Annotated in this window: 109 protein-coding genes, 4 tRNA genes, 2 rRNA genes, 1 other RNA gene and 1 other annotated feature (2 of these 117 running past the window's edge); of the genes, 61 read left to right on the plus strand and 55 right to left on the minus strand. The window is 49.1% G+C overall.

The window, feature by feature from the left end:
• Both ACXAGL_RS06975 and ACXAGL_RS06980 read right to left on the minus strand, forming a co-directional pair.
• Window positions 1-124 carry the 5' portion of a CoA transferase subunit A gene (locus tag ACXAGL_RS06975; RefSeq protein WP_474990603.1) on the minus strand. The gene continues 572 nt to the left of window position 1, outside the view, so 124 of the gene's 696 nt are visible here — the first part of the coding sequence; the start codon lies at window positions 122-124; its stop codon lies beyond the left edge, outside the window.
• A 194-nt stretch (window positions 125-318) separates the two neighbouring features.
• Window positions 319-1,680, minus strand: coding sequence for a sigma-54 interaction domain-containing protein (locus ACXAGL_RS06980; RefSeq protein WP_474990605.1), 1,362 nt, complete (start codon window positions 1,678-1,680; stop codon window positions 319-321).
• 132 nt (window positions 1,681-1,812) lie between these two features.
• Here ACXAGL_RS06980 and ACXAGL_RS06985 point away from each other — a divergent pair, with 132 nt between their 5' ends.
• Together ACXAGL_RS06985 and ACXAGL_RS06990 are read left to right on the plus strand one after the other, a co-directional pair.
• A complete protein-coding gene (locus tag ACXAGL_RS06985) occupies window positions 1,813-1,956 on the plus strand; it encodes a hypothetical protein (RefSeq protein WP_474990607.1) in 144 nt (47 codons plus the stop codon).
• A 232-nt stretch (window positions 1,957-2,188) separates the two neighbouring features.
• Window positions 2,189-2,710, plus strand: coding sequence for a PilZ domain-containing protein (locus ACXAGL_RS06990; RefSeq protein ID WP_474990609.1), 522 nt, complete (start codon window positions 2,189-2,191; stop codon window positions 2,708-2,710).
• Window positions 2,711-2,745: 35 nt separating this feature from the next.
• Here the strand turns inward: ACXAGL_RS06990 and ACXAGL_RS06995 are convergent, their stop codons facing one another.
• The 3 genes from ACXAGL_RS06995 to ACXAGL_RS07005 form a co-directional block, all read right to left on the minus strand.
• Entirely contained in the window at window positions 2,746-4,014 is a 1,269-nt protein-coding gene (locus tag ACXAGL_RS06995) for a M48 family metallopeptidase (RefSeq protein WP_474990611.1), read from the minus strand.
• A gap of 55 nt (window positions 4,015-4,069) precedes the next feature.
• Complete coding sequence (locus ACXAGL_RS07000; protein WP_160890063.1) at window positions 4,070-4,537, minus strand: NUDIX hydrolase; 468 nt, start codon at window positions 4,535-4,537, stop codon at window positions 4,070-4,072.
• A gap of 791 nt (window positions 4,538-5,328) precedes the next feature.
• Window positions 5,329-6,453: an endonuclease gene (locus ACXAGL_RS07005; RefSeq protein WP_474990614.1), complete on the minus strand. Its 1,125-nt coding sequence runs from the start codon at window positions 6,451-6,453 to the stop codon at window positions 5,329-5,331.
• Window positions 6,454-6,690: 237 nt separating this feature from the next.
• Between ACXAGL_RS07005 and ACXAGL_RS07010 the strand changes: the two genes are divergently transcribed.
• The 10 genes from ACXAGL_RS07010 to ACXAGL_RS07055 all read left to right on the plus strand — a co-directional run bounded on the left by ACXAGL_RS07010 (window position 6,691) and on the right by ACXAGL_RS07055 (window position 16,614).
• Window positions 6,691-6,972, plus strand: a complete 282-nt coding sequence (locus ACXAGL_RS07010; protein ID WP_027955925.1) for a hypothetical protein — start codon at window positions 6,691-6,693, stop codon at window positions 6,970-6,972.
• Window positions 6,973-7,119: 147 nt separating this feature from the next.
• Entirely contained in the window at window positions 7,120-8,478 is a 1,359-nt protein-coding gene (locus ACXAGL_RS07015; RefSeq protein ID WP_474990616.1) for an FAD-dependent oxidoreductase, read from the plus strand.
• Between the two features lie 452 nt (window positions 8,479-8,930).
• Entirely contained in the window at window positions 8,931-9,680 is a 750-nt protein-coding gene (locus ACXAGL_RS07020) for a GntR family transcriptional regulator (RefSeq protein WP_027955922.1), read from the plus strand.
• 89 nt (window positions 9,681-9,769) lie between these two features.
• Window positions 9,770-11,509, plus strand: coding sequence for a class I mannose-6-phosphate isomerase (locus ACXAGL_RS07025; RefSeq protein WP_474990619.1), 1,740 nt, complete (start codon window positions 9,770-9,772; stop codon window positions 11,507-11,509).
• A gap of 20 nt (window positions 11,510-11,529) precedes the next feature.
• The gene (locus tag ACXAGL_RS07030; RefSeq protein WP_474990621.1) at window positions 11,530-11,910 is read left to right on the plus strand and encodes a PTS sugar transporter subunit IIA; all 381 of its coding nucleotides are present in this window, start codon (window positions 11,530-11,532) and stop codon (window positions 11,908-11,910) included.
• Between the two features lie 21 nt (window positions 11,911-11,931).
• Window positions 11,932-12,411: a PTS sugar transporter subunit IIB gene (locus ACXAGL_RS07035; protein ID WP_027955920.1), complete on the plus strand. Its 480-nt coding sequence runs from the start codon at window positions 11,932-11,934 to the stop codon at window positions 12,409-12,411.
• A 17-nt stretch (window positions 12,412-12,428) separates the two neighbouring features.
• On the plus strand, window positions 12,429-13,226 hold the full coding sequence (locus tag ACXAGL_RS07040) for a PTS mannose/fructose/sorbose/N-acetylgalactosamine transporter subunit IIC (protein WP_027955919.1): 798 nt from the start codon (window positions 12,429-12,431) through the stop codon (window positions 13,224-13,226).
• Window positions 13,227-14,033: a PTS system mannose/fructose/sorbose family transporter subunit IID gene (locus tag ACXAGL_RS07045; protein ID WP_027955918.1), complete on the plus strand. Its 807-nt coding sequence runs from the start codon at window positions 13,227-13,229 to the stop codon at window positions 14,031-14,033.
• A gap of 295 nt (window positions 14,034-14,328) precedes the next feature.
• Window positions 14,329-15,672, plus strand: a complete 1,344-nt coding sequence (locus tag ACXAGL_RS07050; protein WP_474990624.1) for an alanine/glycine:cation symporter family protein — start codon at window positions 14,329-14,331, stop codon at window positions 15,670-15,672.
• Window positions 15,673-15,909: 237 nt separating this feature from the next.
• On the plus strand, window positions 15,910-16,614 hold the full coding sequence (locus ACXAGL_RS07055) for a DUF2306 domain-containing protein (protein ID WP_474990626.1): 705 nt from the start codon (window positions 15,910-15,912) through the stop codon (window positions 16,612-16,614).
• Window positions 16,615-17,000: 386 nt separating this feature from the next.
• On the opposite strand, the gene ACXAGL_RS07060 is transcribed toward ACXAGL_RS07055, so the two are convergent.
• The 9 genes from ACXAGL_RS07060 to ACXAGL_RS07100 all read right to left on the minus strand — a co-directional run bounded on the left by ACXAGL_RS07060 (window position 17,001) and on the right by ACXAGL_RS07100 (window position 25,955).
• Window positions 17,001-18,227 carry a S1C family serine protease gene (locus tag ACXAGL_RS07060; protein ID WP_474990628.1) on the minus strand — a complete coding sequence of 409 codons (1,227 nt, stop codon included), beginning with the start codon at window positions 18,225-18,227 and terminating at the stop codon, window positions 17,001-17,003.
• Window positions 18,228-18,306: 79 nt separating this feature from the next.
• Window positions 18,307-19,101, minus strand: coding sequence for an MBL fold metallo-hydrolase (locus ACXAGL_RS07065; protein WP_474990630.1), 795 nt, complete (start codon window positions 19,099-19,101; stop codon window positions 18,307-18,309).
• A gap of 17 nt (window positions 19,102-19,118) precedes the next feature.
• Complete coding sequence (yycI, locus tag ACXAGL_RS07070; protein WP_474990632.1) at window positions 19,119-20,030, minus strand: two-component system regulatory protein YycI; 912 nt, start codon at window positions 20,028-20,030, stop codon at window positions 19,119-19,121.
• A 19-nt stretch (window positions 20,031-20,049) separates the two neighbouring features.
• Window positions 20,050-21,429: a YycH family regulatory protein gene (locus ACXAGL_RS07075; RefSeq protein ID WP_474970116.1), complete on the minus strand. Its 1,380-nt coding sequence runs from the start codon at window positions 21,427-21,429 to the stop codon at window positions 20,050-20,052.
• On the minus strand, window positions 21,426-23,273 hold the full coding sequence (gene walK / locus ACXAGL_RS07080) for a cell wall metabolism sensor histidine kinase WalK (RefSeq protein WP_474990634.1): 1,848 nt from the start codon (window positions 23,271-23,273) through the stop codon (window positions 21,426-21,428). The genes ACXAGL_RS07075 and walK overlap by 4 nt, the downstream gene beginning before the upstream one ends.
• Before the next feature lie 4 nt (window positions 23,274-23,277).
• Window positions 23,278-23,982 carry a response regulator YycF gene (yycF, locus tag ACXAGL_RS07085; protein ID WP_027955909.1) on the minus strand — a complete coding sequence of 235 codons (705 nt, stop codon included), beginning with the start codon at window positions 23,980-23,982 and terminating at the stop codon, window positions 23,278-23,280.
• Between the two features lie 178 nt (window positions 23,983-24,160).
• Window positions 24,161-25,399 carry a peptidoglycan DD-metalloendopeptidase family protein gene (locus ACXAGL_RS07090; protein WP_474990636.1) on the minus strand — a complete coding sequence of 413 codons (1,239 nt, stop codon included), beginning with the start codon at window positions 25,397-25,399 and terminating at the stop codon, window positions 24,161-24,163.
• Between the two features lie 283 nt (window positions 25,400-25,682).
• A tRNA-Phe gene (locus ACXAGL_RS07095) sits at window positions 25,683-25,755 on the minus strand.
• A 123-nt stretch (window positions 25,756-25,878) separates the two neighbouring features.
• Window positions 25,879-25,955 (minus strand) — tRNA-Asp (locus ACXAGL_RS07100).
• Window positions 25,956-26,093: 138 nt separating this feature from the next.
• Between ACXAGL_RS07100 and ACXAGL_RS07105 the strand changes: the two genes are divergently transcribed.
• Window positions 26,094-26,579, plus strand: coding sequence for a hypothetical protein (locus tag ACXAGL_RS07105; RefSeq protein WP_474990638.1), 486 nt, complete (start codon window positions 26,094-26,096; stop codon window positions 26,577-26,579).
• A gap of 14 nt (window positions 26,580-26,593) precedes the next feature.
• On the opposite strand, the gene ACXAGL_RS07110 is transcribed toward ACXAGL_RS07105, so the two are convergent.
• Both ACXAGL_RS07110 and ACXAGL_RS07115 read right to left on the minus strand, forming a co-directional pair.
• Complete coding sequence (locus ACXAGL_RS07110; protein WP_474990640.1) at window positions 26,594-27,151, minus strand: LOG family protein; 558 nt, start codon at window positions 27,149-27,151, stop codon at window positions 26,594-26,596.
• A 72-nt stretch (window positions 27,152-27,223) separates the two neighbouring features.
• Entirely contained in the window at window positions 27,224-28,513 is a 1,290-nt protein-coding gene (locus tag ACXAGL_RS07115) for an adenylosuccinate synthase (protein WP_027955905.1), read from the minus strand.
• A 239-nt stretch (window positions 28,514-28,752) separates the two neighbouring features.
• On the opposite strand from ACXAGL_RS07115, the gene ACXAGL_RS07120 reads away from it, so the two are divergent.
• Together ACXAGL_RS07120 and ACXAGL_RS07125 are read left to right on the plus strand one after the other, a co-directional pair.
• Window positions 28,753-29,535, plus strand: coding sequence for a DeoR/GlpR family DNA-binding transcription regulator (locus ACXAGL_RS07120; protein WP_474970121.1), 783 nt, complete (start codon window positions 28,753-28,755; stop codon window positions 29,533-29,535).
• On the plus strand, window positions 29,526-30,380 hold the full coding sequence (locus ACXAGL_RS07125) for a Cof-type HAD-IIB family hydrolase (protein WP_474970122.1): 855 nt from the start codon (window positions 29,526-29,528) through the stop codon (window positions 30,378-30,380). The genes ACXAGL_RS07120 and ACXAGL_RS07125 overlap by 10 nt, the downstream gene beginning before the upstream one ends.
• 140 nt (window positions 30,381-30,520) lie before the next feature.
• Here the strand turns inward: ACXAGL_RS07125 and dnaB are convergent, their stop codons facing one another.
• The 4 genes from dnaB to ACXAGL_RS07145 form a co-directional block, all read right to left on the minus strand.
• The gene (gene dnaB / locus ACXAGL_RS07130; protein ID WP_035532384.1) at window positions 30,521-31,882 is read right to left on the minus strand and encodes a replicative DNA helicase; all 1,362 of its coding nucleotides are present in this window, start codon (window positions 31,880-31,882) and stop codon (window positions 30,521-30,523) included.
• A 134-nt stretch (window positions 31,883-32,016) separates the two neighbouring features.
• Complete coding sequence (gene rplI, locus ACXAGL_RS07135; RefSeq protein WP_474970123.1) at window positions 32,017-32,463, minus strand: 50S ribosomal protein L9; 447 nt, start codon at window positions 32,461-32,463, stop codon at window positions 32,017-32,019.
• Window positions 32,460-34,433, minus strand: coding sequence for a DHH family phosphoesterase (locus ACXAGL_RS07140; RefSeq protein ID WP_474970124.1), 1,974 nt, complete (start codon window positions 34,431-34,433; stop codon window positions 32,460-32,462). Before ACXAGL_RS07140 ends, rplI begins: the two co-directional genes overlap by 4 nt.
• A 29-nt stretch (window positions 34,434-34,462) precedes the next feature.
• Window positions 34,463-35,416: a YybS family protein gene (locus tag ACXAGL_RS07145; RefSeq protein WP_474990642.1), complete on the minus strand. Its 954-nt coding sequence runs from the start codon at window positions 35,414-35,416 to the stop codon at window positions 34,463-34,465.
• A gap of 158 nt (window positions 35,417-35,574) precedes the next feature.
• Between ACXAGL_RS07145 and ACXAGL_RS07150 the strand changes: the two genes are divergently transcribed.
• Window positions 35,575-36,390, plus strand: a complete 816-nt coding sequence (locus ACXAGL_RS07150) for a histidinol-phosphatase HisJ family protein (RefSeq protein WP_474990644.1) — start codon at window positions 35,575-35,577, stop codon at window positions 36,388-36,390.
• Window positions 36,391-36,849: 459 nt separating this feature from the next.
• Here the strand turns inward: ACXAGL_RS07150 and ACXAGL_RS07155 are convergent, their stop codons facing one another.
• From ACXAGL_RS07155 to ACXAGL_RS07165, 3 genes are all read right to left on the minus strand, one after another.
• A complete protein-coding gene (locus ACXAGL_RS07155) occupies window positions 36,850-38,367 on the minus strand; it encodes an AbgT family transporter (protein ID WP_474970127.1) in 1,518 nt (505 codons plus the stop codon).
• A 503-nt stretch (window positions 38,368-38,870) separates the two neighbouring features.
• Entirely contained in the window at window positions 38,871-40,457 is a 1,587-nt protein-coding gene (gene serA, locus ACXAGL_RS07160) for a phosphoglycerate dehydrogenase (RefSeq protein WP_474990646.1), read from the minus strand.
• 3 nt (window positions 40,458-40,460) lie between these two features.
• Window positions 40,461-41,621 (minus strand): pyridoxal-phosphate-dependent aminotransferase family protein, encoded by a 1,161-nt coding sequence (locus tag ACXAGL_RS07165; RefSeq protein ID WP_474970129.1) that lies wholly within the window; start codon window positions 41,619-41,621, stop codon window positions 40,461-40,463.
• Between the two features lie 302 nt (window positions 41,622-41,923).
• Between ACXAGL_RS07165 and ACXAGL_RS07170 the strand changes: the two genes are divergently transcribed.
• Together ACXAGL_RS07170 and ACXAGL_RS07175 are read left to right on the plus strand one after the other, a co-directional pair.
• Window positions 41,924-43,573: a peptide ABC transporter substrate-binding protein gene (locus tag ACXAGL_RS07170; protein ID WP_474970460.1), complete on the plus strand. Its 1,650-nt coding sequence runs from the start codon at window positions 41,924-41,926 to the stop codon at window positions 43,571-43,573.
• A 529-nt stretch (window positions 43,574-44,102) separates the two neighbouring features.
• Window positions 44,103-44,735 (plus strand): YczE/YyaS/YitT family protein, encoded by a 633-nt coding sequence (locus tag ACXAGL_RS07175; RefSeq protein ID WP_474990648.1) that lies wholly within the window; start codon window positions 44,103-44,105, stop codon window positions 44,733-44,735.
• Between the two features lie 2 nt (window positions 44,736-44,737).
• Here ACXAGL_RS07175 and hmpA read toward each other — a convergent pair whose 3' ends face one another.
• The gene (gene hmpA, locus ACXAGL_RS07180; RefSeq protein WP_474990650.1) at window positions 44,738-45,961 is read right to left on the minus strand and encodes an NO-inducible flavohemoprotein; all 1,224 of its coding nucleotides are present in this window, start codon (window positions 45,959-45,961) and stop codon (window positions 44,738-44,740) included.
• Window positions 45,962-46,140: 179 nt separating this feature from the next.
• On the opposite strand from hmpA, the gene ACXAGL_RS07185 reads away from it, so the two are divergent.
• Window positions 46,141-46,578, plus strand: coding sequence for an Rrf2 family transcriptional regulator (locus ACXAGL_RS07185; RefSeq protein ID WP_474970640.1), 438 nt, complete (start codon window positions 46,141-46,143; stop codon window positions 46,576-46,578).
• A gap of 56 nt (window positions 46,579-46,634) precedes the next feature.
• Here ACXAGL_RS07185 and rpsR read toward each other — a convergent pair whose 3' ends face one another.
• From rpsR to ACXAGL_RS07220, 7 genes are all read right to left on the minus strand, one after another.
• Window positions 46,635-46,862 (minus strand): 30S ribosomal protein S18, encoded by a 228-nt coding sequence (gene rpsR, locus ACXAGL_RS07190; RefSeq protein ID WP_027955890.1) that lies wholly within the window; start codon window positions 46,860-46,862, stop codon window positions 46,635-46,637.
• A gap of 21 nt (window positions 46,863-46,883) precedes the next feature.
• Entirely contained in the window at window positions 46,884-47,372 is a 489-nt protein-coding gene (gene ssb / locus ACXAGL_RS07195) for a single-stranded DNA-binding protein (RefSeq protein ID WP_027955889.1), read from the minus strand.
• 12 nt (window positions 47,373-47,384) lie between these two features.
• Window positions 47,385-47,678, minus strand: coding sequence for a 30S ribosomal protein S6 (rpsF, locus tag ACXAGL_RS07200; RefSeq protein WP_027955888.1), 294 nt, complete (start codon window positions 47,676-47,678; stop codon window positions 47,385-47,387).
• Between the two features lie 136 nt (window positions 47,679-47,814).
• On the minus strand, window positions 47,815-48,912 hold the full coding sequence (gene ychF, locus ACXAGL_RS07205) for a redox-regulated ATPase YchF (protein ID WP_474990652.1): 1,098 nt from the start codon (window positions 48,910-48,912) through the stop codon (window positions 47,815-47,817).
• A 240-nt stretch (window positions 48,913-49,152) separates the two neighbouring features.
• Window positions 49,153-49,347 (minus strand): DUF951 domain-containing protein, encoded by a 195-nt coding sequence (locus ACXAGL_RS07210; protein WP_474990654.1) that lies wholly within the window; start codon window positions 49,345-49,347, stop codon window positions 49,153-49,155.
• 14 nt (window positions 49,348-49,361) lie between these two features.
• Window positions 49,362-50,270: a mechanosensitive ion channel family protein gene (locus ACXAGL_RS07215; RefSeq protein WP_474970135.1), complete on the minus strand. Its 909-nt coding sequence runs from the start codon at window positions 50,268-50,270 to the stop codon at window positions 49,362-49,364.
• Window positions 50,271-50,320: 50 nt separating this feature from the next.
• On the minus strand, window positions 50,321-51,340 hold the full coding sequence (locus tag ACXAGL_RS07220) for a YkvI family membrane protein (RefSeq protein ID WP_474970136.1): 1,020 nt from the start codon (window positions 51,338-51,340) through the stop codon (window positions 50,321-50,323).
• 89 nt (window positions 51,341-51,429) lie between these two features.
• Here ACXAGL_RS07220 and yyaC point away from each other — a divergent pair, with 89 nt between their 5' ends.
• Window positions 51,430-52,056 carry a spore protease YyaC gene (gene yyaC / locus ACXAGL_RS07225; protein ID WP_474970137.1) on the plus strand — a complete coding sequence of 209 codons (627 nt, stop codon included), beginning with the start codon at window positions 51,430-51,432 and terminating at the stop codon, window positions 52,054-52,056.
• A 2-nt stretch (window positions 52,057-52,058) separates the two neighbouring features.
• Here yyaC and ACXAGL_RS07230 read toward each other — a convergent pair whose 3' ends face one another.
• From ACXAGL_RS07230 to ACXAGL_RS07250, 5 genes are all read right to left on the minus strand, one after another.
• A complete protein-coding gene (locus ACXAGL_RS07230) occupies window positions 52,059-52,763 on the minus strand; it encodes a DUF554 domain-containing protein (RefSeq protein ID WP_474990656.1) in 705 nt (234 codons plus the stop codon).
• 62 nt (window positions 52,764-52,825) lie between these two features.
• Window positions 52,826-53,659 (minus strand): ParB/RepB/Spo0J family partition protein, encoded by an 834-nt coding sequence (locus tag ACXAGL_RS07235; protein ID WP_474990658.1) that lies wholly within the window; start codon window positions 53,657-53,659, stop codon window positions 52,826-52,828.
• Window positions 53,640-54,413, minus strand: coding sequence for a ParA family protein (locus tag ACXAGL_RS07240; protein ID WP_027955880.1), 774 nt, complete (start codon window positions 54,411-54,413; stop codon window positions 53,640-53,642). The genes ACXAGL_RS07235 and ACXAGL_RS07240 overlap by 20 nt, the downstream gene beginning before the upstream one ends.
• 112 nt (window positions 54,414-54,525) lie before the next feature.
• A complete protein-coding gene (gene noc, locus ACXAGL_RS07245; protein WP_474970140.1) occupies window positions 54,526-55,389 on the minus strand; it encodes a nucleoid occlusion protein in 864 nt (287 codons plus the stop codon).
• A 336-nt stretch (window positions 55,390-55,725) separates the two neighbouring features.
• Window positions 55,726-56,268 (minus strand): GNAT family N-acetyltransferase, encoded by a 543-nt coding sequence (locus ACXAGL_RS07250; protein ID WP_474990660.1) that lies wholly within the window; start codon window positions 56,266-56,268, stop codon window positions 55,726-55,728.
• 156 nt (window positions 56,269-56,424) lie between these two features.
• Between ACXAGL_RS07250 and ACXAGL_RS07255 the strand changes: the two genes are divergently transcribed.
• A complete protein-coding gene (locus ACXAGL_RS07255) occupies window positions 56,425-56,685 on the plus strand; it encodes a transcriptional regulator SplA domain-containing protein (protein WP_027955877.1) in 261 nt (86 codons plus the stop codon).
• The gene (gene splB / locus ACXAGL_RS07260; RefSeq protein ID WP_474990663.1) at window positions 56,679-57,707 is read left to right on the plus strand and encodes a spore photoproduct lyase; all 1,029 of its coding nucleotides are present in this window, start codon (window positions 56,679-56,681) and stop codon (window positions 57,705-57,707) included. Before ACXAGL_RS07255 ends, splB begins: the two co-directional genes overlap by 7 nt.
• Window positions 57,708-58,102: 395 nt before the next feature.
• Here the strand turns inward: splB and ACXAGL_RS07265 are convergent, their stop codons facing one another.
• The 3 genes from ACXAGL_RS07265 to ACXAGL_RS07275 are packed head-to-tail and all read right to left on the minus strand — an operon-like array spanning window position 58,103 to window position 61,800.
• Window positions 58,103-59,191, minus strand: a complete 1,089-nt coding sequence (locus ACXAGL_RS07265) for a Ger(x)C family spore germination protein (RefSeq protein ID WP_474990665.1) — start codon at window positions 59,189-59,191, stop codon at window positions 58,103-58,105.
• Complete coding sequence (locus ACXAGL_RS07270) at window positions 59,181-60,296, minus strand: GerAB/ArcD/ProY family transporter (protein WP_474990667.1); 1,116 nt, start codon at window positions 60,294-60,296, stop codon at window positions 59,181-59,183. Before ACXAGL_RS07270 ends, ACXAGL_RS07265 begins: the two co-directional genes overlap by 11 nt.
• The gene (locus ACXAGL_RS07275) at window positions 60,289-61,800 is read right to left on the minus strand and encodes a spore germination protein (protein WP_474990669.1); all 1,512 of its coding nucleotides are present in this window, start codon (window positions 61,798-61,800) and stop codon (window positions 60,289-60,291) included. Before ACXAGL_RS07275 ends, ACXAGL_RS07270 begins: the two co-directional genes overlap by 8 nt.
• A 105-nt stretch (window positions 61,801-61,905) precedes the next feature.
• On the opposite strand from ACXAGL_RS07275, the gene ACXAGL_RS07280 reads away from it, so the two are divergent.
• From ACXAGL_RS07280 to nei, 5 genes are all read left to right on the plus strand, one after another.
• The gene (locus ACXAGL_RS07280; RefSeq protein WP_474970147.1) at window positions 61,906-62,112 is read left to right on the plus strand and encodes a hypothetical protein; all 207 of its coding nucleotides are present in this window, start codon (window positions 61,906-61,908) and stop codon (window positions 62,110-62,112) included.
• A complete protein-coding gene (locus ACXAGL_RS07285; RefSeq protein ID WP_474990671.1) occupies window positions 62,084-63,070 on the plus strand; it encodes a DUF3231 family protein in 987 nt (328 codons plus the stop codon). Before ACXAGL_RS07280 ends, ACXAGL_RS07285 begins: the two co-directional genes overlap by 29 nt.
• 22 nt (window positions 63,071-63,092) lie before the next feature.
• On the plus strand, window positions 63,093-63,560 hold the full coding sequence (locus tag ACXAGL_RS07290; RefSeq protein WP_474970149.1) for a hypothetical protein: 468 nt from the start codon (window positions 63,093-63,095) through the stop codon (window positions 63,558-63,560).
• A 75-nt stretch (window positions 63,561-63,635) separates the two neighbouring features.
• The gene (locus tag ACXAGL_RS07295) at window positions 63,636-64,505 is read left to right on the plus strand and encodes an SDR family oxidoreductase (protein ID WP_474970150.1); all 870 of its coding nucleotides are present in this window, start codon (window positions 63,636-63,638) and stop codon (window positions 64,503-64,505) included.
• A gap of 16 nt (window positions 64,506-64,521) precedes the next feature.
• Window positions 64,522-65,352, plus strand: a complete 831-nt coding sequence (nei, locus tag ACXAGL_RS07300; protein WP_474990673.1) for an endonuclease VIII — start codon at window positions 64,522-64,524, stop codon at window positions 65,350-65,352.
• On the opposite strand, the gene ACXAGL_RS07305 is transcribed toward nei, so the two are convergent.
• From ACXAGL_RS07305 to rpmH, 8 genes are all read right to left on the minus strand, one after another.
• Window positions 65,349-65,840 (minus strand): metallophosphoesterase family protein, encoded by a 492-nt coding sequence (locus tag ACXAGL_RS07305; protein ID WP_474990675.1) that lies wholly within the window; start codon window positions 65,838-65,840, stop codon window positions 65,349-65,351. The two genes, nei and ACXAGL_RS07305, sit on opposite strands and share 4 nt — an antisense overlap.
• A 54-nt stretch (window positions 65,841-65,894) precedes the next feature.
• Window positions 65,895-66,611 (minus strand): 16S rRNA (guanine(527)-N(7))-methyltransferase RsmG, encoded by a 717-nt coding sequence (rsmG, locus tag ACXAGL_RS07310; protein WP_474990677.1) that lies wholly within the window; start codon window positions 66,609-66,611, stop codon window positions 65,895-65,897.
• A gap of 17 nt (window positions 66,612-66,628) precedes the next feature.
• Complete coding sequence (mnmG, locus tag ACXAGL_RS07315) at window positions 66,629-68,518, minus strand: tRNA uridine-5-carboxymethylaminomethyl(34) synthesis enzyme MnmG (RefSeq protein WP_474970633.1); 1,890 nt, start codon at window positions 68,516-68,518, stop codon at window positions 66,629-66,631.
• 59 nt (window positions 68,519-68,577) lie between these two features.
• A complete protein-coding gene (mnmE, locus tag ACXAGL_RS07320; RefSeq protein WP_474970155.1) occupies window positions 68,578-69,954 on the minus strand; it encodes a tRNA uridine-5-carboxymethylaminomethyl(34) synthesis GTPase MnmE in 1,377 nt (458 codons plus the stop codon).
• Window positions 69,955-70,215: 261 nt separating this feature from the next.
• Entirely contained in the window at window positions 70,216-70,830 is a 615-nt protein-coding gene (jag, locus tag ACXAGL_RS07325; RefSeq protein ID WP_474990679.1) for an RNA-binding cell elongation regulator Jag/EloR, read from the minus strand.
• Entirely contained in the window at window positions 70,827-71,588 is a 762-nt protein-coding gene (gene spoIIIJ / locus ACXAGL_RS07330) for a YidC family membrane integrase SpoIIIJ (RefSeq protein WP_474970157.1), read from the minus strand. The genes jag and spoIIIJ overlap by 4 nt, the downstream gene beginning before the upstream one ends.
• A 104-nt stretch (window positions 71,589-71,692) precedes the next feature.
• Window positions 71,693-72,046, minus strand: a complete 354-nt coding sequence (gene rnpA, locus ACXAGL_RS07335) for a ribonuclease P protein component (protein WP_027955860.1) — start codon at window positions 72,044-72,046, stop codon at window positions 71,693-71,695.
• A 169-nt stretch (window positions 72,047-72,215) separates the two neighbouring features.
• Window positions 72,216-72,353 carry a 50S ribosomal protein L34 gene (gene rpmH, locus ACXAGL_RS07340; RefSeq protein ID WP_084163166.1) on the minus strand — a complete coding sequence of 46 codons (138 nt, stop codon included), beginning with the start codon at window positions 72,351-72,353 and terminating at the stop codon, window positions 72,216-72,218.
• A gap of 671 nt (window positions 72,354-73,024) precedes the next feature.
• On the opposite strand from rpmH, the gene dnaA reads away from it, so the two are divergent.
• The 8 genes from dnaA to ACXAGL_RS07380 all read left to right on the plus strand — a co-directional run bounded on the left by dnaA (window position 73,025) and on the right by ACXAGL_RS07380 (window position 83,376).
• Window positions 73,025-74,380: a chromosomal replication initiator protein DnaA gene (gene dnaA, locus ACXAGL_RS07345; protein ID WP_027955859.1), complete on the plus strand. Its 1,356-nt coding sequence runs from the start codon at window positions 73,025-73,027 to the stop codon at window positions 74,378-74,380.
• 174 nt (window positions 74,381-74,554) lie between these two features.
• A complete protein-coding gene (gene dnaN / locus ACXAGL_RS07350) occupies window positions 74,555-75,694 on the plus strand; it encodes a DNA polymerase III subunit beta (RefSeq protein ID WP_474990681.1) in 1,140 nt (379 codons plus the stop codon).
• 260 nt (window positions 75,695-75,954) lie between these two features.
• Window positions 75,955-76,176, plus strand: a complete 222-nt coding sequence (gene yaaA / locus ACXAGL_RS07355) for a S4 domain-containing protein YaaA (RefSeq protein WP_027955857.1) — start codon at window positions 75,955-75,957, stop codon at window positions 76,174-76,176.
• 12 nt (window positions 76,177-76,188) lie between these two features.
• Window positions 76,189-77,307, plus strand: coding sequence for a DNA replication/repair protein RecF (gene recF / locus ACXAGL_RS07360; protein WP_027955856.1), 1,119 nt, complete (start codon window positions 76,189-76,191; stop codon window positions 77,305-77,307).
• Window positions 77,308-77,317: 10 nt separating this feature from the next.
• Complete coding sequence (gene remB, locus ACXAGL_RS07365) at window positions 77,318-77,602, plus strand: extracellular matrix regulator RemB (RefSeq protein ID WP_027955855.1); 285 nt, start codon at window positions 77,318-77,320, stop codon at window positions 77,600-77,602.
• A gap of 63 nt (window positions 77,603-77,665) precedes the next feature.
• Window positions 77,666-79,588 (plus strand): DNA topoisomerase (ATP-hydrolyzing) subunit B, encoded by a 1,923-nt coding sequence (gyrB, locus tag ACXAGL_RS07370; RefSeq protein ID WP_474970159.1) that lies wholly within the window; start codon window positions 77,666-77,668, stop codon window positions 79,586-79,588.
• A 72-nt stretch (window positions 79,589-79,660) separates the two neighbouring features.
• Window positions 79,661-82,201: a DNA gyrase subunit A gene (gene gyrA / locus ACXAGL_RS07375; protein WP_474970160.1), complete on the plus strand. Its 2,541-nt coding sequence runs from the start codon at window positions 79,661-79,663 to the stop codon at window positions 82,199-82,201.
• Window positions 82,202-82,275: 74 nt separating this feature from the next.
• Entirely contained in the window at window positions 82,276-83,376 is a 1,101-nt protein-coding gene (locus ACXAGL_RS07380; RefSeq protein ID WP_474990683.1) for an HD-GYP domain-containing protein, read from the plus strand.
• A gap of 18 nt (window positions 83,377-83,394) precedes the next feature.
• Here ACXAGL_RS07380 and ACXAGL_RS07385 read toward each other — a convergent pair whose 3' ends face one another.
• The gene (locus ACXAGL_RS07385) at window positions 83,395-84,111 is read right to left on the minus strand and encodes a YaaC family protein (protein WP_474990685.1); all 717 of its coding nucleotides are present in this window, start codon (window positions 84,109-84,111) and stop codon (window positions 83,395-83,397) included.
• A 170-nt stretch (window positions 84,112-84,281) separates the two neighbouring features.
• Here ACXAGL_RS07385 and guaB point away from each other — a divergent pair, with 170 nt between their 5' ends.
• The 6 genes from guaB (at window position 84,282) to ACXAGL_RS07415 (ending at window position 90,645) form a co-directional block, all read left to right on the plus strand.
• Entirely contained in the window at window positions 84,282-85,751 is a 1,470-nt protein-coding gene (gene guaB / locus ACXAGL_RS07390) for an IMP dehydrogenase (RefSeq protein WP_474990687.1), read from the plus strand.
• Window positions 85,752-85,845: 94 nt separating this feature from the next.
• Complete coding sequence (locus ACXAGL_RS07395) at window positions 85,846-87,177, plus strand: serine hydrolase (RefSeq protein ID WP_474990689.1); 1,332 nt, start codon at window positions 85,846-85,848, stop codon at window positions 87,175-87,177.
• A gap of 119 nt (window positions 87,178-87,296) precedes the next feature.
• Window positions 87,297-88,181, plus strand: coding sequence for a pyridoxal 5'-phosphate synthase lyase subunit PdxS (gene pdxS / locus ACXAGL_RS07400; RefSeq protein ID WP_027955848.1), 885 nt, complete (start codon window positions 87,297-87,299; stop codon window positions 88,179-88,181).
• 17 nt (window positions 88,182-88,198) lie between these two features.
• On the plus strand, window positions 88,199-88,789 hold the full coding sequence (gene pdxT, locus ACXAGL_RS07405) for a pyridoxal 5'-phosphate synthase glutaminase subunit PdxT (protein ID WP_474990691.1): 591 nt from the start codon (window positions 88,199-88,201) through the stop codon (window positions 88,787-88,789).
• Window positions 88,790-88,824: 35 nt separating this feature from the next.
• Window positions 88,825-89,038, plus strand: a binding site (T-box leader).
• Window positions 89,039-89,081: 43 nt separating this feature from the next.
• Window positions 89,082-90,356 (plus strand): serine--tRNA ligase, encoded by a 1,275-nt coding sequence (gene serS, locus ACXAGL_RS07410; RefSeq protein ID WP_474990693.1) that lies wholly within the window; start codon window positions 89,082-89,084, stop codon window positions 90,354-90,356.
• Between the two features lie 196 nt (window positions 90,357-90,552).
• Window positions 90,553-90,645, plus strand: a tRNA-Ser gene (locus ACXAGL_RS07415).
• A 146-nt stretch (window positions 90,646-90,791) separates the two neighbouring features.
• Here ACXAGL_RS07415 and ACXAGL_RS07420 read toward each other — a convergent pair.
• Window positions 90,792-90,864: transfer RNA gene (locus tag ACXAGL_RS07420), tRNA-Arg, on the minus strand.
• A gap of 216 nt (window positions 90,865-91,080) precedes the next feature.
• Between ACXAGL_RS07420 and ACXAGL_RS07425 the strand changes: the two genes are divergently transcribed.
• Both ACXAGL_RS07425 and ACXAGL_RS07430 read left to right on the plus strand, forming a co-directional pair.
• Window positions 91,081-91,722 (plus strand): deoxynucleoside kinase, encoded by a 642-nt coding sequence (locus tag ACXAGL_RS07425; protein WP_027955845.1) that lies wholly within the window; start codon window positions 91,081-91,083, stop codon window positions 91,720-91,722.
• Window positions 91,719-92,402 carry a deoxynucleoside kinase gene (locus tag ACXAGL_RS07430; protein WP_027955844.1) on the plus strand — a complete coding sequence of 228 codons (684 nt, stop codon included), beginning with the start codon at window positions 91,719-91,721 and terminating at the stop codon, window positions 92,400-92,402. The genes ACXAGL_RS07425 and ACXAGL_RS07430 overlap by 4 nt, the downstream gene beginning before the upstream one ends.
• A 32-nt stretch (window positions 92,403-92,434) precedes the next feature.
• Here ACXAGL_RS07430 and ACXAGL_RS07435 read toward each other — a convergent pair whose 3' ends face one another.
• From ACXAGL_RS07435 to modA, 4 genes are read right to left on the minus strand one after another with little or no spacing between them, the layout of a single operon-like run.
• Entirely contained in the window at window positions 92,435-92,893 is a 459-nt protein-coding gene (locus ACXAGL_RS07435; RefSeq protein WP_474990695.1) for an NUDIX hydrolase, read from the minus strand.
• A 23-nt stretch (window positions 92,894-92,916) separates the two neighbouring features.
• The gene (locus ACXAGL_RS07440) at window positions 92,917-93,528 is read right to left on the minus strand and encodes an NAD(P)-dependent oxidoreductase (RefSeq protein ID WP_474970168.1); all 612 of its coding nucleotides are present in this window, start codon (window positions 93,526-93,528) and stop codon (window positions 92,917-92,919) included.
• A 36-nt stretch (window positions 93,529-93,564) separates the two neighbouring features.
• Entirely contained in the window at window positions 93,565-94,245 is a 681-nt protein-coding gene (modB, locus tag ACXAGL_RS07445; protein WP_474970461.1) for a molybdate ABC transporter permease subunit, read from the minus strand.
• Window positions 94,245-95,024 (minus strand): molybdate ABC transporter substrate-binding protein, encoded by a 780-nt coding sequence (gene modA / locus ACXAGL_RS07450; RefSeq protein WP_474970169.1) that lies wholly within the window; start codon window positions 95,022-95,024, stop codon window positions 94,245-94,247. The genes modB and modA overlap by 1 nt, the downstream gene beginning before the upstream one ends.
• Window positions 95,025-95,099: 75 nt before the next feature.
• On the opposite strand from modA, the gene ACXAGL_RS07455 reads away from it, so the two are divergent.
• From ACXAGL_RS07455 to aldA, 4 genes are all read left to right on the plus strand, one after another.
• Window positions 95,100-95,756: a M50 family metallopeptidase gene (locus ACXAGL_RS07455; protein ID WP_474970627.1), complete on the plus strand. Its 657-nt coding sequence runs from the start codon at window positions 95,100-95,102 to the stop codon at window positions 95,754-95,756.
• Window positions 95,757-95,860: 104 nt separating this feature from the next.
• The gene (locus tag ACXAGL_RS07460) at window positions 95,861-95,965 is read left to right on the plus strand and encodes a YjcZ family sporulation protein (protein WP_084163164.1); all 105 of its coding nucleotides are present in this window, start codon (window positions 95,861-95,863) and stop codon (window positions 95,963-95,965) included.
• A gap of 98 nt (window positions 95,966-96,063) precedes the next feature.
• Complete coding sequence (locus ACXAGL_RS07465; protein WP_160890095.1) at window positions 96,064-96,315, plus strand: hypothetical protein; 252 nt, start codon at window positions 96,064-96,066, stop codon at window positions 96,313-96,315.
• Window positions 96,316-96,433: 118 nt separating this feature from the next.
• Window positions 96,434-97,885: an aldehyde dehydrogenase gene (gene aldA, locus ACXAGL_RS07470; RefSeq protein ID WP_474990697.1), complete on the plus strand. Its 1,452-nt coding sequence runs from the start codon at window positions 96,434-96,436 to the stop codon at window positions 97,883-97,885.
• A 72-nt stretch (window positions 97,886-97,957) separates the two neighbouring features.
• Here aldA and queF read toward each other — a convergent pair whose 3' ends face one another.
• Window positions 97,958-98,452, minus strand: a complete 495-nt coding sequence (gene queF / locus ACXAGL_RS07475) for a preQ(1) synthase (protein WP_474970625.1) — start codon at window positions 98,450-98,452, stop codon at window positions 97,958-97,960.
• A gap of 344 nt (window positions 98,453-98,796) precedes the next feature.
• Here queF and acsA point away from each other — a divergent pair, with 344 nt between their 5' ends.
• The 5 genes from acsA (at window position 98,797) to ACXAGL_RS07500 (ending at window position 104,804) form a co-directional block, all read left to right on the plus strand.
• Window positions 98,797-100,506 (plus strand): acetate--CoA ligase, encoded by a 1,710-nt coding sequence (gene acsA / locus ACXAGL_RS07480; protein WP_474970174.1) that lies wholly within the window; start codon window positions 98,797-98,799, stop codon window positions 100,504-100,506.
• Window positions 100,507-100,608: 102 nt separating this feature from the next.
• On the plus strand, window positions 100,609-101,907 hold the full coding sequence (locus tag ACXAGL_RS07485; RefSeq protein WP_474970175.1) for a purine/pyrimidine permease: 1,299 nt from the start codon (window positions 100,609-100,611) through the stop codon (window positions 101,905-101,907).
• A gap of 39 nt (window positions 101,908-101,946) precedes the next feature.
• Window positions 101,947-103,266, plus strand: a complete 1,320-nt coding sequence (locus ACXAGL_RS07490) for a lysine N(6)-hydroxylase/L-ornithine N(5)-oxygenase family protein (protein WP_474990699.1) — start codon at window positions 101,947-101,949, stop codon at window positions 103,264-103,266.
• 93 nt (window positions 103,267-103,359) lie between these two features.
• Window positions 103,360-103,872 (plus strand): type 1 glutamine amidotransferase domain-containing protein, encoded by a 513-nt coding sequence (locus ACXAGL_RS07495; protein WP_474970623.1) that lies wholly within the window; start codon window positions 103,360-103,362, stop codon window positions 103,870-103,872.
• A 146-nt stretch (window positions 103,873-104,018) separates the two neighbouring features.
• Window positions 104,019-104,804, plus strand: a complete 786-nt coding sequence (locus tag ACXAGL_RS07500; RefSeq protein ID WP_474970622.1) for a DUF3891 family protein — start codon at window positions 104,019-104,021, stop codon at window positions 104,802-104,804.
• A 13-nt stretch (window positions 104,805-104,817) separates the two neighbouring features.
• Here the strand turns inward: ACXAGL_RS07500 and ACXAGL_RS07505 are convergent, their stop codons facing one another.
• Entirely contained in the window at window positions 104,818-106,107 is a 1,290-nt protein-coding gene (locus ACXAGL_RS07505) for a glycosyl hydrolase family 18 protein (protein WP_474990701.1), read from the minus strand.
• A gap of 133 nt (window positions 106,108-106,240) precedes the next feature.
• On the opposite strand from ACXAGL_RS07505, the gene tadA reads away from it, so the two are divergent.
• From tadA to ACXAGL_RS07550, 9 genes are all read left to right on the plus strand, one after another.
• A complete protein-coding gene (tadA, locus tag ACXAGL_RS07510; RefSeq protein WP_474990703.1) occupies window positions 106,241-106,720 on the plus strand; it encodes a tRNA adenosine(34) deaminase TadA in 480 nt (159 codons plus the stop codon).
• Window positions 106,721-106,770: 50 nt separating this feature from the next.
• Window positions 106,771-107,036, plus strand: an RNA gene (ffs, locus tag ACXAGL_RS07515) — signal recognition particle sRNA large type.
• 187 nt (window positions 107,037-107,223) lie between these two features.
• A complete protein-coding gene (gene dnaX, locus ACXAGL_RS07520; RefSeq protein ID WP_474990705.1) occupies window positions 107,224-108,948 on the plus strand; it encodes a DNA polymerase III subunit gamma/tau in 1,725 nt (574 codons plus the stop codon).
• A 24-nt stretch (window positions 108,949-108,972) separates the two neighbouring features.
• A complete protein-coding gene (locus tag ACXAGL_RS07525) occupies window positions 108,973-109,290 on the plus strand; it encodes a YbaB/EbfC family nucleoid-associated protein (protein ID WP_474970180.1) in 318 nt (105 codons plus the stop codon).
• 11 nt (window positions 109,291-109,301) lie between these two features.
• Window positions 109,302-109,898 (plus strand): recombination mediator RecR, encoded by a 597-nt coding sequence (gene recR / locus ACXAGL_RS07530; protein WP_027955826.1) that lies wholly within the window; start codon window positions 109,302-109,304, stop codon window positions 109,896-109,898.
• Window positions 109,899-109,913: 15 nt separating this feature from the next.
• The gene (locus ACXAGL_RS07535; RefSeq protein WP_474970181.1) at window positions 109,914-110,129 is read left to right on the plus strand and encodes a YaaL family protein; all 216 of its coding nucleotides are present in this window, start codon (window positions 109,914-109,916) and stop codon (window positions 110,127-110,129) included.
• A gap of 71 nt (window positions 110,130-110,200) precedes the next feature.
• Entirely contained in the window at window positions 110,201-110,464 is a 264-nt protein-coding gene (locus tag ACXAGL_RS07540; protein ID WP_474970182.1) for a pro-sigmaK processing inhibitor BofA family protein, read from the plus strand.
• Between the two features lie 421 nt (window positions 110,465-110,885).
• Window positions 110,886-112,450 (plus strand): 16S ribosomal RNA (locus ACXAGL_RS07545).
• Window positions 112,451-112,620: 170 nt separating this feature from the next.
• A 23S ribosomal RNA gene (locus ACXAGL_RS07550) occupies window positions 112,621-115,343 on the plus strand (it continues 194 nt past the right edge of the window).
• The 16S and 23S rRNA genes sit together here, the layout of an rRNA operon.

Below are 115,343 nucleotides of genomic sequence, written 5' to 3' on the forward strand. Positions count from 1 at the left end.
ATTCGACGAGTGCCAAAATGAGATTTTCCGGGATTCCGACGAGTCCGAATCCTCCGACCATAATCGTTGAGTGATCGTTTATGTCCTTAACCGCTTCCTGAAATGATGTGTACATGTGTTTCATATTGGTTTCCACCCCTTCCACCCTTCTACATGCAAGTTTCATGCCAACTTTTCAACCGCGGTACTAAAGGAATCTGGTTTTTTGATTTCCGGATTTATGGAAAAACTGATTCAACATTCATGAAAACCCTTACAAAAGGGCATAAAAAAACCCATTCCGGATTTCCGGAACGGATTCCTGAAATCTGGAATGGCTTACAGGTCGTACTTTTTCACTTTGTCATACAGGCTTGATTTGCCGATGCCGAGTCGGTCGGCGGCTGTACATTTGTCACCGTCCGCTTCTTCGATTGCCCGGAGGATCGCCGCTTTTTCCGCTTCCTCAACGACGTCCTTGAGCGTCTGTCCGGCGCGCTGGCTGTTTCCGGATGATGATAGATAATCCGGCAGGTCGCCGTAACGGATTTCGCCGTCGTCGGTCATATGAATGGCGGATTCGATGACGTTTTCCAGCTCACGGACATTCCCCGGCCAGTCGTGTTTGTTAAAGAGAGCCTCCACGTCCGGGGCGAGCGTCTCAACCCGTTTGCCGGTCCGGTCACTGAGCTTTTTCAACAGAAACTTCGTGAGCACCTTGATGTCGCCCCGTCGTCTGCGGAGCGGCGGAATATCGATCTGGACGACATTGATGCGGTAGAAGAGATCCTCCCGGAATTTGTCCTCCTTGATGAGGGCTTCGAGCGGCCGGTTGGTGGCGGCGATGATGCGGACGTCGATGGCCTGCGGCTTCTCTGCCCCGACCGCTTCGATTTCGCCTTCCTGCAGGGCACGGAGGATTTTCACCTGGGCGTGGAGCGGCATGTCGCCGATTTCATCAAGAAACAGCGTGCCGCCGTGGGCGAGCTGGAATTTTCCCGGCTTGCCGCCTTTTTTCGCATCGGTAAACGCTCCTTCCTGATAGCCGAACAGCTCCGCTTCGATCAAATGCTCCGGGATGGCCGCGCAGTTCACCTTGATGAATGGCTGCTGGCTCCGTTCACTCAAGTGGTGGATGCTGTGGGCGAACAATTCCTTTCCTGTCCCGCTTTCGCCGCGGATGAGCACCGACACGTCGCTGTAGGCGGTTTTGCGGATCTTTTCCTTGACCTGCAGTACTTCCGGTGAGGTGGTGATGATGTCATGAAGCGAATACTTGGCACCGTTCACGTGCTGCATCTGGCTGCGGTACGTCTCGAGCTCAAGCAGAAGATCCTTGATATGGGTGTTCATGATTTTCCATTCGTCGGTATCACGGAACAGCACCATGCCGAGGGCCCCGATCACCTCGCCGTCCTCCTGGAGCGGAATCCGGTGGGCGATCATATAATCGCCGCGGATCTTCTGGAGATCGGCCATCTCCTCCTCCCCTGTGTCGACGACGATATGCATCCGCGTATTCTCGATCACTTCGGTGACGTGGCGGCCGGCGATCTCTTTTGGATCGACTTCTAAAAACCGGCCGTAGCTTTCGTTCATATAGGAAACCCGTCCGTCCCGGTCGACGACGACGATACAGTGCTTCACATTGCCAAACAGCGTTTCCAGCACATGATTGCGCTCCTCAAGCATCGATGGCATCCTTGGTCACTCCTTTACTATGATAACGTTTTCAATAGTCGCTACTTTGAGTCTATCAAAAGAGAGCTGGCGTTGCTAGATACCCCACCTCCTTTTTTTACCATGATAGGATGGGAAAGGGAGGTGTTCGATATGGACTGGTTGTGGAGTTTGTTGGCCTTATCTTTGGCCGTCGGAGCTTTTTATACAGCGGAACAGGCGAAAAAAGAGAATAAGAGGTTGAAGGAGCGGCTGGACCGTCTGGAGCGGGAAAGAGACGAGGACCATTCCTTATAATAGGTTATACTCTTCCTATGTTTTAGTAATAATCACAGCTTTTCCTAAAACAAACATGGGATATGTAAAAGCAAATACCTATATCATGCAATAAAATGGATAAAAATACCTACAAAAGGAGCGTGAAGCCGCCAAAAATAAAAAAACGAGAGACCGCATCCATACAACCTTTCGGCCCGGACCAGTCAGAAAGAGAACCGGGATAAACTTGAAGGAATACGAGGTGGTTGTTTTGGTTTATATCGTATGGGCAGAAGCCCTGATCATTTTCGTGTTCACCGTGTTATTAATGAAAGATCTGCTTAAGAAAAAGGCAGCGGACGCTCCAACAGCTGCCGATCCCCCCGCAGGAAGCGTCCCCCCGTTGAAACAGCCGTACGTAAAAAGAAGCCTCCGGGTGGATGTCCCCCATATCGAAAGCAAAATCATCATCATTGATATCGATACCAAACGGTTCAAAGCCTTGAACCAGAAATACTTTACCGGCTATATCGAAAACATCAGCCTCACCGGCTTGAAATTTTCTTCAGCGTACAACATCCCGATCCAGGAGAACATCACGATTTCCCTGCACTTTTCCTTGGATGACGAAGACTTTATCCTGCAGGCCCGGATGGCCCGGAAGCACGAGGAGTTATCAAGCTCCGCCGTCGTCTACGGGGTGGAGTTCATCGAAATCAGCGAAAAGAACCGGGAGCGCCTGGCGCGCATCCTGTATCAGCTGCAGATTGTGAAAAATAAAAAGGCACTCTGAACAGAACAAGCCCCCGGACACCCGGAGGCTCTTGCCTACTTCTCTTCGCTCAGTTCATAGTTTTCGAGCATATGGATCCGCTCCATCATTGTCGGATGCCCGTAGCGCAGATACTTCACGAGCGCCGGTGGATCGACGTCACTCAAACCGTTGACCGTGAGCTCCTGGAAGGAACCGACAGCCGCTTCCGTATCCTGTGTCATCTCGATCGCATAACGGTCGGCATCCGCTTCCGCATTGCGTGATATCGCAAGCTCCACAGGACTTGCGATAAAGGAAAGCAGCGTCAGGATCAAATAAAACATCGGCAGACTCGCGATGTCGGACACTTTCGTGAAGCCGAGCTTTTCCCCGTAGCGCCGCACCGCCCACTGCAGCAGGTGATAGGTCGCCAGCAGGCCAAGGAAGGTGGCGAAGATGGCCCCGGCAAGATTCCAATACAGGTGGTTCATGACGTAGTGGCCGATTTCATGCGCCATGATGAAAAGCACTTCGTTTTCCTGAAGCCGGTTGAGCGTCGTATCCCATAAGACGATGCGGAGATTGGATCCGATTCCGTTCACATAGGCGTTCATGCTGTTCGTTTTCTCCGACATGTTCACTTCATAAACACGATCAGCAGGAATATCCGCTTCATCGGCGAGTGTGAGAATTTTTTCCTCGAGCTGTTTGTCCTGCAGTTCTCCAAAATCATTATAAAGCGGGTCGATGACGACCGGCTGCAGGTACATCATGAAAATGAGAAACGGAATCATCAGCAGCCAGGCGATCAGCCACCAGCGCTTTTCGAATTTTTTCATTAAGAAATATAACACAGTAATGAGAACGGCCATGATGAGCCAGCCGATCCAGAAGCTGAGCAGCTCATCGCGCATCCAGCTTGAAAAGCTCTGGGTGGAAATGCCGTACTCCACCGACAAGCGCCGCTTTACGTAATCGATCGGGAATAACAGGATCGATGTCAGCGTCGACAACAGCAGCACAAACAACGGAATCTGGATGATGCGGAAGCGTGACACCTTCTCCCCGAACTGCTTGAAGACGATCGACGCGCCGAAAACCATCACACCGAGATAGACGATCCATTCCAACGGCTCGCCGAGAAAGGAGAGGAAGTTCTGATAGGTCGAGTATTCCTGACTGAGTTCAAGCTCCCTCGCGGTCATAAATGTCGCCGGATCGGCGGCGGTCCCTTCGTATTCCGGAGGCACGCCGGGGTTTGACCACTGGAAAAAATACAGGCCCAGCACCAGACTATAGAGGCCGTAGAGAATGAACGTCCATGTGATAAATTTTTTCTTCACTGCCTGCCCTCCCTGACATACGCATTCGTCATAGTGTACGAGCCCGCCCGTCCGCTTAGAACGTTTCCTTCAGGATCAGATGCATCAGATGATCTGGAATTTCCAGCAGCGACTTCTTAAGAAACGCCGGCTTCACCTCATGCAGGGACAGATCATCCAGAGCAATCCACTGATAGATAAGACGATCGCCATCTTTTCCGTGAAAAGGTCCGGCTCTGAACTTGGGCTCCTTCGTTTCCAGCGCATAGTAAAAAGCCACTTCGTGCAGCGCTTCCCCGCGGTGAGGAAAAAAGCTTTCGGCAATCCAGACCGTACGCTCGACCTCAACCTCCCAGCCGAGTTCCTCCCTCATCTCACGGATGATCGTATTCATCGAATCCTCGCCAAGCTCAATACCGCCACCCGGCAGGGCCCAGTAGGCATCTTTCTTTCGTTTATGTAACAGCACATGCCCCTGCTCGATCAGTATGCCGGCGGCGCGGTGATTGAAAAACCGGCCGTCGCTGCGGAATCGTACATCCATCCGTCTGCCCCCTTTTTTCGTTAACAAATCCCATTCCTATTACTTACGCCGGACGGGGGCGGGAGTCCTTTATTTTTTTGGAGCAGCTGTGACTTAAATAAATATAAGGATTTCCACCTATTCAAGGATATGTGGGTAAACAGAAGATCGGCTGGTGCTCCCCTCCCTTTTTATCAGCATATAAGAAAAGCCCCCAAAAAGGACGTTAAGACGGAAGATACTGTTTTGGAATAAAATCGTTTATTATTAGTTGCTTTCCCAGGGTTGTCTGTCTCAGGTAATCCATGAATAATTAGATGACAGAAGTGTTGTTTAGAAGAGGAGTTGATAGAACGTGAACTTTATAAAATATGGGGTCTTTCTTTTATTCGGTTCTTTTGTTCATTACAGTATAGTGATGATGTACAGCCAATGGCTCATGTTGCAGAACTTAGAGACTTTGGGGAGTGGCGGACCAATGGAGGCGCATGTCTTCACTGGCTTTCCCATGATATTCAGGACCGAACTCATCGTCGCAGCTGTACTGCTTGTCCTTGGTACCTACCAGATGTTGAAGAAAAATCGTTCGTAAAAAACCGGAGCAGCTTTTTGTTAAGTCCCCCACTTTCCGGTACTGAATCAATGTATCTTCCGGTTGTACAACAAGGAAGAATATCATGAAGAACTCTAACAGGTTGGAGATACATTTACATAAGTTCAGATACAATAGCACTCATCATGACTGATGTTGCTGCTGTAAGAATGAAAGAATGCAGAACCCCCGGAAGCAGGTCGCTTCCGGGGGGTTCTCATTACCAGATCTGTTCCACATATTCCGGGTGGTCGATGAACGGGTTGCGGTTGCCTTGATAGTCACTGAAAATGATCTCGTTACGGTTACGCTCAAAGCTGTCGACCGGATCGCTCTCGTGCCACTGTTTCAATGTGGAAAGCTTCCCTAAGTATGGACCGCTCGTACCGGTGTAATCCGCAATTTCAAGGTCCAGTTCGCCCTGATCGCCTTCGTAGCGGACGGCCATATAGAAAATCATCCGGGCCACATCCCCTTTGACCTCATCGCGGGGCTCCCAGGAGTCACTGTCTGAATACGTATCCGGAGCGTCGGCATAAGCGGATCCGCCATTATCAAAATCTAGGTTGCTGCGGGCAGAGTTCACCGATACATCGGTCGGACGCAGGTGATGAATGTCGGTGCCGGCTCCCATGCTCGTGCCGAAATCGCCGTGCGACTTCGCCCAGACGTGCTCGCGGTTCCAATCATCGACATACCCGCCGTTGTCATACTTGGATATCGAGTTCCCTGTATACAGGAGCAGGACATTGCCTGTGTTGCTCGGATCTTCATCAGTATGGCGAAGCGCATCCCATACGTCGGAATATGTAAGCTCATTGTGATCGTCGATGACGTTGTGCAGCTCCTGCTTCAATGCATCTCCTGTTAATCCATCCGCACTGCTGTAGTAGTCATCGGACGTCGAGCCGTCTCCGTCCCCGCTCCCGGTGTCGCCGCCGCAGTCGCCGGACGTTTTGGCGATCGAGCTTACGTATTCGACGCCTTCATGGCCGAAGTAGGCATCACGGGTGCCGTCCACGACGATTTTTTCACCCATCAATCCGGGGTTGTTCTGAAGTCCCCATTCATAGCGGTATTCAGAATCCAACTTGACCAGAATCATGTCATTCATATCCGTTTCACCGGCGTCATCCGCAAGCGCAAGAGCATAATTGGAGGAAAAATCGTTCTGCTCCACGGTCGACTGGGATACCGGTACGCCGACGATGTACCCTTCAACAGTCACATCGGACCCGTTGGACGTCTGCATCGCTTCCTGGACAGACAGGTTTCCAGCGGCGCTTACAGCTGGCCCCCCGGTAAAAAAGACAAGACTAAAGACAATCAAAAATAATTTCTTCATCATGTACACTCCCTTGTTTGTCATGTGGCCTTACACCGCTTCTTTCCATATCGACCTTTGATTTCCTGCCTGAAACCGTGAAGTTAGCACGATTCTCACAGAGCGTTAACATCCGCTTCATAATGAGGACCTCCGGCGCATGACGTCCGAATCAGATTTCTTTTCTCCTGTCATAGGAACATCACGGGTACATATGTATAAAGGGTAAGCCATTGATTCCAAGGAGGAGATGTTCACATGAGTGAAAAGCGCAGCTCTAAGGAAAAAGACGGCTTCTTCAAGCAGGTGGCCAAAGAGGCCAACAACATCGTCCACCAGACGGTCGATTCGTCCGGGAAGGTCATCAAATCGATTACCGGTGAAGGCGGATTGATTGGCAAAACCGTCGATTCATCGGGGAACATCATTAAAAAAGCGTCCGAAAAAAGCACCGAAGCCATCGACAAAACGGTGGATACGTCCTCTGAAGCCTTCAAGAAAGTGAAAAATAAAACGTTCCCCCGCAAGGATAAGGAATAACTCCTGCCCCGCCGGCTTTCCGGCGGGTTATTTTTATTTTGTGAAATAGTGAGCAAAAGGGTTGTATTCTCTTGCGATCCGTCTTATAATACAATCATAGTTAACATGTGAAACATTTCACATGAACGTTTAAGGAGGATCTATTCCATGAAAATTGCAGTAATTGGAAGTACCCACGCAGGAACCGCTGCGGTGACGAATATGGCAAACATGTATCCTGAAGCTCAGATTACCGTTTATGAACGAAACGATAACGTCTCCTTTCTATCCTGCGGACTCGCTCTCTATGTCGGCGGAGTCGTCGAAGACCCACAGGGACTCTTTTATTCTTCTCCGGAGGAGCTGCAGAAGCTCGGCGTTACCATCCGGATGCAGCACGACGTGAAAGACATTGATGCTGAAACGAAAACGATCTATGCCGAGAATCTTGTGACCGGTGAACACCTCACCGATTCGTATGATAAATTAGTGATCACGACCGGTTCATGGCCGGTGACACCGCCGATTGAAGGCATCGATCTTGAGAACATCCTGCTTGCGAAAAACTACAACCAGGCGAATACCATCATTGAACGGGCGGAACACGCCGAAAAAGTGACTGTCGTTGGAGCTGGTTATATCGGTGTCGAGCTTGTTGAAGCCTTTGAAAAAGCAGGCAAAGAGGTGACATTGATTGATGGTGCCGACCGGATTTTGAACAAATATCTGGATGAGGCATTCACGTCCATCGTCGAAGAGGACTTCATAAACCGCGGCATGACGTTAGCGATGAATGAAACCGTCCAGCGGTTTGAAGGCAGCGACGGCCAGGTCGGGCGTGTGATCACGAACAGCGGAAGCTATGAGACCGATCTTGTCATCATGTGTGTCGGGTTCCGTCCGAACACCGATCTTGTCAAAGGAATCGTCGACATGCTCGATAACGGTGCAATCATCGTCAATGAATATATGCAGACGAGCCACCCTGATATCTTCGCAGCAGGAGACTGCTGTGCCGTGACGTACAACCCGACTGGAAAACATGCCTATATCCCGCTCGCAACGAACGCGGTCCGTATGGGAACACTCGCCGCCCGTAACATCATGGAGCCGGTCATGCCCCACGGAGGCACCCAGGGTACATCCGGGCTGCACATTTACGACTACAACATGGCATCCACAGGGCTGACAGAAACATCTGCTCAACTTTTAGATGTTCATGTGAAAAGTTTCACAATAGAAGATACTCACCGCCCGGCGTTCATGCCGACAGCGGAAAATGTGAAGCTGAAAGTGACGATCGATCCGGAAACAAGGAAGATTCTCGGCGCCCAGGTGCTGTCCAAAGCCGATGTGACGCAGTCCATCAATACGATGAGCGTCTGCATTCAGGCCGGGATGACGATCGACCAGCTTGCTTACGTCGATTTCTTTTTCCAGCCGCACTTCAACCAGCCGTGGAACTTCTTGAACAAGGCGGGACTTGAAGCGCAGCAGGATTACAACCGGACACCAGCCCTTGTCTAATAAACGAAAACCCCCGTGCCCATTCACGGGGGTTTTGTTCATTTTTTCTTACAGCCTTTCTGCCGGTTCGTCAACGTCCGGCGCAGATGATGACCGAGTTCATCCAGAGGGATATTGTCATTCATGTACGGATCGCGCTCATATAACTCCACAAATTCACGTTCTGCAGCTGACGTACGCTCACCTGACCGGAATGAAATGACATCTGCGATCAGAGCCCACCTCCAAGTGTGTTGTAGTCTCCGTATACCCGCAAACCTTCCATTTCCAACCAGTAAATCGGCTGGGTCAGCCTATCCATATAGGGCTTCTCTTACGAATGCACCCTCTCTCTTTTAATCTTTGAATATGTAAAAACATGGTTTTAGAACCTTTGTAGGTTTTATTTACTTTTAGATTCGGTTATCATATTGACATAACAATATGATCTTAAAATACAAAGGAGCCTTTCTATGAACATACAATTAAATTCAGGTAAGGATGCACCCCCTCTCTATATACAAGTGAAAAATGACCTTAAGAACAAAATCGATCAGGGATATTGGAAGCCCGGCGACAAAATCACATCAGAACTGGAACTATGTGACGTATATAATGTAAGCAGAACAACCGTACGTGATGCCATAAATGAGTTAGTCTGGGAAAATTATTTAATTCGGAAACGTGCCAGAGGGACTTTCGTTCTCGATTATAAAGAGCGCAGTATAGATAAAGATTATTATACTTACGTGAAGAGTTATACGTATGAGCTTAATGAATTAGGTAAGGAAGCCAAAACCTATCAAGTATCTGTACAAAAGAAAGAAGCAGACAAAAAAGTGGCAGAAAATCTCAACCTGCTCCCGGGTAATGACGTGATCGAACTCTTAAGAGTGCGTGGGAGCGAAAATATGCATCCGGTATTCTTTAAAACCTACTGGAAATTTGAGGACCACTTCTCTACGAATTCAGAAGACTACTACGGGTCTTTCTATGAGCTGTTAAATGAAAAGGGCATTGTTTTAGAAAATATTCAGGAATATTTAGAAGCTGTTCTTCCAAGTGAAGAAGTGGCAGCGAAACTGAATATCAGCTTAGAAACACCCGTGTTAAAAAGAGTCCGCCTCGCGAGAAATGCCGATAACACGTTCACAGAATACACGGAATGCTTTTACGTTGGTGAAGATTATCGTTATTACGTGGAACTAAACAAAACCAAATAAAAAAATTGCCATTGTCATAACATTATGATATATTCTACTTAATCAATTGTCATAACAATACAACAATTGATAGGTGAAGGAGGATTTACGTGAAAAATTATGACAAAAGCCCGGAAATTTTAATCCGCTCCACTAATGATGGAGCGTGGCAAGGATACGGGGAGATTACTCAAGCAATTTTGAAAGCGATTACTAATATGGGCAGAACTGTACTGACCATCGATTGCTATCCTGGCGTGGACTACGAAGAGTTGGTGGAGTCTTTCATTAATCCTTTAAACCCAGATCATATCGTGCACTCAGATGAATTGACTTCGACAAACGAAGAAATTCAGCAATTGATTGAACAGAACCTTACAGATGACCGGGTGTTCGGAGTTAAAAGCCATCATGAATTGAAAGATTTCTTTAATCAACAGCAATTGGAAAAAGCGCGCGTTGAGATCGATCGCAAGGATGGACTTATTGTCGTGTATGGTGTAGGAGCTCAGTTAGTCCATGAACCCGATCTATTGGTCTATGCGGATTTAACGAGATGGGAAATTCAAAGAAGGTTCAGTCAGGAACGGATGCCGAACTGGAAAGCAGAGAACAAAGATGAAGATATTTTGAAGAAATACAAGAGGGGTTACTTTGTTGAATGGAGAATAGCCGATAAGCATAAGAAGAAGTTATTTCATAACATCGATTTTTTACTCGACACGAATGTGAAAGCAACTCCGAAAATGGTTACAGGAGAAAATTTCCTGGAAGGGATGAAGAAAGTAACAAAGCAGCCATTCCGATTAGTTCCTTATTTCGCACCAGGCGTGTGGGGAGGTCAGTGGATGAAAGAGAAATTCGAACTTGACCCTTCGGAGGATAATTATGCCTGGAGCTTTGATGGTGTTCCTGAAGAGAACAGCGTGCAGCTGACATATGGAGACGTAAAACTTTCCATACCTTCTATGAATGTCGTGTTTATGCATCCGCGGGAGCTGCTGGGTGAAAGAGTCCATGCCAGGTTTGGTGATGAATTCCCTATCCGCTTTGATTTTCTAGATACTATGGGAGGACAGAATTTAAGCCTCCAAGTCCACCCTCTCACAGAATATATACAAGATAAATTCGGAATGCATTACACGCAGGATGAAAGTTACTATATGCTGGATGCCAAGGAAAACGCCAAGGTTTATCTTGGATTAAAAAACAATGTGGACAAGGAAGAAATGCTGCAGGACCTCTACACGGCTAATAATGGTGGAAAAGCTTTTCCTGACGAGAAATACATTAATCAGTATCCAGCTAAGAAGCATGATCATTTCCTCATCCCGGCAGGAACGATTCACTGCTCCGGTACGGACTCTATGGTTTTAGAAATAAGTGCCACTCCATATATCTTCACTTTTAAACTATGGGATTGGGGCCGGTTGGGATTGGATGGACTTCCAAGACCTGTGCACCTTGAACACGGGAAGGAAGTAATTCAGTGGGATCGTGACACGACATGGGTGGAAGAGAACTTAATCAACCAAATAGAAACCATCCATACAGGCGATGGATGGATAGAAGAAAGAACCGGATTACATGAAAGAGAATTCATCGAAACAAGAAGACATTGGTTCTCCAAAAAAGTGCATCATACTACAGGATCCAGTGTAAACGTCCTGAACTTAGTAGAAGGAGACGAGGCGATTATTGAAAGTCCCGATCATTTATTTGAACCTTTTGTCGTCCATTATGCGGAAACATTCATAATTCCACAATCTGTTCCAGAATACACCATCCGCCCTTATGGTGCAGCGGAAGGTAAAACATTGGCAACCATTAAAGCAAGTGTACGGACCTGATAAAAGAAAGGAGATATTATATGTTATCCATAGTAATCGCAACCCACGGCCAATTAAGTTATGGATTGAAAAACTCATTTGAAATGATTATAGGGGAGTCACAACATGTGTATCCCGTGTCTTTAGAGGAAGGAATCGATTCCTTTACAAGTTCTACAGAGAAACTTATAGAAGATTTATTGAAAGAGTATGAAGGGATCTTAGTGCTCACTGACCTTAAAGGAGGAACACCTTATAATGTTTCGCTGAAACAATCGTTCATCCTCGAAGATAAAGTAAAGGTTATAGCCGGTGTGAATTTACCTATGATCATCGAAACTTCCTTGATTTTAGAAAGCAGCGATTTACCATCCCTCACTCAAAAGGCGGTTGAATTTGGACAAGAAGCCATAACTGATTAATTTATATAGGAGGTTTTTCATATGCCAATCAGCTTCGTAAGAATAGATGATCGAGTCATTCATGGTCAAATTGTTACCCGGTGGACCCGTTGGAAAGACTGCCACGGCATCCTTGTCATTGACGATCAAATAGCACAGGATCCTATGCAGAAGAAAATATTCAGTAACGCCGTTCCCAAATCCATAAAGATTGGAATTTATACAATGGATGAAGGCGTTGAGAAGATCAACAAAGCCAAAGGGGCTAAAAACAGCTATTTTGTTATAGTAAAATCCCCCCTTACATTACAAAGACTTATAGAAAAAGGCGCAGATTTCGGTCATGCAATTAATGTAGGACCCATGAGTGCACGAGAAAACACCGAATATATCGGAAAAAATGTTTCTATCACTCCAGATGAACGCCAGGCTTTTGACTATTTAGACAGTAATGATATCGACATTTCCTTTCAATTAGTTCCGGAAGAAAATGTTTATAAATGGAAGGACATCCAAAGTTAATCTAAAGGGGTGACGGGATGGATATTATATTAATGATTCAAGCATTAGCCATAGGGATCTTCTGCTACCTTGGATCCGTATCATCTCCTTGGCTTCTTGGTGTCACTGGTGGTTATTACACTATTGGCCGGCCGCTTGTAGCAGGTTTAATCATCGGGATTATTCTAGGGGATGTTACAACTGGAATTATTTTAGGGGTGGCTGTCCAGGCAGCATTCATAGCAACAATCTCCACAGGGGGTACGCAGAACCAGGAAATCACCTATGCAGCCTATGGCGGTATTGCGTTAGGGATTCTTGCAGAGGCCTCCACAGGGGTCACAGTAACTTTGTCTGTTGGAATTGGAGTCCTGGGTCTTTTTTTACACAATCTAATGATGGTATTGAACTCCGGCTGGAATAGACGAGCAGAGAATGCCGCTAAAAAAGGAGATGCCCAGGGGATTGCCAGGAACAACGGGATATATCCTCAGATTGTTAACTTTCTGCTGAGAGTCATTCCTATCGGTCTTGCGGTTTATTTAGGAGAAGGGTTTGTAAAAGCGTTCCTTGATTTTGTTCCGGACAAAGTGACTCACATGATGGATGTATTAGGAGGCTTGCTGCCCGCTTTAGGGATCGCATTGCTGATGAATCTTTTAATCCGTGAAAAATCTCACTTTATATTCTTCGTTACAGGATTCGCGTTCATTGTTTTTATTTCCAACAACATGATAGCGCTCACAATATTCTCGCTCCTTATTGCCTATGTGATTTATTTAGTTGCCAGCAACTCAACACCTTCACCAATTTCTGACGATGATGAGGTGATATAAATGCCGAAGTTAACAAAGAAAGACCTGCGGAAGTCATGGTTGAACTGGGCCATGTACAATTTATCTTCTATGAGTTTTGAAAAGCTGGAAGCTCATGGGTTTGCTCATTCTATGATTCCGATTATAAAGAAATTGTATAAAGATGATCCGGAAGAATATCGAAAAGCTTTAGAACGTCACTCTGTTTTTCATAATGTAGAACCACAAGTGGGCAGCGTGATCAATGGGATCACTGCATCTATGGAGGAAGAACGGGCTAACGGAAAAGATATTGATGATGATATATTTGTAAGTGTAAAAACAAGCACTATGGGGCCTTTATCGGGCATTGGTGATTCAACCATTCAAGGAATTTTAATCCCCGTCCTGTTATCCATAGCAATGGCTATATCCTCAAGCGGCAACCCATTAGGTGTACTGCTTTATATGGTTGGATATGTTTCCATAGCTGGATGGCTCTCTTATTTTCTATATATGAGAGGGTATCAATTAGGGGTTAATTCGATAGATACCATCGTAGGTGAAGGGTCGGAAAGATTAAGGGATGCCTTTAACATCTTAGGTATTTTAGTCATTGGAGGCCTCGCCGCTTCTTTTGTAAAATTGAGTACAGCCATTGAAATCCCTAATGGTGAGGAAACACTTGTGTTACAGGAAACCTTAGACAGCTTTTTCCCGGGTTTGTTAGGTTTAATATCCGTCATATTCAGCTGGTATCTGATAGCTAAAAAAAGGATTTCTGCTACAAAAGTATTGTTAATCTTAATTGGAATATCTATTGTCGGGGTCCTATTGGGTATATTTTAATTAAATTAGATCAATCTCACCCAACATCCCTCGGTCAGCTGGAAATTTTTCCAGCTGACTTTTTTGGATTACACACAAGATGCACTTTCAATTGTTTATTAAGGCTGCATGTATCATGTGTCTAAACCCTCCTCTTCCTTTATCCTCTTTTTCAAAAGGTAAAAACAGTCGTTTGGATCAACTGTTTTCATATATAACCTACCTGCCTCAAAATGTCACTTGCTGTGAAACGCTTCCACGTGCGATACTCTTTTTTATGGTTATTCATTAGCGAAAGAAAGAAAGGAAACTCTACGTGGAACAGTTGACGCAGCTTTTTAAAGATATAAACAGTGTTCTCTGGGGGCCGGTTATGCTCATCTTCCTTCTAGGAACGGGAGTATGGCTCACCTTCCAGCTCCGCTTCATCCAGGTGCGCTTTCTTGGTAAAGGATTTAAAATTACCTTCGCACCGCTTTTCAAAAAGGAAAAACAGGAAGGCATCCATTCGTTCAAGGCGCTCGCCACATCGATATCCGCTCAGGTCGGAACCGGAAACCTGGCCGGTGTCGCCACGGCGATTGCTGCCGGTGGACCCGGTGCGATTTTCTGGATGTGGATCAGCTCGTTCTTCGGCATGGCGACGATTTTCGCCGAAGCGGTCCTCGCCCAGCTCTATAAGGTAAAGAAAAATGGATCCGTCCACGGTGGCCCGGCGTATTACATCCGTGACGGCCTTGGCAGCAAATGGCTGGCCGGCTTTTTCGCTGTAGCCATCATCATTGCCCTCGGCTTTGTCGGAAACATGGTGCAGTCCAACGCGATCGCTACAGCGATGAATCAGGCGCTTGACTCCACTTCATTCGGTCTCAATCTCGGTCTTGGTATTGTGATTGCTATTTTAATCGGTCTTATTTTATTCGGCGGGATTGACCGGATCTCCACCTTTGCCGGAAATGTCGTCCCCGTCATGGCGCTGTTGTACATCGGCGGAAGCCTCGTCATTATGGTGCAGTACTGGGATCAGGTGCTGCCGACGCTGCAGCTGATCGTGCAGGCTGCGATTAGTCCGGAGGCCGCCGGCGGTGGTGTGCTCGGTGCGACAGTGAAAGAAGCGATCCGTTACGGTATTGCCCGCGGATTGTTCTCGAACGAAGCGGGTATGGGTTCCACCCCGCACGCCCATGCCGTCGCTCAAGTGAAGCGCCCGTCCCACCAAGGGCTTGTCGCCATGGTCGGTGTTTTCATCGATACTGTGATCATCTGTACGATGACCGCCCTCGTCGTCCTTGTAACCGACGCCCATAAAACAGGGCTTGAAGGAAGTGCGATTACGCAGGAAGGGTTTGCCCGCGGACTCGGTGAATTCGGTATTCCGTTTATCGCGATCTGCCTCTTGTTCTTCGCCTTCACGACGATTCTCGGCTGGGCGTTCTTCGGAGAGGTGAACGTGAAGTTCCTGTTCGGGGAAAAAGCCGTACCGGCCTACCGCGCGTTCGTGCTGCTGTTTATTGTAACAGGAGCCGTCGTCCAGGTGGAATTCGTCTGGCAGATGGCCGATACTTTCAACGCATTGATGGTGGTCCCTAACTTGATCGCTGTCCTCGCCTTGACGAAAATCATCAAAAAGACGTGGAACAGCGACCGCCTTCACTCCTAGATAAAACCATCCCAGAAGACCATAGGGGAGGTCACGTGGAGTGTTCGCTGGTGACGCCTGCGGGAACAGCTCCGCTAGAGGAGAAGTACTTTTCCTACAATCTGAAACGGATGTCCTTAAAAAGGGCATCCGTTTTTTTCATCTCCATTTTGTCGTTCCTTTGTAAAAATCGTTAAGAATGCAGGAATTCCCTTCTTACGCTCCGTATAACTGGTAGAGTAGAGAGGAGTGAAAACCATGTCTTTATTTTCAATCATACTCATGCTTCATATTGCCGCAGGGTTTACCGCCCTCACCGTATTCTGGATTCTCCTCGTCACGAAAAAAGGCGGCCGTACCCACCGAAGAATCGGCTGGGTATACGTCTGGGCCATGTATACAGTCGCGGGCAGTGCGCTGTTCATGGGGTTGTACCGCCTGTTTATCGATCAGGAAAGATCATCAGCCGAACAGGCTTTTTCCTTTTTTCTTTTGTTTATCGCCGTCTTGAGTGCAGCGACAGCCTGGATGGGCATCCGTGTCCTCCGCTTCAAACGCCGGATAGACGCTCACCGCAACCCTTATGATTTGGGGATATCCGGTCTGCTCGTCATCATGTCCCTCGTTACTATGGTGGTCGGCTGGATCGATGATTTTGCCCTGCTGAAATTTTTCCCGATCCTGGGCCTCGTGCTCGGATGTGGTCAGCTTTCCTATTGGCTCACCCCTCCCAAAACAAAAATGCACTGGTATTTTGAGCATTACGGAAACTTGATCGGCTGCTCAATCGCCACCATTACGGCTTTTGTCGTTTTTGGTGCTCCAAGATTATTGAATATCTCAAGTGTGAGCATCTGGCTCTGGTTTCTGCCGGCGGCAGTCCTGACTCCTCTGATTTACAGCTTCAATTTCTATTACCGCAGGAAATTCAATCTCCCAAGAGTTAAAAAGTCAGCCTCTTAAACAGGTACTCACGAATGACGTTAGCATTAGACATTTTTTTCACAGAACCGATGGAGAGAACGTTTGAAATTCATACACATGTGGAAAACAGCCACTAACGAAAGCAGTTACCCACAATTGTCCACAGACTTATGCACAAACCTTGTTAATTTTCTGATATTCACAGGCTCCCCTTAGATATAAACAGGTTATACACAGATTTTACCCACATATTCACATGACTGATGGCTATATGGTATCGGAATATATGTTCCCTACCATATATGACAGTTATCCAGAACTCTATGCACAGGCTGTGGATAATCATATGTTGAACAAAAGAGAAGAATGTCGATTCCTGACCATAAAAAGAGTACCTTCACAACGAAGGTACTCTTTTTCATGATTTATTCCTGTGAGCCGAGGGTAATGGATGTTGTCTGCTGCTGTCCATTGCGGTAGTAGGTGATTTCCATCTCTTCGCCAGGATTTTTCTCATTGTACAAATACTTTCTGAGGTCAATGATATCCTCAACTGGTTCGCCATCAAGGGCGGTAATGACATCAAGTGGCTCCAGTCCGGCTTTTGCGGCTGGTGACATCTGCCGGATGCTGCGGATGTAAAGGCCGCCTTCCACGTCCTCAGGAAGGTTCAACGTATTGCCCCATTCAGATGTCGGCACTTCATTCAGGCCATAGGCTTCAATGCCGATATAAGGGCGGTCGACCTGCCCTTTCTGCTCCAGCTCATCAATGATCGGCTTGGCTGAATCGATCGGAATGGCAAAACCGATCCCTTCTACAGAGGACTGGGCAATTTTCATCGAGTTGATTCCGATCAACTGTCCTTCGATATTGATCAACGCCCCTCCACTATTTCCGGGGTTGATGGCAGCGTCGGTCTGGATGACTTCCGCCTGCCAGTCTTCCAGGCCGTCTCCGTTGAAATCCTGCGGAATGGCCCGTTCTTTTCCGCTGATGATGCCCTGCGTGACGGATCCGGCGAAACTCAAGCCGAGCGGGTTCCCGATAGCAATGGCCGGTTCACCGACTTTCAGATCTTCAGAACTGCCAAGCTCGGACACCTGTTCCACTTGATCGCCCGGCATTTTCAGAACAGCGAGATCTGTGAATACATCGCCGCCGATCAATTCGGCTGTAATCCTTGTTTCATCAGCGAGCACGACTTCGATTTCACTGGCGCCTTCAATAACATGGTTGTTCGTTACCACATAAGCGGTCCCGTCTTCCTTTTTATAAATGACACCGGAACCGACGCCTGCCTGCTGAGAGGAATCCTCAGCGCCTTCCTGCCAGAAATTCTCCCTCGTCTGCAGATTGACGACGCCGACAACCGTCGGGGTGACCTGTTCGACGACATCGGTAATCTGTGTCGTTACATCCACAGATACACTCTTCGTATCGCCGGTCAGTCCTTGATTGTCATCCACAAGGCCGCTTTCATCTTCCGGAATCGTCATATCGTATGGAAGCAGCTCGGTCTGGACGAGTGCCGGGAGAGCAAGCAGGACGAGCACAGCACCCAGAACCCCTCCGACGATGGTCGGCATGACCCAGCGCCTGCGGGTTCTTTTCTGCTGTGTCTGGGGTGAATGGTCATCGTAATAACCCACTCCGCTTCACCTTACCTTTCCTTCGTTCCTATGAACTTCAATAGGTATTGTTCCCTTATGTTTAACTAAATCAAACCTTTTAAACCTCAAAAATCGGTGTGGCTCCAGCGGGATCAGTATCATACAGCGCTACCTTCGTCCCCAGCTCGAAACCACGCTCCTCAAGAATGTTGGAAACGGACATCCGGGCTAAGTCCTTCATGTTGTTATCGAGACTCAGATGGGCCAGGTAGATCCGCTTCGTCTGATCGGTGATGATATCCGTCAAGGCAAGCGCGGCATCTTCATTGGAAACGTGCCCGGAATCGCCGAGGATCCGCCGTTTCACATTCCAAGGATACCGTCCCATCCGAAGCATGCTGACATCATGATTGGATTCAAACACATAGGCGTCGGCACCTTCCACTGTCTTTTTGATGCGCTCCGACACGTAGCCGAGGTCGGTGACCAGCGCCACTTTTTTCCCGTCCTGATGGAACGTATAAAACATCGGGTCCGCCGCATCATGGGATACCGCGAAGCTTTCCACATCGATGCCCCCGAATGTCTGCACTTCCTCCATTCCGAAAAGGAACTTCTGGTCCAGAGACAGCTTGCCGATCTGCCCTTCCATCGCCTGCCACGTCTTCTCGTTGGCATAAACAGGCAGGTTGTAGCGGCGCGCCATGATGCCGAGCCCCTTAATATGATCGCTGTGCTCGTGCGTGACGAGGATCCGCGACAGCGATGCGGGGTCGATGTCCACTTGCTCCATCAACCCTTCCATTTTTTTGCCGCTCAAGCCGGCGTCCACCAAAATCCGTTCGTCCCCTGATTCAATAAAAAACGCGTTCCCCGTACTGCCTGAAGCCAGTACACTAAAGCGTAAGGTCATGATGTAAGACACTCCATTTAATTGTTTTCACTTTCTTCGTTCTCCTCTGTCGTACTTTCTAATGGATTTTCCTGCAGATTGTACGTTTGTAACTCTTCTTCGATAAATTCTCCTTCTTCGACATCAATGACGCCGCCCGACAAAGCATAGACAAAGTGGCTGCGTTCTCCATTGACGGTCACTTTCCAGGCAGGGGCAAAGACCTGCTCCCCTTTTTCCTCACTTGGTTCAACAAAAATTTCTGTGTAATACCCGATACTCATCGAGGTCACTTCGTCTCCGCTCTTCAGCATCCCTTGGTTACGGAGATTTCTCATTGCACTGAGGGGCGCTATAACCGCCCCGTCCTGTTCGGAATCAATGATCATTTCCCCTTCATTGAACGCAAGCATCGTCGCTACATAACCGGTAATCTTCCCGTCCTCAATCGAGACGAGCAGGGATCCGCTGTTATTGAAGTAGATCGTCCGGTCGTTGGCTTTCTGGAAAAACAGCGCCGCTCCTTTTTCTTCATTCCATCCCCAGAACGAATACTGGGAATAGAACGGCACGAGCGCCCGGACTTTTTCGATCAAATTATCCTTTGTGACAGGAACCGGCTCGTCCAGTTCGACTTTCAGTACTCGGTTTTCATTCAGCACTTCGACGGTCTGGTTTTCTTCGTCCATATCTTCGATCTGTCCAAGAATTTCATCAGAGAACGTGCTGCCTGAGGACTTGATCGTCGACACTTCCCCCGGCTCCTGCGGGTTGGCGTCATCGGCGATCGTTATGCCATCTTCTTCAAGCTCGGTTTCAATATTTTCTTCAGCTGTTGAAATCTGTCCCAGAACATCCTGCGACTGTTTGGTGATAAACTGCTGCAAGAGGAAAAGGTCGAGAATCAAGAAGCTGAGGATGAACAACAATTTTATCTGGCCCCACTGCATTCGTTATCCCGCCTTCCTCTTAAGGTGCCGCGTCGCCATTCGGCATCGGCTCTTCCTTGAATAATGGTGCCCAGCTTTCGGATTCCGTTTCGATATACCATTCCGGTATCAAGTTGTACGCCAGATTGTTCGTCTGCTCTTCCAACGTGTAGCGAATCCCGATATTTTTGATGCTGTTGAAGTCATACGTGTTGGAATTCTGTACTTGATTAATGACTTCATCGACAGACTGCAGTTCAGCCATGGAATCTGTTTCATACGGCGTCCGTACGAACTTGATCAGCGGCCGGTCGTAGCTTTGGATGTCACTATCCTCATACGTCATGGATATCTGCGCGAACCCTTCTGTAGCCTCGTCTTCCATGACCGGGAATTCATTGAAATACATCCGGTATTTCAGTTCATCCAGCCCGGTGGATAAGGATTCGATCCTGAATTCATTTGTCCAGCCAAGATGACTGTTGATGTCCTGCACACTTTTCGTCAGCAGGTCATATTCGGTCATCCCGGATTCATTGATACTCTTCGTTGTTAAAAATAGAAACTCCATCAGCCGGTCATCCATTTTCTGATCCAGCCTCCGGTCATTCGTTTTCGTCCGTTTGATTCCTTCTCCCGCCTCATAGAAGATGGTGCTGGATGGCGACGGGAACAAATCATTCTGCAGCGGTGTGACCGGCACAGCCGTCGTCTGCAGGACGACCTGAGGCACAGAAATATCATCCTTCGGCAGATAGATATGATTGGCGCCGGTATTCGCGGCGTCGACGGCCGGCATTTCATCGGCAAGACGGACAATTTCCGTCAGGTCGTTCCGATCTTCGAACGCCTTCAGTGCTTTGTCCCCTGCACTCGCATTGACACTTGCCTTCAAGGTGACTTCATCCCCCTGGCTGCCGGCCTGGACGAACCAAAGCTCATAAGTAGAGGAAGAGCGTTCCTCATTTTGGATAAGGAATACCCGTTCAAAATTCTTATTGATATTATCAAGAATGACATTGTTGTTGACGGTAAACAGGTCTTTGATCACTTTTAACGGAAGAGAGGTCGGAAAAATGACTTCTACGCCTTTTTCGATCGTATTCAGATCGATTTCACCGGGTGTTGTATCAAAATTGGATAACGACCATTTTTTGAATTGGTCATTAAAGCTCGTCTTTCCATTCGGTTCAGGAAATGTGAAGTGTCCTTCATTTTCATGATAGACGACCAGTTCAGGAATCAATAACTCGGAAAGATCCTTTTCGGTGCCGAGGCCTTCCAGCTTGTTGTCGGCTGTGCTTCCACCCTCTTCCAACGTTTCCGAAGCCGGCTGGTAACTCCAGAGGGCGACGGTCAACACGAGACTGAAGGCAATCAGAATAACGAGAATGATCGACTTCAACGTTTCTCTATTCATGATTTATCCCTCCGCTTCTGACTCATGAGCGGGAGGGTAAAGTAAACGGTTGTTCCTTTCCCTTCACGGCTTTCCGCCCATATTTTCCCGTGGTGGGCATCAATTATTTCCCGGGCAATTGCAAGACCAAGACCAGTACCGCCCATTTCCCGGGCCCTTGATTTATCTACACGGTAAAAGCGGTCGAAGATTTTATCGACCGTATCCGGAGGCATCCCGATGCCTTCATCGGTAATGCTGACACGCAGCTGTTTCCGCGTTGAAGAGGCTTCAAAGGTAATCCGCCCGCCTTCCGGGGAATACTTGATGGCGTTGGAAATCACATTATCCAACACCTGGGTGATTTTATCCTTATCGATCCATACATGCATCTTTTTCTTCGTCAGGCTGCGGACGAAGTTTACTTTATCATCCTTGTTCATTTCAAAGCGCTCGATAATGCTTTCATAGAAGCTGACGAATTCCACCCGTTCTTTCATAAGGGTCGTTTCTTTATGATCCATTTTCGTCAGCTGGAGCAGATCGTTGACGAGCCGGATCATCCGGTCCGTTTCATTCTGGGTGACATCAAGGAAGCGCGGAGCGATCTCCGGATCCTGCCATGCTCCATCGTTCAGTGCTTCGATGTAGCTGCGCATCGTCGTCAATGGTGTGCGGAGTTCGTGGGAAACATTGGAAACGAATTCGCGGCGCTCCTGCTCGACGCGCTGTTGCTCGGTAACATCACTGATTACCGTGATGAAGCCGTCCATTTCATTGTTTTCATCCTCCACCACCGAGAAGTTCGCTTTCAATAACAGGTGATCATCGTCGTTGCTCAAATCGATAATCATCGAGTTGGTTTCTTCGACTTCGTCCATTTCTTCAATCTGGTCGCTCAAATCGAGCACATCGATGAGCGACTGCCCCTGGATATCCTCAAAGCGCTGGCCGATCAACTTGGAAGCCGGCGCGTTCATTAAAATAATCGCACCCAGCCGGTCCGTGGCAATGACGCCGTCCGACATGTTGGAAAGCACGGAACTCAGCTTCCGCCGCTCTCCTTCGGTAGTCGCCTGAGCCAGCTTCAATTTATCATTCATATCGTTGAACGCATGCCCCAGTTCGCCGATTTCATCATTTCCCCGGACATTGACCTTCTGGGAAAAGTCACCCGTCGCCATAATCTGGGCCTGACGCTTCATTTCCGTCAGCGGCTTCGTAATGGTCCGGGCCACCAAAATCCCGAGCAGAGCCGTTACGACGATGGCTAAGACCGTCCCTTTGGCAAAAATACTGCTGATCTCCTGCATCTGTGTCGAGATTTCATCCCCGTAGATTTCATAATGGAGAAGACCGAGGACTTCCTCGCCCGTTTCATCGGTGATCGGACGCGTGCCTACATACACGCGGTCATTGCTGCCCTCTTCCCGCTTGAACTTCGGTTCGGTCGCCTCACCGATAACCAGCACGTTGGTCAGCTGGTAATCCGTGACCTTTTTTCCGATATCGGATGAATCATCCCGGTTGCCGACCGAGGCGATGATATTGGAGTTGCTGTTCAAAATCTGCAGTTTGCGGGGATTGATGCTCTGCGTTTCTTCTATAAAGTCACTGATCAGCCCCTGCACTTCATCCTCCAGTGTCGGGCTGTCTTCGTCCCGTTCGGCGTTAAACGCATTCTGCAGGCTGAAAGTCAGGGAGTTCAGCTGGTTATCGATGGAACTGGTGAAATTGCTTGTCAGCTGATTATCAAGCTGACTAACAAAATAGGCCCCAATCACTTGGATGCCTAATAATAAAAGCAGTATATAAACAACAATCAGCTTCAGCCGAACCGACTGAAAGAAACCCACTTTCTTCATAAAGTCAGTCCTGCTCTGGATTTCTCAAATAGTAGCCGACCCCTCGTCGTGTCACGATCCACATCGGGTTACTCGGGTTCTCCTCAATTTTTTCACGGAGACGGCGGACAGTCACATCAACGGTACGGACATCACCGTAGTAATCGTAGCCCCATACGGTTTCAAGCAGGTGTTCACGCGTCATCACCTGTCCGATATGGCGGGCTAAGTAGTGAAGCAGCTCGAATTCACGATGGGTAAGCTCGATATATGTCCCATCACGCGTCACCGTATAAGCATCCGGATGGATCGCCAGGCGGCCGATTTCAATATCCTTCGTCTGCTGGGAGGAATCCTCAGGCTCCTGCTGCTGGCGGCGCAGGTTTGCTTTGACACGGGCAATCAGTTCACGGTTGCTGAACGGTTTCGTTACATAATCATCCGCACCCATTTCCAGTCCGAGCACTTTATCAATTTCAGCGTCTTTAGCCGTCAGCATGATGATCGGCATATTGTGGCGCTTACGCACTTCCCGGCACACTTCATTGCCATCTTTATTCGGAAGCATAATATCAAGCAGTATCAGTTCCGGCTCTTCCTCATCCGCTTTAGCAATCGCTTCGTCCCCATCATAGGCACACACGACTTCATAGCCTTCCTTTTCAAGGTTGAACTTCAATATATCAGCAATTGGTTTTTCATCGTCTACAACTAAGATCTTTTGAGCCATCTTGTCTCATCCCTTTCATCGACTTCTGTTCTTTCCCTCATTTTAACTTATTTCCTGCCAAATGTCTTATTTCATCTGAAGACACGACAGGAAATCATCCGTTCATCCTATCTATAGGCCTCCATGATTAGTCATTCCCATGAAAAAAGCCGCTATGACTCTGCATAGCGGCTTTTCATTATTGAGATACGTGGGAAAGCGGGTTTTCCAGGCCGCCATCCTTATGCACTTCAAAGTGGAGATGGACACCGGTGGAATGGCCGGTCGTTCCCATATCCCCGATTTTTTCACCCTGCTGAACCTTGTCCCCCACCTGGACATCGATGGAAGACAGGTGGGCATACAGTGTCTCATAGCCGTTGCCGTGATCAATGACGATTTTGTTTCCAAAGCTCTCCTGGTAACCGGCTTCGGTCACCTTCCCGTGATCGGCGGCTTTGATGGTCAGATCGGAAACGCCGGCGATATCGATCCCTTTGTGATAACGCCCCCAGCGTTCTCCCTGTTTACTCGTAATGACTCCTCCGACTGCCGGCCACACAAAGTTCCCGGATCCGGTGGATGGCGACGGCTTCGTGCCTTTCAACACGACTTGTGTGACGGGATCCTCGACGACTTCCTCTTCAAGGACTTCCTCCTCTGTGGTCTCGCCGTTTTCCGTCACCGTCTGAATCAAGGTTTCCTTCTTCCCATCCTGTCCTTCTTGATGGATTTCCGTTTCTCCTTCATACAGGGCATCCGTATTCCGGACTTCGACCTTGTGGGCAATCATTTCTGCTTCCCGTTCCTGTTCGGTTACGATCACATCGACCAGCGGTTCGCCGCTGCTCAGCGACACCTGCTCTGACATGTTACCGGTTTGAATGCGGTCCACCGTCTCCTCTACGGTATTGATGGACGAAGGAGCCGCTTGAACAGGGGCATAGTCGATCACACCATTGACGTAGACGTTTTCAAGTTCTGTTGCGCCGGCAGACACGTCCTCTTCCTCCGAGCCGCGCTCGTCATTGACGTATTCCGCTTTTAACGTCTCCATCACTTCCTCTACATCTCCGGCCTCCGGAAGGTAAGCGATGGACTGCCCATTCACTTGGACTTGTACCGCTTCCACCGCGTACGACACGTCCTGTTCCAGGTGGTCAAGCACCTCTCCCTCGTCTGCTTCAACAGAAAAGACGCGCTCCGGCTTGAATGTAATATCTTCAGCCACCGTCAAGTTCCAATCTTCATGCTTCTTTTCCTTCTGTTTCACCAATGCTTCCAGTTCATCCTGGACAACAGCCTTCTCCGTCACGGTACCAATCTCCCGGCCATCCATCTGGACGTGATAAACGGTCTGCATGGACTGCTCTGCATAAACCGTTCCGACTCCGAGTACAGCGATTCCAATTCCCGTGATGACAACCTTCTTCCACATGTTTCCTTCCCCCTGGATTTTTATGTGTATCGATCTATAAAAAAATGTAAAATTCACTTTCATTAATCTATCATAGCCAAACTTTTAATAAAATAGATTTTAAAACTTGTAAAAAAGATATAATTTTCCTGGCAATTTTACGAAATAGATAATAATCTTATATATATTGATATAAATTAGCATCAAAATGAGGATGTGGAAACACGGATAATATTTTCCTGTAATTGAACACAAAAAAGCCTGTAGAGGAACATAAAGTTCCTCTACAGGCTTTTTAAAGAAGTGGCTCGGGACGGAATCGAACCGCCGACACACGGATTTTCAGTCCGTTGCTCTACCGACTGAGCTACCGAGCCCTAGGAAGATGAAATTTTTCAAAACCGATGAAGCTCCTGCAATTACCGAGCTTTCGACTTCTTCTTTCCATTACTGAATCACATTACGTGTGAATTCGACTACACAGAATGATATAATGAAAATGGCGGTCCGGACGGGACTCGAACCCGCGACCTCCTGCGTGACAGGCAGGCATTCTAACCAACTGAACTACCGGACCAATACGGCTCGTTCACCGCAACGATATCTATCGTACCACACGGTCAAAGGGGAAGCAATAGTAAATTTCATAGAATGTAAGATATTCTTCAGTCCTTTGTCTGAACAGCTGCCATTATACATAGAAAGGAGGATCTCGTTGACGAGGATATGGTTCCGCTATCTGGTTTACGCCCTTATCTTTTTATTGGTATCGTTCATTGCCTATCTGAAGCTGAATCCGCCGCTTGAGCACGGATCGATTGGATCGACAGAGGACAAACAGTCGGTCATTGTTGCTTTAGGAAACAAAAGCATGCTGGGAAGTATCCACATTACGGATGTTTCCATTAATGATGATGAAGCTCCTTCCCACGTGAATGTTCAGATCAGCGACACAGAACAAGGTTTCACCCTTACGGATACACATGCGCTCCTCGGTGAGAACCAACGCACGCAGGATTTCACCTCATTCTCACTAGGACCCGATACCTCTCCTCTTGCTGCTAAAACCGTTGCCGCTGCCACTGATCCAGCCCCTGCCACCATCTATGGCCTGAGCATTGCCGAAGAAACAACCATCAGCAAAATTAAAGTGACATACCGGTACTTCGGGTTGATCTTTTCAAAAACGATTCACGTATAAGAAGGAACCGGACCTCAGCGAAGGCCCGGTTTTTCTTTTGCTTCCATTTCATCCAAAAGCTGGTGCGGATCCGAAGAGGCTGCCATCAAGTCCTGGTGCTCCTCTTTCACGAATCCGGCCTGGACACTGTGTTCCACGAGCTTCATCACAGGGGTATAATACCCTTCGATGTTGAAGAGGGCGACAGGCTTCTGATGAATGCCGATTTGTGCCCAGCTGACCGTTTCAAACAATTCCTCAAGCGTACCGAAGCCGCCGGGAAGAGCGATGAACCCATCAGCCAGTTCACTCATTTTCGCTTTTCGCTCATGGAGAGTGTCCACTTCAATCATTTTCGTAATATCCGGGTGGGGAACTTCTTTATCAAAAAGATGTGTCGGCATGACGCCTGTAACGGACCCGCCATGTGCAAGGACTTCATCAGCCACAGCGCCCATCAGACCGCTCCGGGCTCCTCCGTAGACGAGTTCAATCCCACGGGAAGCGAGGGCCTGTCCCAGAATTTTTGTCTGTTCAGCGAAGACCGGGCTGCTTCCTGCACTTGACCCGGCAAAAATACAAATGCGTTTCACATGAAACACTCCTTTCCTTTATCGTTATCCTATACAAAAACACCTGACTGATAACAGCCAGGTGCTCGTTGATTATTCGCTGTACACACTGCGGACGACGTTCGTTTGAGAACGGTCAGGACCGACAGAGAAGACAGAAAGCGGAATTCCTGTCAGCTGTGACACACGTTCGATGTAATGGCGTGCATTGGCCGGCAGTTCGCTCAGGTTTTTCACACCCGTGATGTCTTCCGTCCAGCCCGGCATTTCTTCATAGACCGGTTCACATTCAGCGAGAACTTTCAAGCTGGCCGGGAACTCCTCGATGATTTCACCTTTGTACTTATAGGCCGTACAAATCTTCAGCGTTTCGATGCCTGTCAGCACATCAATCGAATTCAGGGAAAGATCCGTGATTCCGCTCACACGGCGGGCGTGGCGGACAACAACACTGTCGAACCAGCCGACACGGCGCGGACGTCCTGTTGTCGTTCCGTATTCACGGCCGACTTCGCGGATTTGGTCGCCGGTTTCGTTTTCAAGCTCCGTCGGGAATGGACCGTCGCCGACACGCGTCGTATAGGCTTTGGATACACCGACAACGTGCTTGATTTTAGATGGACCGACACCGGAACCGATCGTAACTCCACCGGCAATCGGGTTGGAGGATGTGACGAACGGGTAAGTTCCCTGGTCGATATCGAGCATCACACCCTGGGCGCCTTCGAAAAGGACGCGGCGGCCGTCATCAAGGTTGTCATTCAGGACGACAGACGTATCGCATACATAAGAAGCGATCTTCTGACCATACTCGTAGTATTCATCAAGAATTTCATCCACGGTGAACGGTTCTGTTTCATACACTTTTTCGAACAGACGGTTCTTCTCGGCAAGGTTCTGCTCCAGCTTCTCACGGAAGCTCTCCTTGTCCATGAGATCGGCTATGCGGATTCCTGTACGGGCCGCTTTGTCCATATAAGCCGGTCCAATTCCTTTTTTCGTCGTTCCGATCTTATTGGCGCCCTTTTCCTCTTCCTGAAGCGCATCCAGCTTCAAGTGGTAAGGAAGAATGACGTGCGCACGGTTGCTGATCCGCAGGTTGTCTGTGGAAACACCTTTATCGTGAAGGTATTTCAATTCCTCAAGAAGCGCTTTCGGATCAATGACCATGCCATTTCCGAGTACGCAGATTTTATCATCAAAGAAAATCCCTGATGGAATCAGGTGAAGTTTATAAGTTATTCCGTCAAATTTAATCGTGTGTCCCGCATTGTTACCACCTTGGTAACGCGCAACCACTTCGGCATTTTGTGAAAGAAAATCGGTAATTTTGCCTTTACCTTCGTCCCCCCACTGGGTTCCGACTACAACTACTGAAGACATAAGGCACCTCCGCAATGAATTTGGTTATTGGTTTGAATTTCCTTCGTCAGTTTACCAATTCCCGACGTGAAAGTCAACGCTGAATCCGAACATTAATTTCAATAAAATATTTCAATGTTCGATAATAGCCTATATATCAGGCTTTTCTAACAACTTATTAAAACTTATTATCCATTGATTTTGATTATAAAATTACTTATAATCACTTACAAGAGGATAGATATGGAAGGGGTTCTCCCATGTATCAGGAAGAAAGACTGATCGGCGTCATTGAATACTTAAAAAACAACCGCCGCATCACGATTGATCAAATGTGTGAGATGTTCGACATTTCACGAGATACCGCCAGGCGTGACCTGGTGAAGCTGGAAGAGCGCAAAGCCATTGTACGGACGCGGGGCGGGGCCATCCTGCCGAAAACCCATGCGGCTATTCAGGATTATACCCATCGTTTGAAGGCTGTATCCTATGAAAAACAGGAAATCGGCAGAAAAGCAGCTTCGCTGATCCATTCGGGGGATCATATCATTTTAGACACATCCACGACCGTACAGGCCTGCGCCAGTCAGATCTCACCGATGGAGATCAAGGTGATCACCAATTCGATTCACCAGGCGGATATTCTCTCCAATGTCGGTCTCGTCTCCATCCAGCTCCTCGGAGGCTACCTGCAGAAGGAGCACCAGTTCCTTTACGGCGCTTCTGTCATTGAACGCCTGAAAAGCTATCATGTTGATAAAGCCTTCATCGGCGTAGTGGGCATCTCTGAACACGGACTGACCCTCGGACATGAAGAGGACGGGATGGTGAAGAAAAATATGATCAAGCAGGCCGGGGAAGTGATCGTCCTTGCTGATCATACGAAATTCGGGATGACGGAATTCTTTACGTTTGCAGGACTGGAGGATATCGACATGATCATTACCGATCAGGCACCGGAGGAACCTTTCCAGCGTCTATTGAAGGAATGCGGAGTAGAATTGATTGTCACAGAAGAGGAGGAGAAGGATTTATGGACTTGATTGCCATCGATCTCGACGGAACGCTTTTGAACAAGGAAAATTCGATCAGTGACGGAAATGCAGAAGCGCTGAAGAACGCACGGGAAAACGGCGTGGAAATCGTTATTGCGACAGGCCGGGCCTACTTCGATGTCCAGAAGATTTTTTCCAGTCTTCCCCTCCAGCCATGGGTCATCAGTGCAAACGGAGCCGTCATCCATACACCGGACGGCACCTTGTTTGAAGAAAAAGCACTGAATCGGCAGGATGCCGGGGAAGCCTTGGAGTGGCTGGAGCAGGAGGATTATTATTATGAGGTGTTCAGCGGCTCATCGATTTACACGCCGCAGAATGGACGGGAACTCCTTCACGTGGAGATGGACCGCCTCATCAGCGCCAATCCGGAAACTGATCAGCAGAGCTTGAGGCATGCACTGGATAAGCAGTTCAGCCAAAACGGCTTCGCTTTTGTCGAATCTTATGAGGAGATCGTCGAGTCCAAGGACCCGATGTACAACATCCTCGCTTTCACGTTCGACCTGGATAAACTCGAAAAAGGCAGAAACAAGTTCCGTGACCACCCATCGTTCACGATGGTGAGCTCTGCGGAGCATAATTTTGAACTGGAAGACCGAACAGCCTCCAAGGGCAATGCCTTAAGATCCGTAGCGGAGCACCTTGATATTCCGATGCACCGGACAGCGGCCGTCGGAGACAGTCATAACGACCTTTCCATGCTGAAGGCCGCTGGAAGAAGCGCAGCCATGGAAAACGCAGTCCGTGATGTGAAAGAAGCAAGCGATTACATCACGAAATCCAATGATGAGGATGGCGCAGCCTACGCCATCACCCACTACTTTTCTTAAGATCACCCACGACCCAGCGTGACTCTCCGGGAGGCGTGATGGGTGGTGATCATCATACATGGCTTCACAGAAGCTGATAAAAAAGACGCTCCTCCAGATCTCCCCTCTGGATGTGAGCGTCTTTTCGTTTCTTTCTCTTGTCAGGCCGGTGGTATATCGGCATCGGTATAACGGTGGTCAAGGTCGACGAACTTGTTGTACTCCTTCACGAAGGCCAGTTCGACGTTTCCGACCGGGCCGTTACGCTGTTTAGCGATAATGATTTCAATGATGTTCTGGCTTTCGGATTCTTTATCATAATAGTCATCACGATAAAGGAATCCGACGATATCAGCATCCTGCTCAATCGATCCGGATTCACGAAGGTCCGACATCATCGGGCGTTTATCCTGACGGGATTCCACACCACGGGAGAGCTGGGACAGGGCAATCAACGGCACGTTCAGCTCACGGGCCAGACCTTTCAGGGAACGGGAGATTTCAGAAACCTCCTGCTGACGGTTTTCTTTGGAATTCGCGCTTCCCTGGATCAACTGCAGGTAGTCGATCAAAATCATGCCGAGGCCGTGTTCCTGCTTCAGGCGGCGGCATTTAGAGCGGATTTCACTCACGCGCACCCCGGGGGTGTCGTCAATGTAGATGCCGGCGTTGGACAAGCTTCCCATCGCCATCGTCAACTTGTTCCAGTCTTCCGTTTCCAGGCTTCCGGTACGCAGACGCTGGGCATCGATGTTTCCTTCTGCGCAGAGCATACGGGAAACGAGCTGGTCAGCCCCCATCTCCAAACTGAAGATGGCCACGTTCTCATCTGTGTGCACGGCGACGTTCTGGGCGATGTTCAAGGCGAAGGCCGTCTTACCCATCGATGGACGCGCAGCGATAATGATCAAATCATTCCGCTGGAAACCGGAGGTGATGTGATCGAGGTCACGGTAGCCCGTCGGAATACCTGTCGTCGATCCATCGTTCATGTGCAGCTGTTCAATGTTGTCATACACATCGATCAGGACGTCTTTAATGCTTTTGAACGCACTGGAATTTTTCCGCTGGGAGACTTCTAAGATGTCCTTCTCTGCGGAGTTCAGGACATCGTCAATCTCTTCTTCCTCCGAATATCCTGTCGTCACAATGTTCGTAGCGGTTCGGATCAAACTGCGGAGCGTCGATTTTTCACCGACGATGTTCGTATAATAACCGACGTTGGCTGCGGTCGGCACCGAGTTTGCAATATCTGTCAGATAGGAAACCCCGCCGACCTCCTCCAACACCTTATTGTTGGAAAGAGCCGTGGTGACCGTAACCAGGTCGATTGGCTCGCCTCTGTCCGCAAGCGTCAGCATCACCTCGAATATCCGCTGGTGGCTTGCTCGATAAAAATCTTCCGGAAGTAAATTTTCTGCGGCTGTCGACATTGCTTCAGGTTCTAAAAAGATCGCACCGAGCACCGCCTGCTCTGCTTCTATATTATGAGGCGGGGTACGGTCGTTCCACATTTCACTCACTAGCTTTTCCTCCTCTAAATCGTTAACACCAATACATCATATTAACTCATATTCTGACCGCTGTCCATATGGCGGAAAGGGCAGAAAAGCGCCCTGTTCATCCGGACAATGGACAGGGCGCCTCTTTGATACATTTATTTTTCAGCGATGTGGACACGGATCGTGCCTGTCACTTCCGGGTGAAGCTTTACAGGAACGTTGGAGTATCCAAGCGTACGGATCGGATCATCCAGCTCAATTTTCCGTTTGTCGATCTTGATGTTGTGATCCTTCTTCAACTGCTCGGCGATCTGCTTACTCGTAATCGACCCGAAGAGACGGCCGCTGTCGCCGGATTTCGCATCAAGCTTCACTTCCAGATCAGCGAGCTGAGCCTTGAGGCGCTTCGCTTCTTCCACTTCTTCCTGAGCCTGCTGCTCAACCTTGGCATCCTTGGCTTTCTGCGCCTGCATGTTGCCTTTGGTCGCCTCGACAGCCAGGTTGTTCTTCAGAAGGTAGTTACGCGCATAACCGTCGTTCACTTCTTTAATTTCGCCTTTTTTCCCTTTACCTTTTACATCCGTTTTGAATATGACTTTCATTCTGTGTCTCCCCCTTCAAAATATTCGTCAATAATATCCTGCAGCAAATCTCTGGCATCTTCAATCGTTGTGTCTTCCAACTGTGTCGCCGCATTGGTCAGGTGACCCCCGCCATTCATCTTCTCCATGATGACCTGGACGTTGATGTCGCCGAGGGAGCGGGCACTGATGCCGATTCGGCCGTCACTACGTTCAGATATGACAAACGATGCGACGATTCCACTCATCGTAAGCAGCGTATCTGCCGCTTGAGCGATGATGACAGGACCATAGGATTCACCGTGGTCGCCTGTTGATATGGCTATCCCATCTCTATATATGGACGCCTTCTCAATCAACTTGCTCCGCCTTACATAGACATCCAGATCCTCTTTCATGAATTTCTGGACCTGGACGGTATCGGCTCCTTTGGAACGCAGGTAGGAAGCGGCGTCAAACGTTCGTGAGCCCGTACGGAGTGTGAAACTCTTCGTATCGACGATGATCCCGGCAAGCAGGGCCGTCGATTCAAGCATGGACAGCTTCAGCTTCTTCGGCTGATATTCCAAAAGCTCGGTGACAAGCTCGGCCGTAGAAGAAGCATATGGCTCCATGTAGACGAGCGTCGGATCCTTGATGAACTCCTCCGCCCGGCGGTGGTGATCGATGACGACGACATGCTCGGTCTTCGACAGCAGTTTTTCCTCCATGACCATGGATGGTTTGTGCGTATCGACGACGACGAGCAGTGTATTGTTCGTCACCATTTCGAGCGCATCTTCCGGCGGGATGAAGTACTCCCACAAGTCTTCGTCCTTTTCAATCTCTTCGACCATCCGCTGCACGCCTGTATCGATATCATCCGGATCCAGGACGATGGCTGCTTTTTTGTCGTTGGCCTGAGCGATTTTCAGTATGCCGATGGAAGCCCCGATCGAGTCCATATCCGGGGATTTATGTCCCATAATCAAGACCTTTTCACTCGCCTGGACGAGCTCCTTCATAGCGTGGGAGATGACTCGTGCCCGTACACGCGTCCGTTTCTCCATCGGGTTGGTTTTACCGCCGTAGAAGCGGACCTTCCCGGAATCATCCTTGATGGCCACCTGGTCGCCGCCGCGGCCGAGAGCAAGATCCAGACTCGACTGAGACAGCTCCCCGAGTTCAGGCAGGCTGATCGGCCCGACACCGATACCGAAACTCAGTGTCAGTGGAACGTTCTGATCGGTAATCAGTTCGCGGACATCATCCAGGATTTCGAACTTCGCTTTTTCAAGCGTGTAAAGAATCTCCTGGTTCATCACAGCCATAAACCGTTCCTGTGAAGTGCGTTTCAAGTAGATGCCGTAGTCCCCGGCCCATTTGTTCAGAATGGAGGTTACCTGGGAATTGATATGGCTCTTCGCTGTATCATCCATTCCCTGCGTAATTTCCTCATAGTTATCAAGGAAGATGATCGCAAGTACCGTCTGTTCATTTTCATAACGGTTATGAATCTCGGTCTGCTGTGTCCGGTCAAACAGATAAAGCAGGCGCTCCTCCCGTTTGACAACCGTCTGGAATTTATAGCCGTCGATCGTAATCCACACCTCATCCTCCTCTTCCTTCAAAGCAGGAATCAGCTGATCCGACAACTTTTTCAGCGATTCGCCGACGACCGTATCCTCATTCGTGAACCGGTTCATGTACGGGTTGGCCCATTCGACGGTGTAATTCTCGCTGTACAGGATAATTCCGATCGGCATCTCCAACAGAGCTTCCTCGCCCACCTTTTTCACCCGGTAGGAAAGGGTCGATATATATTCTTCGGTTTCATTGATCATGTGCTGTTCGGTGCGGACACTGTAGAATATCGATGCAGCAAGGAACAGCGTCATCAATAACCCGAGCATCCACTGATAATACCAGATAAACCCGAGCAGAATTAAGGAAATCGCATAGATGATCCATAAGTGTCCGCTCATCGTTGGTTTCTTAAAAAAGTTCGGCATTGCATTCAGCTCCTACCATCTTCTCCGAGCTAGTTTTTTTTCTTCTCACTGACATAGCTGCGCAGTGGAAATCCTAAGTCAATTATACCTAAAATTCGAACAAGATACATGATCAATCCCGGAGAAAGTAATGAAAAAACGATCACCAGGACAGGTACAGCCTTCGGCCACTTCTTCTGTGATGCGTAATAGAAGACGAATGAAAAGCCTTGGATAGCAAGCAGTGTGCCAGCCACAATGAAGACGTTGATGGCTCCGAAGTACACCCAGCCTTCCCGATCTGTCACCACATAGTTCAAAATCATCGCAAAGAAGTAATACCACAGAATAGACGTCGGCAATCGGAAATTTTTAAACGAAGCAAAGGCATAGGACTTATTTTCGATTCTGTTCATGAGCTTGAACGTCAGCCACAAACTGATCAAGGCAGTGATGACGCTTGTCATGACGAAAATACTTGGGATGATGTCTGGGATGAAGGTGATCGCTTCACGGACTGTGTCCACAGCTTCCTCTGAGCTGTCCCCTTGTCCGAAGATACCCATCGTAGATTCCACCGTGTCTAAACTATCGCTCATCCCTGCGGTCAGTTCATCAATAAGATTGATGCCGAGAAGCAGCTGGACAAGCCCCATACCGAGGACAAGTCCTCCCGTATACCCGACGGTTCCAAGAGCAAGAGACTCATAGGCTGAACGGCCGGCATGCAGGACGCCGCCGGATGCCACGCCCCCGATTCCCGCTGTGAGTGTAAAGGGAATGGAAAGGACCGGAACGATCAGCAGACTGAAGATCATCGTTAAACAAAACAGGAGCAGGCCGGGCTTCCAGCCGTGACGGCTGCTGTAATAAATGTATGGCACCGGCAGAACGAACAGCAGTAACGATCCGATTCCTCCCGGCAGGAAAATAATTACCAATAACAATAGCAGATATATCCCTGCCATTAAAGCCCCTTCGGTTATTCTTTTTGAGTTGTTCATATTCAGGTTGCACCTCGACTTTTTTCGCGCTGTCTTAACCTCCCTATTTTAACATATGTACGGTTTGTACGGGTTGTTGTTTACTCACACCTGTTCTGTCTTGGTGAACAGGTGTGAGTCTGGTATGATGAATGAAATTCCACCTGAGGAGGATATTCATGCTGACCGATTATCACGTGCATATGGCTGAAACAGGAAATTTAGACGTCGACTATCTGAGAACCTACATACAAAAAGCAAAAAACGAAGGCATTCAGGAATTAGGCATTTCTGAACATGCGTATTTTTTCCAGGAGACAAAAGAGATTCTCTCCAATCCGTGGGTCAACAACCGGCGGACCCTCGATTTCGGCACCTACCAGCAGATGTTTGATGAAGCCGAAAAGCAGGGACTTCCCATTAAAATGGGCATCGAGATGGATTATATGCCTGGTAAGGAAAAAGAGATGGAAGCCTTTATCGAAAACCATCCCTTCGATTATGTGATCGGTTCCGTGCACTGGATCGACGACTGGGGCATCGATCTGGCCATTTACCGCGAGGAATATGAAAAAAGAGATTTGAAAGACGTCTATGAGCAGTACTTCGACCGCGTCGTCACCCTCGCTGAATCCGGACTGTTCGACTTTGTCGGCCATATCGATGTGATTAAAGTATTCGGCTATCGTCCGGATGACCGTGATTTTCTTATCGGGCAGTACAAGCGGGCGGCAGAAGCACTGGCTTCTACGAATACGCTGATTGAAATCAGTACCGCAGGGCTGAGAAAACCGGTCGGAGAGCTGTATCCTGATCCTGATCTACTGAGGATCTGTAAGGAAGCCGGAGTTGGAATCGTTCTCTGCTCTGATGCGCATAAGCCGGACCATATCGGCTACCGCTATGATGCCGCCATCGACCTTGCGAAATCAGCCGGCTATTCGCATGTCCATACATTTACGAACCGAAAAGCTGAACGTCATCCGATCGGGTAATTAAAAAGGCCGGGCGCTCTCGACGAGCATCCGGCCTTTTCAGCTTGGAGAAAAACTTTTTTTCTAGTGACTCCAATACCTGGTCATGGATAGGATTTTTCCCACGCAAGCGGCAGTAACGACCCCTGTAATGTCCTATAAAACGGCGAAGGAGCGATGCTCAACGTTCTCTTATATCAGAGGGTAAAGCTGTTTTCCCACAGGCGTCGGCACGAGGAGCGTTCGGTGGTGACGCCTGCGGGAACAGCGCGAGCCGAAGATCCAATTGGTCAAATGGTTTTCTTGACCAATTTAGCTGAGGCCGTGCCCGCGGCAAGCATCCACCGATAAGCGGAACGTGTACCCCTGAACACGACATGCGGACAACTCTAACTGGATAGGACGAACTTTTTCTACAGACTGAAAGGCCGGACTCCTTATAAGGAGTCCGGCCATTTTTTCATGATCTGTGTTGATTCATTAATAGCTGATTGGAGCTCCCGGTCCGACTGGGATGCCAAGAATGACCCAGACGAGCAAGAGCAGCAGCCATGCAAGCAGGAAGGCGACCGAATACGGAATCATCATGGAGATGAGGGTACCGATGCCGAGCTTCTTGTCATAACGCTGAGCAAATGCAATGACCACCGGGAAGTACAAGAGCAGCGGGGTGATCATATTCGTCACAGAGTCCGCGATCCGGTACAGCAGTGTCGTGAATTCCGGGGAATATCCGAGATTCATCATGATCGGCACGAACACCGGTGCAAGAATCGTCCATTTCGCCGAAGAACTTCCGATAAAGAAGTTGACGACCATCGTCAGGCCGAGGAACGTCAGAATCAACCCGATACCGTCAAACCCTGTGGAATCAAGAAAATCGGCGCCTCTGAAAGCGATGACCGTTCCAAGGTTGGTCTCACGGAAGTAAGCGATAAACTGACCAGCCGTAAAGGCGAGAGCGATGTAGCCGCTCATCGTGGCCATCGTTTTTCCTAACAGCTTGGTCAAGTCTTTGTCATTGGTAATCTCCTTGACGACTATCCCGTAAATCAGTCCCGGGACGAGGAACAGGATGAAAATGACAAAGACCAGGGCGTTGAAGAACGGTGATTCGATATAAGCCCCGTCCCCGCGCAGCGGCCCGAACGAAAGATAGGCCATCAAGGCGAAGGTAAGGAGGAAACCGATACCGGCCCGGCGCATCCCTTTTTTCTCCAGAGCTGTCAGTTCATCAATCTCCCCGGCTTCGTCCCCTTTATAAGTGCCAAGACGCGGTTCTACAATTTTATCAGTTACGAATGTACCGACAATCGTAATCAACGCAACCGAAGCAGCGGCAAAGAAATAGTTCATCGTCACCGTGATCGTATCAGCGTAGGCAGGGTCAATGGTACCGGCCGCATCAGCCGTCAACTCAAGCAGAATGGCATCCGTGGACGTCAGCGCCAGGTTGGCACCGAAACCACCAGACACACCAGCGAAGGCCGCAGCCAGACCGGCAAGCGGATGACGTCCCAGTCCCAGGAACAGGACAGCGCCAAGCGGCGGAAGAACAACATATCCGGCGTTAACCGCCACACTGGACATGACACCGGCAAATACAAGCGCTGCTGTAAGCAGGCGGCGCGGGAAGGAAAAGACGATGCCCTTCAGCGAGGCGTTGATCAATCCTGTCTGTTCCGCAAGCCCGATACCAAGCATCGTTACAAGAACAGCGCCAAGCGGCGGAAAACCGATGAAGTTTTCAACGGCACTGTTGAATATATAATCCAGTCCACTGAGACTGAATAGGTTTTTGACTTCGACCACTTCTCCTGAGGTCGGGTTGGTGACAGATACACCGGAAAAGATGCCGGAAATCACCACGACAAGCGCTGCCAGAATGGCAAACAGCAGCAAAGGAGAGGGCAGTTTATTCCCCAGCCACTCGATCCCGTCTAATATACGGAAGAGGAGCTTTTTCGGGGCAGAAGCTTCTTTTTGTTGAGCATTCATAATGGTCCTCCTTGTTTTTTTATTTAATACTTACAAATAAGGTCGGCATTAAATTTAACAAGGGATTGTCTCAAAGTCAAAGTTTATGATTCACTTTTACAAAAACCACACCAAAATGAACCCACTGGCAGACGATTAGACGGCAAGATCGTCCGTTCCTCCTTATAAAGTTCCCCCTATACGGAGCGGCCTCGTTCCACTTATCGGTGGATGCTCCTCGTAACCTCACCAAAAAAAGAGAACGATTTTCCGTTCAACAGAAGATCGCCCCCTAATTATTAGACAGAAAATAATCGAAAATGAACTTTTTCCAATTACGTATGGGCCGCAGACCGTTCCGGAAGAACGAGTGGGCCGGGATCGCTGAGCGTGGGTTTTGCGAGGAAGAGCGGGCGCGGAAAGGGAAGGGCTTATGCTCCTGGCGGTAAGACAGAAAAAAAGCTTGTAAAGAACCAGAGGATTCTCTACAAGCTGAGACCGGCCTGCTCAGGCCGGTCTTTTAGTTATTTGAGGGTTAAATAATCCACCTGACGGATGTCGGCAATCTCAGAAAGCTGATCAGCTGCCTGCTTATCTATGGCTTTATCGACGGTTAAGACCATGACCGCTTCTCCACCTTCATTCGCACGTCCCACCTGCATCGTTGCAATGTTGACGTCCTGCTCGGCAAGCAGGCTGCCGACACGCCCGATGGCTCCAGGCTGGTCGGTATGGTGAATAACAATCAAATGACCTTCCGGAACGATATCAATGGAATATTGGTCGAGCTGGACGATCCGCGCCCCAAGTCCATTCAAGCGGGTACCGGCTGCACTGCGTGTTTCCTGATCGGTTTCAATTTCCACCGTAATGAGGTTCGTGAAGCCTTTCGTTTTCGTTGACTTCTGCTCATTGATTGTAATGCCTTTATCTGCCGCTGTTTTATAGGCGTTAACATCGTTGACCCGGCTGCCGATGTATCGACCGAGGATACCTTTCACCGCAATTCTCGTCAGCGGCGTCGTATCGATGTCGAGCAGTTCCCCACTGTAGTAGACATTGATTTTTTCAAAGGTGCCTTCTGCAATGCGGGACACAAACGAACCGAGTCGTTCGGAAAGCGTAAAGTATGGCGACAGCTTCTCCATCATTTCGGTAGACACCGAAGGCAGGTTGACCGGATTTCTCACGGTTCCTCCGCGCAGCAGTTCAAGGACGTCGGCACTGACATCGGTCGCCACGTTTTCCTGCGCTTCCACGGTACTTGCACCGAGGTGAGGAGTGGCAATCACATCAGGCAGGGACAGCAGCGGATGCTCCGTAGCCGGTTCTTCTTCAAATACATCGAGAGCCGCTCCCGCAATTTTCCCGGATTTAACTGCTTCATATAAAGCATTCTCTTCCACGATTCCTCCGCGGGCACAGTTCAAAATACGGGCACCGTCTTTCATGAGTGCAATCGCTTCTTCATTAATCAAGTGCTTCGTTTTTTCAATCAGCGGCGTATGTACAGTCAGGAAATCCGCCTGTTGGAGTACTTCTTCCAGTGTACCGTGGGTGACGCCTGCCTTCTGTGCTTTTTCTTCATTAAGAAAAGGATCGAAGGCAACGACTTTCATGCGGTGCCCTTTGGCGCGCTGGGCCACCTCGCGGCCGATCCTTCCGAAGCCTACAATTCCAAGCACTTTATCCTTCAGCTCCACACCGACGAATTTCTTGCGTTCCCAGCGTTTCTGCTGAAGCTGGTGATACGCCTGCGGGATGTTGCGGGCCAGGGACATGAGCATCGCCATGGTGTGTTCGGCTGTGGAAATCGTATTGCCATCCGGGGCGTTCACGACAATCACACCATTGTCGGTGGCCGCATCCAAATCGATGTTATCAACACCGACACCGGCACGGCCGATGATTTTCAGGTGGGTTCCATGTTCAATGACTTCACGCGTTACCTGCGTCTGGCTGCGGACAATCAATGCTTCTGCGGAGCCGACCGCTTCCAACAGTTCCTCATGGGACAAGGACGTTTCCTTAATGATTTCGATATCATCCGCTTCACGAAGCGGTTTAATGCCTTCCTCACTCAATGGATCACTAATTAACACTCGGTGCATGGATTAATCCTCCCTTGTAAAATCGAGGTACGCCGCCTGAGCTGCTGCTGTACCTGCCCCCGGTTCAAACGTATGACCGAGGCGCTTCAGAATGATTTCGATAATGCCGATATACTGCAGAACATTGGCCGGACGGGAGTACCCCATGTGACCGACACGGAAGATTTCGCCCTTCAGCTGTTTCTGTCCGCCGGCAAGCTGCAGGCCGAATTCTTCTCTTGCCAGTTTTCTCAACTGCTCGGCTTCGAACGTTTCCGGCCGGACGGAGGTGACCGTCGTGGATGCCTCTCCATCGGAAACGAGCAGGGGAATCTGAAGAGCCTGAAACGCTTCACGTGTCATCTGCTTCATTAATGCATGACGTTCATACACTTTTTCCAACGTTTCTTCCTCTAAAAGACGCAGCGCTTCCTGCAGGCCGAACAGCAGGGAAAGAGCAGGAGTGTACGGGGTCTGACCGGCCATCAGCTGCTTACGGTAGACGCGCAGATCCAAATAAAAACGCGGCCTCGGATTCTGATCGATGACTGTCCAGGCAGCATCCGCCACGGCAACAAACGCAAGACCCGCCGGGAGCATCATCGCCTTTTGCGAACCGGAGACTAAGATATCGATTCCAGAAGCGTCCATATTCAAACCAGCGCCGCCGATCGAAGAGACACCATCAACAATAACAAGCGCCTCACTGACTTCCTTCACTTTTTCAGCGACGGCCTCCACCGGGTGCATGACTCCGGTCGATGTTTCACAGTGCGTCACGAATACAGCCTTGATATCCGGGTTCTCCTGGAGGGCCTGTGTAACCTGATCGACCTTTACAGCCTCTCCCCATGTGACATCGAGGCGGTGGACATTCAATTCATAGGTTTGACAAATCTGGGCAAAACGATCACCGAACGCACCGGCCACAACGACAAGCACTTCATCTCCCGGCTGGGTGACATTGACGACAGCAGATTCCAGCGCGGACGTCCCGCTTCCTGTTATAACGAGAACGTCACCGGATGTACCGAAGACCGGCTTCAACCTCGGGGCGATGTCCTGCATCAATTCCTTGCATTTTTCTCCTCTGTGTCCAATCATCGGCTGACTCATACTGCGGTCCACACTCGGCGGGATCGGCGTCGGTCCCGGAGTATGAAGCAAATCCCATTCACGCTTCATTCGACTTGTACCTCCTATTTATTCAATGCTCTCTTTTCATCTTTTAGACGCGTTAAAACGTTAGAAAAGAATTGGATATTCTATAATCCTATCAGAAGTAAACCCGATGTCAATGTAATGGGAATATTCTGTTTAAAGCAGGATAAGCCGGTGTTTTCCCGCGTATGCCAAAGGATTAGACAAAAATAGACTTTGCTTTTTTTCTTATTTATTTGTATAATTCAAAAAGTAATTATTTTTAGAAAATTTAAACTATAGGGGGAGTCACTTTGAGAAAACATCTGTTGGTGCTTTTCGGATTGATGTTTGTGCTTGTACTGGCAGCATGCAGCGGCGGGGACAGCGAAACATCTTCTGAATCAGGGGAAGGTAATGAGGAAACATCAGAAGGAACAGAAGAAAGCAGTGCTTCGGGAGAACAGGAAATCACGATTACATCAAAAAGTGAGATCCCAAGCATGGACCCGTCCTTGATTACGGATTCCGTCGGATTCCAATGGGCAGGGGAAACCTACGAGGGACTTTACCGACTCGATGAAAACAGCCAGCTTGTCAACGGAATGGCGGAAAGCTCTGAAGTGAGCGAAGACGGCCTGACGTGGACATTCAACCTGCGTGACGCCGAATGGTCAAACGGCGACCCGGTTACCGCTGACGATTTCGTTTATGCGTGGAGAAGAGCGGTTGATCCGGAAGTGGGATCCGAGTACGGTCCATACTTCCTTGGTGGCATCATTAAAAATGCAACTGAAATCAGCAACGGGGAAGCTTCTCTAGAAGACCTCGGAGCAACAGCTGTCGATGATAAAACGCTTGAAGTCGAACTGGAAAAGCCGGTTCCTTACTTTGAGTCCATGACGGTCTTCATCACGTTCATGCCGCTCAATCAGGAGTATGTTGAAGAACAAGGGGACAAGTTCGCAACAGAAGCGGAATATACCATTTCCAACGGACCGTTCGAAATGACTGAATGGAGCCACGGCGAAGGCTGGTCCATCGAAAAGAGCGATTCCTACTGGGATAACGAAACGGTACAGCTTGAGAAAATCAATGCCAAAGTCGTAAAAGAAGTTTCCACCGGTGTGAACCTTTATGAGTCCGGTGAAATTGATCAGACAGAATTGAATGCGGAATTTGTCGACCAGTATCGTACGAACGAAGCATTCAACGTCGTCGAAAAACCATACTTATATTTCTTCAAGTTCAATCAGGAAAATAACGAGGCGCTAGCCAATGTAAACGTACGTAAGGCCATTTCCTACGGGATCGATCGTCAAGGTCTTGTCGATGTTATCCTGAATGACGGATCCGTCCCGGCAGAAGGTTATGTCCCATCCAACTTCGTTTCCATGCCGGACAGTGAGGAAGATTTCCGCGAGGCACAAGGGTCACTTGTAGAATCCAATGTTGAGAAAGCAAAAGAGCACTGGAGCAAGGCGCTTGAGGAACTCGGTACAGATTCTGTTGAAATCGAGCTGCTGGGTGATGATACAGGGACATCCAAAGATGCCCTTGCGTATTACAAAGGACAGCTTGAGGAAAACCTGGACGGCCTGACGATCAAGCTTCTGGAAGTACCATTTAAGGAACGTGTCCGCCGTGACAACAATTCCGAATTCGAAATCGAAGCGGCTACGTGGGGACCGGACTACGTGGACCCGAACACGTACTTGAACATGTATTTGACAGATGGCCAGAACAACAACATGGCGTACTCCAGCGAAGAGTATGACAGCTTGATTGATAAAGCCAATTCAGAGTATGCCCAGGATCCGGCGAAGCGTTTTGAAACCTTCCTGGAAGCCGAGAAGCTGCTTCTTGAAGAAGATCAGGCCGTGGCTCCTATCTATCAGGATGCTAAAGCACAGCTGTTCCGCCCGTCCATTAAAGGCGTTTATTCTACAGCAACAGGCCCTGAATTCGAATTCAAGTGGGCTTACGTTGAAGAGTGATTCTATCCTATAAAAAAGCAGGAGCTAAAAAGCTCCTGCTTTTTTATATGTAGATCACTCCCATTTACCCCAACGCCTCCAGTCTTCCTTATTCAAGGAAAATGCTTTCGATTACGGTAAGTGGACGTCTCCCTACACGTATACGACACATCATTCAGGGTTCCTGTCATGACCCGTACGGCATATTCTTGTGAAACAAGGATCGTTTAGTGCCTTCATATCCTTCATCATTTGGTGAAGTCACGAGGAGCGCTCGGTGGTGACGCCTGCGGGAACAGCACAGGTCGAAGATCCACTTGGGCAGGTGTTCTTTCTGCCCAAGTTAGCTGAGGCCGTGCCCGCGGCAGGCATCCACCGATAAGCGGAACGTGACCGTTCTACCCAAATGGTGGTCAAGGTTCCTCACTCACCAGCTTGAAAGGCAGGAGCCATAAGCTCCTGCTTTTTTACTTTTATTTACACCCTCTCCCTTGAAATACGGGTGACTCCCGCTGTATAGTCTAAGGATAACGAGAAAAGGGGTGGTGTCATGAAACGCCATTACATCCGAGGCTTGTATTATCTGGCAGGCCTTTTCATTATGACCGCCGGTATTGCCTTGACGATTCAATCCTCCCTCGGTACCTCTCCTTTTGACGCCCTTCTTGTAGGACTGCACCGGACATTCGGATTGACAATCGGCAGCTGGGAAATTGTTGTCGGCCTGACGATGATCCTGTTTAATGCGGCGGCATCGAAGAAAAAACCGGAACTTTTCGCTGTCATCACTTCGTTGATGACAGGGGCAGGGATTGATTTCTGGGTGTTTCTTCTAAGAGAATCCATCCAGCCGGAAACAGCAGCCGTACAGTTTATCTGCCTGACCAGCGGCATGATCATTGCCGGTTTCGGGATTGCGATGAACCTTCAGGCAGATTTCGCACCGAATCCCTTCGACCGGATGATGCTTGTGATTAAGGATTTAACAGGGTGGAACGTTTCGATATCGAGAGCCTTCATCAGCATCATTCTTGTCATTCTGGCGGCCTTGTTCGGAGGAGCGGTGGGAATCGGCACCGTGATCATTACCATTTTCAGCGGGTATACCATTAACATCTTTATGAAGATGATCGACCAGTTCGACCAGCGTACCTTCCAGGCCGCTCCACTGAGAGAATCGTAACGTTACGATTCTCTCAGCACCAATGCTTCCTGAGGACCGAAAAATTCATAGTGCATCGCATCCTCCTTCACACCCCACTCGGTCAGACTCCTGTACACCGCTGTCATAAACCCCTTCGGTCCGCAGAAATAAAATTCAGCATCTTTCGGAACCGTACGCTGAAGGATATCCAAATCAACGAAGCCCCGCTCATGAAACGCGTCCGAGCGGATATCTTCTTCTGTCGGCTGTTCATAAACGAAGCAGGACTTCTCTTTCAGCATATCCTCTTTGAATGCGTGCACCCTGCCGTTCCTAGCCGCATGAATAACATAAATATCCCGTTCAGGCTGCCGGGCTGCAGCTTCCTTCTGCATGCTCATCAATGGAGTCAATCCTGCCCCTCCGCTGATCATAACGAGCGGACGCTTACGGTCATCCAGGTGGAAATCACCGGCCGGAACGCTTACTGGAAGCGTATCTCCAACATTCACATGGTCATGCAGCCACGTTGAAACGATTCCGGCCGGAACATCCTCGGATCCTGCCTCACGTTTGACGGTGATTCTGAAATGATCACTGCCCGGAGCATCAGATAAGCTGTACTGACGAAGATGATCATAGGACTCCCCTTCGATCTCAGCTTTCACCGTAATATATTGACCAGCTTTGTAACGGGGCAGTGGGCGCTCATCTTCCGGCTCCAGATAAAAGGACGTCATTTCATCACTTTCCTTCACTTTATCAACGACCTGCATCAACCTCCAGTCTGACCAGCCACCTTTCTGATCCTCCGCTGCTTCATATAAGTCTTTTTCGACATCGATGAAAACACCTGCAATAACACCATAAGCCTCTCCCCAGGCTTCAATAACTTCATCCGTCGCCTGCTCGCCAAGCACTTCCTTCATCGCTTTCAGCAGATATTCACCAACAATGGGGTAATGTTCCGGCTGAACATTCAAGCTTCGATGCTTTTCCGCAACTGTTCTGACCTGAGGAAGCACCGCGCCAAGGTTTTCGATATGAAGAGCTGCCATGTAAACCATATTTGCCAGGGCTCTCGGCTGATCTCCCGCCCGTTGGTGGGTCTGGTTGAAGATATTTCTAAGCTCCGGATAATTTTCAAAAAGTCGTTTGTAAAACAAGGTCGTAATCGTCTCTCCATGCTCCTCCAGCACAGGAACCGTTGCCTTAATAATCCGTACCGTTCTTTCATCAAGTGGATGTTTAACGTGATTAGTCATCATTCAAACCCCTTTAAAAGATGTATTTTATATACACCTTTATTGTATCGAAAGATAATTCTTCTGCAACGTCTTTTCCACAAAAAGATTTGACAATTCGAAGGCAGTCTTCTTTCCGCTTTCCATAGAAATGCATGTGGTATGATAAAAGAAATAGAAAACAAGAAGGGGTGCCGGACATGCAGCTAAAGAAATATACGGATTATGCCCTGAGGGTACTGATGTTTGCCGGGTCCAAGGAAGACGGTGCCCTGGCGAACAAAAAGGAAATTTCCGAGGTGTTTCATATATCTGAAAACCATCTGGGGAAAATCATTCATGAATTGAGCAGGCTCGGTCTGATTGAAACGATCCGGGGAAGAGCTGGAGGAATTCGTCTGGCTGAAGAACCGAAAGATATAAATATTGGAAGCGTCGTACGGGCGATGGAGGATAATTTCCATCTGTTGGAGTGCTTTGACTGTGGATCGGATTACTGCGTCCTTACACCGGCGTGCCGGCTGAAACGTGCCCTGCACGAAGCTCTGGCCGCATTCTTTCAAGTGCTGGACAGCTATACACTGGCGGACTTACTGGATAATCGGGGAGAACTGCAAAAGCTGATGGGGCTGGCCTGAACATAAAAAAACCGTGAAGTCTATAAAAGACTTCACGGTTTTTAGTAACGCTGCTATTACTCAGTAGAGTAAGGAAGCAGGGCCATTTGACGAGAGCGTTTGATCGCTTTTGTCAATTTACGCTGATATTTAGCAGAAGTTCCAGTTACTCGACGAGGAAGAATTTTTCCACGGTCAGAGACGAAACGTTTCAGCAAATCAACATCTTTATAGTCGATGTGTGTGATTCCGTTAGCTGTGAAGAAACACACCTTTTTACGTTTTCCGCGTCCACGACGTGCCATGTAGCATTCACTCCTTTCTGATTAAAATGGTAGATCGTCGTCTGATATATCGATGGGTTCGCCATTATCTGCGAATGGATCATCGTTTCGTTGATTATTATTATTGGAACCGAAGTTGTTTCCTGATGGTTGATTCTGATTTGGCTGGTATCCTGAACCTCCACGGTTTCCTCCGCCCTGCGAAGAACCACCCTTGGATTCAAGGAATTGTACGCTGTCTGCAACGACTTCGGTTACAAACACACGCTTGCCTTCCTGATTGTCGAAACTGCGGGACTGTAGACGTCCGTCCACTCCGACAAGACTGCCTTTACTCATGAAATTCGCAAGGTTCTCCGCTGCTCTTCTCCAAACGACACAGTTGATGAAATCGGCATCGCGATCTCCCTGATTGTTTGAGAACGGGCGGTTGACAGCGATCGTAAAGTTGGCGACAGCTACTCCGTTTGGCGTATAGCGTAAATCAGGATCCTTCGTCAATCTGCCGGCTAGTACGACACGATTTAACACCAGAATCACTCCTTATTTGTCATCTTCGCGTACTGCGATGTGGCGGATAATATCATCCGTGAACTTCGCCTGACGGTCGAATTCATTGATCGCTTCACGTGTACCGTTGAAATCAACTGTTACGTAGATTCCATCACGGTGGTCGTTAATTTCGTAAGCAAGACGGCGCTTGCCTAGTTCTTTAACTTCCTGGATCTCCGCTCCGTTATCTGTAAGGATTTTGCTGAAACGATCTTTGACAGATGTTTTCGCTTCCTCCTCGATATCTGGGCGGATGATATACATGATTTCGTATTTTCTATTCATCCGTTTTCACCTCCTTATGGACTTAACGGCTCCTTTTTCGTAAAGAGGAGCAAGGAGTAATTCGTTTAATTACTCACAATATAGTATTGTAACAAACTTGTCCCCACTTTACAACCTTTTGTGGAAGGTTCCCCGTTTATACGTTGAAACGGAAATGGATGACGTCGCCGTCTTTGACCAGATATTCTTTTCCTTCAAGGCGGACACGGCCGCGGTCACGAGCAACGCCCATTGTTCCAGCATCAACCAGATCCTCATAGGACACTGTCTCAGCACGGATGAAGCCGCGCTCGAAGTCCGTGTGAATGATACCGGCCGCCTGCGGAGCAGTCATGCCTTCCTTAAAGGTCCAGGCGCGCACTTCCTGTTCGCCGGCAGTGAAATATGTCGCCAGGCCGAGCAGGTTGTAGGTCGCTTTGATCAATTGATCAAGACCGGATTCCTCGATTCCAAGATCGTCCAGGAATTCGTCCTTTTCATCGCCATCAAGCTCAGCGATTTCAGACTCGATTTTTGCACAGACGACAATGACTTCTGCGTTCTCTTTAGCCGCAAATTCACGGATCTGCTTCACTTTGTCATTGTCACCTTCGCCAATTTCATCTTCACTTACGTTAGCCACATAGAGGATGGGCTTGGAAGTTAAAAGATGGAGACCTTTCACGACTTTTTCCTGATCGGTGCTGAATTCGACAGCGCGGGCGGGTGTTTCAGCTTCCAATGCTTCCTTCAGCTTTTCAAGAACGGGATATTCAGCAACGGCGTCCTTGTCCTTCTGACGGGCAAGCTTAGCTACACGGTCCAGACGCTTCGAAACCGTCTCAAGGTCGGCTAGGATCAGTTCGAGGTTGATCGTTTCGATATCGGTAATCGGATCGACCTGACCGGAAACGTGGGTGATGTTTTCATCTTCGAATGCGCGTACAACGTGGCAGATCGCATCCACCTGGCGGATATGGGAGAGGAACTGGTTGCCGAGACCTTCCCCTTTGCTTGCGCCTTTGACGATGCCGGCGATATCAGTAAACTCAAATGCGGTCGGAACAGTTTTCTTAGGGTTCACGAGCTCGGTCAGCTTTTCCAGCCGCGAATCCGGTACTTCCACGATCCCGACGTTCGGATCTATTGTGGCGAACGGATAGTTGGCGGATAAAGCGCCTGCCTGTGTAATTGCGTTAAACAACGTAGATTTCCCTACGTTCGGTAAACCTACGATTCCAGCTGTTAGTGCCATATGAGACTTTCACTCCTTAAGGATTTACATACATGCATGTTAGTCCACTTTATTATAGATTCTGTACTTGAAAATAACAACCTGCGCCGTCCCGTCCTTACGGGGAAAAGCACAGCCCAAAAGTCCATTTTCCACTATAACAAATCCACCCTTTGCAAAGAAACAGACCGAATAATGGAAGTTTGTCCTTTTTTCCTCTTTCCATAAAAAAACCTCCCCTGTCAAAGGGAGGGCTTTCGTTCATTCACTTGGTTCCAGCACTTTTTTCATCTTTGTTTCAAACTTCCGGCGCGGGACGAGGACACTGTGTCCGCAGCCTTCACATTTGATCCGGATATCCGCCCCCATGCGGATGATTTTCCAGCGGTTCTCGCCGCAGGGGTGCGGTTTTTTCATCTCCACCATATCATTGAGTTGATAGGATTTCTCTGCCATAACTGTGCTCCTCCTTATTGATCGACCGCTTCATTCTCGTTCTCGTTATGCCGGGAATACATGACCATACGAGGAAACGGAATTTCAATGCCTTCCTGATTCAGCCGGTTTTTCACTTCTTTACGGATCACCCGTGCCACCGCCCAGTGCTCCATCGGGTTAACCTCAGCGATCACACGCATCACGACTTCCGATGCTCCGAGGTTCTGAACACCAAGGAGTTCCGGCATAGTGATGATTTCCTCATAACGTTCCGGCAGTTCCTCAAGCAGTTTTGAAATGACCTGCTCGGCCCGCTCGATGTCCTCCTCATAGGCCACTTTCACATCGACGACCGCCACACTGTTGTGCATGGAATAGTTGGTCACCTGAGTTACATTGCCGTTCGGCAGAATATGGACTTCGCCTGTCCATGCTTTCACCTTACACGTCCGGAGACCGACTTCTTCGACGAAGCCTTCGACACCGGAGGTCTGGATATAGTCGCCGACGGAAAACTGATCTTCAAAGATAATGAAGAAGCCGGAAATCACGTCGCGCACAAGGTTCTGGGCCCCGAAGCCGATCGCAAGGCCTGCTACACCGGCACCGGCAAGGAGTGCAGCGATGTTGATCGTCAGCGTCTCCAAAATCATAATAAAGGCGACAAAGTAGACGACATAGGACAACGCATTGACGACCAGCTTGTTCAGCGTCGCTTCCCGGCGCTGGGTAATTTGAAATGGCCCCCTGCGTTTATTCGCAAAAAACTGCGCAATCAAACCGCGCCCGATCCGGATAATCAGCAGAGACAGCACAATGATCATAATGATCTTCAACGCGCCGATTCCGTAACTCCACCAAATCTCCGGATCTTTGACATAACTGACAAGTTCCTCCCACTGTGTTTTGGCATCTTCCACAGCTTTCGTTGGCTCACTCACCGCTTTCCCTCCTGTACGTCTATGAATATGACATTCATTTTAACAGGTTTTCAGCGAATTTTGAATCTGGAAAGAACGGGGTATAAAAGAAGGGCGAGGAGCACGTATAAATTCAGGATGCCGTACAGCGGATACAAGTATTCAATTAACGTGGAGAAACCGAAAGAAGTGAAAGGAAGCATGATGGCAATCACCATCATCGCCAGAATCCAGAGCGGCTGCCGGACGTAATCCCGGAACCTTGTGACGAGCCCGAGTGTGCCGGAGGCCGCGGTGGTGAAAATGGCAATCCAGAGCATCACCGACATGAAGATCATCATTTCGTACGGATAATGTTTAAGAATCGCGAAAAGGGGGATTTCATACAAAATGATGTCTTCTGCAATTTGGATCAGACTGTTGTTATAGAGGTAGGAAACGACTCCGAGGACCACACCGCTTCCGATACTGGCCACCCAGATCTCTCCCTTGCGTCTGACCTGGTTGCCGATCGCCCCGAGGACAGCAATCAAAGGCAGGATGTTCAGTGCGGTAAACGGAAACGCCGCCAGCCAGTTGCTCATCTCATGCACATGGCCGAAAAGGGACAGGTCCTGATCTTTGATGAATAAGATGAGGACGAATAACAGACCTGCAATCAGCAGCGGCAGAACAAAGCTGTTCACGACGACGATCCCTTTGACGTCCCATACAAACAGGAGAATAAGCGGAATGATAATCAGAACGACCCCGAACTTATAAGAGAAGTTGAAGGCCTGCAGGGTCGCTCCACTGCCTGCCAGCATAATGACCGTCGTCGTAAACAGATAGACGATGATCATCCAGTCATATACGCCGGTCAGACGACGGCCGACGACCGCGCGGAGGACAGGGAGATAATGGCCGCTTTCCAGCTTGAAACTGATCGACAAAATCACCCAGCAGCAGAAGATGAACATAATCGAAAACAAGAGGATGGCCAGACTGCTGTCATCACCAAAAAACTGCCACAGCTCTCTTCCGGAAGCATAGCCGGCCCCTATCATCGTTCCGACAATCAAAAACATCCACTTACAACCCGCTTTTATCATGACCGTTCCTCCACATCTATGTATTTGCGACGTATAGAACCAAGGACAACCTTATATACTGTTACTACTATGTGTCTGGAGGAGAAGCTATGAATTTCAAGGACAAGTTTTCCAAAGAAGAGAAACGCGTCAGCACTGAAGACCCGGCCATGAGTGATCAGCTTGCCGACTATTTGAATGACTGGCTTCCCCCGTCGAAGGACATTGTCGTCGCCTGTATCGGAACCGACCGTTCCACGGGAGATTCCTTCGGTCCGCTCGTCGGGTCGATGCTTCACGATCAATTACTGGATACCTTCCATATATATGGCACACTGGAAGAACCGCTCCACGCCCTGAACCTGAAAGAACGGCTGTCTGCCATCCACCGGGAACATGTAAACCCGTACATTCTCGCTGTTGACGCCTGCCTCGGCAAATCTTCCTCTGTCGGTTCCGTTGTTCTCGGTAAAGGGTCCTTGAACCCGGGCTCCGCATTAAAAAAGGACCTGCCCCCGGTAGGGCAGATCCATATCAGCGGGATGGTCAATGTCAGTGGATTCATGGAGCATGTCGTCCTGCAGAATACACGGCTTCACGTCGTCATGCAGATGGCGGCTAAAGTGGCCGCAGCCATTCAGATGACCGAAGCGAAGCGGAAGAAAACAAGCATGGAGACACGGCCGTTCCAGGCGTTCACAACGTCCCGGCCGGTCATTCACAAACGGATCCAGTAACATTAAAACCACTGGTAGACCCAGAGAATCACTCCAACCATCAGCAGCGAAGGCAGCAGGTTGGCTGTGCGGATTTTGGTTATATTCAGCATATTCAGCCCGATGGCTGTAATCAGCAGACCGCCGGCTGCCGTCATTTCTACGATGAATTGATCAAGGATCGCTTCCGGCACCCAGGCATTGATCTGCGTCGCCAGGAGGGCGATGCCTCCTTCATATAACACAACGGGGACGACGGAAAACAACACGCCGAATCCGAGCGTCGAGGTCAGGACGAGCGCCACGAATCCGTCGATGATCCCTTTAGTGATCAGCACTTCATGATCCTGGCGCAGACCACTATCCAGGGCACCCAGAACCGCCAGCGCCCCGATGACGAAAATGAGGGAGGCGGTAATGAACCCCTGTGCAATGCTGGTTTTCTGACCCGGGCGGCTGAATTTTTCCTCCAGCCACCGGCCTGTGGACTGCAGCTTTTCCTCAAGAGAAGCCGCCTCCCCGATCAAGCCGCCGAGCAGCAGACTAAGCAGAACGATGACGATGTTTTCTGTTTCGAACGCCATCTGCAGACCGATCAAAAGAACGGCAAGACCGATCCCGTTCATGACCGTTTCCTTAAACCGCTCAGGGATTTTTGTGAAAAACAGACCAAGCCCTGTACCTACAGCGATACAGAGTCCATTGACGAGCGCTCCTGTTAAAACCATCGGCTTTCGACCTCCTCAGACAAAAATAAACCAGAGACCCTGAGGCCCCTGGTCTGTACGCGTTACTCCTGGAACATATCGAGAATTCTCTCCAAATCCGCTTCATTGGTGAATTCGATCTCAATTTTCCCTTTCCGACGGCCTTTTTGGATTTTCACAGCCGTACCGAGCCGGTTTCTCAGGTCGGTTTCCCGCTCCTTCAAAAACACATCGGCCGGTTTCGGCTGCTTTTTATCTTTCGAACGTGTCTGGTTCTTTTCGTGGATCAGCCGCTCCACCTGCCGGACATTGAGGGATTCTTTGACGATCCGGCCGGCGAGTGTAATCTGCTCCGACCGGTCTTTCAACCCGAGCAGAGCCCGTCCATGGCCCATGGAGAGGCTGCCGGACTCGATCAGCTCGATCACCTCCTGTGGAAGCGACAAAAGACGGATGAGATTGGCAATGTGCGAGCGGCTTTTTCCAAGTCGTTTGGACAGAATTTCCTGCGTGACGTTCAGTTCCTTGATCAGCTTTTCATAGGAACGGGCTTCCTCCACCGGAGAGAGATCTTCACGCTGCAGGTTCTCCAGCAGAGCCAGCTCCATCATTTCCTCATCCGTCAGATTCTTGACGATGGCAGGAACCGTCTCCAGCTCCGCCTGCCTGGCTGCCCGCAGACGGCGCTCACCAGCAATAATCTCATAGCCTTTGATGCTTTTCCGGACAATTAAAGGCTGGAGGATACCGTGGGTTTCAATCGACTGCTGAAGTCCGTCAAGGGCCTCTTGATCGAACTGTCTGCGGGGCTGGTACGGGTTCGGCCGGCATGCGCCCACAGACACATCAATCAGTTCATCATCCTCCATGGAGCCGGTGATCAGAGAATCCAGCCCTCTACCTAACCCTCTCACCATTTGTAATCACTTCCTTTGCTAATTCTAAATAGACTTCTGCTCCTCTTGATTTCGGATCATACAGGATTGCCGGACGTCCGTGGCTGGGAGCTTCGCTCAACCGGACATTACGGGGAATGATCGATTGGTAGACCTTATCCTGGAAATATTTTTTCACTTCTTCGATCACCTGGATGCCGAGGTTGGTCCTGGCATCGAGCATTGTCAGCAGGACCCCTTCAATCATCAGCTGCTTATTTAAATGCTTCTGGACAAGCCGGATGGTGTTCAACAGCTGGCTCAATCCTTCAAGCGCATAATATTCACACTGGACTGGAATTAATACCGTATCAGAAGCGGTCAGGGCGTTCAACGTCAAAAGGCCTAAAGAGGGCGGACAGTCAATAATGATATAGTCGTAATCCGCTTTTAACTGATCCATGGACTTTTTCAACTGCGCTTCTCTTGAAATCGTCCGCACCAGTTCAATTTCTGCACCGGCAAGCTGGATGGTGGCGGGGATGGCATCAAGGTTCTGCACGAGCGTTTCCGTCCGGACCTTGTCCGCCTTCACATCATCGATGAGAACGTTGTAGATGCATTGATCCACTTCCCCCTTTTCCACACCTATCCCGCTCGTGGCGTTTCCCTGCGGGTCGATATCAACTAAAAGGACTTTATGATGGAGATAAGCCAAGCATGCACTTAAATTGACGGCTGTCGTCGTTTTACCGACGCCGCCCTTTTGATTTGCGATGGAAATCACTTTCCCCATGGTGTCACCTGCCTCTGTTTTAGTATAATTCTACCATTTCCCCCGTAAAATAGGCGGAACAGCTTAAAAAAAGCCCCATCTCCACTAAAAAAGTCAAGATGGGTACGGGACGTTATGATTTTTTCTTCGGAATTTTAATGGTGATTTGATAATAATCATCATGATCCTGCTCGTCTGTTTCCAGATCGATCCCGGTATCTGTCACCATATTCAACGACTGGCGGATCGTATTCATCGCAATCCGCATATCCTTGTTCACCCCTTTGAGGGTAGGTTTCTTTTTCTTCGGTTTTGGATCGGAAAGCTTGGCAATCCGTTCCTCCGTCTGCTTCACGTTCAGCTGCTTTTCAATGATTTCCTTCAGTACCTGTTCCTGTACTTCCGGATCCTTCAACGCGATCAGGGCACGGGCGTGACGCTCCGTGATCTGCTTGTCCATGATGGCCTGCTGGACGGATTCCGGCAGTTTCAGAAGCCGGATTTTGTTCGCAATGGTCGACTGGCTTTTACCGAGACGCTGAGCCAGGGCCTCCTGTGTCAGTTGATGAAGCTCAATCAGCTTCGCATAGGCGAGCGCTTCTTCAATGACGGTTAATTCCTCCCGCTGCAGGTTCTCAATCAAGGCCACCGACGCCGTCTGGGAGTCATTCATATCACGGATGATCGCCGGTACGGTCTCCCATCCGAGTGACTGGACAGCGCGCCACCGGCGTTCACCGGCAATCAATTCATATTCTTCTTCATTTAACCGACGGAGAACGATCGGCTGAATCATCCCATGCGTATGTATCGTCTGGGCAAGTTCGCTGATCTTCTCGCTGTTAAAAATCGCTCGTGGCTGATAGCGGTTAGGCTGTACACGATCTACGGGAACCTGTACAACTTCATCGGGACTGTAGCCTTGTTCCTCATTGTTGTCATTATCCGATTCCGGTTTGTCCCCAAGCCCGAATAAACGACCAAAAGGATGTAACACGATCAGACACCACCTTTATACGATCAAGCATACGCCTTTATTATTAAGAATGAAAGGAATGGTTTGAAACATAAAAAGCGCCGCAGGCTGTAGACGCTGCTGCGCACACGTATGCCGTTTTCTTTTCTCTCATTATTTTATCACATTTATACAGGGAAAAGTATCTTGATGAACGAAGATTTTACATCCTTCCCCTGTCGAAACCGGCGGGATCCTTGAAAATCCGTGCCGGTTTGATGCGTTTTTCCCTTTCTCTCCCTATGACAGATTTCGTCGATAAATTTTGTTCTATGCCTGTGTCCCGCAAAAAAACGCCTGAAAGCAGGCGCTTTTGTTTCACATGGAACGTCGCTGTGATCCACGAACGAGTCCGTACACGTCAATATCCTTGAATTCCCCTCTATGAAGCATATCCTCCTTCAAGGTTCCTTCGTAAGTGAGACCGGCTTTTTGCATGACGCGCGTAGAGGCCGGGTTGTCGGAAATCGCTGCAGCCCAGATACGGTGCAGGCCGATGTCCTCCAAACCGAACCGGACGACCCGCCGGGCTGCTTCGGATCCATAGCCGTGTCCCCAGTAGGGCCGGCCGATCCAATAGGCGAGTTCGCCTTTTTGGTGTGCCTCATCGATACGGAGCGTCATCGTCCCCAGCAGTCCATCATCTTTCTTCTGCTTTACGGCAAAAGGAAATGCTTTCTTTTCCTCCATCCAGGAAGCATGGGAAGCGATCCATTCCTTCGCGTGTTCGATCGTATAGGGATGAGGAACGAATGTCGTCGCCGCCACTTCCGGATCTCCCGCGAGTTCTGCCGTTTTCTCTATTAGATCTTCTGTAAAAGGCTCTAAAATCAGACGTTCTGTTCTCAAAAGCCATGTCATACATCTCATCCTCCTGCTTTCCCTTTTCTGGACAGGAGACTGGAATTCCTTTTATTAACATCGAATTTCATAATAAAAAAGCTGGCTTAGTGGAAACATGAGCACAAATGGACAAGGAATAGCAGCATAACCAATTTTATGAGAGCAGGTGTCCGTATGGAATTTCAACCGTCCTATAAGGCGGGGGATGTCGTATATGTCATCTACCGCAATCCACACACGTATGATGTGGCGAATGTACAGGAAGCAGCCGTCGTCAATAATCCGGAACAGCCGGGCGAACTTGCTCTGTTTTTGTACGAAACGTATTTTCCACTCGACGAGAACATCGCTGTGTATGCTTCCGAAGGCGAAGCGGAAAGGGCCTATTACGATGCCTTCGGCGGCGGGGCTGAATCGGAGGGACAGCTGTGGTAAAGCCATTCGTACCAGAACTTGTTTATATTGAACCCCGGGCCCTGGAATACCCCTTAGGCCGGGAATTAAAGGAAAAATTCGAAGACATGGGAATTGAAATCCGGGAAACCACCTCCCATAACCAGGTCCGGAACCTGCCGGGGGAAAATGATTTCCAAAAGTACCGGATAGCCAAATCCACCCTTGTCGTCGGTGTAAGAAAAACATTGAAATTTGATACGTCCAAGCCGTCAGCAGAATATGCCATCCCTCTTGCGACAGGCTGTATGGGCCACTGCCACTATTGTTACCTGCAGACGACGATGGGCAGCAAGCCGTATATCCGTACGTATGTGAACGTCGATGAAGTGCTCGACTCTGCGGAGCAGTACATGAAGGAGCGGGCACCGGAAATGACCCGCTTTGAAGCCTCCTGTACGTCTGACATTGTCGGCGTCGATCACTTGACTCATTCCTTGAAACGGGCGATCGAATATTTCGGGCAGTCTGAATACGGTCAGCTCCGGTTCGTGACAAAATTCGCGCATGTGGATCACCTGTTGGATGCGAAGCATAACGGACGCACACGGTTCCGCTTCAGTATGAATGCTGATTATGTCATTAAATATTTGGAGCCGGGCACATCAAGGCTCGATGACCGTATCGGTGCCGCCGTGAAAGTGGCCGAAGCCGGTTACCCGCTGGGCTTCATCATCGCCCCGATCTATCTGTATGAAGATTGGAAGGCAGGGTACAAAGAGTTGTTTGAAAAACTTCAGGACAGACTCCCGGACCATGCTGTACAGGATCTGACGTTTGAACTGATCCAGCACCGGTTTACAAAACCGGCCAAACGCGTCATTCAGAAAAACTATCCGATGACAAAGCTTGAAATGGACGAAGAAAAACGCAAATACAAATGGGGGCGCTACGGCATCGGAAAGTACGTCTACCAAAAAGATGAACAGGAAGAGATGAAGAATGTCCTCGGCGGCTACATTGCCGAATACTTCCCTGAAGCAAGCCTTGAATATTTCACGTGAAACAAAAAAGGCCTCCATACAGAGGCCTTTTGGCTGTAGAAAAAGCCTGTGTTAACCAGTTAGAGTTGTTCATTTGTCGTGTGAAGGGTCGCTTTCCGCTTATCGGTGGATGAATGCCGCGGGCACGCCCTCAGCTGACTTGGACAGGGTGGTCGCCTTCCGAAATATGACAAAGACTTCCCAAGGAGCGGTGCCCCTTCCACTCCTGCGGAAGAACGAGTGATCCGAGATCGCCGAGCATGGGTTTTGCGAGGAAGCTCGGGCGCTCATCCGCGAAAAGGGAAGGGGCTTTCGCTCCTGGCGGTAGGAAAGAAAAAAAGCTTGTTAAAGAAACAGAGGTTTCTCTACAAGCTGAAGGCCTCCATCCAGAGGCCTTTTTTTGTTTCACATTCAAATCAGGAGAAGATGCCATATTCGGTAATTTCCACATCGACGGTGAACTGGATATCCATATCCGGATAAAGATCCTCCCACCGTTTTTCATCAAAGTGTCTCGTTCTCGTTTTAGCAAAATGACCGAGACCAAGCGGATCAATGCCTTCCTTCTTGAACAATTCGATCATCTCCCCGGCATTCGTCTTGAAATACTCCACAAACGCATCTTCCATTTCTTTTGCAAGCTTCGCGGACGGCTTTTCCTCCACCCCGACCATTTCATTCACTTCCGATTCCAATTTCACGTGGATGTCCACACCGGGGTTTTCCGGCGTGCCCGTCAGTTTGTAATCCACTGTCGAACCGATATTATCCAGCATGATGGTTCCATTTTGAAAAGGGAGGTCCTGCATTCCCCTCGCGAAATTCTCTTTCATCATTTTGAATGTAAAGACTTTCGCATCCGAGAGCGTGGTTACGACTTTTCCCTTATCGAAAAAAGCAATGCCGGAGACTTCTACAAACGTCTCCTTTTTCGACAAAATCGGGAGATAGGGATCCATACCAATCGCAAAGTAGGCATATAAAAATTCGTGCAGGCTTGTCGATGGAAAATTGTGATGGACATTATTCTCAATCAATCCCTGCAGGTGCTTGGACGTTGTCTCATCCTGAGTGTATCCATTCTCAATCAAGTCCTGCGTCTGTCCATCCACAACAGCGAGATACATGTTCCGGCTTAGACGGGCGTCCCTGCTCAGCACGTCTATGACGTCGGAAATGCCTTCCTGAGCCAGTTCCATGCTGTACAACGTGACTGCCAGTTTTCCGATGGAAATCGGTTTGGAGGATTGTTTCTGGATTTCCTTCTCCACATCCTTGATGGAGTTGGCATCAACGGTTAAGTAAAGCTCAGAGGCGGCGGTTTTCTTCTCACTTTTGCCGTACTGGGGGATGGATACAGTCCCTTTAATCCTTCCTTTATCGCCGCCTTTATCATAGCCGGATATTTGGACGATGGCATTTTCTTCAACGCTCTTGCTGGGCACACAACCTGTGAAAAGAAAGAAGCTGCTGATCAAAACCAGTACGTTCCACTTAATTTTCATATCGCTTCCTCACTTTGTCCGAGATCATTTTTAATAGAAGAAGAACCGGGATGTAAAGCAGGACGTAAAAACCGACCGTGCCGGCAAAATTGTTAATGGCGTTGATCGGGTCGCGGCCTGCAACTAAAGCGACGGGAAAGAACAGGGAGATACAGACGACTCTTAAAAAGTGAATCTGCTTCACAGGGAAGATTCTTTTCATTACACGTGTCGCCCCCCAGATGCCGATGCAGATGTTGGGCAGAATCACATACAGCCACATCGCAATCCCTACATATTCAAAACGTTCGATAAAAGGAAATTCGACAATCTTCCATGTCGAAATCGTCCCCCATACGACCTGTTTCAACTGTTCCTCACTAAAATAGACAAACGTGACGAGGACACTGATGAAATAAAGCATCGTCGTGTAAAACACGGCAAAGTGGGCCCATTTTTTCGATTTAGCCGGGTTTTTGATAAAGGGATAGAAGATCAATAGAAATTCAAGGCCCAGAAAGCTGAGCGCACTCTGCTTTGCTGCGGCAAGAATCTGACCGGGGCTGTGGTTGATATTCGGATAGATGTTCATCGTGTGTCCTGCCTGAATCGGGAAAAATTTCAGCAGCAGAATCGGCAGCCCGATCACGACGCTGATGAGTGCAATCCCGGTAATCACCCGGAACCCACCGGAAACGATGTAGTAGACGAGACCAATCATGACAAAAGCAAAAATCCAGACCTGGAGCCCGGGGAACACCCACACCTTGATCACTTCAATAAACGTAATCATGACATCAAATGACAACAGCAGCGCGTAAGCCGCAAAGAGAAGACTTAGAAAACCGCCGATATATTTCCCGAACACCTGCTTATGGATATGGACGATATCTCCGCCTCCATTTTGAAGGAGACGGTACATCATCCATACGAGAATGTGCAGAAATACGCCTGCAGTCAGTACCGATATCCAGGCATCAAACCCGGCTTTTTCCACTAAGTACCGCTCAAACCCGAGAATTCCGATTCCCACCTGCATCGTAAAAATGATGAAAAAGACATAAAAGGGACTCACCAGGTAGTTTTCCGATATGTTCAATCCTTGGTTTTCATTTAATTTATTCATCAATATCCCTCTTTGCTTTCGCCCTGTCTTCATTCATACGCTTTGGGTCTTCGGATCTCATCAATACCGGACGGTCCACCTGTTTAGTAAAAGGCAGGCGGATAAAGGCATCTTTCAAATCTTTGAACCGGAGCGGATACAACGGTTCAAAAAATGGACGGCCGATAGACTGGAGCTTGATCAAATGGCATATAAAGAAAACCATACACATCGACACCCCGACGAGTCCCCAGAGCTGGGCACCCATTAAAAACGGAAAGCGGATCAGCCGGATCGTGTTACCAATCTGATAGACCGGCGTCGTAAAGGAAGCAAGGGCGCTCAGTGCGACGATGATCAGGAGTACATTACTCGTCAATCCGGCGTCAACAGCTGCGGTACCGATTACGATACCACCTACGATACCGATGGTCTGCCCGATTTTCGTTGGAAGCCGTGCTCCCGCTTCCCGGAGGAGTTCAATCGTCAATTCAAGGATGATCACTTCAAGGATCGGCGGAAAAGGGATGTCGGACCTTGACGAAACAATGGTAGCCATTAACTCAGGGGGAATCATCTCGAAATGATACGTCAGAACAGCGACATATAAAGGTGTGCTGAGAACGGAAAAAATAACGGCAAATAAGCGGATCAGCCGGAACACGGAAGCCAGATGCCACGGTAGAAAGTAATCATCCGAGGCCCCGAAAAACTCGACGACCGTTGTCGGACACGTGAGTGCGTGAGGTGATCCATCGACTAAAATGGCTACTTTTCCTTCAACAAGACTTGAGACGACCCGGTCCGGCCGTTCTGTATCAAGCAGCTGCGGGAAGGGGGAGTGGCCATTATCAGCAATCATCTGTGTAATAAACGAGCTGTCGATCAACTGGTCATATTCGATATCCTGGAGCCTTTGAGTGACGGTATCAACGTTATCCTGATCCGCTATCCCGTCCACATAAACGACAGCGGTCCGGGTGCTCGTCATTTTGCCGACCTGCAGTTCTTTCACGGTCAACTGCGGAAGCGGCAGGCGTTTCCGGATCAGATTGATGTTGGTATTGATCGTTTCCACAAACGCTTCCTTCGGCCCGACAACACTGAATTCGACTTCCGGGATGCTCACATCTCTCGATTCCAAGGAAACCGCCGGAACGAGGAGCACCTGTTCCATAGAGGATTTCACTTGGATCATAATGTAACCGAACATCACTTTCGTCTGGATCACTTTCAAATCATCAGTAATCAGAACGTTCTCAACAGGAATCGTCTCTTTGATTTCCTTCAATCCGTGCAGGGCATGACTGTTCAACGTGGTGAGCACAGAACGGTTCAAAATTTTCGAATCGCTCATCGTCTTCAAGTAGGAAACGGTACATCGGGTCATTCCGTCGAGTTCAAATTGAATGAAATCCTCGGAATGACCCAGCACTTCAATAAATTCAGGCAGCGTGTCGCTCTGGTTATACGACGGCTTCTGCCCGCCCTGCTTTTTTTTGTTTTTCCGCATCCATTTCCACATGATGAGCTCCTTACGTTAAGTCTGACTTCTTCTCTCTTATCATCCGCACCTCGTAATAATTTATACTCAAGCGGACAGGATAAGGGGGATTAAGGAGGGCGCGACATGCTTTATGCCTATCTTTCCCCATTGTTTTTGATCGTCTGCATCTTTGTTTCGACCCTGTTTGTAGTCGACTGGCTCGCCAAAATGTTGATCTATGGATTTCTTGTGAATTTCATATTCCTACCATGGCTCCTTCTTTACCGCCATGAAGATAAAGATACGCAGGAGGGAAAACGCAATGCCGGAGAAGAAACTAACAGCCAATGAAATCGGGCTGCTGTGGACGCAGTACATCCAGAACAGTATGGCCGTCCCTGTACTCGAATACTTGAAAAATACATGTGAGGATGAGGAAGTAAAACCACTGATCCAGCTGTCGAGGGATCTGGCGGATAAGGGAATCGAAACGTGCAGGACATTTTTCCAGAAAGCCTGTCTCCCTGTCCCCAACGGATTTTCCCTCGACGATTTAAACCCGAGGGCGAAGAAATTGTTTACGGATGCCTTTATTTTGTCGTTTTTAGAGCATTTGGGAAAAGTCGGACTAACGTCGGACGGCTACTCCCTCGGGGCTTCTGCGAATAGTGATGTCCGCGCTTTCTTTACCAATCGGATCGATCAGCAGGATAAACTCTACAATCTGAGCGTGCGCACGGCGCTTGAAAAAGGGATCTATACGAGAGCTCCTCAAATTGAAGTTCTGAATGAGACGGAATACATCGAAAGCAAAGCCTACTACCATCCGTTTCACAAGCGTTCCTTGAATACGATAGAAATCACCCATATTTATGAGAACGTCAAAAACAATGCCCTCGGGGAAGTGGTCTGTCAGGCCTTCGGGCAGACCAGCAAAAATAAAACCGTGAAAAAGTATATGAGGCGTGGAAAACGCATCTCCATCGATCATCGGATCTGCCTTTCCAATATCCTTGAGAATTCTGGAATCACCGTTCCCATGACATCTGCGAGTTTATTGACTACGAGTACCGACCCGGTATTTTCCGACCGGCTCATGATGTATATGATCAGCGTCCTCATATCCGCCGGGCAGGGGAACTATGTCAACGGGGCAGCCGTAAGTCTGCGCTATGACATCGTCTATCACTATCACAAGCTCATGCTGGAAGCGGCGATCTACGGAAAAGACGGCTTGGATATTATGATTGAGAACGGCTGGTTTGAAGAGCCTCCGCAGGCACCGGACAGACAGAGACTCATCCAATAAACTCAGCGGAAGAGGAATAGACATGAAGGAAAAACGATTGGAAATTATACTATGGAGTATTGCGTTCCCGGGGTTCGGGCAGATCCTGAACGGACATTTTATCAAAGGGCTCTCCTTTATCATCATTGAAGTGATTTTGAACTACAACAGCCGCTTCAATATGGCCATCATACACAGCTTTCACGGGGATATCGCCAAAGCGGTCGATGTGACCCATTACCAGTGGCTCATGTTTTATCCGTGTATCTATATGTTTGCCGTATGGGATGCCTATGCCCATGCCGATGGAAAGGTTCCGGCCTATTCATTCCTTCCGTTTGCTTTTTCTGCCTACTTCGTCACGGTGGGATTGATTTTTTCATCCACTCTTCGCTTATTCGGCGTATTGATCGGACCGATCTGGCTGCCGATACTCTTCCTTATCCCAGGTATTGGAAGCGGCCTGATTCTGAGGAGGCTGCTTCTCCGTTATGCTGATCATTCCTCCTGAATATGCCCCCGGCTTGTTTGAACATTCCATGATGGTGGAATGAGCACACTAAAACAAGTTGGAGGAGGAATTGAAATGAATCGACAAGAACGTCAGACACAAGGTCAGCCGGGTCAGGAGCAGGAGCGGCAGCCAGGTACAGAGGGAGCGATGAACCCATCTCCCCTCCAGGCGGATGACGATTACAAAAGCGGAAATAAGCTGCAGGGGAAAGTCGCATTGATCACAGGCGGCGACAGCGGCATCGGTCGTTCCGTCGCCATCGGTTATGCGAAAGAAGGCGCCGATGTAGCGATTTCCTACTTAGAAGAGCATGAAGATGCGGAATATACGAAGAAGCAGGTCGAAGCCGAAGGACGCCGGGCGATTTTGATTGCCGGGGACGTCGGCGAGGAGTCCGTCTGTCAGGAAGCCGTGGAAAGAACCGTGAAGGAACTCGGTCAGCTTGATATTCTTGTGAACAACGCAGCTGAACAGCATCCGACCGACGACCTGCTGAATATTTCAACGGAGCAGCTGGAGCGTACATTTAAAACGAATATCTATTCGGTCTTCCATATGACGAAAGCTGCCCTGCCTCATTTGAAGCAGGGAAGTTCCATCATCAATACAGCTTCCGTCAACCCTTATGTCGGAAACCCCGATCTTGTGGACTATACAGCTACGAAAGGCGCGGTCGTTGCGTTCACACGTTCAATGGCGAAACAGCTTGTCGATAAAGGCATCCGCGTCAACGGGATTGCGCCGGGGCCGATTTGGACACCACTCATTCCATCCACCTTTTCTGAGGATAAAGTGGAACAATTCGGTACCAACACTCCGATGGGACGCCCGGGACAGCCGGTGGAGCACGTCGGAAGCTATGTGCTGCTGGCTTCTGATGACTCTACGTACATCACAGGACAGTTTATCCATATCAACGGCGGCATGTTCACGTCCAGCTGAGGAGAGGAAGAGACCTATGCCGGAAGGACCGGAAATCCGCCGTGCTGCGGATCAAGTAGAAAAAGCACTCAAAGGTCGGGCTGTGCTCGACCTTTTTTTCGCCTTTGAGCGGTTACAGGAATATGAGGAGATTTTACAGGGGGATGTCGTTGAAAAAGTGGATACGAAGGGAAAAGCGATGCTCATCCGCTTTCAAAGGGGCTACACGATTTATTCGCACAATCAGCTGTACGGCAAATGGATGATCCGGAACGCCTATAACTATCCGGACACCAACCGCCAGCTCCGCCTTGCGCTGCACAATGAAAAAAAGTCCGCCCTGCTATACAGTTCCTCGGATATTGAAGTGCTCCGCACAGAGGAGGCAGAGGAACACCCGTTTATCCGGAAGACTGGGCCGGACCTGCTCAGTGAATCGGTAACAGCAGAAGATCTGTTCGAACGCTTCATCAGCAGAAGGTTCCGGAACCGCAAATGGACGTCCCTGCTGCTCGATCAATCATTTATCGCTGGAATCGGCAACTATCTGCGCAGTGAAATCCTATTCAAGGCCGGCATCTCCCCTTCCGCCCGCCCTTCTGATTGTTCAGAGGAACAGCTTCGGAAAGCCGCCGAAGCGTCGATCGACCTGACATGGCAGTCGTACCGCCATAAAGGCATCACGAATGATCTGGAGCTGGCCGGTCAGTTGAAAAAACAGGGCATCAAGCGCCGGGACTACCGTCACTGGGTGTTCAACCGGGCAGGTAAGTCCTGTCGGATCGATGGCACAGAAATCGAAAAGATCCAGGCGGCTTCCAGAAGGCTCTATTACTGTCCGACGTGTCAAAAACACCCGGAACGCTAGCGGAAAAAGATATGCTCGGCATGAATGCCCTCCTCCCCAAGGGTAAGAATACCAAAAGAATAGAAAGGCAGCCGGCGTTTGTCCGTAATGGATCCCGGATTGAACAGCAGTGTCTTTTTAAAGTAACGCAGAACAGGGATGTGGGAATGGCCGTAAATAATAAGGTCCGGGGGATGTTCCTGAAAAGCTTCCACCGCCCGCTTTTCCGTCGTTTTCTTATCCCCGTGTCCGTGGACGACGCCGATGGAATACCCGGCCCACGTTACGAGCTGTCGTTCGGGCACGATCTCTTTCATGTCTTCACCATCAACGTTACCGTACACCCCTGTGACAGGAGCAAAGCGGCTCAGGTCTTCAAAAACGTCCGGCGTCTGCCAGTCGCCGGCATGAATGATCTGGTCCGCTTCTTGTAACGCAGTCACCAGACGATCAGGCAGACGGGACGCTTTTTTCGGCATATGTGTATCAGACAGCACGACAATCTTCATATAGAGCCCTCCTAAAAAAGCCACCCTATCGGTCTATGATAGAGTGGCTTGCTGTTATTGAATCGGTGTTTTATTCGGTGTGCCCGCTTTACGCGGGTATTTTTTCGGTGTCTTCCGCCGTTTTTCAACGATGGCAATGTTCCGTTCACTGCCCTCTTCCGGAAGCTCGAACGTGTAGATATCCTTCACTTCGCCTCCGACCGTTTGAATAGCGATCTCGGCCTCTTCCATTTCGTCTCTCAGGTTCGGTCCCTTCATAGCCATGAAACGGCCGCCCTTCTGCGTTAACGGCAGACAAAGCTCACTCAGGACGGACATCCGGGCGACGGCACGGGCCATCACCAGATCATAGCTTTCCCGGAAGCCCGTATTTTTCCCGAAGTTTTCGGCACGATCATGGTAAAAAGCGACATCATCCAGCCCCAATTCATGGGCTAAGTGATTCAGGAACGTGATCCGTTTCTTCAACGAATCGACAATCGTCACCTTCAGATGCGGAAAGACGATTTTCAGCGGCAGACTAGGGAAACCAGCCCCCGCTCCGACATCACAGATATGGAGGGGTTCGGAAAAATCATAGTAAAAAGCCGCTGTCAAAGAATCATAAAAGTGTTTCAAATACACGCCTTCCTGATCGGTGATGGCGGTCAGGTTCATTTTTTCGTTCCACTCGACGAGAATTTCGAAATAACGCTGAAACTGGTGCTGCTGCTGTTCATTTAGTTCAATGCCTTGTTCTTTTAAAGCGTTCAGAAAGGTGTTCGTATCCATAAACCCATCCTTTCGAGTTATTCTCCAGACACACGAGCGATTCTGCCCTGCTCAATATACACAAGCAGGATGGAAACATCCGCCGGGTTCACACCGGATACACGGGAAGCCTGTCCGACAGAAAGTGGACGGACCGCTTTCAGACGGTCACGCGCTTCTGAAGCCAGACCGTGGATGGCATCGTAATCGATGTTCTCTGGAATTTTTTTTGTTTCCATTTTCTTCATACGGTCAATCTGCTCGATCGCCTTCTTGATATAACCGTTATATTTCGTTTGGATTTCAACCTGCTCTTTGACATCATCCGGCAGTTGAACCTCACTGGCACTTAAGCGCTCAATGTGGCTGTAATTCATTTCCGGACGTTTCAAGAGATCTACTGCGCGGATGGCGTCTTTCAGTTTCGAGCCTCCCGCTTCTTCGATGACGGCCTGTACCTCATCGGTTTCCTTCAAAATCACTTTATCGAGACGTTTTTTCTCGTCTTCGATCAAACGCTGTTTCTCAAGGAAACGGTTGTAGCGGTCCTCAGGAATCAACCCGAGCTGATACCCGATTTCGGTCAGGCGGAGATCCGCATTATCATGACGCAGCATGAGACGGAATTCCGCACGGGACGTCAAAAGACGATACGGCTCGCCGGTTCCTTTTGTGACAAGGTCATCAATCATGACACCGATATAGCCCTGGGAACGGTCAAGAATCAGTGTCTCAAGATCAAGCGCTTTGGCAGCGGCGTTGATTCCTGCCATCAGCCCCTGCCCCGCGGCTTCTTCATAGCCGGACGTTCCGTTCAGCTGACCAGCTGTGAAAAGACCATCAATTTTCTTCGTTTCAAGTGTCGGCCAGAGCTGTGTAGGGACGATGGAGTCATACTCGATCGCATAGCCGGCCCGCATGATTTCAGCGTTTTCCAGTCCCGGTACTGTCCGCATCATTTCGTTCTGGACGTATTCAGGCAGGGATGTCGACAAGCCCTGGACGTACACTTCCTCCGTGTCACGACCTTCCGGCTCAAGGAAAATCTGGTGCCGCGGCTTATCATTGAAGCGGACGATTTTATCTTCGATGGACGGGCAGTAGCGCGGCCCCGTCCCTTTGATCGCCCCGGAGTACATCGCTGAGAGACCGAGGTTATCATTGATGATTTTGTGCGTGTCTTCATTCGTATACGTCAGCCAGCAAGGGATCTGATCGGTAATGAATTCGGTCGTTTCATAGGAAAAGGAGCGCGGCTCTTCTTCCCCCGGCTGGATTTCCGTTTTGGAATAATCAATGGTATGGCTGTTGACGCGCATCGGTGTTCCAGTCTTGAAGCGGACCATCTCAATGCCCATCTCTTCCAGCTGTTCGGAAAGAGAAACGGTGGAACGCTGGTTGTTCGGTCCACTTTCATAGGATATGTCACCGATGATGACGCGTCCACGCATGAAGGTTCCTGTCGTTACGATAACCGTCGGCGCATAGTACGCTGCCTTCGTTTCTGTGACAACACCTTTTATCTGATCGTCCTCGACAAGCAGCTGCTTCACCATCGCCTGGCGCAGCGTCAGATTTTCCTGATTTTCAAGCACACGCTTCATTTCCTTGATATAAAGCGGCTTATCCGCCTGGGCACGCAGCGCACGCACAGCCGGACCTTTTCTCGTGTTCAATAGACGCATCTGGATGTGGGTCTTATCAATCACCTTACCCATTGCGCCTCCTAATGCATCAATTTCCCGGACGACAATCCCCTTAGCCGGACCCCCGATGGACGGGTTACACGGCATAAAGGCGACAAGGTCGAGGTTCAGGGTCAGCATCAATGTCTTCGCCCCGCGGCGCGCTGCTGCAAGTCCTGCCTCTACGCCCGCGTGACCGGCACCAATTACTATTACATCATAATGCCCTGCATCATATGTCATTTGGATGTCTCTCCTTTAAATAGTTGTTCCAAAATCACTCTATATTTACGAACCAACACTTATTTACCTAAACAGAACTGGGAGAACAGTTGATCAATCAGGCTGTCATGCACCGACTCACCGACGATCTCCCCGAGAATTTCCCACGTACGGGTCACATCGATTTGAACGACATCCAGAGGGACGCCCATTGCCATCCCGTTTTGTGCGTCTTCAAGCGCCTGCTTGGCCTGCTTCAGCAGCTGCACGTGGCGGACATTGGAGACATACGTCATATCACCGGCATCAAGATCTCCTTCAAAGAAGGTCTCGCCGATTGCCTGCTCAAGCTGATCGATGCCTTCTTCGCGAATCAGCGCCGTCGTAATGACCGGCTGATCGTTCGCGAGCTCCTTCACACGATCAAGATCGAGCTTTTTCTCAAGATCGGTTTTGTTCACGATGACGATCACATTCATGTCGCTGATTGCTTCAAACAACTTCTCATCTTCCTCGGTCAGTTCATCGCCATAGTTTAACACAAGCAGGATCAAATCGGCTTCCTTCAGCACTTGACGGGAGCGCTCCACGCCAATCCGTTCGACGATATCTTCCGTTTCCCTGATCCCCGCCGTATCGATCAGCCGCAGAGGCACCCCGCGGACATTGACATACTCTTCGATGACATCCCGCGTCGTCCCCGGGATTTCCGTTACGATGGCTTTGTTTTCATGAACAAGAGCGTTCATCAATGAGGACTTCCCGACGTTCGGACGACCGATAATCGCAGTCCCGAGACCTTCCCGCAGGATCTTGCCCTGCTTGGCCGTCTCTAAGATCCGCTCGACTTCCTCGTGCACTTCCTTCGTTTTCTGCTCCATCATGTCATGGGACATTTCTTCGACATCATCGTACTCCGGATAATCGATGTTCACTTCGACGTGTGCAAGCGTCTCTAAAAGCTTCTGACGCAGATTGTGAATCAGATTGGACAGGCGTCCATCCATCTGCTTCAGCGCAACATCCATCGCCCGGTCTGTCTTGGCACGGATCAGATCCATAACCGCTTCGGCCTGGGAAAGATCGATCCGCCCGTTCATAAACGCACGCTTCGTGAATTCCCCCGGTTCAGCAAGACGGGATCCCGCAGCCAGTGCGATTTCAAGCACCCGGTTCACAGACACGAGTCCACCGTGGCAGTTGATCTCAACGATGTCTTCTCTCGTAAATGTTTTCGGGGCACGCATGACAGAAACCATCACTTCCTCTGCCATTTCACCGGTTTCCGGATCGATGATCTTTCCGTAATGCATCGTATGGGAATCAACGTTGTTCAAATCCTTCCCTTGAAAAAGACCGGCGGCTGTCGAAACAGCCTGGGGACCGCTCAAACGGACGATGGCAATGGCTCCTTCCCCCACCGGGGTGGAAATCGCCGCTATTGTATCTGTTTCCATACGTTTTCACCTCCTGGAATGATTGGTTATCTATAGTTATCCGCAATATTTTTCACTAGTCACTAACATACTACCTTACCACACACCCGTGTGTTTTGAAAAGATATGCGGACCGAAATCCGCATCAGGCGGTTATCCACATGTGCATAACCTGCCATCTATCATCTTTTCCCCGCAAGAGGTCTCCAATACCCCTTGTGGACAACCGTACAGCCAAAAAAATACTCCTGCCGGCTTTTCGGGCAGAAGTATTTGTTGAAATCAGCGTGGGTGAATGACGACATGCCGGCGCGGATCGTTTCCGTCCGACGATGTTTTCACCTGGTCATGCTGCTGCAAAGCATTGTGAATGATTTTTCTTTCATAGGAAGGCATCGGCTCAAGCCGTACGTCCCGGTTCGTCCGGACCGCTTTATCTGCCAGCCGTCCAGCCAGGTTCTCAAGTGTTTCTTTCCGACGGCTTCGATACCCCTCTGCATCAAGCATAACGGTATAAAAAACGTCAGATTCACGGTTGACGACGAGCTGAGCCAGATATTGAAGTGAATTCAATGTCTGACCACGCTTGCCGATCAGGACAGCGATCTGTTCTCCCTCCAGGTTGAGGAAGATATCCCGCTGCCGCACTTCTGAATGGATCTGAACAGGAGCTCCCATTTGTTCTGCTACTTCATAGATGAATGTTTCAGCATCCTGCAGAGGATTTTTCTTGATGGCTACTTTGACAATCGCTGGTTTGGAACCAAACCCAAGAAATCCTTTTTTACCTTCATCAATGATATCAATGGTGACTTGATCTTTTGATGTCTGTAATTGTTCTAATGCAGATTGGACCGCTTCATCAATGGATGGACCCGTAGCAGTTAATTGTTTCACTCACTTGCTCCTCCCGTCGCATCTTTCATCATTGGTTTACGGATGAATACCGTCTGCAGAATCATAACGATGTTACCGACGATCCAGTACAGGGCAAGGGCAGATGGGAAGAAGAATGCGAATGTACCAATCATCAGCGGCATCACATAAAGCATCATCTGCATCTGCGGGTTCTGCGCTGCTGCGCCGCCCGCCATCATTAGTTTTTGCTGCAGGAAGGTCGTTCCAGCTGTCAAAATGGCCAGGAATGGATCGGATGAACCGAGTTCCAGCCATAGGAAGTTATGCGTCTGAATCTCCGAAGTTCTCATAATGGCATGATAGAATCCGATCAAAATCGGCATCTGCACGATAATCGGCAGACAGCCCGCCAGCGGGTTCACGCCGTGCTTTTGGAACAGCTGCATCGTCTCCTGCTGGAGCTTCTGCTGTGTCTGGGCATCCTTGGATGAATATTGTTCACGAAGACTCTGTAATTCCGGTTGAATATCCTGCATCGCTTTGGAGCTTTTCAACTGCTTAACGTTCAACGGAAGCAGAACCAATCGAATGATAATCGTTACAACAATGATCGACAATCCATAGCTGCCACTGAAAAGGTCCGCAAAAAATAGTAGGGTTTGAGACAATGGCCATACGATATACTCGTTCCAAAAACCTGTGCTATCCGAGTTGATTTCCTGGTTTACCTGCGTACACCCGGATAGGAACGTAAGCACGCCCGCCATGGCAAGCAGTGCTATCATTTTATTACGCAACGTTCCTTCCTCCTTAAATGACTCTTCACTTTTTCTTCTATCAAAACGATCGTACTACGACAATCATAAGTTTAGCATTAATGACTGTCCTTTTTCTATAACGATTACGTGCGAATTTTCTTATTTAGAAGCTTGGACCTCATAAGTACATGGGTCAAGCTTTTCTTTATTTCATGAAAATCCATCTGGCTGGCCGGCTTACGTGCAATGACCACCAGATCATAGTGAGGATGGATATCGTCTTCCAGCTCATGAAAGGCCTGGCGCAGGTAGCGCTTAATCTGGTTGCGCTTGACCGCATGTCCCAGCTTCTTGCTGACGGAAAGACCAATGCGGAAATGCGTCTGCTCTTTTTTCTTCATGTAGTAGATCACCAGCTGCCGGTTGGCGAAAGACTGGCCGCCTTGAAAGACCTTCTGAAATTCCTCGTTTTTCTTAATTCGATTTACTTTCTTCATCGAACACCCTCCAGATGAGTGAACATAGAGGGAGATACTGCCCTCACATTCCGATCAATCCCATTAAAACGTTCTCAAATTATCCTTAAAATAAAAGCGGGACGTTCGATCCGCCCCACTTTCGACTTTCCCTATTCTGAAAAAAAGACCACTGATAGTTTTCAGTGGCCTATGCGGATAGAACTTTTCTTCCTTTACGACGACGGCGTGCAAGAACTTTACGTCCATTTGCAGAGCTCATGCGTGAACGGAAGCCGTGTACTTTTTTACGCTTACGATTATTTGGTTGAAACGTGCGTTTACTCATTATATATACACCTCCTGGGCAATAATCCAATAAAACAATTAAAAGGCAGTCTTGAACAGTATAATAAAATGACCCCTGAATTGTCAACTCGATTTTCAATCTTCCTTTTTTCGATTCTGCACGACGTTATATAACAGGCTGTAGTATAACACATCAAAAATACCCCCGGCAGCGATCTTCATTCCTTTCACATGACGAACATTCACAGCCATTGTGTATAATTTTTCAGCGGTTTTTGACTGTCCACAACAAATATCGACAAGAAAATCACAAAATCCAGTGCTGTGGATGAAAGTTTTCTACAAGACCTTGATATTGTGGATAAGTTACGCCAACCCATTGCAAGCCGTGTTTTTATCTGGTATCATATTTGTGTTTAACAGCGATTGACTTCAAAACAGTTGAGATCTTTTCCACAGACTGTGGATAACATGTGGACATTTATTAACAGACCTGTTCATGCAGTTATACACAAGCGTGTGGACAATGAAAATAACTCTCTGGAAGTCTAGTAAAATCAACATTCAAACATCCACACCCGTGCAGCACTGATGAGGATGTACAACCTTATACAAACCTTATACGAGCGCCTTTCGATCCTTTTGCTACGTTCGAAAAAGAGAACGAAAGGTGTTTTTGTTTTCCAATGAAACAGAGAGGGGTGAAACAATTTGGAGAACATCCACGAACTATGGAACAATACGCTGGACCATATAAAAGAAAAAATAAGCAAGCCCAGCTTTGAAACATGGCTTAAAGCGACAAAAGCCGACTCCCTTAGTGAAAATACGCTGACAATCGTCGCTCCAAACGAATTCGCCAGAGACTGGCTTGAAAACCAATACGAAAGCTTGATTACAGAAACATTATATGAGGTAACGGGGGCCGAACTGGAAACAAAGTTCATCATTCCAGAGTCCAAGGACGATGCCCTGGAGGACGTGAAGCTGTCTTCCAAAAAGGTTCCGAATGTAAAAAATAACGGAAATGAAGAATCGCCTCAGAGCATGCTCAATTCCAAATATACCTTTGATACATTCGTCATCGGATCCGGCAACCGCTTCGCCCATGCAGCCTCACTGGCTGTAGCCGAAGCACCGGCAAAAGCCTATAACCCGCTGTTCATCTACGGAGGAGTCGGGCTTGGGAAAACACACCTGATGCACGCCATCGGCCATTATGTGCTTGATCATAATCCGAATGCCAAAGTCGTTTATCTGTCCTCGGAAAAATTCACAAACGAATTTATCAACTCGATCCGGGACAACAAGGCCGTCAATTTCAGAAATAAATACCGCAGCGTTGATGTCCTTCTTATTGATGACATCCAGTTCCTCGCGGGCAAAGAGCAGACACAGGAGGAATTCTTCCATACATTTAATACGCTCCACGAGGAAAGCAAGCAGATCGTCATCTCCAGTGATCGTCCGCCGAAAGAGATCCCGACCCTGGAAGATCGTCTGCGTTCCCGGTTCGAATGGGGATTGATCACAGACATTACACCGCCGGACCTGGAAACAAGAATCGCGATTTTGAGGAAAAAAGCGAAGGCAGAAGGGTTGGATATCCCGAACGAAGTCATGCTTTACATCGCCAACCAGATCGACACCAACATCCGTGAACTGGAAGGCGCCTTGATTCGTGTCGTCGCCTACTCTTCCTTGATCAACAGCGATATCAATGCCTCTCTGGCAGCTGAAGCGCTGAAGGATATTATTCCAAGCTCTAAGCCGAAGGTGATTACGATTGAAGCCATTCAGGAGATGGTCGGAGAAAAATATAATGTGAGGCTGGAAGATTTCCCTGCTAAAAAGCGGACGAAATCCGTAGCCTTCCCCCGTCAGATCGCTATGTATTTATCAAGAGAACTGACTGACTTCTCTCTGCCGAAGATTGGGGAAGAGTTTGGCGGCCGGGACCATACCACCGTCATTCATGCTCATGAAAAAATTTCAAAAATGGTCGCGGATGATCAGCAGCTCCAAAAAGAGCTCGATGAAATCAAAGAGCAGCTTAAATCCCACTAGTGGATAATGTGGACAGTGGTTGCAGGTTCATCAACAACCTATCCACATGTGTATAACAAGCCATATAAAGGCTTTGATAAGGTTATCCACAATTCCACAGCCCATACTAGTACTATTACGACCTTTTTTATAAAAAAATATATAATACAAGCTCATTAGGAGGAGTGTTCGGAAATGAAATTTGTCATCCAGCGGGATCAGTTGATGGATAGTGTGCAGAATGTCATGAAAGCCATATCTTCAAGAACAACGATTCCAATCTTAACGGGAATGAAATTAGAAGCCACTTCAGAAGGAATTAAATTAACAGGCAGTGATTCAGATATCTCGATCGAATCTTTTATCCCTGCAGAAGAAGATGGCATCGTGTATGCAGAAGATATTGAACCAGGCAGCATTATTCTTCAGGCTAAGTATTTTCCTGATATCGTAAGAAAGCTCCCGCAGAACACGGTGGAAATCACCAGCGATGAGTCGAGAAATGTCACGATCCGCTCAGGGAATGCAGAATTCCACTTGAACGGCCAGGACCCTGAAGAATATCCACAGCTTCCCCAGCTTCATACGGAGGACAGCTTTGAACTGCCGATTGATCTTTTGAAAAACCTGATCAGACAGACGGTATTTGCTGTATCCACTTCAGAAACGCGCCCGATTCTTACAGGGGTCCATGTGAAAATGGATGAAGGCAGCCTTGAGTTCATTGCAACCGACAGCCACCGCCTGGCGTCAAGGAAAGTCTCTCTTGACCAGCCTGAAGGAAAATCCCTGCCTGCGGTCGTCATTCCAGGAAAGAGTCTGACAGAATTGAATAAAATTCTTGACGATTCGGATGATAAAATTGAAATCAGCGTAACAGACAACCAGGTTCTTTTCCGTACGAAGCATTTATACTTCCTGTCCCGTCTGCTGGATGGAAACTATCCAGAAACATCCCGCTTGATTCCGGAGCAGAGTAAAACCGTCGTCAAGATCGATGCCAAGGATCTTCTTCAGTCCGTCGACCGTGCCTCTCTATTAGCAAAAGAGAACCGCAACAACGTCGTAAGACTTGTGACTAAAGAATCCAACCATCTTGAAATTACCGGGAACTCACCGGAAGTCGGAAATGTCGTGGAAGAAGTAACGGCGAATGATGTCGAAGGGGAAGACTTGAAAATCTCTTTCAGTGCGAAATATATGATGGACGCTCTGAAAGCCGTCGACTATGATCAAGTCAAAGTCGAATTTACAGGGGCCATGCGCCCATTCCTGATTCGTCCCGTTGACGATGATCAGATCCTTCAGCTGATTCTTCCCGTACGGACATACTAAAATATAAAACGTTGAATAAAAGAAGGTGCTCGATAACTTTCATAGGAGCACCTTCTTCTTTTTGTCCTCAAAAACAGGAGGAATCCGCAGAAAAAGCACCTGTGGAAAACCACAGGGAAGAAGAAATGAAGTTATCCACATTGGGGATATCCGGTTTAAACAACCGGCAGCAGAAGAGTTCGAGGGATTGGACTTTCCTTACACCTTTATCTTTAGTAAAATATAGAGATAGGTGAATTCATGAAATAGGGTGAAAATATATGAGCGAAGAAATTGGAATCAGCACAGAATACATCCCACTCGGGCAGTTTCTGAAATTAGCGAACGTTGTCGAATCTGGTGGAATGGTGAAAATTTTTCTGGCTGAATTTGAAGTGAATGTAAATGGTGAACCGGAAAACCGCAGAGGCCGGAAACTGTACGTGGGCGATACAGTGGAGATTGAGGAATTCGGCAGCTATACAGTTGTAAGCGAAGGGTAACCCCCTCCATCTATGTATATCCATGAGCTGTCCCTGCGTTCTTATCGTAATTACGAGCAGCTTTCATTGAGCTTCGACCATACAATCAATGTGATTATTGGTGAAAATGCCCAAGGAAAGACGAATTTGATGGAAGCCATCTATACGCTTGCCTTTACCCGGTCCCACCGGACGCCGCGGGACAAAGAATTGATACAGTGGGACCAGGAATATGGTAAAATAAAAGGGACGATCTATAAACGTAACCGCCGCTTTCCTCTGGAGATCATCATTTCCAACAAAGGGAAAAAAGCGAAGTTGAATCATATTGAGCAGAAGCGTCTCAGTGACTATATCGGCGCTTTGAATGTTGTCATGTTTGCACCTGAGGATTTGAATCTCGTCAAAGGGAGTCCTCAGGTGCGTCGTCGGTTTATTGACATGGAAATCGGCCAGATCCAGCCTGCCTATATCTATCATCTCGGGCAGTATCAAAAGATTTTGAAGCAGCGGAACCACCTGTTGAAGGATCTTCAGCGCAAACCGCAGGCGGACCGGACGATGCTCGGTATTTTGACCGAGCAGCTGGTGGAGCACGCCGTGACCATCATTGAACGACGCTTCAAGTTTCTCCAGCTTCTCAGGTCCTGGGCAGGTCCGATCCATGAAGGGATCAGCCGCAGCCTTGAACAGCTTGAAATTTCCTATGATGCAAGTGTGAAAGTATCAGAGGATATGAATTTGGAAACAATAAAGAAGACGTATATAGAGAAGTTCCAGGAAATCGAAACGAAGGAAGTCGAACGGGGGACCACTTTGGCAGGCCCTCACAGGGATGATCTGGTTTTCTACGTAAACGGAAAAGACGTCCAGACATACGGGTCGCAAGGTCAACAGCGGACGACAGCCTTATCTTTGAAACTCGCTGAAATTGAACTGATTCATAGTGAAGTAGGAGAATATCCGATTCTGCTGCTGGATGATGTTCTAAGCGAACTGGATGATTTCCGTCAGTCCCACCTGCTTCATACAATCCAGGGGAAAGTCCAGACGTTTGTATCGACTACGAGCATCGACGGGATTGAGCATGAAGCTTTGGAAGAAGCGGCCATTTTCCGTGTGAAAGAAGGAACGATCGAGATAGAGAAATGAGGTGTACCGCATGTTTATTCACATTGGGGATGATCATGTGATTCAGTCGAAGGATGTCGTGGCTATTATCGATCATAGTTTGATTTCCTCCTCATCCATCATCGAGGAAATGATCGTCAGCCAGCGGAAAAACAGACGCGTCATAGAATCACAGGAGCATCAGGCAAAAGCCATCGTCATTACCAGTGATGTTATTTATTTCAGTCCTCTTTCCGTGTACACGCTGAAAAAGCGGGCGAACATGATGACGACGCTGAACAAGCTCGAGGATTTTTCCGAAGAGCCGATGGAATAGATAGAGAGAACATTTGGTGTAAGAGATTACTGTCAAACCACTTGAGAAATGTAGGTGAGTACCATGAAGGAAGATATTATCGAAGAACAGCAGACCTATGATGAAAGTCAGATACAGGTGCTTGAAGGTCTGGAAGCTGTTCGGAAGCGTCCCGGCATGTACATTGGATCCACCAATGAAAAAGGGCTGCACCACCTCGTGTGGGAAATTGTCGATAACAGTATCGATGAAGCGATGGCCGGCCATTGTGACCACATCCAGGTCATGATTGAAAAAGACAACAGCATCACCGTTACGGATAACGGACGCGGGATTCCTGTCGGTATTCAGGAAAAAACCGGACGTCCGGCTGTCGAGGTTATTTTGACGGTTCTTCACGCCGGAGGTAAATTCGGCGGAGGCGGTTATAAAGTCTCCGGAGGACTTCACGGTGTTGGTGCTTCTGTCGTAAACGCCCTGTCTACAAAACTGGAAGTCTTCGTCCACCGTGATGGTCAGATCCACTACCAGTCCTACAAGCGCGGCGTACCGGAAGAAGACTTGAAAGTAGTCGGGGAGACCGATCAAACCGGTACCCGCATCCATTTCATCCCTGATGATGAAATCTTCCAGGAAACGCAGGAATACAAGTTTGAGGTCCTGGCCAACCGGCTGCGTGAGCTTGCCTTTTTGAACAAAGGCCTGACGATCACGATTGAAGATAAACGTACGGATGAAGATCCCGTCGATTACTACTACGAAGGAGGCATTCTTTCCTACGTTGAACATATGAACCGCACCCGTGAAGCGATTCATGATGCGTTCTTCATCGAAGGGGAGCAGGATGAAATCTCGATCGAAATCGCTATGCAGTACAATGACGGTTTCGCCAGCAATATTTATTCCTATGCCAACAACATTCATACGTATGAGGGCGGGACACACGAATCCGGATTTAAAACCGGACTGACCCGTGTCATCAATGATTACGCGAGAAAGAACAGTATGTTCAAGGAGACCGACCCGAACCTGACCGGTGATGACGTTCGTGAAGGTCTGACAGCGATTATTTCCATCAAGCACCCGGATCCCCAGTTTGAGGGGCAGACGAAGACGAAGCTCGGAAACAGTGAAGCCCGTACCGTTACCGATGCGCTGTTCTCGGAATCCTTCTCAAAGTTCCTGTTTGAAAACCCGACGATGGCGAAGACGATTGTCGAAAAGGGTCTGATGGCTTCCCGAGCCCGTATGGCTGCGAAGAAAGCTCGTGAACTGACACGTCGTAAAAACGCGCTGGAAGTCTCCAACCTGCCTGGTAAACTGGCGGACTGCTCCTCCAAGGATGCCAACATATCAGAACTGTATATTGTTGAGGGTGACTCCGCGGGTGGATCAGCCAAACAGGGAAGGGACCGTCATTTCCAGGCGATTCTTCCGCTGCGTGGTAAAATCATCAACGTGGAAAAAGCCCGCCTTGATAAAATCCTGTCCAACAATGAGGTCCGGGCCATTATTACAGCCCTCGGTACAGGAATCGGGGAAGAATTTGATATTTCCAAAGCCCGTTACCATAAAATCGTGATCATGACGGATGCTGATGTGGACGGCGCCCATATCCGGACGCTGCTTCTCACTTTCTTCTACCGTTACATGCGTCCACTGATCGAATCGGGCTACATTTACATTGCCCAGCCGCCTCTTTATAAAATCCAGCAGGGGAAAGCGGTGTACTACACGTACAGCGACAAACAGCTGGATGCGAAACTGGCGGAGCTGTCCAGTTCACCGAAACCAAGCGTCCAGCGTTATAAGGGTCTTGGAGAGATGAACCCGGAGCAGCTTTGGGAAACGACAATGGATCCGGAAACACGGACGATGCTGCAGGTCAGCCTGGAAGATGCGATTGGAGCGGATGAAACGTTTGATATCCTGATGGGAGACAAAGTGGAACCGCGTCGTAACTTCATTCAGGAAAATGCGCAGTATGTTCAGAACCTTGATGTGTAAGAGATAGATCGGAGATGGAGCTTTTTTCATAAGGCTCCTCTCTTCCTTTAAGGCAACTAGGAGGTAAATAGAATGGTCGATCAACCCGAGCGCCCGCGCGTGCAGGAAATCAATATCAGCCAGGAGATGCGGACATCCTTCCTGGACTATGCGATGAGTGTTATTGTCGCCCGGGCTCTGCCTGATGTCAGAGACGGTTTGAAACCTGTACACCGCAGAATACTATATGCCATGCACGACCTCGGTATGCATGCAGACAAAGCTTACAAGAAATCCGCACGTATTGTCGGAGAGGTGATCGGTAAGTACCACCCTCACGGTGATTCCGCCGTTTACGATACGATGGTGCGGATGGCGCAGGACTTCAACTACCGCTATATGCTTGTCGACGGACACGGAAACTTCGGTTCTGTCGATGGCGATGCAGCGGCAGCGATGCGTTACACCGAAGCCCGGATGTCGAAGATCTCCATGGAGATTCTCCGGGATATCAACAAGGATACGATAGACTACAACGACAACTACGATGGCACGGAGCGGGAGCCGGAAGTGCTTCCAGCCAAATTCCCGAACCTGCTCGTCAACGGAGGATCAGGAATTGCCGTCGGTATGGCGACCAACATTCCGCCCCATCAGCTTGGGGAAGTGATCGACGCGGTGCTGGCGTTAAGTAAGGATCCGGAGATTACCATCCAGGAATTGATGGAGAACCATATTTACGGACCGGACTTCCCGACAGCTGGTAAAATTCTTGGTTTAAGCGGGATTCGTAAAGCGTACGAAACCGGAAAAGGCTCCCTGACCGTCCGCGCCCATGTGGAAATCGAAGAGCAGTCCAATGGTAAACCATTCCTGATTGTCACCGAGCTTCCTTATCAGGTGAACAAAGCCCGGCTCGTCGAAAAAATCGCCGACCTCGCCCGTGATAAGAAAGTGGACGGAATTACCGATCTTCGTGACGAATCAGATCGGAACGGCATGAGGATTGTCATTGAACTGCGCCGGGACGTCAACCCGAATGTACTGCTGAACAACCTGTACAAAATGACGGCCCTGCAGTCCACATTCGGCATTAACATGCTCGCCCTCGTCAACGGCCACCCGAGAGTGCTTAACTTGAAGCAGTGCCTGGAATATTATCTGGATCACCAGAAGGTCGTCATCCGGCGCCGTACAGAGTATGAGCTGAAAAAGGCCGAAGCCCGGGCCCACATCCTTGCTGGTTTACGAATTGCTCTTGATCATCTGGATGAAGTGATCGCGTTGATTCGTGAATCCCAGACGACGGAAATCGCCCGCACAGGCTTGATGGAACGCTTCAGCCTTTCAGAAAAGCAGGCCCAGGCGATTCTTGATATGCGTCTGCAGCGTCTGACTGGTCTTGAGCGCGAAAAGATCGAAGAAGAATACCAGGATATTATGAAGCTGATCGCTGAATTGAAAGCGATTCTTGCAGATGATGAGAAAGTATTGGAAATCATCCGCGGGGAACTGATGGATATTAAAGAGCGCTACAATGATGAGCGCCGCACAGAAATCGTGCTCGGCGGTACAGACTTCATTGAAGACGAAGACTTGATTCCTGAGGAGACGGTCATTGTGACTCTGACCCACCAGGGATACATCAAGCGTCTTCCGGCCAACACTTACCGCTCCCAGCGCCGCGGCGGACGCGGAGTGCAGGGCATGGGTACCCATGAAGAGGACTTTGTGGAGCATCTGCTTTCCACATCCACCCACAATACGCTGTTGTTCTTCTCGAACAAAGGGAAGGTCTATAAGGCGAAGGGCTATGAAGTACCGGAGTTCAGCCGTACAGCGAAAGGAATTCCGATCATCAACATGCTGAACGTGGAGCGTGATGAGTGGATCAACGCCGTGATTTCCGTCAACGAATTCGCTGATGACTGGTATCTCGTTTTCACAACGAAGAACGGGATTACCAAACGGACGACCCTTTCCCAGTTTGCCAACATCCGTAAAGGCGGTCTGATTGCCCTTGGACTGCGTGAGGATGATGAATTGATTTCCGTCCGCCTGACAGATGGAAACAAGGACATTATGATTGGAACGAAGAACGGGTACCTGATCCGCTTCAACGAAGATCAAATCCGTGCCATGGGCCGTACAGCAGCAGGAGTGAAGGGAATATCGCTCCGTGAAGACGATGATGTCGTATCCATGGAAATCGTTGATGATTCCCTGCAGGTGCTGACCGTGACAAGTAAAGGTTACGGCAAGCGTACACCGGCAGATGAATACCGCATCACCAACCGTGGTGGTAAAGGAATCATCACATGTAACCTGACGGATAAAAATGGCTATGTCGTCGCAACGAAAGCCATTAACGGTGAAGAGGATATCATGATCATCACCGAAAGCGGCGTCTTGATCCGTATGCCGATGGAAACCATCTCTGAAACCGGCCGGAACACACAAGGTGTCCGTCTCATCCGCCTCGGCGACGGGGAGGAAGTTGCAACGGTTGCACGAGTGGATTCCGAGAAGGAAGAAGAGGAAGCAGCAGAGCTGATGGACCCGGAGTCTCCGGAAGAGACGCCGGTGGTCGAAGGTCAGCCGGAAACAACAGAAGATCCTTCAGATGAATCATAAAACACATGATCGTCGCCTGTCCCTTTGCGGCAGGCGGCTTTTTTTATACCTTATTGGAAGGGTGGAGGAAAATAATGAAAGTGGCTTCTGAAAAAGTGGAGACCGGCTGCCTGCTTATCAAGGATGTGATGGGGCGTACCCATCGACCGATCATCCCTAAAAATACGACATTAACCCCGGTTCATATTGATGTTTTGAAAAGCTTCCAAATCGAGTACGTGGAGGTGGCCACCCGTAAAGCGGACGGCCGTCCATTTACAGCCGGAGAAGCGGGAGAGAAGAAAGGTTCTGCAGCTTCCACTTTTTCCGGAAGGCAAACGAAGGCCGTTCTTTCCTTCCAGGATGAATACAGAGAAGCCGTCGAAGCGTGCAGGGAGTGGTTCCGTGCATGGCAGGGCGGGTCGCCTGTCGATATGGGAGCCGTCCGCAGTGTCATGGTCCCTCTATTGGAAAGAACGGCGTCTGCTTCCAAGGAAGTCTTTCACCTTCATCATCTAAGCACAAGCGAGGACTATATCTATCACCACAGCATAGCGACAGGCGTGATGGCCGGATATCTGGCCTCTAAACTTGGGTTCAATTACGGAGAGTGGATTCAGGTCGGCCTGGCCGGCGTGCTGTGCGATGCGGGAATGGCGAAAATCGATCAGCGTATCCTTCATAAGCAGGGCGCCCTGACGGAACGGGAATACGAACAGGTGAAAAATCATCCGACCTATTCCTACCGCGCCATTGAACGTATTCCGTCTCTGAGCAGTCAGGCAAAACTCGCCGTCCTCCAGCACCATGAGCGTCTCGATGGCACCGGCTATCCGCTTGGACTGACGAAGAAAAAGATTCATACGTTCAGCCAGATCATTGCTGTCTGCGATATGTTCCACGCTATCACGAGTGAGCGGATCTACCGTTCGAAGCAGTCCCCGTATAAAGTATTAGAGGAACTGCTGCATGAACATTTCGGCAGGTATGACCATAAAGTCATAGAAACGCTGAAAAAAGAAATCGCCAATTTCTCAACAGGCGTAAAAGTCCGCCTTTCGGATAAGCAGGAAGCGGAAGTTCTTTTTGCGGAAATGTCCCATCCGACCCGGCCGATGATCAAGCTGTTGGAATCCGGGGATATCATCCAGCTGAAGGAATATCTCCAGCTTCATATTGAAGAAGTGTACGATTGAATCAAAGACCGGCCTCTGTCATTGTATGGACAGGTGCCGGTCTTTTAACCAGGTGCTGATCAATACCGGCACCTGATCCATCGCGGTCTGCAGAAAATGAACGATAAAGACGTAATCCTCCCTGTCCCGCATCTGTTCCATCTCTCCCCACCAATCCCCTTCATAGCGGACGAGCATACTGAGGTTGTAGAGAACGGCGAAATAGCTGAGCAGTTCCGGCCATGCCGTCCCTTCACGTTCCAGTTGACATTTTTTCAACGAGTAAAGCTCCTGCATAGCTGGTAAAGGACGGAGCAGTTCATCCATGGCTGCCTTTTCTTTCTCTGCGGAAAAATCGAACAGATGAAACGCGGCATGGGGAAACAGCCCGTGCGGCTGAATTCGGATCTCATCTTCAAGAAAACGGTATTGCTGTTTCTTTCTTTTCCTTGTTGATAGACCATGGGCAAGCACTTTGGCTGTAGCCGGATAGCCGGGATCCACCGTCAATAGACAAGCCTTCAAATAATGGTTCAGGCCGTAATATAAAAGGAGAGGCTGCACACTTAAGGGGGTGGAGGAAGCAGAACTGACATACTCTCCCCCGAGAGTGAGGCCGTACATGAACCGCTCCGCATTGTTGTAGGCATGGTGCTCCACTCTGGAATGCTTCCCATCCGTATAGCAGGCATGCAGAAATGGACGGGTGTGAGAAGTTACCTGCATGTACTGCAAAAAAGAATCCGGCCGTCTCATGATCGTTCTTCCCTCCTTCTTTATCCGCTGCTCCGCCTTCATTTTTATGGTTGAAAAAGGGCGGTCATTGTCGTATTGTAAATAACAATAAGAAATGGTAGCTTCCTGCTGTTCCACTTATTTTACCCACTTATACCCAGATTATTTTTAAGAAAAAGGAGAGGTCAAGCATGCGTGAAGACAAGTTTGCAAAAGAAGGATTAACGTTTGATGATGTACTGCTTTTACCTGCGAAATCTGATGTACTGCCCCGCGATGTATCCCTGAGGACGGAACTTTCCCCGACGCTCAAGCTGAACATGCCGATTATCAGTGCCGGTATGGACACTGTGACAGAAGCGGCGATGGCCATTGGAATGGCACGTCAGGGTGGTCTTGGTGTTATTCATAAGAACATGTCCATTGAAGAGCAGGCGGAACACGTCGACCGTGTCAAACGCTCCGAGAGCGGCGTCATCACGAATCCATTCTTTTTAACTCCCGAGCACCAGGTGTTTGATGCCGAGCATTTGATGGGCAAATTCAGGATTTCCGGTGTTCCGATTGTGAACAATGAAGAAGAGCAGAAGCTTGTCGGCATTTTGACAAACCGTGACCTCCGTTTTATTGAAGACTATTCCATTCAGATCCAGGAAGTGATGACGAGCGAAAACCTTGTCACAGCTCCTGTAGGGACAACACTCGATGAAGCTGAAAAGATTCTTCAGAAATATAAGATCGAGAAACTGCCGATGGTCGATAATCAGGGTATCCTGAAAGGTCTGATTACCATCAAGGATATCGAGAAAGTGATTGAATTCCCGCAGTCGGCCAAGGATGAGCAGGGACGCCTGTTGTGTGCAGCCGCTGTCGGTGTCACAGCCGATGCGATGACACGGATTGATAAGCTTGTCGAAGCGGGTGTGGACGCTCTTGTTGTCGATACAGCCCACGGCCACTCCCAGGGCGTCATCGCACAGGTGAAACGGATCCGCGACCGTCATCCGCACGTCAACATTATCGCTGGAAACGTGGCGACTCCTGATGCCACCCGCGAACTGATTGAAGCAGGAGCGGATGTGGTTAAAGTCGGTATCGGACCTGGATCCATCTGTACGACCCGTGTTGTCGCTGGTGTCGGCGTGCCGCAGATCACAGCGGTATATGACTGTGCGAAAGAAGCGGCGGAACTTGGTAAGCCGGTCATTGCCGACGGCGGTATTAAATATTCCGGTGACATCGTCAAAGCGCTTGCTGCCGGTGGACATGCGGTTATGCTCGGAAGCCTGCTTGCCGGAGTATCCGAAAGCCCTGGAGAAACAGAAATCTTCCAAGGACGCCGTTTCAAAGTGTACCGCGGTATGGGTTCTGTCGGTGCGATGGAGTCCGGCTCCAAGGACCGTTACTTCCAGAACGAATCGGAATCGAAAAAGCTTGTACCGGAAGGCATTGAAGGCCGTATGCCGTATAAAGGACCTCTGGCCGACAGCATCCACCAGCTGCTCGGCGGTCTTCGTTCTGGGATGGGGTACTGTGGAACACCGGACCTTGATTCTCTGAGGTCGGACAGCCAGTTCACACGCATCACAGGAGCAGGACTCAGAGAGAGCCATCCCCACGATGTCCAGATTACAAAAGAATCGCCGAACTACTCCGTTTGACCTAGATAGACAGGGACTATTCCCTGTCTATTCTTTTATATACGCATGTGATAAAATAACAGGGATGCATAATTAAAGGGTGGAGGTAGAGAAAGTGACACAAAGATTTAAAACATCTATCGCCTTAATCATGTCCTTGTTGATCGGGATTTTCGCTGTAAGTGCCAATCCCGGACATACATACGCAAGCGTAGATGTTGGGGCAAAATCAGCGATACTTGTAGATGCAGAAACCGGGAAAATTTTGTTTGAGAAAGAAGCGGATTTGACACTGCCGCCGGCCAGTATGACGAAGATGATGACGGAATACCTCGTCATGGAGGCTGTGGAAGAGGGGAAAATCAGCTGGGATCAGAAGACCCCTGTCAGTCAGTATGCTTTTGATATATCAGCCAATCCGGAATTCTCCGGTGTCGGCTTACGTTTAGATGAACAATACACGGTTCGTGAGCTTTATGAAGCGATGGCGATCAACTCGGATAACGCAACGACGATTGCGCTTGCTGAACTGGTAGCTGGAACCGAAGGCGAATTCGTCAAGATGATGAATGCCAAGGCAGAGGAAATGGGACTGCCGGATTATGAGTTTGTCAATGCCACCGGGTTGAACAATAACCATCTGGGGGACAACTATCCTGAAGGCACCGATCCGGATGCCACCAATATGATGTCGGCCAAATCGGCGGCCTTGCTGGCTTATCATTTGACGAACGACTATCCGGAAGCGCTGGAGGTTTCCAGCAAGCCTACATTGGAATTCGCCGATCAGACGGTGACCAACTGGAACTGGATGCTTCCTGGTATGCCGGGGCAGAACTTGAAGCAGTTTGAATACGAAGGTATGGACGGCTTGAAGACGGGTTATACAGAACTTGCCGGCAACACATTTACAGGTACAGCTGAGCGTGATGGCCAGCGGTTCATCTCTGTTGTGATGAAATCGGAAACACGTTCCTCCCGTTTCAATCAGACACGGACGCTTCTTGATTACGGATTCAACCAGTTTACAAGGCAGGAACTTCTGGCTGCCGGTGAAACAGTTGAGGATCAGGATTCTCTTTCTGTGACGAAAGGAAAAGAAGAGTCTGTTGCGATTGAGACGAGTGAAGCTTTGAGCACCCTTTTAAAGAGCGGCGAACAAGAACAATATGAGGTGGAGTTTGTCATCTCTGAAGATCAGCTCAACGAAGACGGCGAGCTTGTGGCGCCTGTTGAGAAAGGTCAGAAAGTCGGAACAGCCAAGCTTGTCTATACAGGGAACGAAAGCTACGGAAACCTTGTGAAGGAAGAAGGACAGACGGTTGATATCGTCACTTCGGAAGCGGTGGAGAAAGCCAACTGGTTCATGCTGATGCTTGGTGGAATCGGTGAATTCTTCAGTGATATTTTCACAGGGGCCGTCGATATGGTGAAAGGCTGGTTCTAACGGTAAAATCCCTATTTAATGAGTGGGAATTAAGGCTGAGATGCGATACAATAGAGAGTAAGAATCTATGATTCAAAAATAAATGCTTGAACGATATAGCTGTTAGGGAGGAAATTAACATGTCACAAACAGGTACTGATCGCGTAAAACGTGGAATGGCTGAAATGCAGAAAGGCGGCGTCATCATGGACGTTGTCAATGCAGAGCAGGCGAAGATTGCAGAAGAAGCAGGTGCGGTGGCGGTTATGGCCCTTGAGCGTGTTCCAGCCGACATCCGTGCGGCCGGCGGCGTAGCTCGTATGGCTGACCCGACAATTGTTGAAGAAGTGATGAATGCTGTATCCATCCCTGTCATGGCCAAAGCACGTATCGGCCATATTGCAGAAGCCCGTGTCCTTGAAGCGATGGGTGTCGACTACATCGATGAAAGTGAAGTACTGACTCCGGCTGATGAGATCTACCATATCAAAAAAGATGATTACACGGTTCCATTCGTCTGCGGATGCCGTAACATCGGTGAAGCTACACGCCGTATCCGTGAAGGCGCCTCTATGCTTCGTACAAAAGGTGAGCCGGGAACAGGAAACATCGTGGAAGCTGTCCGCCATATGCGTCAGATCCAATCAGAAATCCGTCACCTTCAAAGCCTTGCAGAAGACGAAGTGATGGTCTTTGCCAAGGAAAACGGTGCACCATTCGACCTTCTTATGGAAATCCGTGAAGAAGGCCGCCTTCCTGTCGTCAACTTCGCTGCGGGCGGAATTGCGACACCAGCTGATGCTGCGCTTATGATGCAGCTTGGTGCGGACGGCGTATTCGTCGGTTCCGGCATCTTCAAGTCCAACAATCCTGCTCAGTTTGCCCGTGCGATTGTAGAAGCTACCACTCACTACGACGATTACAAACTGATCGGTGAATTGTCCAAAGGACTCGGCACAGCGATGAAAGGCATGGAAATGTCCACGCTTACTCCTGATCAGCGTATGCAGGAGCGCAGTCAGTAAGAAAAGGAGAATGCAGCATGACTACTATCGGTGTATTAGGTCTGCAGGGAGCTTTTCGTGAGCACATCCGCTCCGTAGAAGCCTCTGGTGCCACCGGCGTTGTTGTTAAGAGAAAAGAACAGCTGGAGGACATTGACGGACTGATAATTCCCGGCGGTGAAAGCACAGCGATCCGCCGCTTGATTGATAAGTATGACTTCCTTGAACCGATCCGTGAATTCGGAAAACAGGGGAAGCCGATCTTCGGTACGTGTGCAGGGTTGATCCTGCTTGCCTCTGAAATTGACGGCTCGTATGATGTCCATCTCGGACTCATGGATATCAAAGTCCGACGTAATGCATTCGGCAGACAAAGGGAAAGCTTTGAAGCCGACCTGGATATCGACGGAGTCGCCGATCAGTTTACAGCTGTGTTCATTCGAGCTCCTTATATCGAGGGAGTAGGAGAAGAGACGAAGGTACTGGCCCGCTATGATGGTCATATTGTGGCTGCCCAGCAGGACCATTACCTCGCCTGTTCCTTCCACCCTGAACTGACAGATGACCACCGGTTAGTTTTACATTTTGTAAAAATGGTGGAGCAATCCCGAAAAAGCCTTGCAATGTAAGGTGAATTCAGCTAATCTAAGATCACCAAATAAGAATGAACGCGATGACAGGACATAGTAGCATGTTCCTCTTCCTCCAGAGAGTCAGTGGCTGGTGAAAACTGACGGAAGAGCCATGTGAATCCATCCTTGAGTGTCCGGCTGATAACGCTGGACCGGCCCCTCACCGTTATGAGTCGAGCCGGAAGGTCATGAACCTTCAACCTGGGTGGTATCGCGGGAAGCATAAACAAAGCTCTCGTCCCTTATATGGGACGGGAGTTTTTTATATGAAAAAAAGGAGGACATACACATGTTGGATATGAAATTTTTACGTCAGAACTTTGATGAAGTGAAAGCAAAGCTGGAGAAGCGGGGCGAAGATCTCTCTGATTTAGATGCCTTTGGTGAACTCGACTGCCGGCGCCGTGAGCTGATTCAGGAGACTGAGGAGCTGAAGGCGCGCCGGAATGACGTTTCCAAGGAAATCTCCCAGCTGAAGAAAAACAAAGAGGACGCCGATGACAAGATTAAGGAAATGCGTGAAGTCGGCGACCGTATCAAAACGCTCGACACGGAGCTGAAGGAAGTGGAAGAGAAGCTGGAAACGCTCCTCTTATCCATTCCGAACATCCCTCATGAAAGCGTACCTGTCGGAGAGGATGAAGAGGATAACATCGAAGCCCGCCGCTCTGGAGAAACGCCTGTCTTTGATTTTGAAGCGAAACCCCACTGGGATATCGCCACAGACCTTGGTATTCTCGACTTTGAACGCGCAGGAAAAGTAACCGGCAGCCGGTTTGTCTTCTATAAAGGCATCGGTGCCCGCCTGGAGCGTGCACTTCTGAACTTCATGATGGACCTGCATGCCGATGATCACGGCTATCAGGAAATGCTTCCCCCACAGATGGTCAACCGTACATCTATGACAGGAACGGGCCAGCTGCCGAAATTCGAAGAAGACGCCTTTAAGATTGAAGACTGGGATTACTTCCTTGTCCCGACCGCAGAGGTGCCTGTAACGAACTACTACAGGGAAGAGATTCTGTCCAGCGAGGACCTGCCGCAGAAATTTGTCGCCTTCAGCACCAACTTCCGCTCTGAAGCCGGCTCTGCCGGACGTGACACGCGCGGACTCATCCGTCAGCACCAGTTCAACAAAGTCGAACTTGTCCAGCTGGCAAAACCTGAGGAATCCTACGATGTGCTGGAGGAATTGACCGGGCATGCTGAAAAGGTCCTTCAGCTGTTGAAGCTTCCCTACCGCGTCATGAGCATGTGTACCGGTGATCTTGGATTTACAGCCGCCAAGAAATACGACATCGAAGTGTGGATCCCGAGTCAGGAAACCTACCGGGAAATCAGCTCCTGCTCCAACTTCGAGGATTTCCAGGCGCGTCGTGCCGGTATCCGTTTCCGCCGTGAAGAAAAAGGACGCCCGGAATTTGTCCACACGCTGAACGGTTCCGGCCTTGCGATCGGCCGTACCGTCGCCGCTATTCTTGAGAATTATCAGCAGGCGGACGGTACCGTCGTTGTACCGGAAGTCCTCCGCCCATATATGGGTGGAAAAGAAGTCATCCGATAAAACAGCAGAAGAGCGGCGGGAGTGCCTCCACGCCGCTCTTTATTATAGGGAGACACAGGTTTGACTGCAGCGCCGGGGCTTTGTATAATTACGAGGTGGCATCACCCGGATCCTTTCGACAAATTTTTATAAAAAATTTACGGAGAGTGTTGACGGTCACTACAGGCCATGATAATATATTACTTGTCGGTCACACGGAGGAGTACCCAAGTTTGGCTGAAGGGAGCGGTCTTGAAAACCGCCAGGGGGTTTACGCCCCGCGGGGGTTCGAATCCCTCCTCCTCCGCCATTTTATTTATAACAATCGCGCATAAATATTGGAGATTTATAGAACAGAAATCGTTACTACGTGTAACGATTTTTTTTTGCCCAAATGATGCTGATATAAAAAAACACCCTGCCTGGATCAGGCAGAGTGCTGATGTTTATAGAGAATGCCCCCGGCAGGATTCGAACCTGCGGCACACGGTTTAGGAAACCGATGCTCTATCCCCTGAGCTACGGGGGCCTGTGAAGCGTACGAGTCATATTATACTAAAGAATCCAGAGATTGCAAAGGAATCCTTTTGATGAAAATGCATCTCCGCCTGTTACTTCCGACAGGTGGATGTGATAAAATGATACCTGTCTGTCAAAAAGGATCGTTTTTTGTAGTCGAAAAAGAACAAGGGTAGGCCGCTGAACGGCTGATCCCGCTTGAATAGAGTTTGAAGGAGGAACAGCGATGGGAGATCTACCTTTCATTTCCGTTGAAGGGCCCATTGGGGTTGGGAAAACGTCTCTGTCTAAAAAGCTCGCCTCCCAGTTTGATTTTCACTTGTTAAAGGAAATCGTTGAGGAGAACCCGTTTTTAGGCAAGTTTTATGACAATATTGAAGAATGGAGCTTCCAGACGGAAATGTTTTTCCTTTGCAATCGTTTCAAGCAGCTGGAAGACATTGAACGTAAATATCTGCAAGCTGGCAAGCCTGTTGTAGCGGATTATCATATTTCAAAAAATATGATTTTCGCCCGTCGAACCCTTAGAGAAGAACAATTTGATAAATACGCACAGATTTTTGATATATTAACACATGATATGCCTAAACCGAATATGGTCGTCTATCTTCATGCAAGCCTTGATACATTGATGGACCGCATCCGTATGCGGAACCGTGATGTGGAGGCCAATATTCAGCCTGCTTATCTTGAACAGCTTTCCCAGGATTATGAGGATTTCATGAGCCATTTTGAAGCCTCGCATCCGGACATTCCTGTGATCCGCCTCAATGGAGATCATTTGGATTTCGTAAAGCATCAGGACGATTTAAACTACATTGTTGCTCAAGTTGAACAGCATTTAAATAAAGGAGAAGTTATCAAATGAATGCACGTGAACGCTACGGTATTCCACATGATAGTGTGATCACGATTGCCGGTACCGTCGGTGTCGGAAAATCTACGATGACGAATGCGATTGCGGATGCTCTCAAATTCCGGACATCTTTTGAAAAAGTGGAGACCAATCCGTATCTTGATAAATTTTACCAGGATTTTGAACGCTGGAGTTTTCACCTGCAGATTTATTTCCTGGCTGAACGCTTTAAGGAGCAGAAGAAAATCTTCGAATACGGGGGCGGATTCATCCAGGACCGTTCCATTTATGAGGATACCGGCATCTTTGCCCGGATGCACTATGAAAAAGGGACGATGTCAGGAACGGATTATGAAACGTATCGTAATCTGTTCGATGCCATGGTCATGACGCCTTATTTCCCTCATCCTGACCTTCTCATTTATCTGGAAGGTTCCTTCGATGATGTTCTCGGCCGTATTAAAGAGCGTGGACGTCCGATGGAACAGGAAACACCTGTCGAATACTGGGAGGAAATGTTCAACCGTTATGACAACTGGATCGACAATTTCAATTCCTGCCCTGTGCTGCGCCTGAACATTGCGGACTATGATGTCCTCAATGATGAAAACAGCATTGAGCCGGTCCTTGAAAAAATCGGTCACTTTATCCAGCAGTCCCGTAAATGGCGTTCCAGCCGTCTGCTTACGTAATATGGGTATAAATGAAGAAACCGGTACGATGATCATCGTACCGGTTTTTTTAAATAGTCATGGATCATTTTTCGGTGGCTGCCGACCATGGAAGCAGGAAGCTTATCGGGCGGCGTAAACTTAAACTGGAGCGACTCTCTCGGGTCCATGCGGTAATCACCGGAGTATGTGTCCGTATCATAGGCCGTTGTGACAACGTAAAACTCATCGCCATTATCAGCCCGGATAAATTGGTCCGCCCCGGAGTACACATTGAATAGGTTCAGCTTGTCGACCGTCAGCCCCGTTTCCTCCCGCACTTCCCGTTTGGCTGTTTCTTCCGTGCTTTCCCCGAGTTCCATCAATCCTCCGGGCAGCCCCCAGACGCCGTGTGGGGACGTTCGCTGCTGCAGGAGGATGCGCCCCTGGTCATCCACGATAACGACGACAGCCCCGACGAAGATCAACGGCCGGTGACCGACAAGCGCCCTTAAATCTTCTACATATCCCATATGGCTGTTCTCCTTTCGAAGCGTTAATCAGCGAGTCCTGTTGTTTCCTTTACATAGGTGCCTTCTTCAAGTGCGTGAAGCAGAAAATGGGCCACATCCCCTCTGGAAATGCTTCGGCCCTCCTGCGGCACGGTTTCGGACGTCCGGTAATTCCCTGTGACAGGTCCATCCAGGAGGCGCATCGGACGGGCAATCGTATAATCCATATCCGCTGCTATGATTGCATTGACCGCCCGGCGGTGATCGTGCAGGACGTTTCTTAAAATTATCCGGCTCATCCACCCGGTCAGTCCGGGAATTTCATTGTACAGCCCGGCAGAGGCGACGTAGAGCAGCCGCTTGATGTTATGCTGCGCGGAAGCGGTCAGGATGTTTTCCGTCATAGTGGTCAGGGTGCTGCGGTCTTTCAACGATTCTGAACCGAGACAGGAGACAATGGCCTCCTGTCCGAGGACGGCCTGGCGAACATCCTCCTCATTCCTTGCGTCCCCTTGTACCCTATTCAGTCGTTCATGATTTATGCGGAGCTTTTCGGGATCCCTCAGAAAAGCGGTAACGTCATGGCCGGATTCCAGAGCTTGTTCGACAAAGGCCTTTCCTGTTCCACCGGTAGAACCAAAAACAACAATTTTCATGATCTCACCTCATTGATTTATTTTAGAAACGCCCATTCAGGAAGAATGATGCCTGAAAAAATTGATTTTCCGTCTGCTCCATGTCTGCAGCCAGTATACAGCACTGAATCCGAGTGCGATAATTGTAAGCACCCAAAGGAGAGCTTCCTCCATCCGTCCGGATTCGACGGCAAAGTAGATGGCAAGAGGAATGGTGTCGGTTTCTCCCGGAATATAGCCGGCCACCATCAACGTCGCTCCGAATTCTCCGAGAGATCGGGCGAATGTCATGACAAGGCCGGCGAGCAGTCCCGGCCAGGCCAGCGGCAGCGCGATCGTGAAGAATACCTTTGCTCTGGAAGCACCAAGATTATGAGCCGCATTTTCCAGCTGTGTATCATAGTTTTGAAAAGCAGCCGCCGCACTTTGATACATCAGCGGGAAGGAGACGACGGCGGAAGCGATGACAGCTCCTGTCCAGCTGAACACCACCTGCAGGTCAAACCAGTGCATCAATAACCGACCAGCCCAGCCATTCCTGCCGAACGCATATAGAAGACAAAAGCCAATGACGGTCGGCGGGAGGACAAGAGGCAGGAGAAATAATGATTCCAGTAAACTTTTCCCGGGAAATATTTTCCGGGAAATCAATCGTGCTGCAAGCGTCCCGGATATGAAAACGATCATGGTGGCGATGGCTGCTACTTTTAGGGAGAGCAGGAGAGGACTGATGCTCATCATTCGTTCGTTTCATCCCCTGCAGCGGTAAAACCATAGTTTTCTAAGGTTTTACCGGCCGCTTCTGTAGACAGGAAGGTTATAAAGTCAGAGGCGGCCTCCTCAGCCCGGCTTTTTGTAATGACGGCGGCAGGATAAATGATCGATTCATGTAAAGACGGGTCGACTTCTGCGGTGACGTGTACCTTGTCCGATGTGAAGGCATCACTGGCATAGACGACACCATAGTCCGCGTCGCCGGATTCTACATAAGTGAGCACCTGCCGGACATCTCCGGCAAAGACCATGTCATCTTCCATCTGATCCCAAAGGTGAATCGTTTCCAACGCCTGTTTCGTATATGTACCAGCAGGGACGCTGTCCGGGTTACCGATGGCTGTCGTTTGATCTTCCGCTGCCTTTTTCAATGCGTCCAGGGAGCCGGCCGCTGCGTGTTCCTGATGACTGATAACGACGAGCCGGTTTTCCGCAAAGGTTTCCATCTGCGCATCATCCGTGTATCCACGTTCTTTTAAGTAGGTCGTCCATCGGGTATCGGCAGATAGAAAAACGTCGACAGGAGCCCCCTGCTCAATCTGACGTGCCAACTTACCGGAACTTCCTAATAATAAGGTCACATCGACGTTGTAGGCCTCTTCATAGGATGGAACGATTTCCTCCATAGCATCTGTCAAACTGGCCGCAGCAGCTATGGTCACGGTCGGTTTTTCACTGGCACTCGCGCATCCGGCTGAAAAGAAGAGAAGGATTACGGAAGCAGCCCATATGCTTTTTTTCATAAACAGCCTCCTTTCGGCCTTTGTTGATTCGGTGACAGGGCATAAAACATCCATGATAAAGAAAGGTTGAATAGCATGAAACTCCAAATCATCACCGCGCTGGTTCTGGCGCTTTTGTTGACCCAGCTTCCCGTAGCAGGTAAATATTTTGCAGTCTTGAATACTATGATACATGAAACCGGTCATTCTCTCACAGCTTTATTGACAGGTGGGGAAGTGAGGCATATCTCTTTATTCCCGAATACGTCCGGTGTTACGCTGACCGGTCACAGTTCGTGGCTGAGCCATGTGGCGACAAGTCTTTCGGGATATATAGCGGCCTCCTTCACAGCCTTTGTTTTTTTCTATTTCATCAGTAAGGGATACTGGTCATGGGTGATGTATATCCTGCTTGCCATCCTTGCTGTGAACCTGCTCTTCTGGGTCCGGAATATCTATGGAGTGTTCTGGATCGTGACCTTTGGGGCCGGTTTTATCTGGCTGCTTCGGACCGGTCATGACACGATTGTGCAGTATGTCCTTCTTCTGCTCGCCTCCCTCGTTCTTGTCGAGTCCGTAACCAGTGCGTTTGAAATCATGTGGATCAGCTTCGTGTCTCCGGGGCAGGCTGGTGATGCCGCCAATCTGGCCCGCGCCTTCCGGATCATCCCATCTCCGGTATGGGGCGTGCTTTTCTTTCTTCAGGCTGTCTATTTTGCTTTTCTTTCCCTGAAGCGTGTCTTTACTTTTTGAAAATGTGCAGACACGGGGGGAATTCTTTCAAAATCCGCACCTGCCCTGTCTTTCCTTATCCACCTGAATAAGGTAATAAGGTAGGAAAGAGAGGAGGGGAAGAAATGAGCGGAGGATACGGCGGTGGTTTCGCACTGTTGGTTGTTTTGTTCATCCTTTTGATCATTATCGGTGCTTCTTACATGGGCGGCCGTGGATACGGTTATTAAATAGACAGCGGGATTTTTCCCGCTCTTACATATATAAAGTTTGTATAAGGTGCAGGAAGGGTAAAACGTACTATAAAAAAAGGACGGGGGAGTCCACTATGGATTTAAAGGAACATTTATTGACGGAAGGATATAACCAGATTGATATTCTTCTCGTCCGCGAAGGGGAAGACCAGACCACAGTACCTGGAATTACGCTTCATAAAGTCACAGATTTGGAGTACAAGCTTTATTTGGACCCTGAAACGATCACGTATCACCTGAAGGAAGAACACCCGTATTTCCAGGGAGATCAAAAAGTCGAATCCGGGGAAATGAAGCAGGTGAAGGGATATATTCTAGAATGGTAGGAAGCCTTGATGTTCAAGGCTTTTTTATATGGTCCGCTGAAACTTTAACACATTCTGTCGTTTAGTTGAGGAAACAAAGTGGAACGAAGGAGACAAAAAGCACGGAGGAGGATCATCAATGAAGGAACATCAATTATACATCAATGGTGAATATACACAGTCACATGGATCGGAGTGGATTGACGTCGTTAATCCAGCCACAGAGGAAGTCATCTCCCGTATTCCCAAAGGGACGGAGGAAGATGTGAACAAAGCAGTGGAAGCAGCAGCTGCTGCGCAGAAGGGCTGGGAACTGACTCCGAATATCGAGCGCGGTAAAATCGTCCGGCGCCTTGGAGATAAAATTGAAGAAAACCGTGACCGGTTCATTGATCTTCTTCAGGAAGAGCAGGGGAAAGATTATGAGCTGGCCAGCGGAGAAATAGATCTCGCAATTGATTATTTCCGGTATATGTCGGAATGGGCCCGTCGTATTGAAGGTGAAATTGTCCCGAGTGATCGTGCAAACGAAAATATATTCATTTATAAAAAGCCGATTGGTGTCGTAGCCGGAATCGTCCCATGGAATTTCCCGATGTTTATTCTGGCAAGAAAAGTAGCGACAGCGCTTGTTACCGGCTGTACCCTCGTCTTGAAGCCAAGTCAGCAGACACCGAATACAGCTGTCGAATTCACGAAAATCATCGACAGCATGGAGGATATTCCTAAAGGGGTCTACAACCTTGTCACAGGAACAGGCTCTGAAATCGGCAATACCCTTGCCAAGCATAAAGATGTCCACATGATTACGATGACGGGAAGTGTGGGAGCCGGAACGAAAGTCATGGAAGCGGCTGCTCAGAATATTACGAAGGTCAACCTTGAACTCGGCGGTAAAGCACCGGCTATCGTAACAGCCAGCGCCGACCTGGATGTAGCGGCGGAAAACATAACGACTTCCCGTTTAGCTAATAATGGACAGGCGTGTACAAACGCCGAGCGTGTCTACGTACACGAAAGTGTCGCAGAAGAACTGATCAGCAAGCTGCGTCATAACTTCGAAAATAAAACACTCGGTAACCCGCGTGAAAATAAACAAGCCGAAGTTGGTCCGCTCGTCAGTATGGACCGCATCGAAGAAGTGGAATCCATGGTCAAAGAGGCTGTGGATGCTGGTGCCCACATTGAAATTGGCGGGGAACGCGCAGACATGGACAAAGGGTTCTTCTATAAGCCGACCATTTTGACGAATGTCACCCATGATATGAACATTATGCATGAAGAGATTTTCGGTCCGGTCATTCCGATTTCCACATTCAAGACGCTGGATGAAGCGATTGAAAAAGGAAATGACACGGAATATGGTCTGTCCTCTTCTGTTTATACGGAAGATATGAATGAAGCGATGCGTGTCGTGAACGAGCTGAAGTTCGGGGAGACATTCGTGAACCGTGAAAACTTCGAAGCTGTTCAAGGCTATCATGCGGGTATGAAGAAATCCGGCCTCGGTGGTGCCGATGGTAAACACGGCATGGAAGACTTCCTCGTAACCCAGGTCGTCTATATGCAGTATAAAAACGATAAGCAGTAAACAAAAAGGAGCTGTCCCACCGGGGCAGCTCCTTTGTATAGGATCGTCTCTGACGGAACGCTTGGTCTTTCTTCAGCGGTTGTCGACTTTTTCAGGGTAGAGATCGTGATTCATCAGACGGTGATCGGCCATCTGCTCATATTTTGTTCCAGGCTTTCCATAGTTACAGAACGGATCAATGGAAATACCGCCTCGTGGTGTGAATTTCCCCCACACTTCGATGTAGCGCGGATCCATGAGGTCAATCAGGTCGTTCATGATCGTGTTCACACTGTCCTCATGGAAGTCGCCGTGATTGCGGAAACTGAATAGATAAAGCTTGAGTGATTTACTTTCCACCATCTTCACATCGGGGATGTAGCTGATGTAAATCGTCGCGAAGTCCGGCTGTCTCGTTTTCGGACAGAGCGTGGTGAATTCCGGACAGTTGAATTTAACAAAGTAATCACGGTTCGGATGCTGATTGTCGAACGTTTCCAATACCTCCGGATCGTATTCAAACGAATAGCTTGTTCCCTGGTTTCCGAGCAGGGAAAGGGGAAGCTCCTCTTCATTTCGTCCTGGCATAATATCGTCTCCTCCATATAAGTAAAATAAAAAGCCGCTGCCTCTAAGGGCAGCGGCTTGTGTCGTCTACATCCTTAGTTTTTTATAGAGGGGTGGGCTAAGAAACCTCTTTGTTCTGTTGGGTTTATTATATAGAAGGGAGGAGAAACCTGTCAATTTCCTCCGGCATCCGACCCGTTTCTGTAAATCTTTGGAGAATACTCTTTAAAAATCATTCGTAATCCCCTACAATAGAAGTAATTCGTGAAATTTTCAGAAAAAATGCGCGGCTCTGATTTCCTTCAGAGCTTTGTTTTGTCACATGCAGAAAACGTTTACAAAAAACATTCTAATGAGGTGATTTAATGGACATGCAGCCAATTCCAGCTCGATCAGGCAATCACAACATGGAAAACTACAAGCAGACGTATGAAAATTTTCAGTGGGACGATGCAAAGCAGCATTTTACTTGGAACGACACCGGACGAGTCAATGCCGCTTATGAAGCGATTGACCGCCATGCGGAAAACCCGGACAAGAAAGATCAGCCGGCGTTGATTTATTCCGCACCGGACAGGGAGGAAACGCTGAGTTTCTCAGACCTGAGCAGAAAAAGTAACCAATTTGCCAACGTGTTGAAAAAACACCATATAGAAAAAGGGGACCGCGTCTTCCTTTTCATGCCGAGAAGCCCGGAATTTTATGCGGCTTTCTTTGGTATTTTGAAGGTGGGAGCGATCGCAGGCCCGCTGTTTGAAGCCTTTATGGAGCAGGCGGTCCGGGATCGTCTGGAGGACAGCGAAGCGACGATGCTGATCACGACACCGGATTTGCTGGAGCGTGTACCGGCCGATGATCTGCCGCACTTGAAGCAGATTGTCCTTGTGGGCGGGGAAGCTCCTGGCAACTACATTTCCTATGAAGAGGAAATGAAGGCCGCCTCTGAATCTTTTGATGTGGAATGGGTCGACTTGGAGGATGGAATGCTCCTTCATTATACTTCCGGCTCAACAGGAAAGCCGAAGGGTGTCTACCACGTTCACAATGCGATGATCCAGCACTATCAAACCGGAAAATGGGTGCTCGATCTGAAGGAAGGCGACGTGTACTGGTGTACCGCCGATCCCGGGTGGGTGACCGGTACAAGCTACGGAATATTCGCCCCGTGGCTCAACGGAGTGACCAACGTGATCCGCGGTGGACGTTTCAGCCCGGATGACTGGTACGGAACAATTGCGGCCTATGATGTGTCGGTATGGTATTCGGCGCCCACAGCCTTCCGTAAATTGTTGAGTGCTGGTAAAGAGGCGGCAGGAAAGCATGACTTATCATCACTCCGACATGTATTGAGTGTGGGAGAACCATTGAACCCTGAAGTTGTGACATGGGGGTTATCCGCCTTTGATCTGCGGATCCATGATACGTGGTGGATGACGGAGACCGGCGGGATGCTGATCTGTAACTATCCGGCAATGGATATTCGACCGGGATCGATGGGTAAGCCGTTCCCGGGTATTGAGGCCGCCATCGTAGATAACGAAGGAAACGAACTCCCGGACAATCAGATGGGGAACCTCGCTGTTAAAGAAGGATGGCCGTCCATGATGCGTGCCGTCTGGAACAACCCTGGAAAGTACGAAAGCTACTTCCTGAACGGCTGGTACGTCTCCGGAGACAGTGCTTATAAGGATGAAGATGGCTACTTCTGGTTCCAGGGCCGTCTGGATGATGTAATCAACACGTCCGGCGAACGCGTAGGGCCTTTTGAGGTGGAAAGCAAACTGATTGAACATGAAGCGGTGGCAGAAGCAGGTGTCATCGGTAAACCCGATCCAGAGCGGGGCGAAATCATTAAAGCCTTTATAACACTGCGGGATGGATACGAGCAGTCCGATGAGCTGCTGGAGGACATCCGCCAGTTTGTGAAAAAGGGACTCAGCGCCCATGCCGCCCCTCGTGAAATCGAAATCAAGGACACGATACCGAAAACGAGAAGTGGTAAAATCATGCGGCGGTTATTGAAGTCGTGGGAGCTCGGGCTTCCGACAGGTGATACGTCCACATTAGAAGAATAAGCAGGAAAAGCACAGCCTTCCGCTGTGCTTTTCTATTTGTCGTTTCACGTGGAACGATGACGTTTTATGTAGAAAAATCAGTGTAGACAGCAGGTGGATAGAATGGAAAAACAATCAACGCAATGGATGACAGAGACGCTGGAAACCGTCCAGTGGTTTGTGTTTCTTCTGGCAAGTGCTGTCGCCCTGCCGATCGTGATCGGTTCTTTGTTCGGCCTTTCCTTTCCGGAGGTTGCCGGGTTGATGCAGCGGACGTTATTTGTAGTAGGGGCGGCATCCTTTCTTCAAGGAGTGATCGGTCATAAGCTTCCGATCATGGAAGGTCCGGCCGGTATTTGGATCAGTATTTTTGCCGTTATGGCTTTCAGTGGAAAACAGAACGGGGATACCTATATGGAGACGCTCCAAGTGCTGGAGGGGACGATGCTGTGGACCGGACTGTTTTTAGTTTTATTCGGCTTGTTCAAATTGTCCCACCGGGTTTTGTTCGTCTTTACCCCTTTTGTGACCGGCGCTTTTTTATTTATGCTGACCGTTCAGTTGAGCGGGACCTTTCTTGAAGGGATGCTCGGCCTTCAGGAAGGAGCGGAGGGTATTGACGGGACAGATGCGTGGACGGCTTTTGTCACGCTTGCCCTTGTTCTCGGGCTTTCTATCACTGGGCGGGGATGGATGAAAAGTTTTGCTGTCCTGATTGGGATCAGCGCAGGATGGGTATTGTATGAAATAGCTGTTCCGGCGAAGGGCGTTGAATCTACAGCCGTCGAGTGGTTTGCCCTTCCCGAAGTTTTTGCCTGGGGACCGCCGGCCATGACTCTCGGTACTCTTCCTCTGGGATTGATTACTGCCGTGATTCTACTGTCGAATTTAGTGGCTTCGGTCATCGCTGTCAGCCAGACCATATATGGAAAGCCACGGTATACATATGAGCAGATCAACCGGGGGAGCGGCTTTCTGGGCATCAACCACGGCCTGACCGCTCTTTTTTCTGCGGTGGCCAACGTCTCGCTGGCTTCCTCCTCCGGATTTATGCAGCTGACCGGACAGAAACGGAAGCAGCCGTTCCTTTATGCTTCCCTGCTCCTGACCGGTCTGTCTTTCTTTCCGCCTGTGGTCAGGTTCATATCTTCTGTGCCTGCTCCGGTGGCGAATGCAGCGCTTTTAGCCACGTTTGTACAGTTGATGGGCCTCGGTTTGTCGAACTTGACGATGGAACCCCTCGATCAGCGGAAACTGACGATTCTAGGCCTGTCTTTTCTGCTCGGGATCGGACTGATGTTTCTGCCGCCGGACGTCTTCACAGGACTCCCGGGTGTGCTGCAGAACCTTCTAAGCAATGGACTTCTCATTGGAACAGTACTCGTCATTACATTGAACCAGTTATGGAAGGAACCAAATTAATTATCCCGGCTTATGGGATGGATAGAGGAAGTGTATTTTATGGCTGAAGAAATCAAAGACATCATCGGTATCGGTATCGGGCCTTTCAACCTTGGACTTGCCGCACTTGCCGACCAGACGGACGAAGTGGACGGTTTGTTTTTTGAACAGACAATCGAGTTCAACTGGCATCCGGGCATGCTCATAGAAAAAATGGATCTTCAAGTTCCGTTTTTGGCCGACCTTGTAACATTTGCTGATCCGAAGAGTCCTTATACATTTATCAATTACCTGCACGAACACAACCGTATGTTTCCGTTTTTCTTTCACCGCCACTTTGAAATTCCAAGACAGGAGTTCAATCATTATATGCAGTGGGTGGCTGGTCAGGTGGATGGCCTGCACTTCGGTCATACGGTTATAGATGTGATCGATCATAACGAAGAAAAGACGCCGCACTATGAAGTGATTGTCGAAGAGACGTCGACCGGTGAAAGAAAGCATTATCGGTCCAGGCACGTCGTGATGGGGACTGGGAACGAACCGATCGTCCTGGATGGCATGGACCGCCTGCCGAATGAAGATGTGCTTCATACGAGCCGTTACCTGTTCCAAAAGGATCAGCTGCTGAAGTCGCGCCATGTTGCGGTTATCGGCTCCGGTCAAAGTGCACTTGAAGTTTTCCTCGATCTATTGGAGGAGCAGGAGCGCAGTGATATGAAAGTGACGCTTTTGACGAGATCGGGCGGATTGTTCCAGCTCGATACGGCAAAATTTGCCCAGGAGATGTTTACTCCTGATTATGTGGATTATTTTCATAGTCTGAGCTTTGACCAGCGGAAAGAAGCGTTGAGTACGCTTGATCCGCTCCGTAAAGGGATTGCTCCGGACACGCTCACACGGCTTTATACAAAACTGTACCACCGGACGACAGCGATGGAAGACAGCCGTGTCCTTATCCAGCCGATGACAGAGATCAACGGTATTGAAGCGTCAGAAGAGGGGGGCTATGATCTTCAGTGCCGCCAGTGGCAGGAGGAGTATGACTATACGTATCATGCCGACAAAGTGGTGTTTGCCACCGGCTACAAGCCTCATCTTCCTTCATGGTTTATGGACCGCTATAAGGATCAGGTCGAATGGGAGGCCGATCAGATGTATAAGGTGTCCCGTGACTACCATCTTGAATTCAAGGACGGCCGGGATCATCACTTCTTCACCTTGACGAACCTGGTGCATTCCCACGGAGCAGGGGCGACGAACCTCGGCCTTTCCGTTCACCGAAATGTTCATATCATCAACACCATTGCCGACAGGGAAGTGTATAAAAATCAAAAGGATACCACATTCCAGACCTTCTCCATGAAGCATTCGAAGTAACCTGAACCTGTCACCGGTGTTTAAAAGCCTGCCAAACGGGAAGACAATCTATGGAAAAAATAATGGACAAATCTTTCAAGGAGTTGAGTTTTCATGAGTAAGATTGCATGTCTCGTAACGTCCCATTTTGAAGATGTCGAATATACACAGCCGGCGGATGCCTTTTCCAAGGAAGGTCATGAAGTGACAACCATTGAATGGGAAGCCGGAAAAGAAGTGGAAGGCAAGCAGGGAGAAGCCTCGGTCAAAATCGATACGTCCATTGATGATGTAAAACCGGAAGACTTTGATGCCTTGTTCATCCCGGGCGGATTTTCCCCGGATATTCTCCGCGGAGATGAGAAGTTCGTTTCCTTCGCTAAACATTTTATGAATGAGAAAAAGCCTGTCTTCGCCATCTGCCACGGGCCTCAGCTGTTGATTACAGCTAAAACACTGGAAGGCCGTACAGCTACAGGGTTCAAATCCATCGCTGTCGATATGGAGTATGCGGGCGTGGATTATAAGGACCAGGAAGTCGTCGTCTGTCAGGATCAGCTGGTGACCAGCCGTCAGCCGGATGACATCCCTGCCTTTAACCGCGAAGCATTGAAACTTCTTAAATAATCTGCGTCACCATGGGGCCGCGGGGGATTCTCCCCACGGCTCTTTTTCTATCAATCGGATCCAGCGGTGGTGAGTGGTCGTGTGATCCTATATAATGGAAGGACAAGTCTGCCTACATAATGGATGAAGAACTAGGAGGATCGTTTATGATTGTTATTGAGAAGACGGACCACTTCATCATGATACCCCAGCACGAACATGCCGGCATTTCAGGAAGCCTCGTTGATCATTGGAAAAATCATTTTCTGCTGCGCTCGAAGCTGAGGGAAGAAGCGGACTGGGCCATCCGTCAGCATGACCGGGCCTGGATTCCTTTGGATGAGAAGCCTTTATGGAATGAAGAGAAGAACCGCCCGTATACGTTTGTCGATTATCCGCTCCAGGAAAAACTCCAGGCTTATGAGCGTGGGATTGGAGAAGTGGCTTCCCAGTCCTTTTATGCAGGGATGCTGTGCAGCATGCATTATGCCTCCTTCTTTCAGGAGGACAGCCATGATCCTGTGATTGTCGAATTCCTGAAGCAGGAGGAGAAACGGCGGAAGGATTTGTATGAATGGATGGAAATGGACATTCCCTACGACGTCTATCATCTTCACTTCAAACGCCTTCAGTTCTGTGATGATCTTTCTTTGTATGTGTGTATGCAGGAACCGGGAACACCGAAGGAAGAGGAAATCCCGTGGTTTAAGGACGGGTTCAGACAGACGTTCGATTTTGCGCCGGAGGGGATATATCCGCAGTGGGACAGCGCACGTCAGGTCGTCCTCGATCCGTTTCCATTTGAACAGTCCTTCCATGTGCAGATTCCTTACCGGAGAGTATCGAAAGAGGACATCCAGCGCCGTGGATTGACCAAGGCTTTCCAGGAGGCTGATATTGATCCGGTCACGGTCACCTTTGTTGGAAAAGAAGAAAAGCCGCCTCTCTCATGAGAAGCGGCTTCTTTTATGGATTTTTTTTCACGCTGAATTGATTGCTGAGAAGGACCCAGTTCTGGGGGAAGGATAGTCCGAGCTTCCAGTAGCTGATTCCAAGCAGGTTCTTTTCCTTAATCAGATCGAATTTCTTTTGTATGGATCTGGCGTCTTCGAACCACACCTCATGCTTTTTTCCATCTCCATCCGTATACGTGAAATAGGGGGCCTGCTCCTTCTGGTCGTATGAAATTGCTACATTATTTTTCCGGGCTGTCTGAATGGCCTGCTGCGGACTGAGGGCTTTGGCGAATTCTCCCCCGGGTTCGTACGGAAGCGTCCAGTCATATCCATAGAGGTTCTGGCCAAGCAGAATTTTCTGAGCCGGCATTTCCGACAATGCATAATTCACAACATCTGTGACAGGGCCGATCGGAGACACGGCGCGTGGCGGACCGCCGCTGTATCCCCATTCGTAGGTCATCAAGACGACGAAGTCTACGATTTCCCCGTGGGCTTTATAATCGTGGGCTTCATACCAGTCGCCTTTCTGGTCGGCACTCGTTTTAGGAGCGAGCGCTGTCGAAATGAGCAGTCCTTCCTTGGATAGACGCTGTTTTGCTTTGCGAAGAAATTGATTATAGGAATCTTTCATATCCGGAGGAAGGAATTCCATATCAAAATGGACATCCTTGAATCCTACCTGTTTCGTAATTTGAATGATTTCATCGAGCAGTTTGTCTTGAAGGGCCTCGTCGCTGAGAATTGTTCTGCCCAATTCTGCACTGAACCCGTCATCAGCAAGGTTGGTGACGACCATCATGAGAGTCGCATCGTTTTTCCTGGCAATTTCCTTGAAATTGTCGAGCGGAGGTGCTTTTAATGTGCCGTCCTCCTGGATTTCATAGCTGAAGGGGGCCAGATAAGTCAGGTTCACGGCCCGGCTCTCTGCTGACTGCCGGAGGGTGTCGGAGACGGTTCCTCCATAGGGTTCAATGTACGCATTGCTCGTAATCGGTGTCGGGGGCTGGTCCGGAATATAAAGCCGCAGCCCGACAGCGAGAGCGCTGTCCGTATTCAGTCCATTGACGGCTGCCAGGCGATCCGCCGTCATATTGAATTGTTCAGCAATCGTATATAAACTGTCTCCCGGCTGAACAAAATAGTATTGTCCGACGATAGGAACCACAAGAGCCTGACCGATGACAAGTTCTCCCGGCGTCTCTAATTCGTTTGCTTCGATGATGTCGTTTGGCGTACTATCATAAAGACGGGCGATCGAATACACAGAGTCTCCCTCTTGAACAATATGAATCTGCACATGTCTCACATCCTTTCTCATCCTTTATCAATGTATGAAACAAAAAAACGGATTTATTCTTAAAATCCATTTCTGGATTCGAGGAACAGGATTTTTTCTATCAGTCTTTCTATAGGAAAAGGAGGTGGTCCGGATGGAAGATGAGCACTTTATGGAGCTTGCCATGGTGGAAGCGGAAAAAGCAGAGGCGGAAGGAGAAGTGCCGATTGGTGCTGTTATCGTCAAAGACAATCAGGTGATTGCTTCCGGGTACAATCAGCGCGAACAATCCCAGCGCGCTTCTTCCCATGCCGAATTCATCGCAATTGAGCGTGCCAATGAGCATGAGGGCAGCTGGCGTCTGGAAGACTGCACGTTATATGTGACCTTGGAGCCCTGCCCCATGTGTGCAGGAGCCATTCTGCAGTCGAGAATTCCCCGGGTCGTATACGGAGCGGCCGATCCTAAAGCCGGCTGTGCCGGAAGCTTGTACCAGCTTTTGGAGGATAATCGTTTCAACCATCGATGTGAAGTTGTGCCCGGTGTTCTGGGAGAAGCATGCGGGGAGATGCTGTCTCATTTTTTCCGCAGCCTCCGGTCGAAGAAGAAAAAGAAACCGGCTGTAGATAATTAACAGCATGAAACCATTGCATTTTCTGCTGAAAATCGCTATACTTGTTTATGCCGTGCTAAGCGGGGAGGTAGCGGTGCCCTGTACTCGCAATCCGCTATAGCGAGGCCGAATTCCCACCCGAGGTGGCACAGCTTTAAGGTCTGCCTTATGTGAGTGGTGTTGACACTCAGGTCCTGCGCAACGGGAACCAGTGAACCCTGTCAGGTCCGGAAGGAAGCAGCAGTAAGCTGACCCTCCCGTGTGCCGCGGGAGTGCCTGGGTCGAGCCACAACCATAAGTAACGCTTAGGGCTCTGCCATCGAAGGTGGGTGCACGGCATTACATAAGTCGTACACACATGATTCACATATAAGGGGAGCCGTTATGATACGTTCATAACGGCTCCTTTTTTCTATCATTTATAGACGATCCCCCTGACTGTCTTCTTGTCTGCCGGTAATGGTTCACAGCAGGAATGTCTATCAGGTATAATGGGAATGAAACTAAAAAGGGAGAACGGTTTTATGAGCTACCAGGCTTTATATCGTGTATGGCGTCCCCGGGATTTTGAAGGTGTCGTTGGGCAATCGCACATTACGCGGACACTGCAGAACGCAATAGTACAGGAAAAGTTTTCACATGCGTATTTATTTTCCGGACCCAGGGGGACGGGAAAAACGAGTGCGGCCAAAATTTTCGCAAAGGCCGTCAACTGCGAACGCTCCCCTGTGAAAGAGCCGTGTAATGAATGCGATGCCTGTCTTGGCATCCAGGATGGCTCCATCTCTGATGTCATAGAGATTGACGCTGCTTCCAACAACGGGGTGGAGCAGATACGTGAAATCAGGGACAAGGTTAAATATGCCCCGAGCGCGGTGCCGTACAAGGTCTACATCATTGATGAGGTTCACATGCTTTCCATGGGTGCGTTCAACGCCCTTTTGAAAACATTGGAGGAACCTCCAAAGCACGTGATCTTCATTCTGGCGACGACTGAACCGCACAAAATTCCGTTGACGATCATATCCAGGTGTCAGCGGTTTGACTTCAAACGAATTTCCCAAAAGTCGATGGTCGACCGGATGGTGAAAATCACAGCAGCGGAAGAGATTGCCGTGGTTCCTGAGGCTTTGGAAATCATTGCTCTAACGGCAGAAGGCGGCATGCGTGATGCCTTAAGTCTGTTGGACCAGGCCGTTTCCTACAGTGAAGAGGAAGTGACGATGGACGATGTCCTGGCTGTGACGGGGTCCGTATCGCAGGCGAAGCTTACCGCTGTCTTGAGAGCCTTGAACGATCAAGACGCCAGATCAGCTCTGGAAGCGGTGGATGATCTGATCCAGCAGGGGAAAGATCCGGGACGTTTTGTTTTCGATCTTATCTATTATTTAAGAGACCTTCTGCTGTATCAAAGTGCTCCGGATCTTGAACAGAACCTGGAACGTGCCATTCCGGATGATTCGTTCCGGAACCTTTCCACAGAGCTCACAGCCGGATGGATTCAGCAGGCGATCCGTGAATTGAATCACTGTCAGCAGGAAATGAAATGGACGACAAGTCCGAAAGTCTTCATAGAAATCGCCATGCTGAACATGGTCGAAGTACAGGCAGGTCCTCCGTCAGCCCAGGCGGTTGATTCCAGTGCTGTCGAAAAGCTGTCCGGGAAAATCCAGGAGCTTGAAAAACAGCTGGCAGCTCTAAAGGAGAGCGGACCGGCGCCTCAGGCTTCTGCCCAGCCTGCTAAAAAACGAGCACCTGCAAAATCAGGAAGAAAAGGGTATAATGTTCCATATGAGCGGATCAGGCAGGTCCTGAGTGAAGCTTCGAAGGAAGAGATTAAAAATATCCAGAGTCGCTGGGCTGACTTTATGGAGGCGCTCAAGCAGCAGAATGCGCCGGCTCATGCGACACTGTTAAACAGCAAACCGCGGGCTGCATCACCGAAGGCGCTCGTCCTGGCTTTCCGCTATGATATTCACTGCTCCCTGGCTCTGGAGCATCAAAAGACGATCGAACCCCTTTTGACGGAGTATGCAGGAAAGCCGATGACAATCATTCCGATTCCTGAACAGAATTGGCAGGAACTGCGAGAGGAATATGTCCGGAAGCAGAAACAGGCTCCGGATGAAGTGCCGGAAGTGGATGGGGAGGAAAACGGAGAAAGTACGCCGCAGGAGCCCCAGGAAGACCCGCATATTTCAGAAGCCCGAAAACACTTCGGGGATGACCTGATTGAAATCCAGGACTAACAATCCCACAAGGAGGAATGCCCCATGCGTGGTGGTGGAAACATGAACAATATGATGAAACAGATGCAGAAAATGCAGAAGAAAATGATGAAGGCTCAGGAAGAGCTTTACGAGATGACTTTTGAAGCTTCTGCAGGAGGCGGTATGGTTAAAGTGGCGGCAAACGGGAAAAAAGAAATTACCGATGTTGTCATTGATGAGGAAGTAGTCGATCCGGATGATGTGGAAATGCTGCAGGACCTTATCATTACGGCGACGAATGATGTCATCAAGCAAGTGGACGATAAGACTAATGATACTATGGGACAATTCACGAAAGGGATGCCTGGAGGAATGTTCTAGGAGGAATTCTCATGTATTACCCGGAACCAATATCAAAACTGATTGACAGTTTTACAAAGCTGCCAGGGATCGGTCCGAAAACGGCGGTCCGCCTGGCTTTTTTCGTGCTGGAGATGGAAGAAGACGACGTGCTGGACTTTGCCAAGTCCCTCGTCAATGCCAAGCGTGAACTGACCCACTGCTCGATCTGCGGCCATATTACAGACCAGGATCCATGTTCCATCTGTCAGGATGAATCAAGGGATGAAAAACTGATATGTGTGGTGCAGGATCCCAAGGATGTAATCGCCATGGAGAAAATGAAGGAATTCAGTGGGAAGTACCATGTCCTTCACGGGGCGATTTCACCAATGGACGGGATTGGACCTGAGGATATCAATGTCGAGAGTCTGATCAACCGGCTTAAGGATGAAGGAGTCGAGGAACTGATCCTGGCGACGAATCCGAACATTGAAGGGGAAGCCACAGCGATGTATATCTCCCGCCTTGTTAAACCTTCAGGGATTCGGATGACAAGGATCGCCCACGGACTTCCAGTCGGCGGCGATTTGGAGTATGCCGATGAAGTAACGTTGTCGAAAGCGCTGGAAGGTCGGAGAGAACTATAGAAGAAGGTGATGGATTTGTTCGGTAAACAGAAGAAGATTAAAAAAGAAATGGATCAGGAGCTTCTCCTTCGTATCAGGAAGATGAAACACGAATGGGAAAGCTTAAACACCATTATCGAACAAAGCATTGAACCGAGTGAAGAAGGTTTGAACGATCTGGCTTTAGTCAAAGCGAAGTATTTCTATCTATTAAGAGAAGCAAGATACAGAGGAATCAACGCATTATCCTGAACCTTTGTACTAGCCCCCTGTCTGATTTCATATACTGTTCCCAGAGCAGTTAATCAGACAGGGGGTTTTTTATGGATCCGATACTGGTCGTATTATTGTTGAGTCTCGCTGTACCTCTTTTGTTAATCACCGGCATGCCTGTGAAGCCGTTGAAGTGGTTGGGGGCTGGGCTTACGCGGTTGATTGTAGCCGTTATTCTTCTGTTTTTTGTGAATCTGTTTGGAGCGCAGTTCGGGCTGCATATTCCAATCAATGGATTTACAGCCGGTGTGTCCCTTCTTTTAGGGCTTCCGGGTGTACTGTCGTTAACAGCCATTCATATCTGGGTTTTATAAAAGCGGCGGGTTTCCTGCCGCTTTTATTTGTGGAACAAAAAGAATATGAGAAAATAACGAAAAACTATTGCGTTAGGTTCGTATCCGTGATAAATTATTACTTGTCGCTTTAAGAGAGCGGCGCGGTGTTGAAAAACGCCAAAACGAATCATGAAAAAAGTTGTTGACACAAACGGCTTCCCATGATAAATTAGTATTTGTCGCCAAAAACGACAGCGAAACGCTTTCTCAACTTAATGAAAAAAGTTGTTGACATGAAAAACAACACATGTTAAGATGATTAAGTCGCTGTTTTCAAACGGCCGACAACATTTGATCTTTGAAAACTGAACGAACCAACCAGTACGTCAAAACATTTCTTCTTTAATGAAGAAATTTGAAACAAGCACATTCGGTGTGCAAATGAGCAAGTCAAACTACTTTTATGGAGAGTTTGATCCTGGCTCAGGACGAACGCTGGCGGCGTGCCTAATACATGCAAGTCGAGCGCGGGAAGCGAGCGGATCCCTTCGGGGTGAAGCTCGTGGAACGAGCGGCGGACGGGTGAGTAACACGTGGGCAACCTGCCTGTAAGATCGGAATAACCCCGGGAAACCGGGGCTAATGCCGGGTAATACTTTTCTTCGCATGAAGATAAGTTGAAAGATGGCTTCTCGCTATCACTTACAGATGGGCCCGCGGCGCATTAGCTAGTTGGTGAGGTAACGGCTCACCAAGGCAACGATGCGTAGCCGACCTGAGAGGGTGATCGGCCACACTGGGACTGAGACACGGCCCAGACTCCTACGGGAGGCAGCAGTAGGGAATCTTCCGCAATGGACGAAAGTCTGACGGAGCAACGCCGCGTGAACGATGAAGGTCTTCGGATCGTAAAGTTCTGTTGTCAGGGAAGAACAAGTACCGTGCGAATAGAGCGGTACCTTGACGGTACCTGACGAGGAAGCCCCGGCTAACTACGTGCCAGCAGCCGCGGTAATACGTAGGGGGCAAGCGTTGTCCGGAATTATTGGGCGTAAAGCGCGCGCAGGCGGTTCCTTAAGTCTGATGTGAAAGCCCACGGCTCAACCGTGGAGGGTCATTGGAAACTGGGGAACTTGAGGACAGAAGAGGAGAGTGGAATTCCACGTGTAGCGGTGAAATGCGTAGATATGTGGAGGAACACCAGTGGCGAAGGCGACTCTCTGGTCTGTTTCTGACGCTGAGGTGCGAAAGCGTGGGTAGCAAACAGGATTAGATACCCTGGTAGTCCACGCCGTAAACGATGAGTGCTAGGTGTTAGGGGGCTTCCACCCCTTAGTGCTGAAGTTAACGCATTAAGCACTCCGCCTGGGGAGTACGGCCGCAAGGCTGAAACTCAAAGGAATTGACGGGGGCCCGCACAAGCGGTGGAGCATGTGGTTTAATTCGAAGCAACGCGAAGAACCTTACCAGGTCTTGACATCCTTGGACCTCCCTAGAGATAGGGATTTCCCTTCGGGGACCAAGTGACAGGTGGTGCATGGTTGTCGTCAGCTCGTGTCGTGAGATGTTGGGTTAAGTCCCGCAACGAGCGCAACCCCTAATCTTAGTTGCCAGCATTCAGTTGGGCACTCTAAGGTGACTGCCGGTGACAAACCGGAGGAAGGCGGGGATGACGTCAAATCATCATGCCCCTTATGACCTGGGCTACACACGTGCTACAATGGATGGTACAAAGGGCAGCGAAGCCGCGAGGTGTAGCAAATCCCATAAAACCATTCTCAGTTCGGATTGCAGGCTGCAACTCGCCTGCATGAAGCCGGAATCGCTAGTAATCGCGGATCAGCATGCCGCGGTGAATACGTTCCCGGGCCTTGTACACACCGCCCGTCACACCACGAGAGTTGGCAACACCCGAAGTCGGTGAGGTAACCTTTTTGGAGCCAGCCGCCGAAGGTGGGGCCAATGATTGGGGTGAAGTCGTAACAAGGTAGCCGTATCGGAAGGTGCGGCTGGATCACCTCCTTTCTAAGGATATTACGGAAACGTACTGTGTTGGTTGTTCAGTTTTGAGAGATCAAAGCATCTTTCAAATTTGTGAACCTTGAAAACTGGATAAGGAATTATGACTCATCTAGCGATGAGATCATGATGACAAGACATCTAATTGATTTATATAAACGTCTTTTCACGAAGATAGTTAAGTGAATAAGGGCGCACGGTGGATGCCTTGGTACTAGGAGCCGATGAAGGACGGGACTAACACCGATATGCTCCGGCGAGCCGTAAGCAGGCTTTGACCCGGAGATTTCCGAATGGGGAAACCCACTGTTCGTAATGGGACAGTATCCTATACTGAATACATAGGTATAGGAAGGCAGACCCGGGGAACTGAAACATCTAAGTACCCGGAGGAAGAGAAAGCAAACGCGATTTCCCAAGTAGCGGCGAGCGAAACGGAATCAGCCCAAACCAGAAAGCTTGCTTTCTGGGGTTGTAGGACACTCCTTTGGAGTTATCAAGGAGGAAGATAGACGAATCGATCTGGAAAGATCAGCCGAAGAGGGTAACAGCCCTGTAGTCGAAATCTTCCTCTCTCCGGAGTGGATCCTGAGTACGGCGGAACACGAGGAATTCCGTCGGAATCCGGGAGGACCATCTCCCAAGGCTAAATACTCCCTAGTAACCGATAGTGAACCAGTACCGTGAGGGAAAGGTGAAAAGCACCCCGGAAGGGGAGTGAAATAGAACCTGAAACCGTGTGCCTACAAGTAGTCGGAGCCCGTTAATGGGTGACGGCGTGCCTTTTGTAGAATGAACCGGCGAGTTACGACCGTATGCGAGGTTAAGCAGCAGAAGCGGAGCCGCAGCGAAAGCGAGTCTGAACAGGGCGAGTGAGTATGCGGTCGTAGACCCGAAACCGTGTGATCTACCCATGTCCAGGGTGAAGGTCAGGTAACACTGACTGGAGGCCCGAACCCACGTAAGTTGAAAATTACGGGGATGAGGTGTGGGTAGGGGTGAAATGCCAATCGAACACGGAGATAGCTGGTTCTCTCCGAAATAGCTTTAGGGCTAGCCTCAGAATAGAAAGTCATGGAGGTAGAGCACTGATTGGACGAGGGGCCCCTATCGGGTTACCGAATTCAGTCAAACTCCGAATGCCATAGACTTTGTTCTGGGAGTCAGACCGTGGGTGATAAGGTTCATGGTCGAGAGGGAAACAGCCCAGACCGCCAGCTAAGGTCCCAAAGTGTGTGTTAAGTGGAAAAGGATGTGGAGTTGCTTAGACAACCAGGATGTTGGCTTAGAAGCAGCCATCATTCAAAGAGTGCGTAATAGCTCACTGGTCGAGTGACTCTGCGCCGAAAATGTACCGGGGCTAAACACACCACCGAAGCTGCGGATTGATCTTATGATCAGTGGTAGGAGAGCGTTCTAAGTGCTGCGAAGTCAGACCGTAAGGACTGGTGGAGCGCTTAGAAGTGAGAATGCCGGTATGAGTAGCGAAAAAAGAGTGAGAATCTCTTTCACCGAATGCCTAAGGTTTCCTGAGGAAGGCTCGTCCTCTCAGGGTTAGTCGGGACCTAAGCCGAGGCCGAAAGGCGTAGGCGATGGACAACAGGTTGATATTCCTGTACCACCTCCTTTCCGTTTGAATGACGGGGGGACGCAGGAGGATAAGGAGAGCGTGCCATTGGATGTGCACGTCCAAGCAGTGAGACGGTCGGAATAGGCAAATCCGTCCGGCAACGTCAAGCTGTGATGGGGAGGGAACTATAGTACCGAAGCTCCTGATTTCACACTGCCAAGAAAAGCCTCTAATGAGGAAAGAGGTGCCCGTACCGCAAACCGACACAGGTAGGCGAGGAGAGTATCCTAAGGTGAGCGGGAGAACTCTCGTTAAGGAACTCGGCAAAATGACCCCGTAACTTCGGGAGAAGGGGTGCTCCTCTGCCGAGGAGCCGCAGTGAAAAGGCCCAAGCGACTGTTTACCAAAAACACAGGTCTCTGCGAAGCCGTAAGGCGAAGTATAGGGGCTGACACCTGCCCGGTGCTGGAAGGTTAAGGGGATGCGTTAGCTTATGCGAAGCGTTGAACCGAAGCCCCAGTAAACGGCGGCCGTAACTATAACGGTCCTAAGGTAGCGAAATTCCTTGTCGGGTAAGTTCCGACCCGCACGAAAGGTGCAACGACTTGGGCACTGTCTCAACGAGAGACCCGGTGAAATTATACTATGTGTGAAGATGCACATTACCCGCGACAGGACGGAAAGACCCCGTGGAGCTTTACTGCAGCCTGATATTGAATGTTGGTACAGCTTGTACAGGATAGGTAGGAGCCTTGGAAACCGGAGCGCCAGCTTCGGTGGAGGCGCTGGTGGGATACTACCCTTGCTGTACGGACATTCTAACCCAGGACCGTAATCCGGTCCGGAGACAGTGTCAGGTGGGCAGTTTGACTGGGGCGGTCGCCTCCTAAAGAGTAACGGAGGCGCCCAAAGGTTCCCTCAGAATGGTTGGAAATCATTCGCAGAGTGTAAAGGCACAAGGGAGCTTGACTGCGAGACCTACAAGTCGAGCAGGGACGAAAGTCGGGCTTAGTGATCCGGCGGTACCGTATGGAAGGGCCGTCGCTCAACGGATAAAAGCTACCCCGGGGATAACAGGCTTATCTCCCCCAAGAGTCCACATCGACGGGGAGGTTTGGCACCTCGATGTCGGCTCATCGCATCCTGGGGCTGTAGTCGGTCCCAAGGGTTGGGCTGTTCGCCCATTAAAGCGGTACGCGAGCTGGGTTCAGAACGTCGTGAGACAGTTCGGTCCCTATCCGTCGTGGGCGTTGGAAATTTGAAAGGAGCTGTCCTTAGTACGAGAGGACCGGGATGGACACACCGCTGGTGTACCAGTTGTTCCGCCAG

Source organism: Halobacillus sp. ABA4_118 (assembly GCF_056160205.1).

Excerpts from the sequence above, each read along its gene's own strand:
- ACXAGL_RS06980 (WP_474990605.1), bottom strand. The coding sequence starts at position 1,680 with ATGCCATCGATGCTTGAGGAGCGCAATCATGTGCTGGAAACGCTGTTT.
- ACXAGL_RS06985 (WP_474990607.1), top strand. The coding sequence starts at position 1,813 with ATGGACTGGTTGTGGAGTTTGTTGGCCTTATCTTTGGCCGTCGGAGCT.
- ACXAGL_RS07000 (WP_160890063.1), bottom strand. The coding sequence starts at position 4,537 with ATGGATGTACGATTCCGCAGCGACGGCCGGTTTTTCAATCACCGCGCC.
- ACXAGL_RS07005 (WP_474990614.1), bottom strand. The coding sequence starts at position 6,453 with ATGAAGAAATTATTTTTGATTGTCTTTAGTCTTGTCTTTTTTACCGGG.
- ACXAGL_RS07010 (WP_027955925.1), top strand. The coding sequence starts at position 6,691 with ATGAGTGAAAAGCGCAGCTCTAAGGAAAAAGACGGCTTCTTCAAGCAG.
- ACXAGL_RS07015 (WP_474990616.1), top strand. The coding sequence starts at position 7,120 with ATGAAAATTGCAGTAATTGGAAGTACCCACGCAGGAACCGCTGCGGTG.
- ACXAGL_RS07020 (WP_027955922.1), top strand. The coding sequence starts at position 8,931 with ATGAACATACAATTAAATTCAGGTAAGGATGCACCCCCTCTCTATATA.
- ACXAGL_RS07030 (WP_474990621.1), top strand. The coding sequence starts at position 11,530 with ATGTTATCCATAGTAATCGCAACCCACGGCCAATTAAGTTATGGATTG.
- ACXAGL_RS07035 (WP_027955920.1), top strand. The coding sequence starts at position 11,932 with ATGCCAATCAGCTTCGTAAGAATAGATGATCGAGTCATTCATGGTCAA.
- ACXAGL_RS07040 (WP_027955919.1), top strand. The coding sequence starts at position 12,429 with ATGGATATTATATTAATGATTCAAGCATTAGCCATAGGGATCTTCTGC.
- ACXAGL_RS07045 (WP_027955918.1), top strand. The coding sequence starts at position 13,227 with ATGCCGAAGTTAACAAAGAAAGACCTGCGGAAGTCATGGTTGAACTGG.
- ACXAGL_RS07055 (WP_474990626.1), top strand. The coding sequence starts at position 15,910 with ATGTCTTTATTTTCAATCATACTCATGCTTCATATTGCCGCAGGGTTT.
- ACXAGL_RS07065 (WP_474990630.1), bottom strand. The coding sequence starts at position 19,101 with ATGACCTTACGCTTTAGTGTACTGGCTTCAGGCAGTACGGGGAACGCG.
- yycI (WP_474990632.1), bottom strand. The coding sequence starts at position 20,030 with ATGCAGTGGGGCCAGATAAAATTGTTGTTCATCCTCAGCTTCTTGATT.
- ACXAGL_RS07075 (WP_474970116.1), bottom strand. The coding sequence starts at position 21,429 with ATGAATAGAGAAACGTTGAAGTCGATCATTCTCGTTATTCTGATTGCC.
- walK (WP_474990634.1), bottom strand. The coding sequence starts at position 23,273 with ATGAAGAAAGTGGGTTTCTTTCAGTCGGTTCGGCTGAAGCTGATTGTT.
- yycF (WP_027955909.1), bottom strand. The coding sequence starts at position 23,982 with ATGGCTCAAAAGATCTTAGTTGTAGACGATGAAAAACCAATTGCTGAT.
- ACXAGL_RS07090 (WP_474990636.1), bottom strand. The coding sequence starts at position 25,399 with ATGTGGAAGAAGGTTGTCATCACGGGAATTGGAATCGCTGTACTCGGA.
- ACXAGL_RS07115 (WP_027955905.1), bottom strand. The coding sequence starts at position 28,513 with ATGTCTTCAGTAGTTGTAGTCGGAACCCAGTGGGGGGACGAAGGTAAA.
- ACXAGL_RS07120 (WP_474970121.1), top strand. The coding sequence starts at position 28,753 with ATGTATCAGGAAGAAAGACTGATCGGCGTCATTGAATACTTAAAAAAC.
- ACXAGL_RS07125 (WP_474970122.1), top strand. The coding sequence starts at position 29,526 with ATGGACTTGATTGCCATCGATCTCGACGGAACGCTTTTGAACAAGGAA.
- rplI (WP_474970123.1), bottom strand. The coding sequence starts at position 32,463 with ATGAAAGTCATATTCAAAACGGATGTAAAAGGTAAAGGGAAAAAAGGC.
- ACXAGL_RS07140 (WP_474970124.1), bottom strand. The coding sequence starts at position 34,433 with ATGCCGAACTTTTTTAAGAAACCAACGATGAGCGGACACTTATGGATC.
- ACXAGL_RS07145 (WP_474990642.1), bottom strand. The coding sequence starts at position 35,416 with ATGAACAACTCAAAAAGAATAACCGAAGGGGCTTTAATGGCAGGGATA.
- ACXAGL_RS07150 (WP_474990644.1), top strand. The coding sequence starts at position 35,575 with ATGCTGACCGATTATCACGTGCATATGGCTGAAACAGGAAATTTAGAC.
- ACXAGL_RS07155 (WP_474970127.1), bottom strand. The coding sequence starts at position 38,367 with ATGAATGCTCAACAAAAAGAAGCTTCTGCCCCGAAAAAGCTCCTCTTC.
- serA (WP_474990646.1), bottom strand. The coding sequence starts at position 40,457 with ATGCACCGAGTGTTAATTAGTGATCCATTGAGTGAGGAAGGCATTAAA.
- ACXAGL_RS07165 (WP_474970129.1), bottom strand. The coding sequence starts at position 41,621 with ATGAAGCGTGAATGGGATTTGCTTCATACTCCGGGACCGACGCCGATC.
- ACXAGL_RS07170 (WP_474970460.1), top strand. The coding sequence starts at position 41,924 with ATGTTTGTGCTTGTACTGGCAGCATGCAGCGGCGGGGACAGCGAAACA.
- ACXAGL_RS07175 (WP_474990648.1), top strand. The coding sequence starts at position 44,103 with ATGAAACGCCATTACATCCGAGGCTTGTATTATCTGGCAGGCCTTTTC.
- hmpA (WP_474990650.1), bottom strand. The coding sequence starts at position 45,961 with ATGACTAATCACGTTAAACATCCACTTGATGAAAGAACGGTACGGATT.
- ACXAGL_RS07185 (WP_474970640.1), top strand. The coding sequence starts at position 46,141 with ATGCAGCTAAAGAAATATACGGATTATGCCCTGAGGGTACTGATGTTT.
- rpsR (WP_027955890.1), bottom strand. The coding sequence starts at position 46,862 with ATGGCACGTCGTGGACGCGGAAAACGTAAAAAGGTGTGTTTCTTCACA.
- rpsF (WP_027955888.1), bottom strand. The coding sequence starts at position 47,678 with ATGAATAGAAAATACGAAATCATGTATATCATCCGCCCAGATATCGAG.
- ychF (WP_474990652.1), bottom strand. The coding sequence starts at position 48,912 with ATGGCACTAACAGCTGGAATCGTAGGTTTACCGAACGTAGGGAAATCT.
- ACXAGL_RS07210 (WP_474990654.1), bottom strand. The coding sequence starts at position 49,347 with ATGGCAGAGAAATCCTATCAACTCAATGATATGGTGGAGATGAAAAAA.
- ACXAGL_RS07220 (WP_474970136.1), bottom strand. The coding sequence starts at position 51,340 with ATGATAAAAGCGGGTTGTAAGTGGATGTTTTTGATTGTCGGAACGATG.
- yyaC (WP_474970137.1), top strand. The coding sequence starts at position 51,430 with ATGAATTTCAAGGACAAGTTTTCCAAAGAAGAGAAACGCGTCAGCACT.
- ACXAGL_RS07230 (WP_474990656.1), bottom strand. The coding sequence starts at position 52,763 with ATGGTTTTAACAGGAGCGCTCGTCAATGGACTCTGTATCGCTGTAGGT.
- ACXAGL_RS07235 (WP_474990658.1), bottom strand. The coding sequence starts at position 53,659 with ATGGTGAGAGGGTTAGGTAGAGGGCTGGATTCTCTGATCACCGGCTCC.
- ACXAGL_RS07240 (WP_027955880.1), bottom strand. The coding sequence starts at position 54,413 with ATGGGGAAAGTGATTTCCATCGCAAATCAAAAGGGCGGCGTCGGTAAA.
- ACXAGL_RS07250 (WP_474990660.1), bottom strand. The coding sequence starts at position 56,268 with ATGACATGGCTTTTGAGAACAGAACGTCTGATTTTAGAGCCTTTTACA.
- ACXAGL_RS07255 (WP_027955877.1), top strand. The coding sequence starts at position 56,425 with ATGGAATTTCAACCGTCCTATAAGGCGGGGGATGTCGTATATGTCATC.
- ACXAGL_RS07265 (WP_474990665.1), bottom strand. The coding sequence starts at position 59,191 with ATGAAAATTAAGTGGAACGTACTGGTTTTGATCAGCAGCTTCTTTCTT.
- ACXAGL_RS07270 (WP_474990667.1), bottom strand. The coding sequence starts at position 60,296 with ATGAATAAATTAAATGAAAACCAAGGATTGAACATATCGGAAAACTAC.
- ACXAGL_RS07275 (WP_474990669.1), bottom strand. The coding sequence starts at position 61,800 with ATGTGGAAATGGATGCGGAAAAACAAAAAAAAGCAGGGCGGGCAGAAG.
- ACXAGL_RS07280 (WP_474970147.1), top strand. The coding sequence starts at position 61,906 with ATGCTTTATGCCTATCTTTCCCCATTGTTTTTGATCGTCTGCATCTTT.
- ACXAGL_RS07285 (WP_474990671.1), top strand. The coding sequence starts at position 62,084 with ATGCCGGAGAAGAAACTAACAGCCAATGAAATCGGGCTGCTGTGGACG.
- ACXAGL_RS07290 (WP_474970149.1), top strand. The coding sequence starts at position 63,093 with ATGAAGGAAAAACGATTGGAAATTATACTATGGAGTATTGCGTTCCCG.
- ACXAGL_RS07295 (WP_474970150.1), top strand. The coding sequence starts at position 63,636 with ATGAATCGACAAGAACGTCAGACACAAGGTCAGCCGGGTCAGGAGCAG.
- nei (WP_474990673.1), top strand. The coding sequence starts at position 64,522 with ATGCCGGAAGGACCGGAAATCCGCCGTGCTGCGGATCAAGTAGAAAAA.
- ACXAGL_RS07305 (WP_474990675.1), bottom strand. The coding sequence starts at position 65,840 with ATGAAGATTGTCGTGCTGTCTGATACACATATGCCGAAAAAAGCGTCC.
- rsmG (WP_474990677.1), bottom strand. The coding sequence starts at position 66,611 with ATGGATACGAACACCTTTCTGAACGCTTTAAAAGAACAAGGCATTGAA.
- mnmG (WP_474970633.1), bottom strand. The coding sequence starts at position 68,518 with ATGACATATGATGCAGGGCATTATGATGTAATAGTAATTGGTGCCGGT.
- mnmE (WP_474970155.1), bottom strand. The coding sequence starts at position 69,954 with ATGGAAACAGATACAATAGCGGCGATTTCCACCCCGGTGGGGGAAGGA.
- rnpA (WP_027955860.1), bottom strand. The coding sequence starts at position 72,046 with ATGAAGAAAGTAAATCGAATTAAGAAAAACGAGGAATTTCAGAAGGTC.
- rpmH (WP_084163166.1), bottom strand. The coding sequence starts at position 72,353 with ATGAGTAAACGCACGTTTCAACCAAATAATCGTAAGCGTAAAAAAGTA.
- dnaN (WP_474990681.1), top strand. The coding sequence starts at position 74,555 with ATGAAATTTGTCATCCAGCGGGATCAGTTGATGGATAGTGTGCAGAAT.
- yaaA (WP_027955857.1), top strand. The coding sequence starts at position 75,955 with ATGAGCGAAGAAATTGGAATCAGCACAGAATACATCCCACTCGGGCAG.
- recF (WP_027955856.1), top strand. The coding sequence starts at position 76,189 with ATGTATATCCATGAGCTGTCCCTGCGTTCTTATCGTAATTACGAGCAG.
- remB (WP_027955855.1), top strand. The coding sequence starts at position 77,318 with ATGTTTATTCACATTGGGGATGATCATGTGATTCAGTCGAAGGATGTC.
- gyrB (WP_474970159.1), top strand. The coding sequence starts at position 77,666 with ATGAAGGAAGATATTATCGAAGAACAGCAGACCTATGATGAAAGTCAG.
- gyrA (WP_474970160.1), top strand. The coding sequence starts at position 79,661 with ATGGTCGATCAACCCGAGCGCCCGCGCGTGCAGGAAATCAATATCAGC.
- ACXAGL_RS07380 (WP_474990683.1), top strand. The coding sequence starts at position 82,276 with ATGAAAGTGGCTTCTGAAAAAGTGGAGACCGGCTGCCTGCTTATCAAG.
- ACXAGL_RS07385 (WP_474990685.1), bottom strand. The coding sequence starts at position 84,111 with ATGAGACGGCCGGATTCTTTTTTGCAGTACATGCAGGTAACTTCTCAC.
- guaB (WP_474990687.1), top strand. The coding sequence starts at position 84,282 with ATGCGTGAAGACAAGTTTGCAAAAGAAGGATTAACGTTTGATGATGTA.
- pdxS (WP_027955848.1), top strand. The coding sequence starts at position 87,297 with ATGTCACAAACAGGTACTGATCGCGTAAAACGTGGAATGGCTGAAATG.
- pdxT (WP_474990691.1), top strand. The coding sequence starts at position 88,199 with ATGACTACTATCGGTGTATTAGGTCTGCAGGGAGCTTTTCGTGAGCAC.
- serS (WP_474990693.1), top strand. The coding sequence starts at position 89,082 with ATGTTGGATATGAAATTTTTACGTCAGAACTTTGATGAAGTGAAAGCA.
- ACXAGL_RS07425 (WP_027955845.1), top strand. The coding sequence starts at position 91,081 with ATGGGAGATCTACCTTTCATTTCCGTTGAAGGGCCCATTGGGGTTGGG.
- ACXAGL_RS07430 (WP_027955844.1), top strand. The coding sequence starts at position 91,719 with ATGAATGCACGTGAACGCTACGGTATTCCACATGATAGTGTGATCACG.
- ACXAGL_RS07435 (WP_474990695.1), bottom strand. The coding sequence starts at position 92,893 with ATGGGATATGTAGAAGATTTAAGGGCGCTTGTCGGTCACCGGCCGTTG.
- ACXAGL_RS07440 (WP_474970168.1), bottom strand. The coding sequence starts at position 93,528 with ATGAAAATTGTTGTTTTTGGTTCTACCGGTGGAACAGGAAAGGCCTTT.
- modB (WP_474970461.1), bottom strand. The coding sequence starts at position 94,245 with ATGAGCATCAGTCCTCTCCTGCTCTCCCTAAAAGTAGCAGCCATCGCC.
- modA (WP_474970169.1), bottom strand. The coding sequence starts at position 95,024 with ATGAAAAAAAGCATATGGGCTGCTTCCGTAATCCTTCTCTTCTTTTCA.
- ACXAGL_RS07455 (WP_474970627.1), top strand. The coding sequence starts at position 95,100 with ATGAAACTCCAAATCATCACCGCGCTGGTTCTGGCGCTTTTGTTGACC.
- ACXAGL_RS07460 (WP_084163164.1), top strand. The coding sequence starts at position 95,861 with ATGAGCGGAGGATACGGCGGTGGTTTCGCACTGTTGGTTGTTTTGTTC.
- ACXAGL_RS07465 (WP_160890095.1), top strand. The coding sequence starts at position 96,064 with ATGGATTTAAAGGAACATTTATTGACGGAAGGATATAACCAGATTGAT.
- aldA (WP_474990697.1), top strand. The coding sequence starts at position 96,434 with ATGAAGGAACATCAATTATACATCAATGGTGAATATACACAGTCACAT.
- queF (WP_474970625.1), bottom strand. The coding sequence starts at position 98,452 with ATGCCAGGACGAAATGAAGAGGAGCTTCCCCTTTCCCTGCTCGGAAAC.
- acsA (WP_474970174.1), top strand. The coding sequence starts at position 98,797 with ATGGACATGCAGCCAATTCCAGCTCGATCAGGCAATCACAACATGGAA.
- ACXAGL_RS07485 (WP_474970175.1), top strand. The coding sequence starts at position 100,609 with ATGGAAAAACAATCAACGCAATGGATGACAGAGACGCTGGAAACCGTC.
- ACXAGL_RS07490 (WP_474990699.1), top strand. The coding sequence starts at position 101,947 with ATGGCTGAAGAAATCAAAGACATCATCGGTATCGGTATCGGGCCTTTC.
- ACXAGL_RS07495 (WP_474970623.1), top strand. The coding sequence starts at position 103,360 with ATGAGTAAGATTGCATGTCTCGTAACGTCCCATTTTGAAGATGTCGAA.
- ACXAGL_RS07500 (WP_474970622.1), top strand. The coding sequence starts at position 104,019 with ATGATTGTTATTGAGAAGACGGACCACTTCATCATGATACCCCAGCAC.
- tadA (WP_474990703.1), top strand. The coding sequence starts at position 106,241 with ATGGAAGATGAGCACTTTATGGAGCTTGCCATGGTGGAAGCGGAAAAA.
- dnaX (WP_474990705.1), top strand. The coding sequence starts at position 107,224 with ATGAGCTACCAGGCTTTATATCGTGTATGGCGTCCCCGGGATTTTGAA.
- ACXAGL_RS07525 (WP_474970180.1), top strand. The coding sequence starts at position 108,973 with ATGCGTGGTGGTGGAAACATGAACAATATGATGAAACAGATGCAGAAA.
- recR (WP_027955826.1), top strand. The coding sequence starts at position 109,302 with ATGTATTACCCGGAACCAATATCAAAACTGATTGACAGTTTTACAAAG.
- ACXAGL_RS07540 (WP_474970182.1), top strand. The coding sequence starts at position 110,201 with ATGGATCCGATACTGGTCGTATTATTGTTGAGTCTCGCTGTACCTCTT.